103 protein-coding genes, 1 tRNA gene and 4 pseudogenes (2 of these 108 running past the window's edge) are annotated in these 111,564 nt (G+C 71.0%); 47 read left to right on the top strand and 61 right to left on the bottom strand.

What is annotated here, in order from left to right; translation table 11 throughout:
• Nucleotides 1-561: the 3' portion of a tryptophan--tRNA ligase gene (gene trpS / locus ACLLJJ_RS22430; protein WP_434594419.1), read on the top strand. It extends 438 nt beyond the left edge of the window; 561 of the gene's 999 nt are visible here — the last part of the coding sequence; the start codon falls outside the window, past its left edge; it ends in the stop codon at nt 559-561.
• Here the strand turns inward: trpS and ACLLJJ_RS22425 are convergent.
• The gene (locus ACLLJJ_RS22425) at nt 528-1,496 is read right to left on the bottom strand and encodes a GlxA family transcriptional regulator (protein ID WP_434600486.1); all 969 of its coding nucleotides are present in this window, start codon (nt 1,494-1,496) and stop codon (nt 528-530) included. The genes trpS and ACLLJJ_RS22425 overlap by 34 nt on opposite strands.
• Before the next feature lie 257 nt (nt 1,497-1,753).
• On the opposite strand from ACLLJJ_RS22425, the gene ACLLJJ_RS22420 reads away from it, so the two are divergent.
• Entirely contained in the window at nt 1,754-2,506 is a 753-nt protein-coding gene (locus tag ACLLJJ_RS22420; protein ID WP_434594416.1) for an isochorismatase family protein, read from the top strand.
• A 460-nt stretch (nt 2,507-2,966) separates the two neighbouring features.
• On the opposite strand, the gene proC is transcribed toward ACLLJJ_RS22420, so the two are convergent.
• The 3 genes from proC to ACLLJJ_RS22405 all read right to left on the bottom strand — a co-directional run bounded on the left by proC (nt 2,967) and on the right by ACLLJJ_RS22405 (nt 5,968).
• The gene (gene proC / locus ACLLJJ_RS22415) at nt 2,967-3,776 is read right to left on the bottom strand and encodes a pyrroline-5-carboxylate reductase (RefSeq protein ID WP_434594413.1); all 810 of its coding nucleotides are present in this window, start codon (nt 3,774-3,776) and stop codon (nt 2,967-2,969) included.
• Nucleotides 3,777-4,442: 666 nt separating this feature from the next.
• Entirely contained in the window at nt 4,443-5,180 is a 738-nt protein-coding gene (locus ACLLJJ_RS22410) for an ABC transporter permease (RefSeq protein WP_434594410.1), read from the bottom strand.
• Nucleotides 5,177-5,968 (bottom strand): ABC transporter ATP-binding protein, encoded by a 792-nt coding sequence (locus ACLLJJ_RS22405; RefSeq protein ID WP_434594407.1) that lies wholly within the window; start codon nt 5,966-5,968, stop codon nt 5,177-5,179. The genes ACLLJJ_RS22410 and ACLLJJ_RS22405 overlap by 4 nt, the downstream gene beginning before the upstream one ends.
• Before the next feature lie 365 nt (nt 5,969-6,333).
• Here ACLLJJ_RS22405 and ACLLJJ_RS22400 point away from each other — a divergent pair, with 365 nt between their 5' ends.
• Nucleotides 6,334-7,881, top strand: a complete 1,548-nt coding sequence (locus tag ACLLJJ_RS22400) for a SulP family inorganic anion transporter (RefSeq protein WP_434594404.1) — start codon at nt 6,334-6,336, stop codon at nt 7,879-7,881.
• A gap of 75 nt (nt 7,882-7,956) precedes the next feature.
• On the opposite strand, the pseudogene ACLLJJ_RS22395 reads toward ACLLJJ_RS22400, so the two are convergent.
• Nucleotides 7,957-8,379 (bottom strand): annotated as a pseudogene (locus ACLLJJ_RS22395) (hypothetical protein); the annotation flags it as partial.
• 99 nt (nt 8,380-8,478) lie between these two features.
• Between ACLLJJ_RS22395 and ACLLJJ_RS22390 the strand changes: the two are divergent.
• Nucleotides 8,479-9,810: a PQQ-binding-like beta-propeller repeat protein gene (locus ACLLJJ_RS22390; RefSeq protein WP_434600485.1), complete on the top strand. Its 1,332-nt coding sequence runs from the start codon at nt 8,479-8,481 to the stop codon at nt 9,808-9,810.
• 34 nt (nt 9,811-9,844) lie between these two features.
• Here ACLLJJ_RS22390 and ilvD read toward each other — a convergent pair whose 3' ends face one another.
• From ilvD to ACLLJJ_RS22370, 4 genes are all read right to left on the bottom strand, one after another.
• Nucleotides 9,845-11,695, bottom strand: coding sequence for a dihydroxy-acid dehydratase (ilvD, locus tag ACLLJJ_RS22385; RefSeq protein WP_434594401.1), 1,851 nt, complete (start codon nt 11,693-11,695; stop codon nt 9,845-9,847).
• 112 nt (nt 11,696-11,807) lie between these two features.
• The gene (locus ACLLJJ_RS22380) at nt 11,808-12,419 is read right to left on the bottom strand and encodes a TetR family transcriptional regulator (protein ID WP_434594398.1); all 612 of its coding nucleotides are present in this window, start codon (nt 12,417-12,419) and stop codon (nt 11,808-11,810) included.
• Nucleotides 12,416-13,240, bottom strand: coding sequence for a sugar phosphate isomerase/epimerase family protein (locus ACLLJJ_RS22375; RefSeq protein WP_434594395.1), 825 nt, complete (start codon nt 13,238-13,240; stop codon nt 12,416-12,418). The genes ACLLJJ_RS22380 and ACLLJJ_RS22375 overlap by 4 nt, the downstream gene beginning before the upstream one ends.
• A gap of 20 nt (nt 13,241-13,260) precedes the next feature.
• On the bottom strand, nt 13,261-14,196 hold the full coding sequence (locus tag ACLLJJ_RS22370) for a Ppx/GppA phosphatase family protein (protein WP_434594392.1): 936 nt from the start codon (nt 14,194-14,196) through the stop codon (nt 13,261-13,263).
• Nucleotides 14,197-14,236: 40 nt separating this feature from the next.
• Here ACLLJJ_RS22370 and ACLLJJ_RS22365 point away from each other — a divergent pair, with 40 nt between their 5' ends.
• A complete protein-coding gene (locus ACLLJJ_RS22365; protein ID WP_434594390.1) occupies nt 14,237-15,061 on the top strand; it encodes a hypothetical protein in 825 nt (274 codons plus the stop codon).
• A 21-nt stretch (nt 15,062-15,082) separates the two neighbouring features.
• Here ACLLJJ_RS22365 and ACLLJJ_RS22360 read toward each other — a convergent pair whose 3' ends face one another.
• Complete coding sequence (locus ACLLJJ_RS22360) at nt 15,083-16,828, bottom strand: BACON domain-containing protein (protein ID WP_434594387.1); 1,746 nt, start codon at nt 16,826-16,828, stop codon at nt 15,083-15,085.
• A 254-nt stretch (nt 16,829-17,082) separates the two neighbouring features.
• Here ACLLJJ_RS22360 and radA point away from each other — a divergent pair, with 254 nt between their 5' ends.
• Both radA and disA read left to right on the top strand, forming a co-directional pair.
• Nucleotides 17,083-18,492 (top strand): DNA repair protein RadA, encoded by a 1,410-nt coding sequence (radA, locus tag ACLLJJ_RS22355; protein WP_434594384.1) that lies wholly within the window; start codon nt 17,083-17,085, stop codon nt 18,490-18,492.
• A gap of 91 nt (nt 18,493-18,583) precedes the next feature.
• Nucleotides 18,584-19,717 (top strand): DNA integrity scanning diadenylate cyclase DisA, encoded by a 1,134-nt coding sequence (gene disA / locus ACLLJJ_RS22350; RefSeq protein WP_434594381.1) that lies wholly within the window; start codon nt 18,584-18,586, stop codon nt 19,715-19,717.
• A 130-nt stretch (nt 19,718-19,847) separates the two neighbouring features.
• Here the strand turns inward: disA and ACLLJJ_RS22345 are convergent, their stop codons facing one another.
• Nucleotides 19,848-20,585: a hypothetical protein gene (locus ACLLJJ_RS22345; RefSeq protein WP_434594380.1), complete on the bottom strand. Its 738-nt coding sequence runs from the start codon at nt 20,583-20,585 to the stop codon at nt 19,848-19,850.
• 472 nt (nt 20,586-21,057) lie between these two features.
• Between ACLLJJ_RS22345 and ACLLJJ_RS22340 the strand changes: the two genes are divergently transcribed.
• The 5 genes from ACLLJJ_RS22340 (at nt 21,058) to cseC (ending at nt 25,377) form a co-directional block, all read left to right on the top strand.
• Complete coding sequence (locus ACLLJJ_RS22340) at nt 21,058-21,957, top strand: A/G-specific adenine glycosylase (protein WP_434594377.1); 900 nt, start codon at nt 21,058-21,060, stop codon at nt 21,955-21,957.
• Nucleotides 21,958-22,096: 139 nt separating this feature from the next.
• Nucleotides 22,097-22,654, top strand: coding sequence for a SigE family RNA polymerase sigma factor (locus ACLLJJ_RS22335; protein ID WP_434594374.1), 558 nt, complete (start codon nt 22,097-22,099; stop codon nt 22,652-22,654).
• The gene (locus ACLLJJ_RS22330; protein WP_434594371.1) at nt 22,642-23,304 is read left to right on the top strand and encodes a hypothetical protein; all 663 of its coding nucleotides are present in this window, start codon (nt 22,642-22,644) and stop codon (nt 23,302-23,304) included. Before ACLLJJ_RS22335 ends, ACLLJJ_RS22330 begins: the two co-directional genes overlap by 13 nt.
• Nucleotides 23,305-23,315: 11 nt before the next feature.
• Nucleotides 23,316-24,017: a two-component system response regulator CseB gene (gene cseB / locus ACLLJJ_RS22325; RefSeq protein WP_434594368.1), complete on the top strand. Its 702-nt coding sequence runs from the start codon at nt 23,316-23,318 to the stop codon at nt 24,015-24,017.
• A gap of 67 nt (nt 24,018-24,084) precedes the next feature.
• On the top strand, nt 24,085-25,377 hold the full coding sequence (gene cseC, locus ACLLJJ_RS22320) for a two-component system sensor histidine kinase CseC (protein ID WP_434594365.1): 1,293 nt from the start codon (nt 24,085-24,087) through the stop codon (nt 25,375-25,377).
• A gap of 157 nt (nt 25,378-25,534) precedes the next feature.
• On the opposite strand, the gene ACLLJJ_RS22315 is transcribed toward cseC, so the two are convergent.
• A complete protein-coding gene (locus ACLLJJ_RS22315; protein ID WP_434594363.1) occupies nt 25,535-27,181 on the bottom strand; it encodes an MDR family MFS transporter in 1,647 nt (548 codons plus the stop codon).
• A 134-nt stretch (nt 27,182-27,315) separates the two neighbouring features.
• On the opposite strand from ACLLJJ_RS22315, the gene ACLLJJ_RS22310 reads away from it, so the two are divergent.
• Entirely contained in the window at nt 27,316-27,900 is a 585-nt protein-coding gene (locus ACLLJJ_RS22310; RefSeq protein WP_434594361.1) for a TetR/AcrR family transcriptional regulator, read from the top strand.
• A 16-nt stretch (nt 27,901-27,916) separates the two neighbouring features.
• Here ACLLJJ_RS22310 and ACLLJJ_RS22305 read toward each other — a convergent pair whose 3' ends face one another.
• Nucleotides 27,917-28,585 (bottom strand): M23 family metallopeptidase, encoded by a 669-nt coding sequence (locus ACLLJJ_RS22305; protein WP_434594358.1) that lies wholly within the window; start codon nt 28,583-28,585, stop codon nt 27,917-27,919.
• A 423-nt stretch (nt 28,586-29,008) separates the two neighbouring features.
• Between ACLLJJ_RS22305 and ACLLJJ_RS22300 the strand changes: the two genes are divergently transcribed.
• Together ACLLJJ_RS22300 and dacB (ACLLJJ_RS22295) are read left to right on the top strand one after the other, a co-directional pair.
• Complete coding sequence (locus ACLLJJ_RS22300) at nt 29,009-32,299, top strand: NACHT domain-containing protein (RefSeq protein WP_434594356.1); 3,291 nt, start codon at nt 29,009-29,011, stop codon at nt 32,297-32,299.
• Nucleotides 32,300-32,369: 70 nt separating this feature from the next.
• On the top strand, nt 32,370-33,983 hold the full coding sequence (gene dacB, locus ACLLJJ_RS22295; RefSeq protein ID WP_434594354.1) for a D-alanyl-D-alanine carboxypeptidase/D-alanyl-D-alanine endopeptidase: 1,614 nt from the start codon (nt 32,370-32,372) through the stop codon (nt 33,981-33,983).
• A 96-nt stretch (nt 33,984-34,079) separates the two neighbouring features.
• Here the strand turns inward: dacB (ACLLJJ_RS22295) and ACLLJJ_RS22290 are convergent, their stop codons facing one another.
• A complete protein-coding gene (locus tag ACLLJJ_RS22290; RefSeq protein WP_434594351.1) occupies nt 34,080-36,608 on the bottom strand; it encodes an ATP-dependent Clp protease ATP-binding subunit in 2,529 nt (842 codons plus the stop codon).
• Nucleotides 36,609-37,057: 449 nt separating this feature from the next.
• Between ACLLJJ_RS22290 and ACLLJJ_RS22285 the strand changes: the two genes are divergently transcribed.
• Nucleotides 37,058-37,660, top strand: coding sequence for an SCO3374 family protein (locus ACLLJJ_RS22285; RefSeq protein WP_434594349.1), 603 nt, complete (start codon nt 37,058-37,060; stop codon nt 37,658-37,660).
• On the opposite strand, the gene ACLLJJ_RS22280 is transcribed toward ACLLJJ_RS22285, so the two are convergent.
• The 10 genes from ACLLJJ_RS22280 to ACLLJJ_RS22235 form a co-directional block, all read right to left on the bottom strand.
• Entirely contained in the window at nt 37,639-37,974 is a 336-nt protein-coding gene (locus ACLLJJ_RS22280) for a histone-like nucleoid-structuring protein Lsr2 (protein WP_283522167.1), read from the bottom strand. The genes ACLLJJ_RS22285 and ACLLJJ_RS22280 overlap by 22 nt on opposite strands.
• Nucleotides 37,975-38,118: 144 nt before the next feature.
• Nucleotides 38,119-38,661 (bottom strand): amino-acid N-acetyltransferase, encoded by a 543-nt coding sequence (locus ACLLJJ_RS22275; protein ID WP_434594346.1) that lies wholly within the window; start codon nt 38,659-38,661, stop codon nt 38,119-38,121.
• A 9-nt stretch (nt 38,662-38,670) separates the two neighbouring features.
• The gene (locus ACLLJJ_RS22270) at nt 38,671-39,183 is read right to left on the bottom strand and encodes a BlaI/MecI/CopY family transcriptional regulator (RefSeq protein ID WP_434594345.1); all 513 of its coding nucleotides are present in this window, start codon (nt 39,181-39,183) and stop codon (nt 38,671-38,673) included.
• Between the two features lie 120 nt (nt 39,184-39,303).
• A complete protein-coding gene (locus tag ACLLJJ_RS22265; RefSeq protein WP_434594343.1) occupies nt 39,304-39,489 on the bottom strand; it encodes a hypothetical protein in 186 nt (61 codons plus the stop codon).
• A gap of 262 nt (nt 39,490-39,751) precedes the next feature.
• The gene (locus ACLLJJ_RS22260; protein ID WP_434600484.1) at nt 39,752-40,306 is read right to left on the bottom strand and encodes a hypothetical protein; all 555 of its coding nucleotides are present in this window, start codon (nt 40,304-40,306) and stop codon (nt 39,752-39,754) included.
• Nucleotides 40,307-40,468: 162 nt separating this feature from the next.
• Nucleotides 40,469-41,275, bottom strand: coding sequence for a type III pantothenate kinase (locus ACLLJJ_RS22255; protein WP_283522171.1), 807 nt, complete (start codon nt 41,273-41,275; stop codon nt 40,469-40,471).
• Between the two features lie 3 nt (nt 41,276-41,278).
• On the bottom strand, nt 41,279-42,298 hold the full coding sequence (gene nadC, locus ACLLJJ_RS22250) for a carboxylating nicotinate-nucleotide diphosphorylase (RefSeq protein WP_434594341.1): 1,020 nt from the start codon (nt 42,296-42,298) through the stop codon (nt 41,279-41,281).
• A 34-nt stretch (nt 42,299-42,332) separates the two neighbouring features.
• Nucleotides 42,333-44,060 carry an L-aspartate oxidase gene (locus ACLLJJ_RS22245; RefSeq protein WP_434594338.1) on the bottom strand — a complete coding sequence of 576 codons (1,728 nt, stop codon included), beginning with the start codon at nt 44,058-44,060 and terminating at the stop codon, nt 42,333-42,335.
• Nucleotides 44,057-45,055, bottom strand: coding sequence for a pantoate--beta-alanine ligase (gene panC / locus ACLLJJ_RS22240; protein ID WP_434594335.1), 999 nt, complete (start codon nt 45,053-45,055; stop codon nt 44,057-44,059). Before panC ends, ACLLJJ_RS22245 begins: the two co-directional genes overlap by 4 nt.
• Nucleotides 45,052-46,017: a Rossmann-like and DUF2520 domain-containing protein gene (locus ACLLJJ_RS22235; RefSeq protein ID WP_434594334.1), complete on the bottom strand. Its 966-nt coding sequence runs from the start codon at nt 46,015-46,017 to the stop codon at nt 45,052-45,054. Before ACLLJJ_RS22235 ends, panC begins: the two co-directional genes overlap by 4 nt.
• Before the next feature lie 134 nt (nt 46,018-46,151).
• Between ACLLJJ_RS22235 and ACLLJJ_RS22230 the strand changes: the two genes are divergently transcribed.
• Nucleotides 46,152-47,291 carry a threonine aldolase family protein gene (locus ACLLJJ_RS22230; protein ID WP_434594331.1) on the top strand — a complete coding sequence of 380 codons (1,140 nt, stop codon included), beginning with the start codon at nt 46,152-46,154 and terminating at the stop codon, nt 47,289-47,291.
• Nucleotides 47,292-47,605: 314 nt separating this feature from the next.
• On the opposite strand, the gene ACLLJJ_RS22225 is transcribed toward ACLLJJ_RS22230, so the two are convergent.
• Nucleotides 47,606-47,914 (bottom strand): hypothetical protein, encoded by a 309-nt coding sequence (locus ACLLJJ_RS22225; RefSeq protein WP_434594329.1) that lies wholly within the window; start codon nt 47,912-47,914, stop codon nt 47,606-47,608.
• A gap of 105 nt (nt 47,915-48,019) precedes the next feature.
• Here ACLLJJ_RS22225 and ACLLJJ_RS22220 point away from each other — a divergent pair, with 105 nt between their 5' ends.
• The gene (locus ACLLJJ_RS22220) at nt 48,020-49,150 is read left to right on the top strand and encodes a DUF5937 family protein (RefSeq protein ID WP_434600483.1); all 1,131 of its coding nucleotides are present in this window, start codon (nt 48,020-48,022) and stop codon (nt 49,148-49,150) included.
• Between the two features lie 55 nt (nt 49,151-49,205).
• Here ACLLJJ_RS22220 and ACLLJJ_RS22215 read toward each other — a convergent pair whose 3' ends face one another.
• Nucleotides 49,206-50,348, bottom strand: a complete 1,143-nt coding sequence (locus ACLLJJ_RS22215) for an NADH-quinone oxidoreductase subunit D (protein ID WP_434594327.1) — start codon at nt 50,346-50,348, stop codon at nt 49,206-49,208.
• Between ACLLJJ_RS22215 and ACLLJJ_RS22210 the strand changes: the two are divergent.
• A pseudogene (locus ACLLJJ_RS22210) lies at nt 50,262-50,900 on the top strand (hypothetical protein); the annotation flags it as partial. The gene ACLLJJ_RS22215 and the pseudogene ACLLJJ_RS22210 sit on opposite strands and share 87 nt — an antisense overlap.
• 314 nt (nt 50,901-51,214) lie before the next feature.
• On the opposite strand, the gene ACLLJJ_RS22205 reads toward ACLLJJ_RS22210, so the two are convergent.
• Nucleotides 51,215-52,228, bottom strand: coding sequence for an SAM-dependent methyltransferase (locus ACLLJJ_RS22205; RefSeq protein ID WP_434594325.1), 1,014 nt, complete (start codon nt 52,226-52,228; stop codon nt 51,215-51,217).
• Between the two features lie 183 nt (nt 52,229-52,411).
• Here ACLLJJ_RS22205 and ACLLJJ_RS22200 point away from each other — a divergent pair, with 183 nt between their 5' ends.
• Together ACLLJJ_RS22200 and ACLLJJ_RS22195 are read left to right on the top strand one after the other, a co-directional pair.
• Nucleotides 52,412-53,614 (top strand): sensor histidine kinase, encoded by a 1,203-nt coding sequence (locus ACLLJJ_RS22200; protein ID WP_434594323.1) that lies wholly within the window; start codon nt 52,412-52,414, stop codon nt 53,612-53,614.
• A gap of 34 nt (nt 53,615-53,648) precedes the next feature.
• Complete coding sequence (locus ACLLJJ_RS22195; protein ID WP_434594321.1) at nt 53,649-54,329, top strand: response regulator; 681 nt, start codon at nt 53,649-53,651, stop codon at nt 54,327-54,329.
• Between the two features lie 470 nt (nt 54,330-54,799).
• On the opposite strand, the gene ACLLJJ_RS22190 is transcribed toward ACLLJJ_RS22195, so the two are convergent.
• The 4 genes from ACLLJJ_RS22190 to ACLLJJ_RS22175 form a co-directional block, all read right to left on the bottom strand.
• Nucleotides 54,800-56,044 (bottom strand): hypothetical protein, encoded by a 1,245-nt coding sequence (locus tag ACLLJJ_RS22190; RefSeq protein ID WP_434594318.1) that lies wholly within the window; start codon nt 56,042-56,044, stop codon nt 54,800-54,802.
• 76 nt (nt 56,045-56,120) lie between these two features.
• Entirely contained in the window at nt 56,121-57,101 is a 981-nt protein-coding gene (locus ACLLJJ_RS22185; RefSeq protein WP_434594316.1) for an ABC transporter substrate-binding protein, read from the bottom strand.
• A gap of 71 nt (nt 57,102-57,172) precedes the next feature.
• Nucleotides 57,173-57,859: an ABC transporter permease gene (locus ACLLJJ_RS22180; RefSeq protein ID WP_434594313.1), complete on the bottom strand. Its 687-nt coding sequence runs from the start codon at nt 57,857-57,859 to the stop codon at nt 57,173-57,175.
• Between the two features lie 3 nt (nt 57,860-57,862).
• Entirely contained in the window at nt 57,863-58,600 is a 738-nt protein-coding gene (locus ACLLJJ_RS22175; RefSeq protein ID WP_434594311.1) for an ABC transporter permease, read from the bottom strand.
• A 161-nt stretch (nt 58,601-58,761) separates the two neighbouring features.
• Between ACLLJJ_RS22175 and ACLLJJ_RS22170 the strand changes: the two genes are divergently transcribed.
• Nucleotides 58,762-59,928, top strand: a complete 1,167-nt coding sequence (locus ACLLJJ_RS22170; RefSeq protein WP_434594308.1) for an ABC transporter ATP-binding protein — start codon at nt 58,762-58,764, stop codon at nt 59,926-59,928.
• Between the two features lie 33 nt (nt 59,929-59,961).
• Here ACLLJJ_RS22170 and ACLLJJ_RS22165 read toward each other — a convergent pair whose 3' ends face one another.
• On the bottom strand, nt 59,962-61,080 hold the full coding sequence (locus ACLLJJ_RS22165) for an alpha/beta hydrolase (protein ID WP_434594305.1): 1,119 nt from the start codon (nt 61,078-61,080) through the stop codon (nt 59,962-59,964).
• 140 nt (nt 61,081-61,220) lie between these two features.
• Here ACLLJJ_RS22165 and ACLLJJ_RS22160 point away from each other — a divergent pair, with 140 nt between their 5' ends.
• The 6 genes from ACLLJJ_RS22160 to ACLLJJ_RS22135 all read left to right on the top strand — a co-directional run bounded on the left by ACLLJJ_RS22160 (nt 61,221) and on the right by ACLLJJ_RS22135 (nt 66,249).
• Entirely contained in the window at nt 61,221-63,059 is a 1,839-nt protein-coding gene (locus ACLLJJ_RS22160) for a phosphatidylglycerol lysyltransferase domain-containing protein (protein WP_434594303.1), read from the top strand.
• Nucleotides 63,060-63,173: 114 nt separating this feature from the next.
• The gene (gene folP, locus ACLLJJ_RS22155) at nt 63,174-64,037 is read left to right on the top strand and encodes a dihydropteroate synthase (RefSeq protein WP_434594300.1); all 864 of its coding nucleotides are present in this window, start codon (nt 63,174-63,176) and stop codon (nt 64,035-64,037) included.
• Complete coding sequence (locus tag ACLLJJ_RS22150) at nt 64,034-64,501, top strand: nuclear transport factor 2 family protein (protein ID WP_434594298.1); 468 nt, start codon at nt 64,034-64,036, stop codon at nt 64,499-64,501. The genes folP and ACLLJJ_RS22150 overlap by 4 nt, the downstream gene beginning before the upstream one ends.
• 212 nt (nt 64,502-64,713) lie before the next feature.
• Nucleotides 64,714-65,073, top strand: coding sequence for a dihydroneopterin aldolase (gene folB / locus ACLLJJ_RS22145; RefSeq protein WP_434594295.1), 360 nt, complete (start codon nt 64,714-64,716; stop codon nt 65,071-65,073).
• Nucleotides 65,070-65,687, top strand: coding sequence for a 2-amino-4-hydroxy-6-hydroxymethyldihydropteridine diphosphokinase (gene folK, locus ACLLJJ_RS22140; protein ID WP_434594293.1), 618 nt, complete (start codon nt 65,070-65,072; stop codon nt 65,685-65,687). Before folB ends, folK begins: the two co-directional genes overlap by 4 nt.
• 79 nt (nt 65,688-65,766) lie before the next feature.
• The gene (locus ACLLJJ_RS22135; RefSeq protein WP_434594292.1) at nt 65,767-66,249 is read left to right on the top strand and encodes a DUF3180 domain-containing protein; all 483 of its coding nucleotides are present in this window, start codon (nt 65,767-65,769) and stop codon (nt 66,247-66,249) included.
• A 111-nt stretch (nt 66,250-66,360) separates the two neighbouring features.
• Here ACLLJJ_RS22135 and folE read toward each other — a convergent pair whose 3' ends face one another.
• The 6 genes from folE to dacB (ACLLJJ_RS22105) form a co-directional block, all read right to left on the bottom strand.
• A complete protein-coding gene (gene folE / locus ACLLJJ_RS22130; protein WP_434594289.1) occupies nt 66,361-66,966 on the bottom strand; it encodes a GTP cyclohydrolase I FolE in 606 nt (201 codons plus the stop codon).
• A 121-nt stretch (nt 66,967-67,087) separates the two neighbouring features.
• Complete coding sequence (ftsH, locus tag ACLLJJ_RS22125) at nt 67,088-69,127, bottom strand: ATP-dependent zinc metalloprotease FtsH (RefSeq protein ID WP_434594288.1); 2,040 nt, start codon at nt 69,125-69,127, stop codon at nt 67,088-67,090.
• Nucleotides 69,128-69,330: 203 nt separating this feature from the next.
• Nucleotides 69,331-69,891, bottom strand: a complete 561-nt coding sequence (gene hpt, locus ACLLJJ_RS22120) for a hypoxanthine phosphoribosyltransferase (RefSeq protein ID WP_434594286.1) — start codon at nt 69,889-69,891, stop codon at nt 69,331-69,333.
• A gap of 20 nt (nt 69,892-69,911) precedes the next feature.
• A complete protein-coding gene (gene tilS / locus ACLLJJ_RS22115) occupies nt 69,912-70,949 on the bottom strand; it encodes a tRNA lysidine(34) synthetase TilS (protein WP_434594284.1) in 1,038 nt (345 codons plus the stop codon).
• 176 nt (nt 70,950-71,125) lie between these two features.
• The gene (locus ACLLJJ_RS22110) at nt 71,126-72,259 is read right to left on the bottom strand and encodes a zinc-dependent metalloprotease (protein WP_434594281.1); all 1,134 of its coding nucleotides are present in this window, start codon (nt 72,257-72,259) and stop codon (nt 71,126-71,128) included.
• Between the two features lie 76 nt (nt 72,260-72,335).
• The gene (dacB, locus tag ACLLJJ_RS22105; protein WP_434594279.1) at nt 72,336-73,748 is read right to left on the bottom strand and encodes a D-alanyl-D-alanine carboxypeptidase/D-alanyl-D-alanine endopeptidase; all 1,413 of its coding nucleotides are present in this window, start codon (nt 73,746-73,748) and stop codon (nt 72,336-72,338) included.
• 101 nt (nt 73,749-73,849) lie between these two features.
• On the opposite strand from dacB (ACLLJJ_RS22105), the gene ACLLJJ_RS22100 reads away from it, so the two are divergent.
• Both ACLLJJ_RS22100 and ACLLJJ_RS22095 read left to right on the top strand, forming a co-directional pair.
• Nucleotides 73,850-74,344 carry an inorganic diphosphatase gene (locus ACLLJJ_RS22100; RefSeq protein ID WP_283516579.1) on the top strand — a complete coding sequence of 165 codons (495 nt, stop codon included), beginning with the start codon at nt 73,850-73,852 and terminating at the stop codon, nt 74,342-74,344.
• A 247-nt stretch (nt 74,345-74,591) separates the two neighbouring features.
• Nucleotides 74,592-76,274 carry a threonine/serine ThrE exporter family protein gene (locus tag ACLLJJ_RS22095; RefSeq protein WP_434594277.1) on the top strand — a complete coding sequence of 561 codons (1,683 nt, stop codon included), beginning with the start codon at nt 74,592-74,594 and terminating at the stop codon, nt 76,272-76,274.
• 42 nt (nt 76,275-76,316) lie between these two features.
• Here the strand turns inward: ACLLJJ_RS22095 and ACLLJJ_RS22090 are convergent, their stop codons facing one another.
• Both ACLLJJ_RS22090 and ACLLJJ_RS22085 read right to left on the bottom strand, forming a co-directional pair.
• Nucleotides 76,317-77,012, bottom strand: a complete 696-nt coding sequence (locus tag ACLLJJ_RS22090) for a DedA family protein (RefSeq protein ID WP_434594275.1) — start codon at nt 77,010-77,012, stop codon at nt 76,317-76,319.
• 172 nt (nt 77,013-77,184) lie between these two features.
• A complete protein-coding gene (locus ACLLJJ_RS22085) occupies nt 77,185-77,817 on the bottom strand; it encodes a MerR family transcriptional regulator (protein WP_434594273.1) in 633 nt (210 codons plus the stop codon).
• A gap of 287 nt (nt 77,818-78,104) precedes the next feature.
• Here ACLLJJ_RS22085 and ACLLJJ_RS22080 point away from each other — a divergent pair, with 287 nt between their 5' ends.
• From ACLLJJ_RS22080 to ACLLJJ_RS22055, 6 genes are all read left to right on the top strand, one after another.
• Nucleotides 78,105-79,334 (top strand): helix-turn-helix domain-containing protein, encoded by a 1,230-nt coding sequence (locus ACLLJJ_RS22080; protein WP_434594270.1) that lies wholly within the window; start codon nt 78,105-78,107, stop codon nt 79,332-79,334.
• A gap of 56 nt (nt 79,335-79,390) precedes the next feature.
• A complete protein-coding gene (locus ACLLJJ_RS22075) occupies nt 79,391-79,675 on the top strand; it encodes a hypothetical protein (RefSeq protein ID WP_434594268.1) in 285 nt (94 codons plus the stop codon).
• Entirely contained in the window at nt 79,672-79,857 is a 186-nt protein-coding gene (locus tag ACLLJJ_RS22070; RefSeq protein ID WP_434594266.1) for a hypothetical protein, read from the top strand. Before ACLLJJ_RS22075 ends, ACLLJJ_RS22070 begins: the two co-directional genes overlap by 4 nt.
• Complete coding sequence (locus ACLLJJ_RS22065; RefSeq protein WP_434594263.1) at nt 79,854-80,063, top strand: hypothetical protein; 210 nt, start codon at nt 79,854-79,856, stop codon at nt 80,061-80,063. Before ACLLJJ_RS22070 ends, ACLLJJ_RS22065 begins: the two co-directional genes overlap by 4 nt.
• 129 nt (nt 80,064-80,192) lie before the next feature.
• On the top strand, nt 80,193-80,654 hold the full coding sequence (locus ACLLJJ_RS22060; protein ID WP_434594260.1) for a glycine-rich domain-containing protein: 462 nt from the start codon (nt 80,193-80,195) through the stop codon (nt 80,652-80,654).
• A gap of 87 nt (nt 80,655-80,741) precedes the next feature.
• Nucleotides 80,742-81,548 carry an aminoglycoside phosphotransferase gene (locus tag ACLLJJ_RS22055; RefSeq protein WP_434594257.1) on the top strand — a complete coding sequence of 269 codons (807 nt, stop codon included), beginning with the start codon at nt 80,742-80,744 and terminating at the stop codon, nt 81,546-81,548.
• Between the two features lie 425 nt (nt 81,549-81,973).
• On the opposite strand, the gene ACLLJJ_RS22050 is transcribed toward ACLLJJ_RS22055, so the two are convergent.
• A complete protein-coding gene (locus ACLLJJ_RS22050) occupies nt 81,974-82,756 on the bottom strand; it encodes a hypothetical protein (protein WP_434594255.1) in 783 nt (260 codons plus the stop codon).
• Nucleotides 82,757-82,913: 157 nt separating this feature from the next.
• A pseudogene (locus tag ACLLJJ_RS22045) lies at nt 82,914-83,087 on the bottom strand (MerR family transcriptional regulator); the annotation flags it as partial.
• A 140-nt stretch (nt 83,088-83,227) separates the two neighbouring features.
• Here ACLLJJ_RS22045 and ACLLJJ_RS22040 point away from each other — a divergent pair.
• Nucleotides 83,228-84,667: a glutamate decarboxylase gene (locus ACLLJJ_RS22040; protein WP_434594252.1), complete on the top strand. Its 1,440-nt coding sequence runs from the start codon at nt 83,228-83,230 to the stop codon at nt 84,665-84,667.
• Nucleotides 84,668-85,042: 375 nt separating this feature from the next.
• Here the strand turns inward: ACLLJJ_RS22040 and ACLLJJ_RS22035 are convergent, their stop codons facing one another.
• The 9 genes and pseudogenes from ACLLJJ_RS22035 to ACLLJJ_RS21995 form a co-directional block, all read right to left on the bottom strand.
• Nucleotides 85,043-87,319 (bottom strand): FG-GAP repeat domain-containing protein, encoded by a 2,277-nt coding sequence (locus ACLLJJ_RS22035; RefSeq protein WP_434594250.1) that lies wholly within the window; start codon nt 87,317-87,319, stop codon nt 85,043-85,045.
• Between the two features lie 116 nt (nt 87,320-87,435).
• The gene (locus tag ACLLJJ_RS22030; RefSeq protein ID WP_434594248.1) at nt 87,436-87,648 is read right to left on the bottom strand and encodes a hypothetical protein; all 213 of its coding nucleotides are present in this window, start codon (nt 87,646-87,648) and stop codon (nt 87,436-87,438) included.
• A 417-nt stretch (nt 87,649-88,065) separates the two neighbouring features.
• Nucleotides 88,066-88,239, bottom strand: a pseudogene (locus tag ACLLJJ_RS22025) (IS5/IS1182 family transposase); the annotation flags it as partial.
• 1,164 nt (nt 88,240-89,403) lie between these two features.
• Nucleotides 89,404-90,186, bottom strand: coding sequence for an ABC transporter permease (locus ACLLJJ_RS22020; RefSeq protein ID WP_434594246.1), 783 nt, complete (start codon nt 90,184-90,186; stop codon nt 89,404-89,406).
• Nucleotides 90,183-91,178, bottom strand: coding sequence for an ATP-binding cassette domain-containing protein (locus ACLLJJ_RS22015; RefSeq protein WP_434594243.1), 996 nt, complete (start codon nt 91,176-91,178; stop codon nt 90,183-90,185). Before ACLLJJ_RS22015 ends, ACLLJJ_RS22020 begins: the two co-directional genes overlap by 4 nt.
• Nucleotides 91,179-91,251: 73 nt before the next feature.
• Nucleotides 91,252-91,893 (bottom strand): PadR family transcriptional regulator, encoded by a 642-nt coding sequence (locus ACLLJJ_RS22010; protein ID WP_434594241.1) that lies wholly within the window; start codon nt 91,891-91,893, stop codon nt 91,252-91,254.
• A 182-nt stretch (nt 91,894-92,075) separates the two neighbouring features.
• The gene (locus ACLLJJ_RS22005) at nt 92,076-92,630 is read right to left on the bottom strand and encodes a DinB family protein (protein WP_434594239.1); all 555 of its coding nucleotides are present in this window, start codon (nt 92,628-92,630) and stop codon (nt 92,076-92,078) included.
• Nucleotides 92,631-92,734: 104 nt separating this feature from the next.
• Nucleotides 92,735-94,192, bottom strand: a complete 1,458-nt coding sequence (locus ACLLJJ_RS22000) for an aldehyde dehydrogenase family protein (RefSeq protein ID WP_434594237.1) — start codon at nt 94,190-94,192, stop codon at nt 92,735-92,737.
• A 54-nt stretch (nt 94,193-94,246) separates the two neighbouring features.
• Nucleotides 94,247-95,110, bottom strand: a complete 864-nt coding sequence (locus ACLLJJ_RS21995) for a helix-turn-helix domain-containing protein (RefSeq protein WP_434594235.1) — start codon at nt 95,108-95,110, stop codon at nt 94,247-94,249.
• 298 nt (nt 95,111-95,408) lie between these two features.
• On the opposite strand from ACLLJJ_RS21995, the gene ACLLJJ_RS21990 reads away from it, so the two are divergent.
• A complete protein-coding gene (locus ACLLJJ_RS21990) occupies nt 95,409-95,903 on the top strand; it encodes an ATP-binding protein (RefSeq protein WP_434594234.1) in 495 nt (164 codons plus the stop codon).
• Between the two features lie 152 nt (nt 95,904-96,055).
• On the opposite strand, the gene ACLLJJ_RS21985 is transcribed toward ACLLJJ_RS21990, so the two are convergent.
• The 4 genes from ACLLJJ_RS21985 to rpmG form a co-directional block, all read right to left on the bottom strand.
• Nucleotides 96,056-96,298 carry a DUF397 domain-containing protein gene (locus tag ACLLJJ_RS21985; RefSeq protein ID WP_347123927.1) on the bottom strand — a complete coding sequence of 81 codons (243 nt, stop codon included), beginning with the start codon at nt 96,296-96,298 and terminating at the stop codon, nt 96,056-96,058.
• 255 nt (nt 96,299-96,553) lie between these two features.
• A complete protein-coding gene (locus ACLLJJ_RS21980) occupies nt 96,554-97,705 on the bottom strand; it encodes a CobW family GTP-binding protein (protein WP_434594230.1) in 1,152 nt (383 codons plus the stop codon).
• The gene (locus ACLLJJ_RS21975; RefSeq protein ID WP_434594227.1) at nt 97,705-97,953 is read right to left on the bottom strand and encodes a type B 50S ribosomal protein L31; all 249 of its coding nucleotides are present in this window, start codon (nt 97,951-97,953) and stop codon (nt 97,705-97,707) included. Before ACLLJJ_RS21975 ends, ACLLJJ_RS21980 begins: the two co-directional genes overlap by 1 nt.
• Before the next feature lie 100 nt (nt 97,954-98,053).
• Nucleotides 98,054-98,218, bottom strand: coding sequence for a 50S ribosomal protein L33 (gene rpmG / locus ACLLJJ_RS21970; RefSeq protein WP_434594225.1), 165 nt, complete (start codon nt 98,216-98,218; stop codon nt 98,054-98,056).
• Between the two features lie 49 nt (nt 98,219-98,267).
• Between rpmG and rpmB the strand changes: the two genes are divergently transcribed.
• From rpmB to ACLLJJ_RS21945, 5 genes are all read left to right on the top strand, one after another.
• Entirely contained in the window at nt 98,268-98,504 is a 237-nt protein-coding gene (rpmB, locus tag ACLLJJ_RS21965; RefSeq protein ID WP_434594222.1) for a 50S ribosomal protein L28, read from the top strand.
• Nucleotides 98,504-98,809, top strand: coding sequence for a 30S ribosomal protein S14 (rpsN, locus tag ACLLJJ_RS21960; RefSeq protein WP_434594219.1), 306 nt, complete (start codon nt 98,504-98,506; stop codon nt 98,807-98,809). The genes rpmB and rpsN overlap by 1 nt, the downstream gene beginning before the upstream one ends.
• A 39-nt stretch (nt 98,810-98,848) precedes the next feature.
• Entirely contained in the window at nt 98,849-99,349 is a 501-nt protein-coding gene (locus tag ACLLJJ_RS21955) for a hypothetical protein (protein ID WP_434594216.1), read from the top strand.
• Between the two features lie 373 nt (nt 99,350-99,722).
• A tRNA-Met gene (locus tag ACLLJJ_RS21950) sits at nt 99,723-99,796 on the top strand.
• A gap of 146 nt (nt 99,797-99,942) precedes the next feature.
• Entirely contained in the window at nt 99,943-100,845 is a 903-nt protein-coding gene (locus ACLLJJ_RS21945) for an NAD(P)-dependent oxidoreductase (RefSeq protein ID WP_434594213.1), read from the top strand.
• Nucleotides 100,846-101,259: 414 nt separating this feature from the next.
• Here the strand turns inward: ACLLJJ_RS21945 and ACLLJJ_RS21940 are convergent, their stop codons facing one another.
• Nucleotides 101,260-102,423, bottom strand: a complete 1,164-nt coding sequence (locus ACLLJJ_RS21940; RefSeq protein ID WP_434594210.1) for a DUF2786 domain-containing protein — start codon at nt 102,421-102,423, stop codon at nt 101,260-101,262.
• Nucleotides 102,424-102,672: 249 nt separating this feature from the next.
• On the opposite strand from ACLLJJ_RS21940, the gene ACLLJJ_RS21935 reads away from it, so the two are divergent.
• Nucleotides 102,673-103,398, top strand: coding sequence for an ABC transporter ATP-binding protein (locus ACLLJJ_RS21935; protein WP_434594207.1), 726 nt, complete (start codon nt 102,673-102,675; stop codon nt 103,396-103,398).
• On the top strand, nt 103,392-105,530 hold the full coding sequence (locus ACLLJJ_RS21930) for an FtsX-like permease family protein (RefSeq protein ID WP_434594203.1): 2,139 nt from the start codon (nt 103,392-103,394) through the stop codon (nt 105,528-105,530). The genes ACLLJJ_RS21935 and ACLLJJ_RS21930 overlap by 7 nt, the downstream gene beginning before the upstream one ends.
• A 306-nt stretch (nt 105,531-105,836) precedes the next feature.
• Here the strand turns inward: ACLLJJ_RS21930 and ACLLJJ_RS21925 are convergent, their stop codons facing one another.
• A complete protein-coding gene (locus ACLLJJ_RS21925; RefSeq protein ID WP_434594201.1) occupies nt 105,837-106,745 on the bottom strand; it encodes an NADP-dependent oxidoreductase in 909 nt (302 codons plus the stop codon).
• Between the two features lie 225 nt (nt 106,746-106,970).
• On the opposite strand from ACLLJJ_RS21925, the gene ACLLJJ_RS21920 reads away from it, so the two are divergent.
• Nucleotides 106,971-108,665, top strand: a complete 1,695-nt coding sequence (locus tag ACLLJJ_RS21920) for a bifunctional 3'-5' exonuclease/DNA polymerase (RefSeq protein WP_434594198.1) — start codon at nt 106,971-106,973, stop codon at nt 108,663-108,665.
• Between the two features lie 101 nt (nt 108,666-108,766).
• Here the strand turns inward: ACLLJJ_RS21920 and ACLLJJ_RS21915 are convergent, their stop codons facing one another.
• Genes ACLLJJ_RS21915 through ACLLJJ_RS21905 form a run of 3 tightly spaced genes read right to left on the bottom strand, consistent with a single transcriptional unit; the run spans nt 108,767 to nt 110,065 of the window.
• The gene (locus ACLLJJ_RS21915; RefSeq protein WP_434594195.1) at nt 108,767-109,021 is read right to left on the bottom strand and encodes a DUF397 domain-containing protein; all 255 of its coding nucleotides are present in this window, start codon (nt 109,019-109,021) and stop codon (nt 108,767-108,769) included.
• Entirely contained in the window at nt 109,014-109,202 is a 189-nt protein-coding gene (locus ACLLJJ_RS21910) for a DUF397 domain-containing protein (protein WP_434594192.1), read from the bottom strand. The genes ACLLJJ_RS21915 and ACLLJJ_RS21910 overlap by 8 nt, the downstream gene beginning before the upstream one ends.
• 11 nt (nt 109,203-109,213) lie before the next feature.
• Nucleotides 109,214-110,065 carry a helix-turn-helix domain-containing protein gene (locus ACLLJJ_RS21905; RefSeq protein WP_434594190.1) on the bottom strand — a complete coding sequence of 284 codons (852 nt, stop codon included), beginning with the start codon at nt 110,063-110,065 and terminating at the stop codon, nt 109,214-109,216.
• Between the two features lie 233 nt (nt 110,066-110,298).
• On the opposite strand from ACLLJJ_RS21905, the gene ACLLJJ_RS21900 reads away from it, so the two are divergent.
• A complete protein-coding gene (locus ACLLJJ_RS21900) occupies nt 110,299-110,736 on the top strand; it encodes an ATP-binding protein (RefSeq protein ID WP_434594187.1) in 438 nt (145 codons plus the stop codon).
• A gap of 64 nt (nt 110,737-110,800) precedes the next feature.
• Here ACLLJJ_RS21900 and ACLLJJ_RS21895 read toward each other — a convergent pair whose 3' ends face one another.
• Nucleotides 110,801-111,564, bottom strand: partial view of a hypothetical protein gene (locus ACLLJJ_RS21895; RefSeq protein WP_434594184.1) — the 3' portion only. The gene runs 229 nt beyond the window's last position; 764 of the gene's 993 nt are visible here — the last part of the coding sequence; the start codon falls outside the window, past its right edge — the gene reads right to left on this strand; it ends in the stop codon at nt 110,801-110,803.

The raw sequence follows: 111,564 nt of genomic DNA, 5'->3' as shown, positions 1-111,564 counted from the left end.
CCTGTGGGGGACGACCAGACGCAGCACGTCGAGCTGACGCGGGATCTGGCGGTCCGCTTCAACCAGCGCTACGGGCACACCTTCGTGGTGCCCAGGGCCACGCGGCCGGTGGTGGCGGCGCGCGTCATGGACCTTCAGGACCCCGTTTCCAAGATGGGCAAGTCGCACGCGGCCACCGCCGGGATCGTCTATCTGCTCGACGAGCCCGCAGTGGCGCGGAAGAAGATCATGCGGGCGGTCACCGACAGCGGTACTGAAGTGGAGTATGACCGGGCGGCCAGGCCTGGCGTCGCGAATCTGTTGGATGTGCTCGCGGCCTGTGAGGGCGGGGACCCGGCGGAGTTGGCCGGAGCGTACGCGTCGTACGGAGCGTTGAAGAAGGACACCGCTGACGCGGTTGTCGAGCTGCTGCGTCCGGTGCGGGAGCGGCATGCGGCGTTGGCGGCCGATCCCGGATACGTGGACGGCGTACTGAAGGAGGGGGCCGAGCGGGCTCGGGGGATGGCCCGGCCGCGAGTGGACGCGGCCTATCGAGCCATCGGGCTGTTGCCCGCGGGCTGACGGAACGCCGCGCGGTAGTCGCGCGGGCTGGTCGCGAGGTGGGCGGCGAAATGCTGGCGCATGGTCACCTCGCTGCCGAAGCCGGCGCGGCGGGCCACCTCGGGGATGGGGTGGTCGGTGCGTTCGAGGAGCTTCTGGGCGGAGGTGAGTCGCTGGGTGACGAGCCAGCGCTGCGGGGTGGTGCCGGTGGTCGCGGTGAAGTGGCGCGCGAAGGAACGGGGGGACATTCCGGCGCGGGCCGCCAGGTCGGTGATGGTGAGCGGCTCGTCGAGGTGGCGCAGCGCGTATTCGCGTACGGAGGCCAGTGCGTCGGCGTCGCGGTCCGCGCGGGGCGTCGGGTGCTCGATGAACTGGGCCTGGGTGCCGGTGCGGAACGGGGCCGTGACCATCGAGCGCGCGATGGTCGCGGCGACCTCGGCGCCGTGGGCCGCACGGACCAGGTGCAGACAGAGATCGATGCCTGCGGCGGTGCCTGCCGAGGTCCAGATGTTGTCGTCCTCGATATGGAGGGCGTCGGGGACGACGGTGACGCGAGGGTGGTGGGTACGCAGGAGGTGCGTGAGGTTCCAGTGGGTGATGGCGCGGCGGCCGTCGAGCAGCCCGGCCTGGGCGAGCGTGAAGGCGCCTCCGCAGAGGGCCGCGATCGGGGTGCCTCGGGCATGGGCGCGGCGGAGCGCGGCGAGGACTCGCGGCGGGGCCGGGGCGAGATGGTCGTCGAGACCGGGGACGACGACCAGGTCCGCGTCGGCGAGCCAGCTGAGCGCGCGGTCGGGGGTGAGCGTGAGGCCGCCGCGCATGGGGACGGGGGTCCGGTCCTCGGCGACGCGGCGCAGGGTGAAGTCGGGGACGCCACGATCGGTGCGGTCCACACCCCAGACCTCGGTGATGACGGAGACGTCGAAGGCGCGGATGCCGGGGAAGGCGAGGAGTGCGATGTGGGGGGTGTGGGGGGTGTGGGGCGTGGCCTGGAGCGTGGCTTGCTTGGCGGCTCCCTTGGCTTGGGGTGTGGCTTGCGTGGATTGCGGCGTGGCTTGCGCGATGGCTTGCTTGGCTTGGGGTGTGGCTCGCGCGGCGTGGGGCGTGGCTCGCGCGGCGGCTCGCTTGGCTTGGGAGGGCACCTTGGCAGTAAAGCATCGATCGATGGCTTTTCGTTGTCTGGGCTGTGTGGGGCCGGGGCGGCAGCATCGTTCCCATGGAGATCACAGAGAACGCAGCGCTGGTGGTTGTCGACGTACAGAAGGGATTCGAGGAGGAGGAGCACTGGGGTGTGCGGAACAATCCGGCGGCCGATGACAACATCGCCGCGCTGATCGACGTATGGCAGGCGACGGGGCGGCCGGTGGTGTTCGTACGGCACGACTCGTTGAAGCCCGCGTCGCCACTGCGGGTGGGGTACGAGGGGAACGGCTTCAAGGAGTACGTGGAGAAGAGGCGAGGCAAGGGGAGGCGGGGCGCGGCGGCCGGGGGCGAGCTGTTCGTGACGAAGAGTGTGAACTCCGCGTTCTACGGAACGCCGGATCTGGATGCGTGGCTGCGGGGTGGCGCGGGGCGCGGGGCGGGTGGGGATGCCTTGACGCGCGGGGTGGGTGGGGATGACGTGATGCGCGGGGCGGGTGGGGGTTTGGGGCTCGGTGAGGGTGGCGCGTCGCGTGCCGGTGGTGGGGCGCGGGGGCAGCTGGTGGTGGCCGGGATTCAGACCAACATGTGCGCGGAGACCACGGCCCGGATGGGCGGGAATCTCGGGTACGAGGTGTTCTTCGCGCTGGATGCGACGTACACCTTCGACGCGGTGGGGCCGTGGGGGTGGGCGCTGAGCGCGGACGAGCTGGCGCGGGCCACCGCGGTGTCGTTGCACGGCGGTGGGTTCGCGACGGTGGTGCGGACGGAGGAGCTTGTGCGTGCGGCGGGCTCCGCGCGGGCCACCGGCTCCGTGGACGGGGATTAGTTGGGTGGTGCTGGTCGGCTGTGTGCGGGTGGCGGGCTCCGTGACGGGGGTAGCTGCGTGGTGCTGACCCGTCTGTGTGCGGGTAGCGGCTCCGTGACGGGGGATCGCTGGGTGGTGCTGGTCGGCTGTGCGCGGGTGGCGGGTGCGTCACGGGGGAAGCTGGGCGGTGGTGGCCTGCCTGTGTGCGGGTAGCGGCTCGTGACGGGGACTCGCTGGGCGGCGCTGGTCGGCTGTGCGCGGGTGGCGGGTGCGTCACGGGGGAAGCTGGGCGGTGGTGGCCTGCCTGTGTGCGGGTAGCGGCTCGTGACGGGGACTCGCTGGGCGGCGCTGGTCGGCTGTGCGCGGGTGGCGGGTGCGTCACGGGGGAAGCTGGGCGGTGGTGGCCTGCCTGTGTGCGGGTAGCGGCTCGTGACGGGGACTCGTCGGGTGGGGTGCGTGCGGGTGGCTGCACGCAGGCGGGTCAGCCCTTGCCCGAGGCCAGTTCGCGGCTGCGGTCCCGGGCCGCTTCCAGGGCGGCGATGAGGGCCGCTCGTACACCGTGGTTCTCAAGCTCGCGGATCGCGTTGATCGTTGTGCCGGCGGGGGACGTGACCGCCTCGCGGAGTTTCACCGGGTGCTCGCCGCTGTCGCGGAGCATCACCGAGGCGCCGATGGCTGCCTGGACGATGAGGTCGTGCGCCTTGTCGCGAGGCAGGCCCAGGAGGATGCCGGCGTCGGTCATCGCCTCGACGAGGAAGTAGAAGTACGCCGGGCCCGAACCGGAGAGCGCGGTGGCCGCGTCCTGCTGGGACTCCGGGACGCGGAGGGTCTTGCCGACGCCGCCGAAGATCTCCTCGGTGTGGAGGAGGTGTTCGGGGGTCGCGTGGCTGCCGGCCGAGATGACCGACATGGCCTCGTCGACGAGAGCGGGGGTGTTCGTCATGACCCGGACGACTGGGGTGTTCGGAGCGAGGCGCTCCTCGAAGAACGCGGTGGGAATGCCCGCCGCGCCACTGATGACGAGACGGTCGGCGGGGACGTGCGGGGCGAGCTCGTCGAGGAGCTTGCCCATGTCCTGCGGCTTCACCGTGAGGATGAGGGTGTCTGCGCGCTTGGCGGCCTCGGCATTGGTGACGGGCTCCACGCCGTAGCGGGTGCGGAGCTCTTCGGCGCGTTCGGGGCGGCGGGTGGTGACCAGGAGGTCGGCGGGGCTCCAGCCGGCTCGGATCATTCCGCTGAGCAACGCTTCGCCGATTTTTCCGGTACCTAGGAATGCGACTGTCTGGGTCATGCGGTCACCTCGCCGGTGGGGTGCGTGTCCTGGGTGCGGGGTCGTCCTGGGCCCCGGAGCCCCTGGGTGGGTCTCGGTCTCTGGTGCGGGCCCTGGGGTGCGTGTCCTGGACATCTTCGCATCGGGGGTGGTGAGTGGGGGTGGGTGTCCGGTGGGCGGAACGGAGGTGAGCGGAGGCGGGTGGCGGCGAGTGGGGCGCGGAGGTGTGGGTGGGTGCGGGGCGGCTTGCGGGGGTAGGTGGGTGCGGGTGCGGGTAGGTGGGTGCGGGTGCGGGTGCGTACAGGTGCGGGTGGCCTCACGGTGCGGGCCGGAGCGGTGCGGGTTGCCTGCGGGTGCGGGTGCGGGTGCGGGTTGCCTGCGGCGCGGGTGCGGGTTGCCTGCGGCGCGGTCCCCTACCCGCCCCTTCGCGAAACTGGGGCTCCGCCCCAGACCCAGGTCCTCAAACGCCGGACGGGCTGAGGTAGGGGGGTGCGAGTACTCCGGGGCCGCCTCGTACCCCGGTGCCATTCCTCGAACGCCGGACGGGCTGAGGTGGGCGGGGTGGGGAACGTGCGGGCCGCCCTGCGCCCCGGTTCCGGTCCTCAAACGCCCGACGGGCTGAAGTGGGCGGGGTGGGGCTCGCTTACCCGATCCCGTTCTTGGACGTCGGACGGCTGTGCGTCGTTGCTACGCCGTCCGACGGCGGAGCGTTGCTGCTCCCAGTGTCAGGACCAGGAGCGCGCAGGCCGCCACGATGGATGCGTCCCGGACGAATGCGGCCGTTACCTCCGAGTGGCGCAGGACCTCGTTCATGCCGTCCACCGCGTACGACATGGGCAGGACGTTGGAGATCGCTTCCAGGACCGGCTGCATCTGGTCGCGCGGGGTGAACAGGCCGCACAGGAGAAGTTGGGGGAAGACCACCGCCGGCATGAACTGCACCGCCTGGAATTCCGAGGCTGCGAAGGCCGATACGAACAGGCCGAGCGCCGTTCCGAGCAGTGCGTCCAGCAGCGCGATCAGCAGCAGGAGCCATGGGGAGCCCACCGCGTCCAGGTCGAGCAGCCACAGCGACAGGCCCGTGGCCAGCGCGGACTGGACGACGGCGAGTGCGCCGAAGGCCAGCGCGTAACCCGCGATCAGGTCGCCCTTGCCGAGCGGCATGGCCAGCAGGCGCTCCAGGGTGCCCGAGGTGCGTTCGCGCAGGGTCGCGATGGAGGTCACCAGGAACATCGTGATCAGCGGGAAGATACCGAGCAGCGAGGCGCCGATGGAGTCGAAGGTCTGCGGGCTCGCGTCGAAGACGAAGCGCAGCAGCGTGATCATCACGACCGGGATGAGGATCAGCAGCGCGATGGTCCGTGGGTCGTGGCGGAGTTGGGCCAGGACGCGGGTGGCGGTGGCGAAGGTGCGGGATGCGTTCATCGGGCTTGCTCCTGGAGTGCGTCGGCCTGGTCGACCAGGCGGAGGAAGGCCTCTTCCACCGTCTCCGTGTGGGTGCGGGAGCGCAGCGTTTCGGGGGTGTCGTCGGCCAGGATCACGCCCTCGCGCATGAGGAGCAGGCGGTGGCAGCGCTCGGCCTCGTCCATGACGTGCGAGGAGACCAGGAGAGTGGCGCCTCGGTCGGCGGCGATGGAGTGGAAGAGGCTCCACAGGTCGCGGCGCAGCACCGGGTCGAGGCCGACGGTCGGTTCGTCGAGTACGAGGAGTTCGGGCGTACCCAGCAGGGCGACGGCGAGCGAGACACGGCTGAGCTGGCCGCCGGAGAGGTTGCCCGCCAGGGAGTCGGCGTGCGAGGTGAGGTCCACGTCGGAGATGGCGCGGGTGACGGCCTCGTGGCGGGCGTCCCGGTGGTTGCGGCCGGGTCGCAGGACGGCCGCGAAGTAGTCGAGATTCTGGCGGACCGTCAGGTCGGCGTAGACGGACGGCGCTTGCGTGACGTAGCCGATGCGGGGGCGGAGCGCGGCGTCGCCCGCCGGGAGACCGAGGACTTCGAGGGTGCCGGTGACTTTGGCCTGGGTGCCCACGACCGCCCGCATCAGGGTGGATTTTCCGCAGCCGGACGGGCCGAGAAGGCCGGTGATACCACCGCGGCCCACGGCGAAGTCGAGTCCGCGCAGGACGGTGCGGGGGCCGCGTACGACGGTGAGATCGCGGGCCTCGATGGCAGCCCCCGCTGCCGGGGCGGTCGATCCGGGAGCATTATTCATCATGCGATGAATAATGCTCCCGGGAGACTGCCCCGTCAAGAACCCGGGGGGGCAGGCGGTGCGGTGCGGTGCGGGGTGCCGCGGCGCGCGCTGCCGCGCGGTCACGGTCGGCGGAGTCCGTGCGGCAGGCGCGTGCGGGGCGTGTGCGTTCCACGTGCGCGAGGTGCGTGACGCGCCGTGGTGCGGTCGCGCGTGGCCGTGCGACCGGCGCGTGCGGGGCGTCGGGTGACCTCGGGTGGGGGTGATCTGCCGCGTTGCGCCCCGCGTGCTTCCGTATCCACAGGTACGTGGTGGAAAGTCACGCCCCGCCCAACTCCCTTGTCAGACAATGAAATTCGTTGTCCGTAAGGGTGCGTGGAGGTGCCGCGGTGAGCCGTCTGTCCTTGGGTGCTCGGTCATTACGCGTCCGGTCGTGGGCGTCCCGGCGCGCCGACCTCACCGCGTCCCTGGTCGTCTTCCTCATCGCCCTGCCGCTTTGTGTCGGTGTCGCCGTCGCGTCCGGCGTTCCGGCCGAGCTCGGTCTGATCACCGGCATCGTCGGCGGACTCGTCGCCGGGGCGCTGCCCGGCAGCAGCCTGCACGTCAGCGGGCCGGCCGCCGGGCTCACCGTGCTCGTGTACGAAGCCGTGCAGAGGTACGGCGTCGGCGCACTCGGGATGCTCGTCCTGGCCGCCGGACTTCTGCAGCTGGGGATGGGGGTGCTCGGGCTCGGCCGGTGGTTCCGGGCCATCTCGGTCGCCGTCGTCCAGGGCATGCTCGCCGGGATCGGGCTCGTCCTCATGACCGGCCAGGTGTACACGCTGGCCGACACGGAGGCTCCGACGGGCGGGGTGCAGAAAATCGCCGGGCTGCCGGGGCTGGTCGCCGGGCTCACCGCGCCGGGCGGTGGTCCGGGCGCCCCCGCTCCGACTGCGCTGGCCATCGGGGTGGGCACGGTCGCGGTGCTGGTCTGCTGGCCCAAGTGGCGGGCCGCGGCACGGGTGGCGCCTGCGCCGCTGGTGGCCGTCGCGCTGGCCGCCGGCATCACCGCGTTGTTGGATCTGCCGGTGCGGCGCGTGGAGGTGCACGGGCTGCTCGACGCCGTACAACCGCCCGACCTCGCCTCCTTCGCGCGCCTCGCGGAGGTCGGGGTCATCGGGACCGTACTGGCCTTCGCGCTGATCGCCTCCGCTGAGTCGCTGTTCAGCGCGGCTGCCGTCGACCGGCTGCACGACGGGCCCCGGACGGACTACGACAAGGAACTCATCGCGCAGGGCGCGGGCAACGCGGTCTGCGGAGTCCTCGGTGCGCTGCCGATGACCGCCGTCATCGTGCGGAGCGCGGCCAATGTGCGGGCCGGTGCGCGCACCAAGGCCTCGCGGGTGCTGCACGGGGTGTGGCTGCTGGTCTTCGCGGCGGCGGTGCCCGCGGCGCTCGGGGTGATTCCGGTGGCCGCGCTGGCCGGGATCCTCGTCCACGCGGGCTGGAAGCTCGTCCCCGGGGCGAAGTCGCTGGCCACGCTGTGGCGCGGGCATCGCGGGGAGGCGGTCGTGCTGGGCGTGACGGCCGGGGCGATCGTCGTCACGGATCTCTTCGAGGGCGTGCTCGCTGGGCTGCTGCTGGCCGTCGCCAAGACGGCGTGGGACACCAGTCATGTGCACATCGAGACGGAGGACCTGGGCGCGGAGCACGGCCTGTGGGTACGGGTCCGGGGCAACGCCACGTTCCTGCGGTTGCCGAAGCTGCTGGACGCGTTGGAGGCGTTGCCGCACGAGCGGCGCGTACGGCTGGATCTGGGCGGGCTGCGGCACGTCGATCATGCGTGCGCTGCGGCGCTGGAGGGCTGGGCTGAGCGGCGGCGGGCGGCGCGCAGGGCGGCGGGAGTCGCGTCCGAGGACGACGAGGAGGACGGGGTGGCTTCGGCACGGGTTGCGTGAGCGAGGGTGGGGGCGTGGGGCGCCGCTGGCTGCCGGGGCGGGCGCGGATGTGCCGCTGTTTGCCCCCCGGCGGGGTTACTTTCGCGGCCTCTTCTTGCGGGCGGCCGGGTTGCCCGTACGGGTGCCTCGGCGGCGCTCGTACTGGGTGAGAGCCGTCTCGTACTCGACGCGGCGCAGCTTCTCGCCCGGGGCCTCTGCCAGCGCGCGGAAGAAGTACGCGAGCAGGCTGCCGATGAAGCCGATGCCCTTCAGGCTGCGCAGCGAGGCCTCGGTGCTGGGGTCGGGGCGGCGCGAGTATCCCTCCCAGGTGCGGCGGAAAGCGATCGCGCTGCAGATCGCGAACATCACGACGACCATGAGATTGACCCAGCCGCCGATCTGGGCGATCTCCAGCCCCTGGTAGGCGAAGCGCAGCACGAAGCAGGCGGCGACCGTCAGCGCCAGCGAGCCGAGTGCGACTCCGGCGCGGCGCAGGGCGTAGCCGTTCAAGTGGTGCACAACGAGCCGGATTTGGCGGGCGTGCCGGACGTACTGATCCCCCTGATCACACGCTGCCTGGCGAAGGATCCCGCCGACCGGCCCACCCCGGACGAGCTGATGGCCGCGCTGCGGTCCGCCGGGTACCGGACGGCCGACGACACCCAGGGCTTTGTGGCGGTGGAGTCGCCACCGCCCGCCGCTCCCCCGATCGCCCCACCCCCGCGCAGAGCGTCCCGTCGACGGGCCGTGCTCGGGGTGGCTCTGGCGTCGCTGCTCGCCGGTGGGGCGTACGGCGTCCACGCGATGGCGGCGGGCGATCCGCCCGAGTCTCATCTGCCCACCGTGCAGGGGGAGAAGGGGCGAGGTGAGACGGAGGAGCCGCCTCGGGCGTGGCAGGTTTCCATGCCGTCCCGTGGTGAGAACAACACCCCCGCCTGCTCGTACGCCGGTCACGCCCTCTACTGCAACGCCCCCGGGGTCAAGGCCTCCCGGCTCGACCCCGCCGACGGCGCCACCGTCTGGTCGAAGGAGGCCTCCGGTTTGTCCCGGCGCGCCGGGCAGGACCGCACCCCCGTGCTCTCCGGCGGGCTGCTTCAGGTCGTCGCGCCGGGCGGGGAGCGGCTGGAGGCCCTCGATCCGAAGTCCGGCGCGAAGCGCTGGAGCATCGGCATCTCCACGTACCCGACCATCCTGCACACCGCGCGGTCCGTGCTCCTGGTGACCGCCGACGGCACGGTCGAAGCCGTCAGCAACACCACCGGCAGAACGCGCTGGACCGAGCGGCGCGGCGGGCTCGGCACCCAGTGGGTGGCGTCGGACGGCGGCGGTCCCGCGCTTTCCGTCACGCCCTCGGCCGACGGTACGTCCAGCACGGTCGGCGCGGTCGATCCGGACAGTGGCGCCGTGCTGTGGGAGGAGCGACTGGACGGGATGCTCGGTCCGGTCGCCGCGTCGGGCGGCGCCCTGTTCCTGCTGGCGTACGACACCGACTCCCTGACCAACGCGGTCGTACGTCTCGACATCGCGCCCGGCGCCCGCACAGCCCGGCGCGTCCCGCTGGTCACCCCGGTCGACCAGGCGCAGGCCGCGGTGCACGGGGACACGGCGTATGTGTTCGGGGCCGGTGGCTCGCTGCTGGCCGTCGACACGCGGCGCACCGGCGGCGCGCGGGACGCCCAGCGGTGGCGGCTCGAAACCTCGGTCAGCCGGGCTTCGCAGCCGGTCGCGACCCGGGACCGGGTGTACCTGGCCGCGGCCGACGGGCGGCTGCTGGCGGTGGACGCGGCCGACGGCGCGCTGCTCGGTCAGAGCGAGCCGCGGATGGACGGCGGGCGGCAGACGTTCACGCCGACGCTTCCGGCGCCGGTCGCCGTCGGGGAGAAGGTCTTCGCGACCGCCCCCGACGGATCGGTCTTCGCCGTGGACGCGAGGGACCCGGCGGGCTGGTGAGAGCGGGGGGACGACCGTCCCCCCGCCCCCCGGCTCAGCCCAGCAGCGAGACGTCGCGGACGGCGCCCTTGTCCGCGCTGGTCGCCATCGCGGCGTACGCGCGCAGCGCGACCGAGACCTTGCGGTCCCGGTTCTTCGGCTCGTACACGCCACCGAGCGCCTCGCGGCGCGTCGTCAGCTCCTCGTCCGGGACGACCAGCTCGATCGTCCGGTTGGGAATGTCGATGCGGATGCGGTCGCCGTTCTCGACGAGGGCGATCGTGCCGCCCGACGCGGCCTCCGGCGACGCGTGGCCGATCGACAGGCCCGACGTACCGCCGGAGAAACGGCCGTCCGTGACCAGTGCGCAGACCTTGCCCAGGCCCAGGCCCTTGAGGAAGGACGTCGGGTAGAGCATCTCCTGCATGCCGGGGCCGCCCTTGGGGCCCTCGTAACGGATGACGACGACGTCGCCCGGCTCGATCTCCTTGCGGAGGATCTTGTCGACGGCCTCGTCCTGCGACTCGCAGACGACGGCCGGGCCCTCGAAGGTCCAGATGGACTCGTCGACGCCGGCGGTTTTCACGACACAGCCGTCCTCGGCCAGATTGCCCTTGAGGACAGCCAGGCCGCCGTCCTTGGAGTAGGCGTGCTCGATGTCCCGGATGCAGCCGCCGGCCGCGTCCAGGTCCAGGGTCGCCCAGCGCTCGGACTGCGAGAAGGCGGTCGCGGAGCGGACGCAGCCGGGGGCCGCGTGCCACATCTCGACGGCCTCGGCGGACGGTGAGCCGCCACGCACGTCCCAGGTCTTGACCCAGTCGGCGAGGGAGGCGGAGTGCACCGAGTGGACGTCCTCGTTCAGCAGCCCGCCGCGGTAGAGCTCGCCGATGATCGCGGGGATGCCACCGGCCCGGTGCACGTCCTCCATGTAGTACGTGCCGCCGGGCGCCACGTTCGGAGCGACCTTGGCCAGGCACGGGACGCGGCGGGAGACCTCGTTGATGTCGTCGAGGTCGTAGTCCAGCTCGGCCTCCTGCGCGGCGGCGAGCAGGTGCAGGATCGTGTTGGTCGAGCCGCCCATGGCGATGTCCATGGCCATGGCGTTGTCGAACGCGGCGCGGGTGCCGATGGTGCGCGGCAGGACCGTCTCGTCGTTCTGCTCGTAGTAGCGCTTGGTGATGTCGACGACCGTGCGGCCGGCCTGCTCATACAGCCTCTTGCGAGCGGTGTGCGTGGCCAGCACCGAGCCGTTGCCCGGCAGGGACAGGCCGAGGACCTCGGTCAGGCAGTTCATCGAGTTGGCCGTGAACATGCCCGAACAGGAACCGCAGGTCGGGCAGGCGTTCTCCTCGATACGGAGCATGTCCTCGTCGGAGACCGACTCGTCGACCGCGTCCGAGATCGCGTTGACCAGGTCGAGCTTGCGGACCGTGCCGTCGACGAGGGTGGCCTTGCCGGCCTCCATCGGTCCGCCGGAGACGAAGACGGTCGGGATGTTGAGGCGCATCGCGGCCATCAGCATGCCCGGCGTGATCTTGTCGCAGTTGGAGATGCAGATCAGCGCGTCCGCGCAGTGCGCCTCGACCATGTACTCGACGGAGTCGGCGATCAGGTCGCGCGAGGGCAGCGAGTAGAGCATCCCGGCGTGGCCCATCGCGATGCCGTCGTCGACGGCGATCGTGTTGAACTCGCGGGGCACCGCGCCCGCCGCCAGGATCGCCTCGGACACGATCCGGCCGACCGGGGCGAGGTGGGTGTGCCCGGGAACGAACTCGGTGAAGGAGTTGGCGACCGCGATGATCGGCTTGCCGATGTCCGCGCTCGCTACGCCCGACGCCCGCATAAGGGCGCGCGCACCCGCCATGTTGCGGCCGTGGGTGACTGTGCGGGACCTCAGCTCGGGCATCGTCGCTCGCTCCTTCAGCAGATGTGGGCTCTTGGACGTGGAAAGGACTGCTGTCGAGCGTACGCCCGTATCCAGGACCTGGACAGCTTGTCCGAAATGCGGGACGGAGTGCTCAGTCTTCGGTCAGGTACCGCTGGAGCGTCGGCGCCACCAGGGCGACGATCTCCTCCGTGTCGACGCTCGCCATCGGCTCCACCTTGACGACGTACCGCAGGATCGCGATCCCGATCATGTGCGAGGCGGCCAGCTCCGCACGGAAGGTCGGGTTCGGCACATCGAGATCCGCCGCGATCCGCTCCAGGAGGCGGCGCAGTACGAACGTACGCAGCACCTTCGCCGCCGCCTCGTTCGTCAGCGCGGACCGTACGACCGCGAGCAGCGGGGCCCGCGTCACCGGGTTCTCCCAGACGCCGATGAAGTACCGGGCAAGTCGCTCGCCGAGGCCGTCCGTGCTCTGGCCGATGACCGCCGGCAGTACCAGCGCGGGCTCGAAGGACATCTCGATGGCGGCGGCGAAGACGTCGTCCTTCGTACCGAAGTAGTGGTGCACGAGCGCGGCGTCGACGCCCGCCGCCTTGGCGATGCCCCGCATGGACGTCTTGTCGTAGCCGCGCTCGGAGAATTCCGCGCGGGCCGCCTGCAGGATGCGCTCGCGGGCGCCGGGGCCCTCGGCGCTCTCGGAGCGGGGCGGGCGGCCGCGTCGTCGCGGCGCCGCGTCCGTCATGGCCGCGAGGCTCCGAGCGACGAGGCGAGGTGCAGGCGGGTGAAGGCGAGCGCCTCCGCGAGGTCGGCCTCACGTTCTGCGGAGGACATGGCGCGCCGGGTGTTGACCTCGATGACGACGTGGCCGTCGAAGCCGCCGCGCGCGAGACGTTCGAGCAGCTCCGCGCAGGGCTGGTTGCCGCGTCCTGGCACCAGGTGCTCGTCCTTGCCCGAGCCCATGCCGTCGGCCAGGTGGACGTGGCCGAGCCGGTCGCCCATCCGGTCGATCATGGCCATGGCGTCGCTGCGGGAGGTCGCGGTGTGCGACAGGTCGATCGTGAAGTGGCGGTAGTCGTCCTTCGTGACGTCCCAGTCGGGGGCGTACGCGAGCATCTCGCGGTCCTTGTACCGCCACGGGTACATGTTCTCGACACCGAACCTGATGTCGGTCTCGTCCGCCATCCGCCAGATCCCGCTGACGAAATCGCGTGCGTACTGCCGCTGCCAGCGAAACGGCGGGTGCACGACGACGGTGGACGCGCCGAGCTTCTCGGCGGCGGCCCGCGCGCGCTGGAGCTTGGTCCACGGATCGGTGGACCACACCCGCTGCGTGATCAGCAGGCAGGGCGCGTGGACGGCCAGGATCGGCACGCCGTGATAGTCGGAGAGTCTGCGCAGGGCTTCGATGTCCTGGCTGACGGGGTCCGTCCACACCATGACCTCGACGCCGTCGTAGCCGAGGCGCGCGGCGATCTCGAAGGCCGTCGCAGTCGACTCCGGATATACGGACGCCGTGGACAGTGCGACCTTCGCATCCGGGATGCGCACCACTGGTTCTGCCACGAGGGACAGCGTACGGGCCCTCACCCGGTGGTCGGCAGGTGGTCCAGTCGGCGCAGGATGACGCCCTCGCGCAGGGCCCAGGGGCAGATCTCCAGCGTCTCGACCCCGAAGAGGTCCATCACACCCTCCGCGACCAGGGCTCCCGCCAGCAGTTGGGCGGCCCGGCCGTCCGACACCCCGGGCAGTGTCGCCCGCTGCGCGATCGGCATCGCGGCCAGTTTCGGCACCCACTCCTCCAGCGATTTGCGACTCAGCTCACGTTGGACGTAGAGCCCCTCGGTGGAGCGGGCCGCGCCCGCGATGCGCGCCAGCTGCCGGAACGTCTTGGATGTCGCGACGACGTGGTCCGGCTTGCCGAAGCGGCTGAATTCGCCGACGTTACGGGCGATCTGGGCCCGTACATGACGGCGCAGCGCCTTCACGTCCGCCGCCTCCGGCGGGTCGCCGGGCAGCCAGCCCGCGGTCAGCCGGCCCGCCCCCAGCGGCAGCGACACGACGGCGTCGGGGTCCTCGTCGATCCCGTACGCGACCTCCAGGGAGCCGCCGCCGATGTCCAGGACGAGCAGCTTGCCCGCCGACCAGCCGAACCAGCGGCGGGCGGCCAGGAAGGTCAGCCGCGCCTCCTCGGCGCCGCTCAGCACCTGGAGGTCCACGCCGGTCTCGCGCTTGACGCGGGCCAGCACCTCGTCGGCGTTGGTCGCCTCGCGCACGGCGGAGGTCGCGAAGGACAGCACGTCCTCGCAGCCCTTGTCCTCGGCCGCCTGCTGTGCCTCGGCGACCGTTGTCACCAGCCGGTCGACGCCCTCGGCGCCGATCGCCCCGCCCTCGTCGAGGAGCTCCGCGAGCCGCAGTTCGGCCTTGTGCGAGTGCGCGGGAAGCGGGCGCGCGCCGGCGTGCGCGTCGACCACCAGCAGATGAACCGTGTTCGACCCCACGTCGAGGACTCCGAGTCTCATAGGCGGAACGCTACTGCGGCGACGCGCATAGGCTTGTCCCGTGCCAAAGACGAAAAAGGCGAAGCAGGACAAAGCCTCTAAGCAGCCCAAGCAGGCCAAGCAGCCCCAACAGGCGCCCGACGAAAAGGGTCTGGACTTCGCACGCGCCTGGGTCGAGTTCCCCGATCCCGCCGACGACGAGCAGATCTTCCGCTGCGACCTGACCTGGTTGACGTCCCGGTGGAGCTGCATCTTCGGCAGCGGCTGCCAGGGCATCGTGGCGGGCCGGGCCGACGACGGCTGCTGCACGCTGGGGGCGCACTTCTCGGACGAGGACGACGAGAAGCGCGTGGCCGGTCATGTGGCGCGGCTGACGCCGGACGTGTGGCAGTTCCACGACGTCGGTACGGAGACGGGCTGGACCCAGACCGACGACGACGGCGAGCGCCAGACGCGGCGCTGGGACGGCTCCTGCATCTTCCAGAACCGGCCGGGCTTCGAGGGCGGCGCGGGCTGTTCGCTGCACATTCTGGCGCTGCGGGAGGGCAAGGAGCCGCTGGAGACCAAGCCGGACGTGTGCTGGCAGCTGCCGGTGCGGCGGACGTACGACTGGATCGAGCGGCCGGACGACACACGCGTGCTGCAAGTCACCATCGGCGAGTACGACCGCAGGGGCTGGGGCCCCGGCGGCCACGACCTGCACTGGTGGTGCACGTCGGCGACGTCGGCGCACGGGGCGGGCGATCCGGTGTACGTGACGTACCGGCCGGAGCTCACGGAGCTGATGGGCAAGGCGGCGTACGACCGGCTGGTGGAGCTCTGCCTGGAGCGCCTCGCCGCCCTGCTGCCGATGGCTCCGCACCCGGCCGACCCGGGCCGTTCCTGACCACTCCACCGGCGAACCCGCTCAGTCCGACGGCGGCGGTGAGTCCGAAGGGGCCGGCTCCGACGGCGGCGGGTCCGACGTCGGGGGCGGGGTCGTCGGGTCCGGCGGGGTCGGTGTCGGGTCCGGGTCGGGCGGCGGGGTCGTCGGATCCGTGGGGGTCGGGTCCGGGTCCGGGGGCGGCGTCGTCGGGTGTGTGGGGGTCGGGTCCGGGGGCGGGGGGTTCGTCGGGACCGGCGGGGGGTTCGTCACGCCCCGGCCGTGGCCCTCGATCGCGATCATCGCGCCGGACGGGCCGATGCCGATCCGGGCGCGCCACGCGCCCGCCGGCTCCCGCTCATGGTCCACCGAGACGTACAGAGTGATCGATTCGCCTGGTGCCAGCGTGCCCGAAGACTGGCTCAGATAGAGCCAGGACGCGTCCGTATACGCCGACCAGGAAACCGGCGACGCGCCCGACGCGGTCAGCGTGACCACCGTCGTGCTGCCCGCCGACCGCGCCTCCACCGTCAGCCGCCCGGCGGCCTCGCCGGGGCGGCCGGGCACGGCCGTACCAGCGCTGACGACCTGCACCGAGACGTCCGGCGAGTGGGCGCCCGGGGTGAAGTCGGAGTCGGGGGTGGGCCGGGCGTTGCCCGCGTTCTCGTACGCGTCGTAGCTGTCGTCGCCGCCCGCGCGGTCGTGTCGACCGCCATCGCCCTCGGCGGGGCCGTCCGCCTCGCTCGCGGTGACGGAGGCGCCGCTCTGGCTCTCGCCGGTGAGCGGCGCGCCCCGGTACGCCGCCCAGAGGGCGAACACCGGCGCGGCCACCACGGTCGCCACCACTGTCGTCGTGACCGCCCTGGTGCGCAGCCGGTCGCGGCGCGCGGCGCGGTCCTTGGGGTCCAGCGGGAAGCCGTCGCGGTCGAACCGGGGCGCCGCGACGCGCACCTTCGGGACGGCCAGCATCGCCGCGTACGCCGCCGACCTGGGCGCCGCCACGACGGGCAGCGCGGCGGGCGCGACGCCCGTACCCGGCCACGGGCCGCCCGCCCCGGCCCGCTCGGCGGAGCGCCGGCAGCGGGGGCAGTCGTCGACGTGCCGGACGAGCTCGCGGCGCAGCGCGGTGCCGAGCAGCACCTGGTTGTCGCCGGTCAGCCGGGCCACGATCGGGCAGGTCCCGCCCTCCACGACGGCGAGGGCGGCCCGGGTCCGCTCCACCTCGCAGGCCGCGGCGGCCAGCAGCTCACGCGCGGAGGGGTAGTCCATCCCCAGCACGGCGGCGACCTCGCGCGGGCCGAGGCCGTGCCGTACGGCGAGCTCCAGCGCGTCACGCTGTTCGGGGGTGGTGCCGGCCGCCTCGGGCCAGGCCAGCAGGGCCAGTTCGGCGCGGTGGCAGGCGGCGGTCTCCTCGGGGACGGGGCTCACCGGCGCGGGCACGGGCGGGCGGCTCCCGGTGTGCGCTCCCTGGCGGCGCCGCCTCTGCTCGGCGAGCCTGCGCAGACAGGCCCACCGCGCGAGGGCGTACAACCAGGCCCTGCGCTCGGGATCGCCGGACGGACAACGCCCGTGCCGGCGCTCGGAGATGGCCAGTACCTCGCCGAGGACCGCGGTGGCCTCGGCGTGGTCGCAGAGCACGGACAGGCAGTAGGTGAACAGGCCGTCGAGATAGGGCTCGTAACGCGTGGGCGGAGCCTGCACGAGCGTGGGCCGGGGCACCCTGTTGCGCGCCCGGTGCGCGCCGGTGGTGTCCATGGGCTGCTTGGGCTGCTCCCGCCTGGTGGTCGTCACTCGCAGACCGTAGGCAGAGCGGAGCGGGGCCCTTGCGCCCCTTGAGTACTTTTAATCCTTACGGGTGAATGTATCCCTCAAAAGGGGACAGGAATCGTGGATTCCGGGGCCCTGGGACGACGGGCCGTGAGGTCTTCCGGAGTCCCCCGGAGAGCCCGGCCGCGCGCCGCCACCGGGGGGCGGCCGACGCGTCGGCCGCCCCCCGGTGGCGGCCGTGGTCCGCGGTGTCAGTGGTCACGGCTACGGTTCCCGACATGGCTGCCCGTACGAAATCCACGAAGGACCGACCGTCCTACCGCTGCACCGAGTGCGGTTGGACGGCCGTCAAGTGGCTCGGCCGCTGCCCCGAATGCCAGGCCTGGGGCACGATCGAGGAGACCGGCACGTCCGCGGTACGGACCACGGCCGCCGGGCGGGTGAGCACGGCTGCGCTCCCCATCGGCCAGGTCGACGGCCGCAGCGCCACCGCCCGCTCCACCGGCGTCGACGAGCTCGACCGGGTCCTCGGCGGCGGCCTGGTGCCGGGCGCCGTGGTGCTGTTCGCGGGTGAGCCGGGCGTGGGCAAGTCCACCCTCCTGCTCGACGTGGCCGCGAAGGCGGCGAGCGACGACCACCGCACGCTGTATGTGACGGCCGAGGAGTCCGCGAGCCAGGTGCGCATGCGCGCCGACCGGATCAACGCGCTCAGCGACCACCTCTATCTGGCCGCCGAGACCGACCTCTCCGCCGTCCTCGGCCACCTCGACGCGGTCAAGCCGTCCCTGCTCGTCCTCGACTCCGTACAGACCGTGGCATCCCCGGAGATCGACGGGGCGCCCGGCGGCATGTCCCAGATCCGCGAGGTCGCGGGCGCGCTCATCAGGGCGTCCAAGGAGCGCGGCATGTCGACGATCCTGGTCGGCCATGTCACCAAGGAAGGCGCGATCGCCGGACCGCGTCTCCTGGAGCACCTCGTGGACGTCGTGCTGTCCTTCGAGGGCGACCGGCACGCCAGGCTGCGTCTCGTACGAGGCGTCAAGAACCGGTACGGCGCCACCGACGAGGTCGGCTGCTTCGAGTTGCACGACGAGGGCATCACCGGGCTCGCCGACCCCTCCGGGCTCTTCCTCACCCGCCGCGACGAGGCCGTCCCCGGCACCTGCCTGACCGTCACCCTCGAAGGCAAGCGCCCGCTCGTCGCCGAGGTCCAGGCGCTGACCGTCGACTCGCAGATCCCGTCCCCCCGGCGCACCACATCGGGCCTGGAGACGTCACGCGTGTCGATGATGCTCGCCGTCCTGGAGCAGCGCGGCCGGATCACCGCCCTCGGCAAGCGCGACATCTACAGCGCGACGGTGGGCGGAGTGAAGCTCACCGAGCCCGCCGCCGACCTCGCCATCGCGCTCGCCCTGGCCAGCGCGGCGAGCGACACCCCGCTGCCCAAGAACCTGGTCGCGATCGGCGAAGTGGGCCTCGCCGGCGAGGTCAGGAGGGTCACGGGGGTCCAGCGCAGACTCGCCGAGGCACACCGCCTCGGGTTCACGCACGCCCTGGTCCCGAGCGACCCGGGGAAGGTTCCCGCAGGCATGAAGGTCACCGAAGTGGCCGACATGGGAGAGGCTCTCGGAGTGCTTCCCCGCCGGGCTCGTGCACAGGCCCCACGAAGTGAGGATGAGCGCCGGTAGACTTTGCCCTGGTCTCGCCCGTCCGTACGAGTACGCGAGGCGAAGTCCAATGCCCCGAGGGGCATCGCAACCCCGTGACCGGAGGAGTGCAGTGGCAGCCAACGACCGGGCAACAGCACCCGGAAAGTCCGGCGGAGGCTCCGGTAATGCGGGCATCGAAGCGCTGATGCGCGCCACGCTGAGCGCAGTCGCGCCCGGCAAGGGCCTGCGCGACGGCCTGGAGCGCATTCTCCGCGGCAACACCGGCGGTCTGATCGTCCTTGGTATGGACAAGACCGTCGAGTCCATGTGCACCGGCGGCTTCGTACTGGACGTGGAGTTCACCGCGACCAGGCTCCGCGAGCTGTGCAAGCTCGACGGTGCGCTGATCCTTGACAAGGACATCACCAAGATTCTGCGGGCCGGCGTCCAGCTGGTCCCGGACGCGTCCATCCCGACCGAGGAGACCGGCACCCGCCACCGCACGGCGGACCGCGTCTCCAAGCAGTGCAACTTCCCGGTGGTCTCGGTCTCCCAGTCGATGCGCCTGATCGCGCTGTACGTCGACGGGGAGCGCCGGGTCCTGGAGGAGTCGGCCGCGATCCTGTCCCGCGCCAACCAGGCGCTGGCCACCCTGGAGCGGTACAAGCTCCGCCTCGACGAGGTCGCGGGCACCCTGTCCGCGCTGGAGATCGAGGACCTGGTGACGGTCCGCGACGTGACGGCCGTGGCGCAGCGCCTGGAAATGGTGCGCCGTATCGCCACCGAGATCGCCGAGTACGTGGTGGAGCTGGGCACCGACGGTCGCCTTCTTTCCCTCCAGCTCGACGAGTTGATCGCGGGCGTCGAGCCGGAGCGGGACCTGGTCGTACGCGACTACGTTCCGGAGCCCACGGCGAAACGGTCCCGCACGGTCGCCGAGGCGCTGACCGAGCTGGACGCGCTCAGCCATGCCGAGCTGCTCGAACTGCCCACCGTGGCGCGGGCACTGGGGCACAGCGGCTCTCCCGAGACGCTGGACTCCGCGGTGTCGCCGCGCGGGTACCGGCTCCTGGCCAAGGTTCCGCGGCTGCCCGGCGCGATCATCGAGCGGCTCGTCGAGCACTTCGGCGGGCTGCAGAAGCTGCTCGCGGCGAGCGTCGACGATCTGCAGGCGGTCGACGGCGTGGGCGAGGCACGGGCGCGCTCGGTGCGCGAGGGCCTGTCCCGCCTCGCGGAGTCGTCCATCCTGGAGCGATACGTCTGAGACACACCTGAGGGACGCCAAACGCGTGAGTGCCGCACCCCGTCGGGGTGCGGCACTCACGCGTGTATCAGAGCTTCTTCGGCGCCGGTCCTTCTACGGCGCGCCGCTTCGGCTCAGTCCTGCTGCGTCGTCAGTCCTTCTTCAGCGAGAACGTGGTCGGCGCCTTCACGCCCGCCATCTCCGCCAGGTAGGTCCCGTCGCCCGCGGGCGCCGCGGGCGGCGTCGCGCACTTGGGTCCGCTCTTCTTCAGATCCCATTCGACGGTGTGCTTGACGGTCGTCTTCCCGGGGACGCGCAGCAGCAGCGCCTCGGGCGCGCGCGGGCAGTCCTCGGAGGACCACACCTCGTTGTTGTCGTCGTCGGTGATGGTCAGCACGGCTGCCTTCGGCCCGAAGTCCATCTTGCAGGTGCTGGCCGAGGTGTTCTTCGCGATCAGTTCGAACTTGGGCTTCTCGCCCGGCTCGTACTCGTTCTTGATGCTGCGTACGGACAGCTCGATGACGCCCGGGGTGCAGCTCGGCAGGCTGGAACTCGCGGGCACCCGCTGACCGGCACCACTGCCGCCACCGCCGTCACCGACGTCGCCGGTGTCGTCGCTGCCTCCGCCGCCGCCCGAATCCGTGTCTCCCTGGTCGCCGCCGTCACCACCGCCGGTGCCGCCACCGCCGTCGCTGCCACCGGTGCCGCCGGTGCCGCCCGGCTCGTCGCGCCCGCCGGGTCCTTCACTGATGGCCGGGCCCGACGAGGAGGGGCCGGGGGTGATCGTGGACGGCGCGGGGCTCGCACCACCGCGGCCCTCGTCCTTAGCTCCCTTGCCCCCACCGGAGATGACGGCCCATAGGACCAGCACCGCGAGCAGGGCGAGCAAGGACAGGCCTGCTGCCCTCCGGCGCCAATAAATGGAGGAGGGAAGCGGCCCGACTGGATTGCGCAGTGATCCCACGGCACAAACCTTACGAGAGATCGGCGCCAACTCCCGCCCCACCCGCCGCCCGTCTCCGCAACTTTTCCCGATCATCATTCCAGCCCATGGCTGACGCACCGTCAACTTCCGTCGGGTGCGGCACCTGACGATCGCTCCAGGTGACGGCCGGGCGACCTTCCGTACGCCCGGCGGCCGCCGACCAGGTCCAGCGCCGGGCGGAGATGCGGAGATGCGGACGGAAGCGGGGACCGACCCCTCGGCCTTCTCCTCCTCGACGCCACGAGCAGTCGTGGGGTCCGCGCCCCCGACGATCACCAGGTCCCGCCCAGGGGCGTCCGGCGGTCTCCGCCACGGAGAACCGCCGGGCACCCCCTCGTCCACGGTCGGGCCGAAACATGCCAGGATCGCCAGTGCCATGACTGCGACCAGTGACACCACCGCCACCACCGCCCTCCACTCCCCCGTCATCGCGTGGTTCGACGTGCACGCGCGCGACCTGCCCTGGCGACGCCCCGAAGCGGGGCCCTGGGGGGTGATGGTCAGCGAGTTCATGCTGCAGCAGACGCCGGTCGGCCGGGTGCTTCCGGTGTACGAGCAGTGGCTCGCCCGTTGGCCCCTGCCCGCCGACCTGGCCGCCGAGCCGCCCGGCGAGGCGGTACGGGCCTGGGGCAGGCTCGGGTATCCGCGGCGTGCGCTGCGGCTGCACGGAGCGGCCGTCGCGATCACCGAGCGGCACCAGGGCAAGGTCCCGAGCGAGCACGCGCGGCTGCTGGCCCTGCCCGGCATCGGCGAGTACACGGCCGCGGCCGTGGCCTCCTTCGCGTACGGGCAGCGGCACGCCGTACTGGACACGAACGTCCGCCGGGTGTTCGCCCGAGCGGTCACCGGCATCCAGTACCCGCCGAACGCCACGACGGCCGCCGAGCGCAGGCTCGCCCGGTCGCTGCTCCCGGAGGAGGACGAGCGGGCGGCCCGCTGGGCCGCCGCCTCGATGGAGCTCGGTGCGCTGGTGTGCACCGCGAAGAGCCCGGACTGTGCGCGCTGCCCCGTCTCGGAGCAGTGCGCGTGGCGGCTGGCCGGCAAGCCCGCGCACGAGGGGGCGCCGCGGCGCGGTCAGACGTACGCCGGTACGGACCGTCAGGTGCGCGGCAAGCTGCTGGCCGTACTGCGCGAGGCGACCGAGCCCGTTGCGCAGGCCGAGCTCGACGCGGTGTGGGACGAGCCGGTCCAGCGTGCGCGCGCCCTCGACGGGCTGGTCGCCGACGGGCTGGTGGAGCCCATGGCAAGCGGTGTCTACCGGCTGCCCCTCGGCTGAGCGCAGCACCGTTACACAACCGACGGCCAGCCGTGCGTCCGTCGAGGGCTGACCCGCACAACCCCGTGACAACGCCTCCGTAGCGTCCTGGGACGTAAGCAGTTCACAGGGTTTGTCAGTGGGACGGAGGCGGTTCTGAATGGCGCACGGCGAGGTGCTCGAGTTCGAAGAGTACGTACGCACCCGGCAGGAGGCCCTGCTGCGGAGCGCCAGGCGGCTCGTCCCCGACCCGGTCGACGCCCAGGACCTCCTCCAGACCGCGCTGGTGCGCACGTACGGCCGCTGGGACGGCATCGCGGACAAGTCCCTGGCCGACGCGTACCTGCGCCGCGTCATGATCAACACGCGTACCGAGTGGTGGCGTGCCCGCAAGCTCGAAGAGGTTCCGACCGAGCAGCTGCCCGACGCCAGCGTCGAGGACGGCACCGAGCAGCGCGCGAACCGCGCACTGCTGATGGACATACTCGGTGTGCTGGCACCCAAGCAGCGCAGCGTGGTCGTGCTGCGACACTGGGAGCAGATGAGCACCGAGGAGACGGCCACGGCTCTCGGAATGTCAGCAGGTACGGTCAAGAGCACCCTGCACCGGGCACTCGCCCGGCTGCGGCAGGAGCTGGAGAGCCGTGAGCTGGACGCGCGCGTCTTCGAGCACTCGGGGCACGGTGACGGACGGGGGCGGGAGCGGTGCGCGGCCTAGCGAAGCGCGGCAGGTGCACATGGGCGGCGAGTGGCACGGCTCTGGCCGGCCTCGCCGTCGTCGGCCTGTTCGCCGTCTCATGTGATGCGGGCGGTACGGGCACGCGCGACGCGGGTCCGGCCCGCACCGACGCGGTCGCCCGCGCGACACCGTCCGACAGCGCGACCACGCCTCCGGCGGCCAAGCGGGTGAACCCGGTGGCGCTGCTCCAGGAGGACCCGAAGGTCAGCGAGACGGTCAAGCGCGACCTGAAGCCCTGCGTGAAGGACGAGTACCCGGTCGACACGTCGTACGGGAAGCTCACCGGCAGCACCGACAACGACGTCGTGGTGAATGTGATGACGTGCGGGGATGCCGTGGGCATCGGTACCTATGTGTATCGCGCGCGGGGCAATTCCTACGAGAATGTCTTCGCGGCCGAGGCCCCCGCCGTCTACGCGGAGATCGACCGCGGTGATCTGGTCCTGACCAAGCCGGTCTACGGGAAGAACGACCCGATGGCGTATCCGTCGGGCGAAGAAGTGATCACGTACCGCTGGTCGGGGAACAAGTTCACCGTGCACGACCAGGTGCACAACGACTTCAGCCGCGCGGTGGGCGGGGACGGCGACGGATCCGCCGAGCAGCCGACCGTCCCGACGGAGAACTGAGAGAGCAGCGGATGGCCGAGACCCATGTCCTGTTCGTGGAGGACGACGATGTCATCCGCGAAGCCACCCAGCTCGCGCTGGAGCGCGACGGCTTCGTGGTCACCGCGATGCCCGACGGGCTGTCCGGCCTCGAAGCCTTCCGCAGCAACCAGCCCGACATCGCACTGCTCGATGTGATGGTGCCCGGCATCGACGGCGTGAGCCTGTGCCGGCGCATCCGCGACGAGTCGACGGTGCCGGTGATCATGCTGTCGGCGCGGGCCGACTCGATCGATGTCGTGCTCGGCCTGGAGGCCGGCGCCGACGACTACGTGACGAAGCCCTTCGACGGTGCGGTGCTGGTCGCCCGCATCCGCGCGGTGCTGCGCCGCTTCGGGCACGCGGGCGGCCCGGCCGGCGGCCCCGAGGGCGGCCTCGGGCCCGACGGCGGGCTGCTCGTCTTCGGCGACCTGGAGGTCGACACGGAGGGCATGGAGGTCCGCAAGGACGGCGAGCCGGTCGGCCTGACGCCGACGGAGATGCGGCTGCTGCTCGAATTCTCCTCCGCGCCCGGCACGGTCCTGTCGCGGGACCAACTCCTTGAGCGGGTCTGGGACTACGGGTGGGGCGGCGACACCCGGGTGGTGGACGTGCACGTCCAGCGGCTTCGCACCAAGATCGGCCAGGACCGCATCGAGACGGTCCGCGGCTTCGGATACAAGTTGAAGGCATGAGCCACCACGCCCTGCCGGCCCCGGGCGTCGGCGCCTTTCGCGCCTCTTGTACGGAACGGGAATCCGCATGAGGCGCTTCGCCCTGCGCACCGGCGTCCGCTGGAAGATCAGCATCGCCATCGCCGGCGTCGGCGCGCTCATCGCGATCGCCCTGAGCCTGGTCGTGCACAACGCGGCGCGCGTCTCGATGCTCGACAACGCCCGCGACGTCCAGGTCGAGCGCCTGCAATTCGCCCAGCGCTGGTACGAGTCCGCGCGGGAGCCCAGGTTCGGCACAAAGCTCAACGATCCCGCGCTGCCGCCGGAGCTCAAGGCGAGCACCGAGCGGGGCCGCCGCGCCACCCATGTCGCGGAGGGCCCGAACGGCGTGCCCGACGTCTGGGCAGCCGCCCCTCTCGGCAACGGTGACGTGCTGTCCCTGCACACCTCGTTCACCGACCGCTCCACCGCGATCATGGAGGACCTGGACCGCGCCCTGGTCATCGGCTCGGTCTCGGTCGTCTTCGGCGGCTGCGCCCTGGGTGTGCTGATCGGCGGCCAGCTGTCCCGGCGGCTGCGCAAGGCGGCCACCGCGGCCGGCAAGGTCGCCCAGGGCAATGCGGACGTACGGGTGCGGGACGCCATCGGCGGTCTCGTACGGGACGAGACCGATGAGCTCGCGCGCGCCGTCGACGCCATGACCGACGCACTCCAGGAGCGCCTCGAAGCGGAGCGCCGGGTCACCGCGGACATCGCGCACGAGCTGCGCACCCCGGTGACCGGGCTGCTCACCGCCGCCGAGCTGCTGCCGCCCGGCCGCCCCACCGAGCTCGTACGGGACCGGGCGCAGGCCATGCGGACGCTGGTCGAGGACGTGCTGGAGGTGGCGCGGCTCGACAGTGCTTCGGAGCGGGCCGAGCTGCAGGAGATCGCGCTCGGCGAGTTCGTCGGCCGCCGGGTCAGGCTCCTCCACCCGGACGCGGTGGTGCGGGTGGTCCACGAGTCCTGGGTGAGCACCGACCCCCGCCGCCTGGAGCGCATCCTCGGCAATCTCCTGGGCAACGCCGCCAAGCACGGCAAGGCGCCGTTCGAGGTCACCGTCGAGGGCCGGGTGGTGCGGGTGCGCGACCACGGGCCCGGTTTCCCCGAGGCACTGCTCAAGGAGGGGCCGAGCCGGTTCCGCACGGGCAGCAGCGACCGGGCGGGCCGCGGCCACGGCCTCGGCCTGACGATCGCGGCCGGGCAGGCCCGTGTCCTGGGCGCACGGCTGACCTTCCGCAACGCGCATCAGAACGGCGGGGCCATCGCGGTGCTGTGGCTCCCCGAGCACGCACCGACCACGACCGGCAGCTACCCGATCGTGCGGCTGCCCACCAAGTAGCCCGTCACCCGCGGAGCCGGCGCTGCGCGGCGCCCTCGCCACCCGGTCCGCCCGGCGGCTCGACTCCGTACCGGAGCACACCACGGAAAAACGGCCCCCGGTACGTACACCGGAGGCCGTTGATCAAGGTGACGTGTCATCGCGTCACCGCGGTGGGTCAGGCGTTTTCCTTCGCCAGCTGCCGGCCATGAACCGCACCGGCGGCTTCGCCGGAGACGGTGGCCTCGGCCGGGCCGACCGGGTCCGCGCCCGGGCCGTCGGCCTGCTGCGGGCCCGCGCCGCGCAGCGGCACCTCCTGGACGAAGAAGGCCGCCACGAATCCGATCACCGCGATCGACCCGCCCAGCAGGAACGCGGCATGCGTGCCCGACGCCACCGCGAACTGGTACGCCTCACGCGCCACCTCCGGCAGCTTCGCCAGGCTCGCCGCGTCGAGCTGGGCCGACTGCTGGGTGACGCCCGCGCCGCCCCGCTCGGCCATCGTGTCCTGCACCCGGCTGGTGAAGAGCGCGCCCATGATCGAGACGCCGAAGGAGCTGCCGAGCGTACGGAAGAGGGTCGCGGAGGACGAGGCGACGCCCATGTCCTTCATGTCCACGCTGTTCTGCGCGACCAGCATCGTGATCTGCATCAGGAAGCCCATGCCGGCGCCGAGCACCGCCATGTAGATGCCCGAGGTCAGCCGCGAGGTATCGGTGTCCATCTGCGCGAGCAGGAACAGTCCGGCGACCATCAGACCGCCGCCCATGATCGGGAAGATCTTGTACTTGCCGCTGTTGGTGGTGACGCGGCCCGAGATCAGCGAGACGACCATCATCGACAGCAGCATCGGCAGCAGCAGCAGGCCGGAGTTGGTCGCCGACGCCCCCTGCACGGACTGCTGGAACAGCGGCAGGAAGAGGACCGCGCCGAACATCACGAAGCCGGTCAGGAAGCCGATCACCGACATCAGCGTGAAGTTGCGGTTGCGGAAGATGTGCAGCGGCATGATCGGCTCGGCCGCCTTCGTCTCCACGAAGAGGAAGCCGACGATGGAGGCGACGCCGATCGCGATGAGCTCCATGATGATGGCCGACGACCAGGCGTACTCCGTACCGCCCCAGGTCGTGACGAGAACGATCGCCGTGATGCCCACGGTCAGCAGCGCGGCGCCCAGGTAGTCGATCTTCGCAGTGGAACGTTCCTTCTTGGGCAGGTGCAGCACCGCCGTGACCATCACCAGGGCGACCGCGCCCAGCGGCAGGTTGATGTAGAAGCTCCAGCGCCAGCCCAGGTGATCGGTGATGGTGCCGCCGACCAGCGGTCCGCCGATCATGGCGAGTGCCATCACGCCGGCCATCATGCCCTGGTATTTGCCGCGCTCCCGCGGCGGAATCAGGTCACCGATGATCGCCATGACGCCGACCATCAGGCCACCCGCGCCGAGGCCCTGGACGGCACGGAAGCCGATCAGCTGCCCCATGTCCTGGGCCATTCCGCTGAGCACGGAGCCGATCAGGAAGACGACGATCGAGATGAGGAAGATGCTCTTGCGCCCGTAGAGGTCACCGAGCTTTCCCCAGATCGGCGTCGAGGCCGCGGTCGCCAGGGTGTACGAGGTGACGACCCAGGCCAGGTGCTCCAGGCCTCCCAGCTCGCCGACGATGGTCGGCATCGCGGTGCCGATGATCATGTTGTCCAGCATCGCGAGCAGCATCGCGATCATCAGCGCCATCAGCACCACGCGCACACTGCGCGGCTGGCGAACCGCTCCGGCCGCCTTCGCCCCCGCCGCTTTCACGTTCTTGTCCTTCTTGTCCTTCATTGGTTCTTCCTTCGCCCCGCGCCCCATGTACTCCACTCCCCTGTTACTTACTTGCCGCCCGACAAGCTGACTACACTGGGGAAAAGTAGCCCCGTAACTAGCCGGGCGTCAAGTAAGTTTCTGGGAGTACGTCGATGAGCAGCACCCACCAGCCGCGTCGGAGCAATACGCGTCAGCGCATCCAGGACGTCGCCATGGAACTCTTCGCCGAGCAGGGCTACGAGAAGACCTCACTGCGTGAGATCGCGGAGAAGCTCGATGTCACGAAGGCGGCGCTGTACTACCACTTCAAGACCAAGGAAGACATCATCGTCAGCCTCTTCCAGGACCTGACCCGGCCCATGGACGAGCTGATCGAGTGGGCGCAGGGGCAGCCGCACTCCCTGGTCACGAAGAAGGAGATCCTGACCCGCTACAGCCGGTCCCTCGCCGCCGCCGCCCCGCTGTTCCGCTTCATGCAGGAGAACCAGGCGACGATGCGCGACCTGAGCATCGGCCAGACGTTCAAGGAGCGGATGCTGGAGATGCTCGACCTGGTCAAGGAGCCGGACTCGGCGCTCAAGGACCAGGTCCGCTGCATCAGCGCGCTCTTCACGATGCACGCCGGAATGTTCGTCCTCAAGGACGTCGAAGGCGACCCCGAGGAGAAGCGCTTGGCCGTCCTGGAGGTCGCCATCGATCTGGTGAGTCAGGCGCACGGGCACGCACGCACGCACTGAAGAGCTGAGGCGCCGCTCAGACGCTGACGCCCTCCGAGCGGAGGTAGGTCACCGGGTTGATCGCCGTGCCGTAGTTCGGCGTCGTGCGGATCTCGAAGTGCAGGTGCGGCCCGCTGGAGTTTCCGGTGTTGCCGGAGAGCGCGATGCGCTGACCCGTCTTGACCTTCTGCCCGGGGTGCACGTCGACCTTCGACAGGTGGGCGTACTGCGAGTACGTGTTGTTGTCGTGCTTGACCACGATCGCGTTCCCGTAGGCCGGGCCGTCGCCGGCCCCGTTCGGCCCGGACTTCACGACGGTCCCACCGTGCACGACCTCGACCGGGGTGCCGATCTTCACCGCGAAGTCCTGCCCGGAGTGCTTGCTGGCCCACATGCCGCCGCCCTTGCCGTACGTGGCACTGAGCGAGTAGTGGTCGACCGGCTGGCCCCAGGCGGCGGGAGACTTCTTGGCAGCCGCCTTCTTGGCAGCCGCCGCCTTCTTGGCAGCCGCCTTCTTGGCGCCCGCGGCGGCCTTGGCCTGGGCATCGGCCTGCTTGGAGACGGAGGAGGCGGCCGATCCCTCGGCGGCGAACGCCGTCCCCGTCGCCCCGAGCACCATCGTCGCCCCGAGCCCGGCGGCCATCAGGGCTGCACGGGTACGGACGGACGACGAGCCGGCAAGGGAGAAGATGTCGCGCTTCGGCATGCGGAAGAAACCTCCGGAGATAGGGGCGAACCCGGCGACCGCCGAGCTGCCTCACCTTGGTAACCCGCACCCCCGCCCGGCCTCAAACCGCCCATCTACTAACCCGAGCCGTAGTTGTGGCGGCAGCAATCCGACCCTTGACGGCTGCCGATGCGTTCTGCTGGGGCATTCGAAATGAAGGCTCTCGTCATGGTTTAACCCCACACCAGAGTCAAGCGAATCGGGCATAAACCCAGGTTCCGCACCCCTTACGCACCTTGGGCCGAAGGTCCCGTCGGCCGCCACCCGGAAGTCCTTCGCCCGGCTCGCAACACGCCCACTATTCCCCTTCGTAGGCATCGGAAGGCCTGTGCGCCTTGTCACCGCCGCACCCCTCGATACGCTGATCCATCGGACGGCGCAGGCCTCAGGGGGAGACGGCACGTGGAACCGGCAACCATCGGCGCGAGGCTCGTATCGGGCGCCGTAGCACCGCTGATCAAAAAGCTCTTCGTGGCCGAGGGGCCGGGCGCGGGCCTGGTGGACAAGCCGATCCGGCTGGCCGGATACGTCTCCTTCAAGGGCGAGAAGCGCACCCTCACCCGCAGCGACCTGCGCAAGCTCGCCGCGGAGCTGGTCAAGCAGGCCCTGCGTGCGGGCGAGCGGCCAGTACCGGCAGGTGAGGACGCGGCGGTGATCGACGCCCTGACCGCCACGCTGAACGCCGTCGGGGGCCTCGCCCTCAGCGATGTGGAGGCCGTGCAGCTGGGCCACACCGCCCTGGCCCGCGAGCTGCGGCGGGCGAGCGGCGGGCCCGAGCGGCACCTGTCGGCGGACGCGACGTACTTCTACGAGCGCCTGCTCGACACCACCTGCCTGCACATCCTGAACTTCTTCACCCAGCGCTCGACCTTCGTCGCCGCGACGCTCGTCACGCAGAGCCGCCGCCAGGGCGAGCTGATCGCGAAGGTGGACGCACTGATCGCGCGGAACCCGCTGCCGGGGGCGGAGGACGTGGCCTTCGAGCAGCGCTACCTGGCGCACGTCGCGAAGAAGCACAGCAAGCTGACCATCTTCGGCATCGACCTGAGCAACTCCCCGGGGAAGTGGCCACTAGACGCGGCGTATCTGAGTCTGGAGGCGACGGGGGGCGCCGGGCAGCCGGGCACGGAGGCGGAGACCGGATTCCGTATGACCCAGCTCACCGAAGCGGAGCGGGCCCGATTCCTGGTCACGGCCTCCCGCCCGACCACCACCGACGAACGCGCCTGGGCGCGGCTCGAACGGCGCGTCGCCGAAGCCCGGACCGCCTTCGAGAACCGCCCCGCCGACCAGGCCCTGGCCACCCACGAGCGCGTCTTGCTGCTCGGCGAGGCCGGGTCGGGGAAGAGCACGCTCGTCCAGTGGCTCGCGGTCTCCGCCGCCCGCCAGGACCTCGACGACCGCATGGCGTACCTCTACGACCGCGTCCCCTTCGTCCTGCCCCTGCGCACGCTCACCCGCCACGGAGAGCGCCTGCCCGCCCCGAAGGACTTCCTGTCCGCCGTCGACTCCCCGCTCGCCGGGGAGCAGCCCGCCGGCTGGGAGGCCCGGGTGCTCGCGGCCGGCCGCGGCCTGGTCCTGGTCGACGGCATCGACGAGATCCCCGACCCCGAACGCTCCCGCACGCGCGCGTGGCTCGGCGAACTCATCGACACCTACCCCGGCAACCGCTGGCTGGTCACCTCCCGCCCCTCGGCCGTACGGGAGGACTGGCTCGGCGACGAGGACTTCACCGAGCTGACGCTGACCCCGATGCGCCCGGCCGATGTGGCGGCCTTCATCGAGCGCTGGCACACGGCCGCGCGCACCGGCTCCGACGAGGACGACAAGGCTCTGGCGGCGTACGAGCGCCAACTCCTCGCCGCGGTACGGGCGAAGCCCGATCTCGGCCGCCTCGCCACCAGCCCCCTGCTGTGCGGCCTGATCTGCGCCCTGCACCGGGACCGCCGCGGCTTCCTGCCCCTGGGCCGCAAGGACCTCTACACCGCCGCCCTCTCGATGCTGCTCGTACGCCGCGACCGCGAGAGGCACATGGGCGTCCCGGACCTGCGCGAGGAGCCCCAACTCCAGCTGCTGCAAAGGCTCGCGTACTGGCTGATCCGCAACGGCCGCGCCGCCATGGACCGTTCACGGGCCGAGCGCATCATCACGGACGCCCTGCCGGCCGTTCCGGAGCTCGCCGCGCTGGGCGACGCGAAGGCGGTCTTCGACCACTTCCTGCAACGCAGCGGTCTCCTGCGCGAACCGGCCCCCGGCACCGTCGACTTCATCCACCGCACCTTCCAGGACTTCCTCGGCGCCCGGGCCGTGGTCGACGAGGGCGACTTCGGGGTGCTGGTCGCGCACGCGGCGGACGACCAGTGGGCCGACGTGATCCGCATGTCGGTCGCCCACGCCAGGCCGCGCGAGCGTGCGGAGTTCTTCACCGACCTGCTCGCATGCGGCGACGCGCACCCGGACGCCATGGCCAGTGCCCGCGTCCACCTGCTGGCCGCGGCCTGCCTGGAGCATGCCGCCGAACTCGACCCACTCGTGCGTCGGGCGGTCGAACAGCGGGCCGCGGCCCTGATCCCGCCGCGCAGCACCGAAGCGGCCCGCGCCCTCGCGGCGGCCGGGCCGATGATCCTGGACCTGCTGCCGGGCCCGGAAGCCCTGGATTCCGCCGGCGCCCACGATGTCGTCGTCGCCGCGTCCCATGTGGCCTCCGACCTCGCGATCCCGTTCCTCGCGCGATTCTGCGGATACCCGTCGCAGCTGGTCCGGGCCCAACTCATCTGGTCCTGGGCCCGGTTCGACACCAACGCCTACGCCGAAGAGGTCATCGCCCGGATCGACCCCACGGGCCTGTACTTCACCGCTTCGACGGACGAACAGCTCGCGGCCCTGGGCGCACTCGGCACCCGGCCGATGCTCGACGCGATGGGCGATCTGTCCGCGCGAGCCCTGCGCGCGTACACCGCCGTGGCCTCGCTCACCCATGTCCGCGTCCGCGACAACACGCTCCTGACGGATGTGTCGTTCCTCCGCGGTCAGGACCACGTCCACGACCTGTCCATCACCGGCTGCCCCCGGCTCACCGATCTGACCGGGCTTGTCGGGCTGCCCCTGCGCGCGCTCACCGTGGATCTGACCGCCGACACCGACACCGGCGCTCTGGCGGCGCTGGAGGACCTGGAGTCCCTCAGTCTCGACGGCGCCGGAATCGACTGGTCCATGGCCGACCTCCCTCCGGGCGCCCCCTTGCAGATCCTCGACCTGAGCCAACTGGCGGGGCCGTCCCGCGGCCTTCGCGGGCTCGACAGGTACGGCGAGCTGCTAGCCCTCCACCTCGGTCCCGATCGCGGTCCACAGGCACCGGCGGACTGGGCGACGATCGGCCGCCTGCCCCGGCTGTCCGTCCTGGAAGTCACCGGAGACTCGCTTCTCGCCGCTCCCCGTTCGCTGTCGGTCCCCGCCGTCACGCGCCTCATCCTCCCGGGCAGCGTCTCCTCGGCCGCGCTCGAAAGGATTCCCGGCCTCTTTCCCGGCCTCACCAACGTGCGAATCGGCTCGGCCCCGCCGGAGTCCGACCTCTCGCCGATGGCGGCCCTGCCACTGCTCCGGGAAATCCACTTCGTACGCGGACCCCAGTCGGTCCGGGGCCTCGACCGCCTCCCCGAGCGCATCGCGGTGCACGGGTGCGAAACCGGCTGACGCACGAAACCACCTGACCCGCCGCCCGCCTCCTTCCCCCGGCCACCCCCGTCCGGGATGCTCCTGTGCCATGAGCAGACCCGTGAGCAGACCGCGTACGCGTCTCACCCGTTCCCGTCCCCGCTCTCGTTCCCGTGCCTGGATCTGGCCCGTCTCCATCGGGCTCGCCTGCACGCTCACCTGGAGCTCACCCGCCGGCGCCGGGCCCTCCGACATCGGCATCAAGGGCGCCATCGACACGATCCTCACCGACCCCCGCCTGGACGGCGGGGCCGCGAGTGTCGTCGTCGCCGACGCCACCACCGGCGCGACCCTCTACCGGCGCGACGGCGCCGACCGTCTGATGCCCGCGTCCAACACCAAGCTGCTCACCTCCACCGCGGCCATGGCCCTCCTCGGCCCCGACTACCGCTACCGCACGGACGCCCTCTCCACCGGCAGCCGCCACGGCTCCGTCCTGCGCGGCGACCTCTACCTCCGCGGCACCGGCGACCCCACGACCCTCGCCAAGGACTACGACCGGCTCGCCGCCGATGTGGCCCGGTCGGGCATCAAGCGCGTCACCGGCCGTCTCGTCGCCGACGACACCCGTTTCGACACCCAGCGCCTCGGCCGCTCCTGGGCCGCCGATGACGAGTCCGCGTACTACTCGGCGCAGATCTCCGCGCTCACCGTCGCCCCCGACACCGACTACGACGCCGGCACGGTCATCGTCGAGGCCGCGCCCGGCGCCGCGCCCGGCGCCCGCCCGAGGCTGACACTGACTCCGCGCACCAGCTACGTGGACCTCGACAACCGTGCCACCACGGCTCCCGCCGGTGGGCCCAGCACTCTGCTGATCGAGCGCCGGCACGGCTCCAACACCATCACCGTGACCGGAGGGATCCCCGTCGGCGCGGGCACCACCAAGGAGTGGGTCAGCGTCCGGGAGCCCACCGGATACGCCGCCGAGGTCTTCACCGACGCCCTCGCCGCCCACGGCGTACGCATCACCGGGCCCACCCGTCTCGGCCGTCCCACTCCTCCGGCGGCGCGCACCCTCGCCACGCACAGCTCCATGCCGCTCAAGGAGCTGATGCACCCGTTCATGAAGCTGTCCAACAACATGCACGCCGAGGCGCTCACCAAGACCCTCGGCCACGAGACGACGGGCGTCGGCAGCTGGGCGGCCGGGCTGGCCGCCATCACCACCCATCTCGACAAGGAGGGCGTCGACCCGGCCACGCTCCGCCAGGTCGACGGCTCCGGGCTGTCCCGGATGAACAACATCCCCGCCGGGCAGCTCGCCCAGCTGCTGCTGTCGGTGCGTGACGCACCCTGGTACGCCGACTGGCGCGCGTCCCTGCCGGTCGCCTGCGCCCCGGACCGCCTCGTCGGCGGCACCCTCCGCACCCGGCTGTGCGGCACCCCCGCCGCCCTGAACGCGCGGGCCAAGACCGGCTCCCTGACGGGCGCCTCGGCCCTGTCCGGGTACGTCACGGACGCGGACGGGCGCGAGCTGGTCTTCAGCATCGTCCTCAACAACCACCTGGCCGCGTCGGTGAAGAGCATCGAGGACGCGATCGTGGTGACCCTCGCCTCGTCCGGTGAGGACGACACCAGGCTGGTACGCCCCCGGCCCGACCGCGCCGCGACCCCCGCCGCCGACCTCGAATGCAGCTGGCGCAAGCCCGCCGTCTGCTGACGCCGCGGGCCGCGGCACACGCCGAAGGGGCGGCTCCGGGACCATTGCTGGTTCCGGAGCCGTCCCTTCAGGTACTCACCTGTGCTCGGGCGCGGGTCAGACGTCCTTCGTCATGTTCGGGCCGGCGGTGCCGCCCGCCGCGGACTCGATCGGGGGGACGTCGGGCAGAGCCGACTTCTCCTCGCCGCGGAAGGTGAACTTCTTCGCGTCACCCTCACCCTCGGTTCCGACGACCACGATGTGACCGGGACGCAGCTCACCGAAGAGGATCTTCTCGGAGAGGATGTCCTCGATCTCCCGCTGGATCGTCCGGCGCAGCGGCCGGGCGCCCATGACCGGGTCGTAGCCCTTCTTCGCAAGCAGCGACTTGGCTTCCGAGCTGAGCTCGATACCCATGTCGCGGTCCTTGAGCCGCTCATCCACCTTGTCGAGCATGAGGTCGACGATCTGGATGATGTCTTCCTCGGTCAGCTGGTGGAAGACGACCGTGTCATCGACACGGTTGAGGAACTCGGGCCGGAAGTGCTGCTTGAGCTCTTCGTTGACCTTGTTCTTCATTCGCTCGTAGTTCGTCTTCGTGTCGCCCTGGGCCGCGAAGCCCAGGTTGAACCCCTTGGAGATGTCCCGGGTCCCGAGGTTGGTCGTCATGATGATGACCGTGTTCTTGAAGTCCACGACGCGGCCCTGGGAGTCGGTCAGACGACCGTCCTCCAGGATCTGCAGAAGGGAATTGAAGATATCGGGGTGGGCCTTCTCGACCTCGTCGAAGAGGACGACCGAGAACGGCTTCCGGCGCACCTTCTCGGTGAGCTGGCCACCCTCTTCGTAACCCACGTAACCGGGGGGAGAACCGAAGAGACGGGAAACCGTGTGCTTCTCGCTGAACTCCGACATGTCGAGGGAGATCAGTGCGTCCTCGTCGCCGAAGAGGAATTCGGCGAGCGTCTTGGAGAGCTCGGTCTTACCGACACCGGACGGGCCGGCGAAGATGAACGAGCCACCGGGGCGCTTCGGGTCCTTCAGGCCTGCTCGCGTACGGCGGATCGCCTGCGAGAGGGCCTTGATGGCGTCCTTCTGGCCGATGACGCGCTTGTGGAGCTCGTCCTCCATGCGCAACAGGCGCGAGGACTCCTCCTCGGTGAGCTTGAAGACCGGGATGCCCGTGGCCGTGGCCAGCACCTCGGCGATCAGCTCGCCGTCGACCTCGGCGACGACGTCCATGTCGCCGGCCTTCCATTCCTTCTCGCGCTTGGCCTTGGCCGCAAGGAGCTGCTTCTCCTTGTCGCGCAGCGAAGCCGCCTTCTCGAAGTCCTGCGAGTCGATCGCGGACTCCTTGTCCCGGCGGACATTCGCGATCTTCTCGTCGAACTCGCGGAGGTCCGGCGGTGCGGTCATCCGGCGGATGCGCATCCGGGAGCCCGCTTCGTCGATCAGGTCGATCGCCTTGTCGGGAAGGAAGCGGTCGGAGATGTAACGGTCGGCGAGCGTCGCGGCCTGGACCAGCGCTTCGTCCGTGATGGACACGCGGTGGTGGGCCTCGTAACGGTCGCGCAGGCCCTTGAGGATCTCGATCGTGTGGGAGAGGGAAGGCTCTGCCACCTGGATCGGCTGGAAACGGCGCTCCAGCGCCGCGTCCTTCTCAAGGTGCTTGCGGTACTCGTCGAGCGTCGTCGCACCGATGGTCTGAAGCTCACCACGCGCCAGCATGGGCTTCAGGATCGAGGCCGCATCGATCGCGCCCTCGGCGGCGCCCGCACCCACCAGGGTGTGGAGCTCGTCGATGAACAGGACGATGTCGCCGCGGGTGCGAATCTCCTTCAGGACCTTCTTCAGGCGCTCCTCGAAGTCACCGCGGTAGCGGGATCCGGCGACGAGCGCGCCGAGGTCGAGGGTGTAGAGGTGCTTGTCCTTGAGGGTCTCGGGCACCTCACCCTTGACGATGGCCTGCGCCAGTCCCTCGACGACCGCCGTCTTTCCGACGCCGGGCTCGCCGATGAGAACCGGGTTGTTCTTCGTACGGCGCGAAAGCACCTGCATGACCCGCTCGATCTCCTTCTCGCGCCCGATGACCGGGTCGAGCTTGGATTCGCGAGCTGCCTGCGTCAGGTTGCGGCCGAACTGGTCCAGGACGAGAGAGGTCGAGGGCGTGCCCTCGGCCGGACCGCCTGCGGTGGCGGCCTCCTTGCCCTGGTAACCGGAGAGCAGCTGGATGACCTGCTGCCGCACCCGGTTCAGATCGGCGCCCAGCTTCACGAGGACCTGGGCTGCGACGCCCTCGCCCTCGCGGATCAGGCCGAGCAGGATGTGCTCGGTGCCGATGTAGTTGTGGCCGAGCTGAAGGGCCTCGCGGAGCGAAAGCTCCAGGACCTTCTTGGCACGGGGAGTGAAGGGGATGTGGCCGGAAGGGGCCTGCTGCCCCTGCCCGATGATCTCCTCCACCTGCTGGCGGACCGCCTCGAGCGAAATCCCGAGGCTCTCCAGTGCCTTAGCGGCGACACCCTCACCCTCGTGGATAAGGCCCAGGAGGATGTGCTCGGTGCCGATGTAGTTGTGGTTGAGCATCCGGGCTTCTTCCTGAGCCAGGACGACAACCCGCCGCGCGCGGTCGGTGAACCTCTCGAACATCGTTAATCGCTCCTCAGAGCGGTCAGGCAGTGAGAGGGGTCGGTCCCCTCCCTGTCCTTCCGCATGCTAGTCCCGTGGGACGGGACAGCTCATTCCAACTGCCGACATCCGTCCGGATCCGCCGCCTGCGCGAGGAATCCTCTGCCGAACAGCCGACAACTGCTCCAACTTGATGGTGCGAGACGATGTTCCCGCAGGCCAAGCAGATACCCGTGCATCCAGTACGCCGATGGCGAACGTGAGACGCCTCGACCGGCGTGTCGCCCCTTCCCACTAGGAATGTCTTACCCGCAAGGACTGACACTCCATGCGGCGCGCGCCGGTTCCCTCCGCTACGGGCGAACACCCTTGCGCCGCCGAACGCCTCCGCACGCCCCTTGGGCATCAACAGAACGCGTTCACTCGGGGACAGAGCGTAACCCCGGGGCGTTTCGGCAGTTGGCCCGGACATGACGTCCACCGTTCCGCTCCCGCGCACACCGCTGCCGCTCGAAGACGCGGACGGCACTGCTCGATGGTACGAAAACGAGCTCGGCTGGGCGGTCGCCGGAGCCAGGCCGGTGCATCTGCTGACGGGGCTGCGCTTCGACGTACTGGAGCTGCCGGCCGACGCGGGTTTGGCGGTACTGCGGCGCTGCGGGGCACAGCTGGGGCCGGTCGCCCTCATGGGGCAGCGCATGCGCCTGCTGGTCGCGGCAGGCAGTGCGGAGGAGCTGCCGGGGCTGCTCGACTGGCTTGAATGGGGCGGTGTGGCCCTCGAACTGCGCGCCCTCGGCGCGGGCGGGCGGATGACCGCCCCTGCCCCGTCCGGACGGGCGGGCCCACAGGGGGCCGCCGTGTGGCTGCGACCCCCCGAGCCGGGGCACGAGGTGGAACCGACACTGCCGGCCTTCGCGGGTCTCGGGTGCCGCGGGGACGCACCCGATCTCGTACGACTCGTGGGCGCGGCGGCAACGGAATGCCACCGGGCCCGGTTGTTGCGTGCGGCCGTGCATTACCGGGGGTCATCCCCCGGATCCGCAGCGACTTCTCAGCCGTTGGCCTTCTCATAAGCTTCACGAATGTCGGCGGGGACGCGACCGCGGTCATTCACGTTGTAACCGTTGGCCTTGGCCCACTTACGGATCTCGGCGGTGTTCTGGTTGCCACCGGCGGTCGCGCGCGTCTTGCCGCGACCCGAGGAAGCCCTGCCACCAGTGCGACGGCCGCTCTTGGTGTACGGGTCGAGCAGACCGCGCAGCTTGTCCGCGTTGGCCGTAGTGAGGTCGATCTCGTACGTCTTGCCGTCGAGAGCGAACGTCACCGTCTCGTCGGCCTCGACGCCGTCGAGGTCGTCAACAAGAAGGACCTGAACCTTCTGTGCCACCGGATTTCCTTTCATCGAAAATGCAGTACGCGGAAAGGAAACCGCTTTTCCCTGGAAAACACAAACCCCCGGTCGAGGTTCAGTACCTCAAGAACACGGGAAACGTGCGCGTTTCGGACATAGGGTTCCGGCGTCTTCTGGCGATCACAGGTGCAGAAGCATCCGACTGTTGCCCAAGGTGTTCGGCTTCACCCGTTCGAGACCCAGGAACTCCGCCACACCCTCGTCATAGGAACGCAGCAGCTCACTGTAGACATCTCCGTCAACCGGTGCCTCACCGATCTCCACGAAGCCGTGCTTGATGAAGAACTCGACTTCGAAGGTGAGGCAGAAAACCTTCCGAACACCGAGCCATCGGGCGGTCTGCAGCAGCTTGTCCAGCACTTGATGCCCGACTCCCGCGCCCTTGAAGTGCGGATCCACCGCGAGAGTTCGTACTTCGGCGAGGTCTTCCCACATGACATGCAGAGCCCCGCAGCCGACCACAGTGGCATCCTCGTCGCGTTCCGCGACCCAGAACTCCTGGATGTCCTCGTAAAGCGTGACGTTCGCTTTGTCGAGCAGGATCCGCTTCTGTGCGTACGTGTCCACGAGGCTGCGGACGGATGGCACATCACTGGTCCTCGCCCGGCGGACGGTGATGGCTTTTTCGGCGGCATTGGGAAGCGCGGGAAGCTCGGTGGACATACGGCGACGCTATCTCCCCGCGCCGTCCGCGTTCTCGGCGCCCTCCGTGCCCTCAGTTGTGCCCCGCGCGTCCTCCGCGGGCTCATCCACGGGCAGATCAGTGGGCCCGTCCGGGGGCCTCTCGGCGCGCTCAACGGGATCGGCGGGGTCCTCCGTGGGGCCGTCGCCCTGAACGACGCGCATGGCATCCCGCAGGGCGACACGCTGCTCCGTCGACATCATGCCGAAGAAGGCGACCAGGGCCGCGGCGGGGCTGTCACTCTGCGACCAGGCTTCGTTCATCAGTGCGGCCGAGTAGGCGGCCCGAGTGGAGACCGACGTATATCGATAGGCGCGGCCGTCGACTTCCCTGCGCACCCAGCCCTTCTGATGGAGATTGTCCATTACGGTCATCACGGTGGTGTAGGCGATGGACCGTTCCTTCTGAAGGTCCTCAAGGACTTCCCGGACAGTCACCGGGCGGTTCCACTGCCACACGCGCGTCATGACCGCGTCTTCCAGGTCTCCCAATTGGCGGGGCACAGCGCCACCATAGTGGGAGATAAGGGTTGCGGCCGGGTATTTGCGCAGCGAAAAGGGCGTACGGCTCGCAGTGAGCTGTACGCCCTCGGAAAACGCGGGGCCGGGCAGTTGGGCCGCAGGTCAGGCTTCGCCGGCCCTGGGGGCCTTGGCCTGCTGCGCGGACTCGGCGCGGACGATGGCGGCGTCCACGGCCGCGTCCTCCTTGCCCTTGTTGGAGCCACCCTGTGTCTTGATGATCGTCATGACCAGGGCGATGAAGAATGCGGCCATCACTACCGGGGGCAGGAGCGCGGAGACGTAGTCCATGCCGTCCAGAGTAGCTAACGACCTCGGGGGCCATGGAGTGTGGATCAACGAGCGGCGTCATGCGGCTTCGCATCCAAGGCGGAGGAGGGAGGCGACGCGGAGCGTCGTCGACCGACGACAACGCCGGAGGCGGAGTCGCAGGGCGTCGGGAGCCCACGGCCATGGTCCCCGAGGTCGTAAGGGCTGTCCGGTGATCCTTGGCGGGCGCTCGACGACGGCTACCGCGCCTCGCCCATCCACCAGGCGACTACGGGGCCGGGCCTTATCCGGCGGCCCATTCTTCCGGCGGGGGGACGGGCCGGCGGCGGGGTGGGAAGACCTCGGAGGGCTTGGGCATCGGGCGGCCCGGGACTCGGTCCGGCACCGGCTCCTTGGGGCGCGGCTCATCGGCTGCGCGTCCGCCGGGCAGCGCGAGCAGCCGGGTGCGCGGGGCCGGGGCGACGCTGCGGCCGGCCAGCCGGGCCCGCAGCGACAGCTCGGCGACCACCTGGCAGCGACGCAGCAGCGCGAGGCCCACCGGGAGGTGGCGCAGCGTGCGCAGCGCCACCAGGTCGTCGGGGACGGGCTGGTACCCGGCGGCCAGGGCGTCCTGGAGCAGCTCCAGGTAGCCCGGGGCGGCGGCCGGGAGCGCGGCGCGGTAGCGGGCGAGGTCGGCGAGGAGGAACGCGCGCAGCCTGCCGGCCTCGCTGACCGCCTCGTCCACGGAACCGGCGAGGCGCAGGACGTCCTGGACATCCTCGTCGGACAGCGGGGTGGGATGGAGGGCGGTGGCGAGGGCGCGTCGGAGCACTCGCAGCTCGGCTGCGCTGAACGCCATGCCGCCGCGGGATCCGTATGGCGTGGGCATGAGGTGACGATAAGCGCCAAAAGGACAAAATCTGCTTAAGGGATGTATGGCGGCGCGGCGGGCAGGGGGGCGCGCGCCCCTGCCCGCCGCGGGCCCCCGGTGTCACGCCACTTGGCCGGGGGCCGCCGGCCGCTACATGCGGGCCATGTTCCGTTCGTACACCAGGCGCAGGCCGATCAGGGTCAGCCACGGCTCGTGCTCGTCGATGACCGAGGCCTCGCCGAGGATGATCGGGGCGAGGCCGCCCGTCGCGATGACGGTGACGTCGTCCGGGTCGCCCGTCGGGCCGGTCAGCTCGCGTGCCATGCGGGTGACCACGCCGTCGACCTGGCCGGCGAATCCGTACACGATGCCGGACTGCATGGCCTCGACCGTGTTCTTGCCGATCACGCTGCGCGGCCTGGCCAGTTCGATCTTGCGGAGCTGGGCGCCCTTGACGCCGAGCGCCTCGACGGAGATCTCGATGCCGGGCGCGATGACCCCGCCCGCGTACTCGCCGCGCGCCGACACGGCGTCGAACGTCGTCGCCGTGCCGAAGTCGACGACGATGGCCGGGCCGCCGTACAGCTCGACCGCCGCGACCGCGTTGATGATGCGGTCGGCGCCGACCTCCTTGGGGTTGTCCATGAGGATCGGCACGCCCGTCTTGATGCCCGGCTCGACGAGCACGGCCGGTACGTCGCCGTAGTAGCGGCGGGTCACCTCGCGCAGCTCGTGCAGGACGGACGGGACGGTGGAGCAGATCGCGATGCCCTCGATGCCGTCGCCCAGTTCGTCGCCGAGGAGTGGGTGCATACCCATCAAACCCTGGAGGAGTACGGCGAGTTCGTCGGCGGTGCGACGGGCGTCGGTGGAGATCCGCCAGTGCTCGATGATCTCCTCGCCGTCGAACAGGCCCAGGACGGTGTGAGTGTTGCCGACGTCGATGGTGAGCAGCATGGGTTACTTCGCCTCGGCATTCGGCTCGGCGTTCGGCGCGCGGAGGTCGAGGCCGATGTCGAGGATCGGGGCGGAGTGGGTGAGCGCGCCCACGGCGAGGTAGTCGACGCCGGTCTCCGCGTACGCGCGTGCCGTGTCGAGGGTGAGCCGGCCGGAGGACTCCAGGGTGGCGCGGCCGGCCACCAGGGCGACGGCCTCGGCGGTCTCGGCCGGGGTGAAGTTGTCCAGGAGGATCAAGTCGGCGCCCGCCTCCAGGACTTCGGTGACCTGGGCGAGTGTGTCGACCTCGACCTCCACCGGGACGTCGGGGAAGCGGGTGCGTACGAGCTTGAACGCCTCGGCCACACCGCCCGCCGCCACCACATGGTTGTCCTTGACGAGCGCGGCGTCGGAGAGCGACATCCGGTGGTTGGCGCCGCCGCCGCAGCGGACCGCGAACTTCTCCAGGGCGCGCAGCCCCGGGGTCGTCTTGCGGGTATCGCGGACCTTGGCCTTCGTACCGTCGAGAACGTCCGCCCACGCGCGCGTGGCCGTCGCGATGCCCGACAGGCGGCACAGCAGGTTGAGGGCGCTGCGCTCGCCGGTGAGAAGGTCGGCGGTGCGGGTGGTGACGCTGATCAGCTTCTGGCCGGGCTCGACGCGGTCGCCGTCCTCGACGTGCCGCTCGACCTCGAACTCGTCCGTGCAGACGATGGAGAGGACCGCCTCCGCGACCCGCAGCCCGGCGACGACGCCGGCTTCGCGGGCGGTGAAGTCGCCGGTCGCGACGGCGTCGTCGGGGACGGTCGCGACGGTCGTCACGTCCGGCCCGTCCGCGAGGTCCTCGGCGAGGGCGACATTGGCGATGTCCTCGACCTGCAGAGGGTCGAGGCCGGCGTCGACGAGAAGCTGGGCGAGGTCGGGGTCCAGGCCGCACTCGACGGAGTCGAGCTCGTACGTGTCCTCACCGCCGCAGCCGCAGGAGTCGCCGCAGCCGCCTGACGCGGCGGTCGGCAGGAGCTGGGGGTTGTCGGGCGTGCTCACGGTTACTGCTCCTTCTGGTTCGTACGGGCCGGGTTCATGCGGGGTGGGTCACTGCGCGGCCGACGGGCGGGAACGCGGCGGATTCGGTACGCCGTACGACGAGGTGGCGGTCGGAGGTCAGGCGTACGACGAGGTGGCGGCGCCAGTCCGCGTCGTCGCGGTCCGGGTGGTCCTCGCGCCAGTGGCAGCCGCGGGTCTCCTCGCGCTCACGGGCCGCGGCGACGAGGACGCGCGAGACGAGGAGGAGATTGGTGACCTCCCACGCCTCGACGCCGGGCTCGGCGTCCTTGGTGTCCGCGGCGGACTCCGGGCGCGGGGTGTGCTCCGCGTCGTACACCGCGCTCAGGTAGAGAGCCTCCAGCGCGTCCGCCGCGTTGTCGAGGCTCGCGGCCGAGCGGAGCACGCCCGCGCCCGCCGTCATGATCCGCTGGATGTCGATGCGGGTGGCGGGGTCCAGGAGGGGGCCGGAGACCTCGGCGCTCTCCACGGCGGTGGCCGCGGGGGTCCCGGGGCGGGCCGCGATGTCCTCCGCGATGCGCTCGGCGAAGACCAGGCCCTCCAGGAGGGAGTTGGACGCCAGCCGGTTCGCGCCGTGGACGCCTGTGCAGGCGACCTCGCCGCACGCGTACAGGCCCGGGACCGACGTACGGCCGCGGAGGTCCGTGCGGACGCCGCCGGAGGCGTAGTGCGCGGCCGGGGCGACCGGGATGAGCTCGGTCACCGGGTCGATGTGGTGGGCGCGGCAGGCCGCCAGGATGGTGGGGAAGCGCGAAGCCCACATCTCGGCGCCGAAGTGCCGGGCGTCCAGGTACATGTGCTCGGTGCCCTGTTCCCGGATGCGGCGCATGATCGCCTTGGCGACGATGTCGCGGGGCGCGAGCTCGGCCAGCTCGTGCTGCCCGAGCATGAAGCGCACGCCGTCCGCGTCGACCAGGTGGGCACCCTCGCCGCGTACCGCCTCGGAGACCAGCGGCTGCTGGCCCTCCGCGTCCGCGCCGAGGAAGAGCACCGTCGGGTGGAACTGGACGAATTCGAGGTCGGAGACCTCCGCGCCCGCGCGCAGCGCCAGGGCCACGCCGTCGCCCGTCGAGACTGACGGGTTGGTGGTGGCGGAGAAGACCTGGCCCATGCCGCCGGTGGCGAGGACGACGGCCGGGGCCCGGACGGCGCCGACGCCGTCGTGCTGGCCCTCGCCCATGACGTGCAGGGTGACGCCCGCGGTGTTGCCGTCGGGGTCCTTCAACAGGTCCAGGACCAGCGCGTTCTCGATCGTACGCAGCGAGGCGTCCTGGACGGCTTCGACGAGCGCCCGGGAGATCTCGGCACCCGTCGCGTCACCGCCCGCGTGCGCGATGCGGCGCCGGTGGTGGCCGCCCTCGCGGGTGAGCTGGATGACGCCCGACTCGGGGTCGGTGTCGAAGAGGGCGCCGGTTTCGATCAGGCGGCGCACGGCGTCCGGGCCCTCGGTCACCAGGGCCCGGACGGCGTCCTCGTCGCACAGGCCGGCGCCCGCGACGAGGGTGTCGTCGAGGTGCTGCTCGGGGGTGTCGCCGTCGCCCAGGGCCGCGGCTATCCCGCCCTGCGCCCAGCGCGTGGAGCCGTCGTCCAGCCGGGCCTTGGTGACGACGACGGTACGAAGGCCCGCCGTGGCGCAGCGCAGCGCGGCCGTCAGGCCCGCGACGCCGGAGCCGACGACCACGACGTCGGCCTCGATGGACCAGCCGGGGGCGGGGGCGTTCAGCCGTATACCGGTGCGGGTCATGCCGGGGCTCCGAAGGTCAGCGGGATGTTGTCGATCAGCCGGGTGGTACCGGACCTGGCGGCCACGGCGAGGACCGCGTCCCCGAGGTGGCCGTCAGGCACCTCGGTGAAGTCGGACGGGTCGACCAGGGCCACGTAGTCGAGGGCGAGCGGCGGGTCCAGCCGCGCCGCTCGGTCCAGGACGGCGCGGGCCGCCGCGCGTACGGCGGTGGGGACGCTCGGGAAGCTCCCCTCCGCGACGGCGTACACGTCGGCCGCCGCGGGCTCCGCGCCGCCGGCCGTGAGCGCGGTGGCACGCGCGCGTGGCGGTACGGACTGGGCCTGTGCGCGCGCGTGCGGGGTCTGTCGGGCGGCGAGCAGGTCGCGGCCGGCGAACAGCGCGCGGGAGAGCGCGAGCGCGGTACGGCGCTCGGCGGGTGCGAGGAAACGGTTGCGGCTGGACAGGGCCAAGCCGTCCGCCTCGCGCACGGTCGGTACGCCGACGATCTCCACCGGGAAGTTGAGGTCACGGGTCATCCGGCGGATCAGGGCGAGCTGCTGGGCGTCCTTCTGTCCGTACAGCGCGATGTCGGGCCGGGTGAGGTGCAGCAGCTTCGCGACGACCGTGAGCATGCCGTCGAAGTGGCCGGGGCGGGACGCCCCTTCGAGGCGCTCGCCCATGGGTCCCGCGGCGATACGGATCCGCGGTTCGCCGCCGGGATAGACCTCGTCGACGGACGGCGCGAAGACCGCGTCCGCGCCCGCCTCGGCGGCGACGGCGAGATCGGCGTCGAGGGTGCGGGGGTAGCGGTCGAGGTCCTCGCCCGCGCCGAACTGGAGCGGGTTGACGAAGACGGTGACCACCACGGAGCCACCGGGGCCGGCGTGCTCCCTGGCGGCGCGCACCAGCGAGGCGTGCCCTTCGTGCAGGGCGCCCATGGTCATGACGACGGCACGCGGTCCGGTGCGCGCGAGGGCGTGCAGTTCGGCCGCGGTACGGACGAGGCGGGTGGTCATCGGTCGTCCCCCTCGGCGCCGCTCGCGCCCTTCGCTCCGCCGGCCGTGTTCGCCCCGTCCGACAGGACGTCCAGCAGGTCCTCCGCCAGCTCCGGCTTGAGCATGCCGTACGCCAGGGCGCGGTCGGCGGTCGTGCGGGCCATCGCCAGATATCCGGCGACGGTCTGCGGCGCGTGCTTGCGCAGCTCGGAGATATGCACCGCGACGGTGCCGGCGTCGCCGCGCGCGACGGGTCCGGTGAGTGCGCCGTCGCCGGAGCGCAGGGCGTTGTCGAGGGCGGCGCCGAGCAGCGGTCCGAGCATCCGGGCGGGGGCTTCCACGCCCGCGGTGCGCAGCAGCTCCATGGACTGGGCGACCAGGGTGACCAGGTGGTTCGCGCCGAGCGCCAGGGCCGCGTGGTAGAGCGGGCGGGCCTCCTCGGCGATCCACTCGGGCTCGCCGCCCATCTCGATGACCAGGGCTTCCGCGGCGAGCCGCAGCTGCTCGGGCGCGGTGACGCCGAAGGAGCAGCCGGCCAGCCGCTGGACGTCCACGGAGGTGCCGGTGAACGTCATGGCGGGGTGCAGCGCGAGCGGGAGCGCGCCGGCGCGCAGGGCGGGCCCGAGCACACCGGTCCCGTACCGGCCCGACGTGTGCACGAGAAGCTGTCCGGGGCGGATCGCGCCGGTCTCCGCCAGCCCCTCGACCAGGCCGGGCAGGGCGTCGTCGGGGACCGTCAGCAGCACCAGGTCGGCACGGGCGAGGACCTCGGCGGGAGGGACGAGTGGGACGTCGGGCAGCAGCGTCGCGGCTCTGCGGACGGAGGCGTCCGAGACGCCGGACACGGCGACGGGACGGTGCCCGGCGAGCCGCAGCGCGGCGGCGAGGGCGGGGCCCACCCGGCCTGCTCCGACGACGCCGACCGCGAGGCGGGCGGGGCGGTCCCTGGCGTCCAGGGACTCGTGTGGTGCGTTCACGTTCACGCGGGGACGGCCTTCCGTTCCAGTCCGCGGGGGGGGACCGGACGATTTCTCGTCATGCTACGCCAGCGTTTCGTGGCGATCCCTCGCCGTCCACCGCCGGTGGGCGAGGGTGCGCCGTGCGCGATGATCGGCGGATGACGGACACCGGAGAGCAGGACGCCAGGCGGCGCAGGCGCGCGTCATGGAATCAGTCGAAGCGGGCCCTGTGGCGCCAGTCGACGGACCGGACGGTCGGGGCGCAGCTGGCCGTGCTGGCGGCGGACGCGGGCTCTGTGTACGACGTCGAGGAGCTGTCCGACGTGTACGGCGACGGGATCGTCGCGGAGCTGGAGGAGCGGGTCGCGCGGACGCTGGGCATGGCGGCCGCGGCGTTCTTCCCGACCGGCACGATGGCGCAGCAGGTGGCGCTGCGGTGCTGGGCGGGGCGTACGGGCAACCCGACCGTCGCGCTGCATCCGCTGTCCCATCCGGAGCGGCACGAGGGCGGTGCGCTGGCCCTGGTGAGCGGGCTGCGGACGGTCCACCCGACGGACGAGCCCCGGCTGCCCACGGCCGACGAGGTACGGGACTTCGCCGAGCCGTTCGGCACGCTGATGCTGGAACTGCCGTTGCGCGAGGCCGGTTTCGTGCTGCCCTCCTGGGACGAGCTGACGGCCGTCGTCGAGGCCGCGCGGGAGCGGGACGCAGTGGTGCACTTCGACGGCGCGCGGCTGTGGGAGTGCGCCCCTCACTTCGGCCGTGCGCTGCCCGAGATCGCCGCTCTCGCGGACAGTGTGTACGTGTCCTTCTACAAGTCCCTGGACGGAATGTCCGGGGCCGTGCTCGCGGGGTCGGAGTCGCTGGTGGCGGAGGCGCGGATCTGGCGGCACCGGTACGGCGGGCAGCTCTTCCAGCAGTCCCCGGCGGCGCTCTCCGCGCTGCTCGGCCTCGACCGGGAGCTGCCGCGGCTGCCGGAGTACGTGGCCCACGCGAAGGCGGTGGCCGCCGCGTTGACGCAGGGTCTGCGGGCGGCCGGCGTGCCGTGGTTCCGGGTCCACCCGGACCCGCCGCACACGCACCAGTTCCAGGTGTGGCTGCCGTACGCGGCGGACGCGCTCACCGATGCGGGGGTGCGGCAGGCGGAGGAGACGGGGGTGACGCTGTTCCGACGCTGGCTCCCGGACGGCCCGTCGGGGCTCGCCGTCACGGAGGTGACGGTCGCGGAGCACGGGCTGGAGTGGACGGCGGAGGACGTGGTGGCGGCGGTGCGGGAGTTCATGGGGCGGGTGGAGTAGGGGCGGGGCGGCTGCGGGCGCGGGTGCGGTGGATGCGGGTGCGGCGGGTGCGGCGGGTGCGGGGCGCTGCGGGCGCAGCGGATGCTGGTGCGGGTGCGGGTCGGGGCGCCTGCCGGGCCCGGGGCGGGGCCGGGGCGCTGCGGGTGCGGGTGCGGGTGCGGGGCGCTGCGGGGCCGATGCGGGTGCGGCGGGTGCGGGGCGGCGGGTGCGGGGCGGCGGGTGCGGGGCGGCGGGTGCAGCGGATGCAGGGGCGGATCGGGGCGCCTTCGGGGGCCGGGGCGCTGCGGGGGCAGCGGATGCTGGTCCGGAAACTCTCAGTCCGTCCGGCGGTTGAGGGCCGGGGTCCGGCGCGGAGCCCAGGTCCGGGAAGGGGCGGGGCGGGGAGCGGCCCCGCGCGACGGTCCCACCCGTGCCCGGCCCACCCCCTTCAGCGCCGCCCTGATCCGGGCCAGGAACCGGCTCCGCCCCCGTACCGCCCGTCCCTCGACCACCGCCCCGAAGCGCCCGTAGTCGCGGACCTCGCGAATCGCCTGCCAGTCGTGGCGTCCGGGCGCCGGCGGAGCGGTCGTGCCGAGCTGAGCGGCGCGGTAGACATCGAGCATGTGCTGCTGAGTTGCGTTCATGTGCTCCAGCCTGCGGACCGACCCCGCCCGCACGCGCTTCGTTTGACGAGGCCAGTCAATCGGCGGCCGGCTGTCAGTGGTGGCAGGCACGATGGACCCATGAGCGTGTCCATCGACATCACCGGCCTGCCCACCGAGCGCATCACCTTCGAGACCTCCCCGCTGGCGGAGCTCGGCATGGCCCTGCATGCCCTGGCGGAGCCCGGCCACCACCCGGGTCTGCACGGCTGGGCGACCGCGACGTCCGCGTGCCTTAAGCCGGACCTCGCCGACCGGCTGCACGAAGCGGACTTCCTGTGGCGCACCACCTTCTCGGACGTCTTCATGCCGTTCGCCGGGGTGCGCGGCGGGAGCGGCAGGACGGGCGCCACCCTCGCCGAGGACCTGGACGCGCTGGACCACCTCGACGACGAGCGGTTCGTCTCCTCCGCCCTGGAGTTCACCTGCTCCAGTACGTACGGCATCGGCGGCCCGTCCGCGCTCACCGACCCGGCGACCCGCGAGCGTGCGCTGGAGCTGGCCGCGGCGCGCGGGCCGAAGCAACTGGACTTCGCGCGGCGGCTGCTGGACGATCCGTCGGTCGTGCGCAAGTGGCTGCGCCGGCTCTTCGAGGACTGCGAGCAGGCGTTCTTCGCGGACACCTGGCGCCGCGCCCACGTCCAACTGGCCGCCGACGCCCGGCACAAGGGCGAGGTGCTGCGACACAAGGGCCTGGCCGACGCGCTGCACGCGGTGTCCCCCGCGCTGTCGCTGGACGAGCACGGCGGGGTGGGCGGGGCCAGGACCCTGATCCGCGCCGACAAGCTGGCCGAGGGGCACACCATCGCCGTGGACCCGGCGGTCGGCGCAGGGCTCTCCTTCGTCCCGTCCAGCTTCGGCTGGCCGCATCTGATGGTGCTGCACGCCCCCGGCTGGCGGCCGGTGATCCACTACCCGGTCGGCTCCCCGGAGCTGCCGTCGCCCGCCTCGGTCGAGCTGCTGAAGCTGCGGATGGAGGCGCTGGCCCACCCGATGCGCATGCGCCTGTGCCGCAATCTGGCGCGCTCGCCGTACACGACGGGTGAGCTCGCCGACTCGCACGGCATCACCGCGCCCGAGGTCTCACGGCACCTGACGGTCCTGAAGAAGGCCGGACTGCTGACGACGCAGCGCCGCGGCCGGTATGTGATGCACCAGCTGGACCTCCAGGTGGTGGCCCGGCTGGGGAGCGACTTCCTGGAAGGGGTGCTCAGGTAGGCCCCGGCGCGATGCGCCCACCTGACCGGGCCCCCGAACTGCCGTGGCGCAGGCGCTACTTGTCGATGTCGCCGACGACGAAGAAGAGCGAGCCCAGGATCGCCACCATGTCCGCGACCAGCGTCCCCGGCAGCAGCTCCGTCAGCGCCTGGATGTTGTTGAACGACGCCGAGCGCAGCTTCAGCCGGTACGGCGTCTTCTCGCCCTTCGACACCAGGTAGTAGCCGTTGATGCCGAGCGGATTCTCGGTCCAGGCGTAGGTGTGGCCCTCGGGGGCCTTCAGTACCTTCGGCAGCCGCTGGTTGATCGGTCCGGGGTCGAGCGCGGTCAGCCGGTCCAGGCACGCGTCCGCCAGCGCCAGCGCGTTGTGCGTCTGCCCGAGCAGGACCTCGAAGCGGGCCAGGCAGTCGCCCTCGGTCCGGGTGACGACCTCAAGGGTGTCCTGGAGCTCTCCGTAGCCGAGGTACGGCTCGTCGCGCCGCAGGTCGAAGTCGACGCCCGAGGCGCGGGCGATCGGCCCGGACACCCCGTAGGCGTGGACCGCCTCGGCCGACAGCACGCCGACGCCGCGCGTGCGGCCGCGGAAGATCTCATTGCCGAGGACCAGGCCGTCGTACACGTCCATCCGGGACCGGACGTCCGCGATCGCGGCCCGCGCGCGGCCCGTCCACCCCGCGGGGAGGTCCTCCTTGAGGCCGCCGACGCGGTTGAACATGTAGTGCATCCGGCCGCCGGAAACCTCCTCCATCACGGCCTGGAGCTCCTCGCGCTCGCGGAACGCGTAGAAGACCGGGGTGATCCCGCCGAGTTCGAGGGGGTAGGAGCCGAGGAACATCAGGTGGTTGAGCACCCGGTTCAGCTCGGCCAGCAGCGTCCGCGTCCAGACCGCGCGCTCCGGGACCTCCATGCCGAGCATCCGCTCGACGGCCATCACCACGCCCAGCTCGTTGGAGAAGGCGGACAGCCAGTCGTGGCGGTTCGCCAGCATCACGATCTGCCGGTAGTCGCGCGCCTCGAAGAGCTTCTCGGCGCCGCGGTGCATATAGCCGACCACCGGCTCCGCCTGCTGGATCCGCTCGCCGTCGAGAACGATCCGCAGGCGCAGCACGCCGTGTGTGGACGGGTGCTGCGGACCGATGTTGAGCACCATGTCCGTGCTCTCCGCCGCGCCACCGATGCCGACCATGGTCTCCGTCATGGGCACAGTGTCTCAGCCCCGCGCGCGGGGGCGACTGCGGGGAGCGGGGCGCTGCCTCACCTGATCGTGCGGGATCCGGTCGGGTGGCGTTCAGAATTATTTGGCACAGAGTCAAATCAGCTGCTTAACCAGTCCGTTAATGGCCGGTGTTCCGAATCCCTTGTTACCGGTCCGCGGAATGTGCGAAAGTGCGCTCGTTCGCGTACGGACAATGAACAACTTTGCCCACTTGTTCGATATGCAGGTACATACCAATTGCTGTCCTTCTTTCTCTCGGCGAGAGCTTTTGGCCGCCGCAGTGCCCTGGAAGGAAATCCCGTCGTGCCGAGCAGCCCGCCCGCGGGCTCGCCCTCCCCGACCTTCCCCGGCGCGGCGGCTCCCCCGCCCAACTCCGCCGCCCAATCCTCGGGAACGGTCCACACGGCCCTGCGCAACGCCGCCGCCGGCCTGTGCCTCGACATCCCGGACGGCCGGACGAGGAGCGGCACTCCGGTGACGACGGCCGCCTGCACGAACGCGGAGACACAGCTGTGGCTCTATGAGGACGACGGGCTGCTGCGCAAGCGGTGGCTGACCGACATCCGGCCGGACGCGGCGGACTCGGACGGGTCGGCGAAATCCGCGGTGGGAGTCACGACCGGGCCCCCACCGGCGCCGCCCGTCGGCAAAGCCACCGGGGACAACCCCGGGAAGCGGAGCGGGGCGAAGAAGAACGGCGGGACGAAGAACGCCGACGGGAAAGCGGCCAGGGGCGGTGGCGGGAAAAAGAGCACACCCCCCACGTCGGGGCCGCAGAAACCACAGGATCCGCCGAAGACGTACTGGGTACGGGAGGGACAGCACGACGGCGGCGGCTCGGACAGGCATCACCCCTGGTGGTGGGCGGGCACCCGCTGGAGCAGCCAGCCGAAGTCGCCCAAGCCGTTCTTCGCCGTGAGCTCCGCCGACTCGCCCGCCGCCGACAGGGCGCGGACGTACGCCACCGGGTCGCTGGAGGCGAGGGAGAGGGGCGGACGCTCGCCCGAGACACCGAGGTTCCGCAACGCGTCCCGCTGACTGAGCAGCTCCGCACCAGGCAGCGCACAGGCATCCAGCGCCACATGGGCGGTGATGTCGCACGTCCCGTCCGGCACCGGCCGGACCTCGCGGCCCGCGCGGAAGCCGGCCAGCGTGCCGAAGAGGGGCCGGCCCACGCGCGCGTGGGCGTAGTCGACGGCCACCGCGAGACCCGCGTCGAGCGTCGCGACGGCGCGGGCCCACGCCTCGTCCCGGGGGCGGCCGATCTCGCCGCGCAGGCCCGGCTCGGCGCCGAGCGGCCACCAGCGCGCGAGCCACTCGGCGTCCGCTCCGGTCACGGGCCCGCCGAGCCGCTCCTCGCCGTCCGCGCGGACCAGGACGTGACGGGGTACCCCGTCCGGGTCGACCTCTGCCACGTCCACCGGCACGTTGTCGAGCCACTCATTGGCGAAGAGCAGCCCGCTGACACCGGCGGGCGGCTCGGCGGCCCACTCGATCCGGGGATCGAGCCCGGCGGGCCGTGCCGCGCGTTCCACGGCGTACGCCCGGACCTTCAGGCCGGCGGGAAGCGCGGCCAGCACTCCGGTCAGCAGCTCGCCGCGCCCGGCGCCGACGTCCACGAGAGCCAGGTCGTCCGGCCGCCCCAACGCGTCGGCGGTCTCGGTGAGCAGCCTGGCCACCGCGGAAGCGAAGAGCGGTGAGGCGTGCACGGACGTACGGAAATGCCCGGCGGGGCCTTCCGGGCGCAGATAGAAACCGCCGGGCCCGTACAGCGCCCGCTCGGTGGCCTCGCGCCACCCCAGCCACTCGCCGGACGCGTCCGGCCCGTCCGACCCGTGCGACTTGTCCAGGGCGTCTATCACGACCCCAGTCTCCTCCGTCGGCCGCGCGCCGGGCAGGCGAGCCCTGCCTCTCCCCAACTGTCAATAAAGTCCGGTATCGCCCTGTGTGGCAACTGGCCTCCACCTTGGGGAGTACACACCGGCTACCCGGATCGCCCCTCCGGTTGACCCCTGCACCTGTTCCGTTTCCCTACGCTGGGTTACGTGCAACGCCTCTACGACTTCATCCGCAGGCACCCGACGAGTGTCGACAGCTTCTGGGCTGTGATGCTCTTTGGGTTCTCGATGGTGTGGGCGGTCCAGGTGCCGACCGGAACCGGGCCCCGCCTGGCCGCCCTCGCCGTCATCACGCTGCTCTGCGCCGTGGTGGCGCTGCGCCGCCGCGCGCCGGAAAAGATGCTGGTGCTGACCATCGCGCTGGGCATCGTCCAGCTCGTCATCGACGTAGAGGTCAACCCGGCCGACTGGGCCATGCTCGTCATCGTCTACACCATCGCCGCGAGCGACGGGCCACGCTGGGCCTCCCGCCTCGCCCTGTTCAGCGGCCTGAGCGCGGCCACCCTGGCGCAGTTGCGCTGGCCGGCCGAGAAGGACGGCACGATCATCCCGGCGATCTTCTTCGCCGTCGTACTGACCCTGCCGTTCGCACTCGCCTGGGTCCTCGGCGACTCGATGCGCACCCGGCGGGCCTACTTCGCCGAGCTGGAGGAGCGCGCCGCGCGTCTGGAGAAGGAGCGCGAGGCCCAGTCGAAGGTCGCGGTCGCCGCCGAGCGGGCCCGTATCGCCCGCGAACTGCACGACGTCGTCGCGCACAACGTGTCGGTGATGGTGGTGCAGGCGGACGGCGCGGCCTACGTCATGGACGCCTCCCCCGCCCAGGCCAAGCAGGCCCTGGAGACCATCTCGACGACCGGCAGGCAGGCGCTGGCGGAGATGCGCCGACTGCTGGGTGTGCTGCGGACGGGCGAGAAGCCGGAGAGCGGCGAGTACGTGCCGCAGCCCGACGTCGAGCAGATCGAGGATCTCGTCGAGCAGGTGCGCAGCGCGGGCCTCACTGTGGACTTCAAGGTCGAGGGAACCCCCAGGCCACTGCCCAGCGGCGTGGAACTCACCGCGTACCGCATCGTGCAGGAGGCCCTCACCAACGCCCGCAAGCACGGCGGCCCCGATGTGGGCGCGAGCGTACGGCTGGTCTACTTCGACGACGGCCTCGGCCTGCTCGTCGAGGACGACGGGCGGGGCGCCGCGCACGAACTGTACGAGGACGGCGGTGCGGACGGCCGGGGGCACGGGCTCATTGGTATGCGGGAGCGCGTCGGTATGGTCGGCGGCACGCTGGATGCCGGGCCCCGGGCCGGTGGTGGTTTTCGGATCAGCGCGCTGCTGCCGCTCAAGCCCACCCATTGACCGCTTTTTCGACCTTTACGAGAGGCCCCCTCCCATGTCCATCCGCGTGATGCTCGTCGACGATCAGATGCTGCTGCGCACCGGCTTCCGGATGGTCCTGGCCGCCCAGCCCGACATGGAGGTCGTCGCGGAGGCGGGCAACGGCGAAGAGGCCGTCGAAGTACTGCGCACCGCGGAGGTGGACGTGGTGCTGATGGACGTACGCATGCCGAAACTGGACGGGGTCGAGGCGACGCGGCGCATCTGCGCGGACCCCGACGCGCCCAAGGTCCTCATCCTGACCACCTTCGACCTCGACGAGTACGCCTTCTCGGGGCTGAAGGCGGGGGCCAGCGGCTTCATGCTGAAGGATGTGCCGCCGGCCGAACTGCTGGGTGCGATCAGGTCGGTGCACAGCGGCGACGCGGTCGTGGCCCCCTCGACGACGCGGCGCCTGCTCGACCGCTTCTCACCGATGCTGCCGAGCACGGGCAAGGAGCCGCGGCAGAAGGAGCTGGAACGACTGACGGAGCGGGAGCGCGAGGTGATGCTCCTCGTCGCGCAGGGCCTGTCGAACGGCGAGATCGCGGCGCGGCTGGTCCTGTCGGAGGCCACGGTCAAGACCCACGTGGGCCGCATCCTGACCAAGCTGGGCCTGCGCGACCGCGTCCAGGTGGTGGTCCTGGCATACGAAACGGGCCTGGTCCGCGCGGGCGGCGGAGCGGGCCAGCCCTAGGGAGCCGGTGCGGCCTGGGGCGGGCTCGGCCCCTGTCCTGGGGAGCACAGCGGCCTGGTGGGGCGCACGGCGGCCTGAGGGCGAGCTCGGCCCAGCCATGGGGGGCGCGGCGGCCCGGCGCGAGCTCGGACCCTGGGGCGCACGGCGGCCTGAGGGCGAGCTCGGCTCAGCTATGGGGGGCGCGGCGACTTGGGGCAGACGCGGTCGTCCCGGGCCGGGTGGAGACTCGATGTGAGCCCGGCTCCGTCCCTCGGGAGCACGGCGACTCGGTGCGGGCTCGTCCCTTGGTACAGGCCCGGACCCGTCCTGAGGGCCTGCTTCGGCGCTTCGGCGTCACCCGCCACGTCACCCGTCGACCGGGCCGGACCGATGCAGGCTGTCCGTCGCAGCCCGTCCGTTCCGGCCCCTCCGGCGTTCGAGGACACATTTGGGCCGGGGCACGACCCGGGTGAACTGCCCCCGCAGCCCCGCTAGGAGACCGCGCTGCGGAGCTCCGCCACGTCCAGTTGCTCCGTCTCGTCGTGCGCCGTCAGGTCGATGACGTGGCCCACGGCCCTGCTCGTCCCGGCGACCATTCGGGCCGCCTCCAGGGCCTCCTCGCCCACCACGTCCGCGAGGTCGACGTTCTGGACGGCTTCGATGGCCGCCGCGGCGGGCTTCTGCGTACCGAAGAAGTCGAATCCGCCCTCCACCCGCGAGGAGGGTCGACGCAACGCGGCGTACGGGACGACCGCCGAGGCGGCGGCAGGGCGCGGGACGATGGCGGACGACGGGCGCGAGTGCTCCGGGGAGGGCACGGCGCTACCGGCGGCCGCCCTGTGCTTCCCCTCCGGCTCCTCCGCCTTCCGGGCATCCGGCGACTTCGGCGCATCACGCGGCTCTCTCGGGCCCGCCGCGCCCTGCCCACCGCTCGTACTCGGCGACTTCCGCGGGCCCCGCGGCCCCTGCGGCCCCCTCGAACCCTGCGGACCCCGCGCGTCCGGCGACTGCCGCGCGTCCCGCGCCCCGTCCGAACCCTGCGAACCCGACGCGTCCTGCCCGTCCCGCGCGTCCCGAACGTCCTGCGGGCCGTGCCCGTCCCGCCCGGCCCGCGGACCTCGCGCGTCCTGCGGGCCTCGCGGCGCGTCCTGCTCGTCCCGCGCAGCGCGTGATTCCTGCTCCGCCGCGTTCCGCGTGAGGTGCTCCAGCGCCATCGACGCCCGCAGATACGCGGACGGCGTCGGCGTGCTGCTCGCAGCGGGCAGGGCCTTCGCCGGGGCGGCTGCCGCGATCGCGAGCAGCCGACGGCTCTCCAGCACGCCGGCCCGCTCGGTCTCCGCCGTCGCGTACCGCCGCAGCAGCGCGGCGTGCTCGCCCCGCAGCGCCGCCAGTTCGACCCGCTTGGTACGCAGCTTCTCGTCCAGCTTGGTGCGCAGAACGCGCGACTCGTCGAGGTCCGCCTCGATGTCGGCTATGCGCTCCTCGGTCTTCCACTCGTCGCCCGCGCGGGCGCGCGTCAGCTCCGCGACGCGTCTGCCCGCCGCGCGGTCCCAGCTACGCATGAGGACCGCGCCGGTGACCGCGGCCGCGGCAGCGGCCGCGACCAGGACGCGGAGCGCCACCGGTTCCACGAACAGCCAGGCGCCGGCGGCGCAGAGAGCTGACGCGCCGGCGACCGCCAAGGGCGGCAGGATCCTGTGCAGGGGTGGGGAATGACGGTGGCGTCCACGTGGCATGGCCTGAAATTTACCGTGCGTAGGCGGCTGATGGGGCCCACCCCGGCAATCTGTTCTCAGGCAGTTACTTCTCCCGCTACTTCTTGATCAGCCCCTTGGACTCCAGATACTCCTTCGCCGCGTCCGCCGGCTTCGCCCGGTCGGCGTCGATCTTGCGGTTCAGCTCGACCAGATCATCCGTCGTCAGCACTTCGGTGAGCTTGCCGAGGGCGTCCGCTATCTCCGGGGCTCCGGCGTCCTTCGCATTGACCACCGGCAGTACGTTGTCCGCGTTCTGGAGCTTCTTGTCGTCCTCAAGGAGTACGAGCCCGAAGCTCTCCAGCGTCGCGTCGGTCGTGGTGGTCAGCACCAGCTGGTCCGCGCCGTCCTTGACGGCCTGCTTGGCCTGCGGAGTGCCCACGCCCTTGGGGTCCACGCCGGTCACGTCGATGCCGTACGTCTTCTTCAGCCCGGGTGCGCAGAACGGCCGTACCGTGCATTCGTCGCCCGCCGCGATCTTCACCTTGAGCTTGGACGCGCCAAGGTCGGAGAGCGTCTTGAGCTTGTTCTTCTCGGCGTATTCCTTGGTCACCGCGAAGGCGTTCTGGTCGACGGCCCCGCCGGGCTTCAGCGCCTTCAGCCCACGCGGCTCCGCGAGCTTTTCCAGCGCCTTGTGCGTAGCGGTGACATCGCTGGAAGCGACCGGCTTCTCCTCCGGCGCCTTGGGCCCGTTCGCCTTCGCATTGAGGAATTCCGCGAGCGTGGCCGCGTATTCCGGTACGACGTCGATCTCGCCCTTCTCCAGGGCCGGTTCGTACAGCTCACGGTTCTCGACGGTCTTGACGGAAGTGCTGTATCCGGCGTCGCCGAGGAGCTGCACATACAGCTCGGCCAGCACCTTGGACTCGGTGAAACCGGCCGAACCGACCACCAGCGAGGCCTTCTTGCCGCCGTCACCGGCCGCGGTCGAGCCGCCGTCCTGGTCCTTCTCCAGGCTGTCACCGCCGCAGGCCGCCAGCCCACCGGCCAGTGCCATTACGGCCACTACCGCACCTGCGGTGCGCGAGATCCTGCTCATGAGGTTCACCATCCAAGAGAAGAGACACAAGAGAAAGAAGCACGGAGAAAAGAGGAAAGCCCGGGAGGCCGTCACGCGGTTTCTTGCGGGACGACGCGGCGCCGCATGGGGTCGAGCAGCCGGTGCGCCGCCACCAGCGCACCCTCGACGAGCAGCGCGAGGACGGCGACGAGCAGCGCGCCCGCCACCACTTGAGGGGTGTTGTACGTGTTGAACCCGGCCGTGATGATCCGGCCGAGGCCACCCTCGCCCGCCATCGCGGCGAGCGTCGCCGTGGCGACCACCTGGACCGCGGCCGACCTGAGCCCCGTCATGATCAGCGGATACGCGAGGGGCAGCTCGACCCGGAGGAACAGCTGGCGCCCCGACATGCCCATCCCCCGCGCGGCCTCCACGACGGCCCGGTCCACCTCCCGCATGCCGATGTAGGCATTGGTCAGCAGCGGCGGCACGGCGAAGAGGACCAGCGCGATGATCGTCGGCAGGTCGCCCTGCTTGCCCAGCGGAGTGAGCGTGAGCAGGATCAGCACCGCGAGGGTGGGGATCGCCCGCCCCACGTTGGAGAGATTGATGGCGAGCGCGCCGCCTCGGCCCAGGTGCCCGAGCCACAGCGCGATCGGCAGTGCGATCAGGCAGGACAGCAGCAGGCACACGCCACTGAAGTAGAGGTGCTCGCCCAGCCGGTTCCAGATGCCGCTCTCGCCCTGCCAGTTGGCGTTGGTCGTCAGCCAGCTGAAGGCGTCCCCGATGGATCCCATGAGTCAGCCGACCTTCGCCAGATCGGCCGCACGGGCCGCACGGATGCGCAGCGCACGCCCGCTGCCGGGCGTACGTATTCGGGTCCAGGGTGTGAGCGTCCGCTGCAGCCCGAGGAGCAGCAGGTCGGCCACCACGGCGAGCAGCACACAGATCACCGAGGCCGTGAGCACCTGCGCCTTGAAGATGGAGTCGAGCCCGTCGACGATCAGCGTGCCGAGGCCGCCGTATCCGACGATCGCGCCGATCGTCGTCATGGCGACCGTGGACACCGTCGCGATCCGCACCCCGGCCAGCAGGGCGGGCAGCGCGAGCGGCAGCTCGACCTCCCACAGCAGCCGCCCCGGCCCGTACCCCATGCCCTGGGCGGCCTCGCGTGCCTCGGCGGGCACCGCTTCGAGGCCGGCCAGGATGTTCCGTACGAGCACGGTCAGCGAATAGAGCACCAGACCGGTGATCACCACGGCCGGTGAAAGGCCGAACAGCGGCAGCAGCAGCGAGAACATCGCCAGCGACGGGATCGTGTAGAGCAGGGTCGTCAGGCCCAGGACCGGTCCCGCGAACCTGCGGCGGCCCCGCGCGAGCAGCGCCAGCGGAAAGGCGATCAGCAGCCCGATCACCACCGAGACCACCGTGATCCACACATGCTGCACCGTCGCGTCGATCAACTCCTGGCTGCGGGACCGGACATACTCGCCGCAAATCCAGTCGTTCGCCGCAAGACAGTTCTGCGCGCCACTCATGCCGCCCCACCTCCCCCGACATCCCGAACCTATGTCTGACGACCCTATCCTCGGTCACTGACAATCGCCCTGGCCTTCACATTGCAGCAACATAGGGGCGGGGTTCGGGGGTCGCCCCCGGGAAATGTCACAGCACAGGGCACCGGCCACAATGGGGAATCATGATCCGATTCGAGAACGTCACCAAGCGGTACGCCGACGGCACCACTGCCGTCGACGACCTCTCCTTCGAAGTCGCCGAGGGGGAACTGGTCACGCTCGTCGGGCCTTCCGGCTGCGGCAAGACCACCACCATGAAGATGGTGAACCGGCTCATCGAGCCGACGGACGGCCGGATATTCCTCGACGGGGAAGACATAGCCACCGTCGACCCCGTACAGCTGCGCCGACGTATCGGCTATGTCATCCAGCAGGTCGGTCTCTTCCCGCACAAAACGGTCCTGGAGAACACCGCGACCGTCCCCCACCTCCTGGGCGTCAAGCGCGCCAAGGCGCACGCGCGCGCCGCCGAGCTGCTCGATCTGGTCGGCCTCGACCCGAAGGTGCACGGGGGCCGCTATCCCGACCAGCTCTCCGGCGGCCAGCGCCAGCGCGTCGGCGTGGCAAGGGCGTTGGCGGCCGACCCGCCCGTCCTGCTGATGGACGAGCCCTTCGGGGCGGTCGACCCGGTCGTACGCGAACACCTTCAGAACGAATTCCTCAAGCTTCAGTCGCAGATGCGCAAGACTGTGCTCTTCGTCACGCACGACATCGAGGAGGCCGTCCGCCTCGGCGACCGCATCGCGGTCTACGGGCACGGCACGATCGAGCAGTTCGACCCGCCGGCCGCCGTCCTCGGGATGCCCGCCACACCGTACGTCGCGGACTTCGTCGGCGCCGACCGCGGCCTCAAGCGGCTCTCCGTCACTCCGATCGAGCCCGGTGACCTGGAACAGCCGCCCGTCGTGCACCTCGACGACCCGCTGAAGAAGGCGGCGGACATGCTCGCCGCGGAGGGCGCCCGCTGGGCCGTCGTCCTGGACAGCGACGACGATCTGCACGGCTGGATCTCCGCCGACCGTGCGAACGCCGCCAGCGGGACCGTACGCGAGCACGCCCGCCGCATGGAGGCCTGGCTGCCTGTCGGCGCCTCGCTCAAGCAGGCGTTCGCCACGATGCTCCAGCACGACGCGGGCTGGATCGCGGTCATCGACGAGGGGAGCGCCGGACACTTCCTCGGCGTCCTCACCCCGGCCAAGCTGCACGAGGCGCTGCGCAGGTCCATCGACGCGGACGCGCACTCCGTCCCCCGCACAGAGGTGGAAGTGGAATCGATCAGCCTGCCCTGAGCCTCCCGGTCCGGGCGGCGCGGAACCTGCCCGTCAGCCCGTCAGCCTGCCGCTGATCCAGGCCAGGGCCGGCGGGATCTCGCGCCGCCAGGTGTTGAAGTTGTGGCCGCCGCTGTCGAGGGTGATCGACGAGACGCGGGCGGGCGCGGGAACCTTCTTGATGAACTTCCGGGTGCTCCTGAGGTTCCCCTCGCCCGACTTGGAGCTGGTCACCAGGAACGACGAGCGCGCCAGCGCGCCCGGCCTCGCGTGGTCCAGGCTCCACAGCAGGTCGGACCGGTGCCGCAACGCCTTGCTGCCGCCGAAGAGGTCACCGGTCGTCGCGTCGTCGGCGGCCCGGTAGTACGCCGAAAGACCCGCGCTCGCGGCGAAGGTGCCGGGGTGGTGCAGGGCGATCTTGAGCGCGCAGTAACCGCCGGTGGAGTTCCCCATGAAGCCCCAGTTCCGCGGCTGGGTGCCGACCCGGTAGGACCCCGATATCGCCCTGGGCAGGTCCTTGGCGAAGAAGGTCTCGGTCTGCGGGCCGCCGGGTATGTCCGCGCACTCGGTGTCCCGGGGCGGCGCCAACGTCGGCCGCATCATCACCAGGATCATCGGCTGCATCTTGCCGGTCTTGACCTGCGTGTGTGCCGTCTTCGGGTAGCGCAGCCCCTGGAGTAGGTTCTCCGCGGTGCCCGGGTAGCCGGTGAGCACCACGGCCGCCGGGAAGGTCTTCTTCAGGTACTTCGGCTGGAAGTACTCCGGCGGCAGATAGACGTACGCGGGGCCGTCTATCTTCGACTTTCGCCCCGATACGACGATTTTCTGGATCTGGCCGCCCACCCGGGGCGTCGAGCCGCCCGGCACGTCCACCGCCTGGGTTCCGACGACCTTGATGTCCTTGCCGCCGGCCGAGTGGTCCACGACGACCCCCATCTCCGTCTCCTGGCCGAAGAGGTCGCCCCAGGAGCCGTAGAAGAGAAACGATTTGTTCGCGGCGAAACCGACCGAGGCGAAGAGCAGCACCTGAGTCGCCAGCAGCAGTCCGACACGGCCCAGCACCGAGCGCCAGCCGCGGCCGGCCAGCCGCGGCCAGAGCCAGATCGTGGCCACGAACAGCGCCACTGCCAGAAGTACGGCGAGCGCCAGAACCTTGTTGCTGGTGAGACCCATGATGACGAGACAGCTTTCTGCCTAAGAATTTCCCGAGCGCGAGTGAACCCACTCCCCGGCTGCGCCGTCCTAGAGGGCGCAAATTGTCCGGCTGCTTCGGCCCACGGACAGAAAATCTCTCGCGTGAACCATGGGAAGCGATGTCCAGCACAGTAGATGGGGATAAATCACGGATGGTTCCGAATTGGATTCGACGGGCCCTGAGCGGACCGCGCCCCGAATCGGTGCCCTCCCTGGTCGGTACGGCCTGCGCCGTAGTGGGCCTCCTGGACATCGCGGCGGGGGTCTTCCCGCGCTTCAGAAACAGCCGGATGCACTCCTTCGCCGAAGTGCTGCCGGGCGCACTCGGGCCGTTCGCCGCCGCCCTCGCCATCAGCACGGGCGTCCTGCTGCTGCTCCTCGCGCACGGACTCAAGCGCCACAAGCGCCGCGCCTGGCGCGCCGCCGTGGTACTGCTGCCCGCCGGGGCCGTGGCCCAGTTCACGTACCGGCACTCGGTCATCGGCGTACTGATCTCGCTGGCACTGCTCGCCCTGCTGCTGCGCCACCGCCGCGAATTCGCCGCGCTGCCCGACCCGAGCAGCCGCTGGAGGGCAGTGGCGAACTTCGTCCTCCTCGGTGCCGGGTCCCTGGGCCTTGGACTGATCATCGTCAGCTCACACCCGGCGAAGGTGGTCGGCAACCCGAGCGTGGCCGAGCGGCTGGAGCACGTCCTCTACGGGCTCTTCGGCCTTGAGGGCCCGGTCGACTACGCGGGCCGGGTCTCCTGGACCGTCGGCTACTCACTGGGCGCGCTCGGACTGCTCACCGCCATCACCACCATCTACCTGGCCCTGCGCCCCGAGCACCCGGCCGCCCGCCTCAGCGCGGACGACGAGCGGCAGCTGCGCGAGCTGCTCGCCAAGCACGGCGGCCGTGACTCACTGGGCCACTTCGCGCTGCGCCACGACAAGGGCGTCGTCTTCTCGCCCAGCGGCAAGGCGGCCGTCTGCTACCGGGTGATCTCCGGCGTGATGCTCGCCAGCGGCGACCCGATCGGTGACGTCGAGGCCTGGCCGGGCGCCATCGAGCGCTTCATGGACGAGGCCAAGGCGCACTCCTGGACCCCGGCCGTCATGGGGTGCAGCGAGATCGGCGGCGAGGTGTGGACCCGTGAGACGGGGCTCGACGCGCTGGAGCTCGGGGACGAAGCGGTGGTGGACGTGCCGGATTTCTCCCTCAGCGGGCGCGCCATGCGCAACGTGCGCCAGATGGTGAAGCGCATCGAGCGGGGTGGCTACGAGACCCGGGTGCGGCGCGTCCGTGACCTCGGCGAGGCCGAGCTGGAGCGGATCAGGCGGGCCGCGGCGGACTGGCGCGGCACCGACAACGAGCGCGGCTTCTCGATGGCGCTCGGCCGCATCGGCGAACCGGGCGACGGAGACTGCGTGATCGCCACCGCGCACAACGCCGCCGACGCGGACTCCGCGTACGGCGACCTGAAGGCCGTCCTGCACTTCGTCCCGTGGGGCACCAACGGCATGTCTCTGGATCTGATGCGCCGCGACCGCTCCGCGGACCCCGGCATGAACGAGCTCCTGATCGTCGCCTCCCTGCAGGCCGCCCCCCAGCTGGGGGTGGCCCGTGTCTCGCTGAACTTCGCGATGTTCCGCTCGGCGCTCGCCCGCGGCGAGAAGATCGGCGCGGGGCCGGTCCTGCGGCTCTGGCGCGGGCTGCTGGTCTTCCTCTCCCGCTGGTTCCAGATCGAGTCGCTGTACAAGTTCAACGCCAAGTTCCGGCCGCGCTGGGAGCCGCGCTTCGTGGTCTTCCGCAGCACCCGGGACCTGCCGCGCATCGGCTTCGCGGCGATGCAGGCGGAGGGATTCGTCACCCTGGCGCTGCCCCGCCCGTTCGCCCGCCGGGCCGCCCGCAGACCCCGACGCCCCTGCGCGCACCTCGACCAGGCCCGGGGCCTGGAAGCCGAGCGGTCGGCCGCCTGACCCGCCGGCCGGGGTCCCGCGCCCCCGGGGCCCCGGCCGGGTCCCGGGCGGGGCTCGGGACCCGGCGCGGTACGCGAGGTCCGGGTACCCCCTGCTGACGCCTACGCTGGTCGTATGAGTACGTTGCGCGCGCGTGGGCGAATCGAGGGTCTGCCGGAGTGGGACCGCTGTGCGGTGATGGGGGTCGTCAATGTGACGCCCGATTCCTTCTCCGACGGCGGTCGCTGGTTCGACACCACCGCCGCGGTCAAGCGCGGCCTCGGCCTCGTCGCGGAGGGCGCCGACATGGTGGACGTCGGCGGCGAGTCGACGCGCCCCGGTGCGCCCCGCGTCGACGCGGACGAAGAGCTGCGGCGAGTGATCCCCGTAGTGCGCGGCCTCGCGTCCGAGGGCATCGTCGTGTCCGTGGACACCATGCGCGCGGCCGTCGCCGAGCAGGCCGTCGCCGCCGGCGCGGTCCTGGTCAACGACGTCAGCGGCGGTCTCGCCGACCCCGCCATGATCCCGGCGGTCGCCGCGGCCGGAGTCCCGTTCGTCGTCATGCACTGGCGGGGCTTCAGCAAGGACATGAACAATCGCGCGGTGTACGCCGACGTGGTCGCCGAGGTCGTCGCCGAGCTCCACGCACGCGTGGCGGCCGTCGTCGACGGCGGCATCGCCCCCGAGCGGATCGTGATCGACCCGGGCCTGGGCTTCGCCAAGCAGGCCGAGCACGACCTGGCCCTGGTCGCCCACCTCTCCGAACTGCGCACCCTGGGCCGCCCGCTGCTGATCGCCGCCTCCCGCAAGAGGTTCCTCGGCCGGGTACTGGCCGGCGCGGACGCGGCCCCGCCGCCGCCCGCCCGCGAGCGGGACGCGGCCACGGCCGCGGTCTCCGCGATCGCCGCGCACGAGGGCGCCTGGGCGGTGCGCGTCCACGAGGTACGGGCGACCGCCGACGCCGTACGGGTCGCCAGGGCCATCGAGGGAGCCCTGTGAGCTCCGCGCACGATGACTCCACGCACGGTGACGCCGAGCTGGTCGAGCTGGCCAACACCGCTTTCTACGAGGCGGTCGAGCAGGCCGACTTCGAGGAGTTGTCCTCGCTCTGGCTGGAGGACGAGATCTCCTGCGTCCACCCGGGCTGGCCGGTGCTCTCGGGCCGCGGCGAGGTACTGCGCTCGTACGCGTTGATCATGGCGAACACCGAGTACATCCAGTTCTTCCTCACCGATGTGAAGGTCACGGTGCTGGGCGAGACCGCCCTGGTGAACTGCACCGAGAACACCCTGAGCGGCGGTCCCTCCGAGGAGGCGGGCGAGCTGGGTCCCCTGGTGGGCCAGTTGATCGTGGCCACCAATGTGTTCCGCCGCACGCCCGAGGGCTGGAAGCTCTGGTCGCACCACGGCTCACCCGTGCTGACCGAATCCGACGAGGACGAGGACGAGGAGTCACCCACCTGAGTGGGTAGGGGGCCCTTGGGACTCTCACAGCGGTCGGCCGAGGTTGGGCCGCGGGCCCCATGGGTATGGGCGGCTACCAGCCCCGCGGGGTTCTGTCCATGGCACCCGTGGGCGAGCGCGGTCGGCGCTCGCAGGTAGATTCGAGTGAGGGTGACATGCCGACCGCACTCGGCAGGAACCCTTCCTCACTACGAAAAGCAGGAGTGATTCGCGTGGATCGTGTCGCGCTGCGCGGCCTCAAGGCCCGTGGGCACCACGGCGTGTTCCCCCGGGAGCGTGCGGAAGGCCAGACCTTCATCGTGGACCTGGTGCTCGGCCTCGACACCCGCCCCGCGGCGGCCACCGACGACCTGGCGAAGACCGTGCACTACGGCGTCGTGGCGGAAGAGGTCGTGGATGTCGTACAGGGAGAACCGGTCGACCTGATCGAGACGCTCGCGGAGCGGATCGCCCAGCAGTGTCTCAAGCACGACGGGGTCGAAGAGGTCGAGGTCTGCGTCCACAAGCCGGACGCCCCGATCACCGTGCCCTTCGACGACGTGACCATCACCATCACCCGGAGCCGAGTATGACTGTGTTTTCTTCGAACGGGGCGACGCAGAGCGACCCGACCGTGCAGCCGGTACCCACCTCCGTGGTCGAGCAGGTGGACGCGGCCGACAGCACCCTCTCCAACCCGAAACGCGCGGTGATCTCGCTCGGCAGCAACCTGGGCAACCGCCTGGAGACACTCCAGGGCGCGATCGACGCCCTGGAGGACACCCCCGGCCTGCGGGTCAAGGCGGTCTCCCCCGTGTACGAGACCGAGCCGTGGGGCGTCGACCCCGGCTCCCAGCCCTCGTACTTCAACGCGGTGATCGTCGTACGGACCACGCTGCCGCCGTCCTCACTGCTGGAGCGCGGCCAGGCCATCGAGGAGGCCTTCGACCGGGTCCGCGAGGAGCGCTGGGGGCCGCGCACGATCGACGTGGACATCGTGGCGTACGCCGATGTCGTCTCGGACGACCCCGCCCTCACCCTGCCCCACCCGCGGGCCCACGAGCGGGCCTTCGTGCTGGCCCCGTGGCACGACGTCGAGCCGGAGGCCCAGCTGGCCGGCCGCGGCCCCGTGGCGGACCTGCTGACCGGCGCGGGCACCACCGGTGTACTTCCGCGCGCCGACCTGGAACTCCGCCTGCCCGAGTAATCGTTAGGCTGTCGGACCGGTGTCGACCCGACCCGGATCCGACCTGACCCGATGCGACCTGATGTGAGGGGCTCTCCCGGTGAAGCAACTACGGCTCGGTGTACTGGCCGGCCTGTTCGCCGTGGCCGGAGTCCTGTCCTGGGGCGGCGCCCGGCTCTGGGACACCGTCGACACCCTGCCGAGCGTGCCGCTGGCGGCGCCCATCGTGCTGGCCCTGATCGCGGCGGTCCTCACCGCGACCGCGCTCTCGCTGCGCTCCCGGCTGCGCGCCCAGCGGGAGCGCCGTCCCGGCGCCAAGGGCGTCGAGCCGATGATGGCGGCCCGCGCGGTGGTCTTCGGCCAGGCGAGTGCGCTGGTCGCCTCGCTGGTCTCCGGGATGTACGGCGGCACCGGTGTGTACCTGCTGATGAACAGCCTCGACGTCCCCGCCCGCCAGGACCAGGCCATCTACGCGGGCTCGGCCGTCCTGGCGGGCGCGGCGGTGGTCGCTGCCGCGATCTTCCTGGAGCGGGTCTGCCGCCTCCCGGAGGACGAGGAGCCGGGCACGGCCCCGGCCGCTTAGGCCCCGTACGCAGGGCCGACGGCCCTCGGGCCCGCAGGCTTGTCCCACGGCCCCAGCCTCATAGGGCCGGGCCGTATACGGCCCTCAGGACCCCCGGGCCGGTCGGCCGTGCTAGCGCGCCATGATCAGGCTCATGGCCTCGTTGCGGGTCGCCGCGTCCCGCAGCTGCCCGCGGACCGCCGAGGTGATCGTCTTGGCCCCGGGCTTGCGGATGCCGCGCATCGACATGCACATGTGCTCGCACTGAATGACGACGATCACGCCGCGCGGCTCCAGGATCTCCATCAGCGAGTCGGCTATCTGCGTGGTGAGTCGTTCCTGCACCTGCGGGCGGCGGGCATAGACGTCGACGAGCCGGGCCAGCTTGGACAGCCCCGTGATCTTGCCGCTGGTCGCCGGGATGTATCCGACGTGCGCCACCCCGCGGAACGGGACCAGGTGGTGCTCGCAGGTCGAGAAGACCTCGATGTCCTTCACCAGGACCATCTCGTCGTGACCGAGGTCGAACGTGGTCGTCAGCACCTCCTCGGGGGTCTGCCACAGACCGCCGAAGATCTCCCTGTACGCCCTCGCCACGCGCCCCGGCGTCTCCCGCAGGCCCTCCCGGTCCGGGTCCTCACCGACGGCGATGAGCAGCTCGCGTACGGCGCTCTCGGCCCGCTTCTCGTCGAACTCGCCTATGGAGCCCTCGCCGTCCAGCGTCACCGGGTCGGTCATTTGTGCCTCGTTCCTGTGCTTTCGCCTGCCCACACGAGCGGGCACAAAAGAATGCCGCGCCCCCCAAGGCTAAAACCTGGGGGACGCGGCATCCATTCCGGGCCCGGTGGGACCCGAGGGGTCAGCTCTCGGGACGCTCCTCGGGGACCGCCTCGGTCGCCGGAGCGGCCGTGGCGTCCGGGCCTGCCGTCACTGCGGGAACGGCACCGTTGGCCGTGGCTCCGTTGGTGAGGGACAGTTCCTTCGGGGAGAGCACCGGCGGCCGGGTGGACGGCGTACGGCGGGAGGATCCGGTCCACGCGGGGCGGGCCGGGCGCTTCACGATCGGAGTGAAGATCTCGGCGATCTGCTCCTTGTTCAGCGTTTCCTTCTCCAGCAGCGCGAGGACCAGGTTGTCGAGAACATCGCGGTTCTCGACGAGAATCTCCCAGGCCTCGTTGTGCGCGGTCTCGATGAGCTTCTTGACCTCTTCGTCGACCAGCGCCGCAACTTCTTCCGAGTAGTCCCGCTGGTGACCCATGTCGCGGCCGAGGAACGGCTCGGAGCCGTCCTGACCGAACTTGATCGCACCGAGACGCTCGGTCATGCCGTACTGCGTCACCATCGCGCGGGCCGTGGTGGTGGCCTTCTCGATGTCGTTCGAAGCGCCCGTGGTCGGGTCGTGGAACACCAGTTCCTCGGCCGCACGGCCGCCCATCATGTAGGCGAGCTGGTCCAGCATCTCGTTGCGCGTGGTCGAGTACTTGTCCTCGTCCGGGAGCACCATCGTGTAACCGAGGGCACGCCCGCGGGCCAGGATGGTGACCTTGTGCACCGGGTCGCTGTTCGGAGAGGCCGCCGCGACCAGGGCGTGGCCGCCCTCGTGGTACGCGGTGATCTTCTTTTCCTTCTCGCTCATGATCCGGGTCCGCTTCTGCGGTCCGGCCACGACGCGGTCGATCGCCTCGTCCAAGGAGTGGTTGTCCACCAGCTTCTTGTCCATACGGGCGGTCAGCAGCGCGGCTTCGTTCAGCACGTTCGCCAGGTCGGCGCCGGTGAAGCCGGGGGTACGACGGGCGACGGCCCGGAGGTCGACCTCCGGCGTGACCGGCTTGCCCTTCGCGTGCACCTTGAGGATCTCCAGACGGCCCAGCAGGTCCGGACGGTCGACCGCGATCTGCCGGTCGAAACGGCCGGGACGCAGCAGCGCCGGGTCGAGGATGTCCGGCCGGTTCGTGGCGGCGATCAGGATGACGCCGCCCTTCACGTCGAAGCCGTCCATCTCGACGAGCAGCTGGTTGAGCGTCTGCTCGCGCTCGTCGTGACCGCCGCCCATGCCGGCACCGCGGTGCCGGCCCACGGCGTCGATCTCGTCGACGAAGACGATCGCCGGAGCGTTCGCCTTGGCCTGCTCGAAGAGGTCGCGGACACGCGAGGCGCCGACACCGACGAACATCTCGACGAAGTCGGAACCGGAGATGGAGTAGAACGGCACGCCCGCCTCGCCGGCGACGGCGCGCGCGAGCAGCGTCTTTCCCGTACCGGGCGGGCCGTACAGCAGCACACCCTTGGGGATCTTGGCGCCGACGGCCTGGAACTTCGCCGGCTCCTGCAGGAACTCCTTGATCTCGTGGAGCTCCTCCACCGCCTCGTCGGCGCCCGCCACGTCGGCGAACGTCGTCTTGGGGGTGTCCTTGGTGATCAGCTTGGCCTTGGACTTCCCGAACTGCATGACACGGGAGCCACCGCCCTGCATCTGGTTCATCAGGAACAGGAAGACGACCACGATGAGAACGAAGGGGAGCAGGGAAAGCAGGATCCCGACGAACGGGTTCTGCTTGGAGGGGGAGACCGTGTAGCCCTTTTCGATGTCCCCATTGTCGAACTTCGACTGCAGCTTGTTGGCAAGCGCGACGCCCTGGTCGCCGATGTAGCTCGCCTGAATCTTGCTGCTGTCCTTGACCTTCTGGCCAGATTTGAGCTCGACCTTGATGACTGCTTCGTCACCGGTCGTCAGCTTGGCCTGCTTGACCTGGTTCTTGTCGATCGACTGGACGACCTCGGCAGTGTCCACCGTCTTATAGCCGCCGGACGAGCCGACAACCTGCATCAGCACGACCACGGCGAGGACGGCCAGTACGATCCACATGACCGGCCCACGGAAGTATCGCTTCACGTCCATCCATACGGGGCGGTACTCGCCCCGTCCCTCCTGCCTAGGTAAATGCTGCTGTTTAAAAGACTGTTCTTCGGACGGTACCCCAGCATTGTCACCCGCGACCGCAGGGGACGGCTGGCGAACCCGCCTTCCCATGCTTCAACGGCGGGAAACGGATAAGGGTTCCCGTCGGATCTCCGTCAGATCCTTGTCCGGTACGGAACGACTCAGCCGCCGTACACGTGCGGGGCGAGCGTGCCGACAAACGGGAGATTCCGGTACTTCTCGGCGTAATCCAGCCCATAACCGATGACGAACTCATTGGGAATGTCGAAGCCGACCCATTTGACGTCGAGGGTGACCTTGGCCGCCTCGGGCTTCCGCAGCAGCGTGCATACATTCAGGGACGCCGGCTCACGCGAACCGAGGTTCGACAGCAGCCAGGAAAGCGTCAGACCCGAGTCGATGATGTCCTCGACGATCAGGACGTGCTTGCCCTTGATGTCGGTGTCGAGGTCCTTGAGGATCCGGACCACGCCGGAGGACTGGGTGCCCGCACCGTAGGACGACACCGCCATCCAGTCCATCGTGACGGGGGTGGACAGCGCACGCGCCAGGTCCGCCATCACCATCACAGCGCCCTTGAGGACGCCGACGATGAGCAGATCCTTGCCCGCGTACTCCGCATCGATCTTGGCTGCCAGCTCGGCCAGCTTCGCGTCGATTTCTTCCTTGGTGATGAGCACCGACTTGAGGTCGGTGCCCATGTCGTTCGAGTCCACCCGCATCACTTTCGTAGTACTTCGGCTCAGCCCTGCCGAATGACCAGTCTGCCACCCTGGCGTCGCGCCTCCACCCGGCCGGGCAGGTTGATGCCTCCCTGCCCGCGCCAGCCGGTGATCAGCCGGTCGACCTCTTCGAGGTGCCGCGCGAAGAGGGACCCGGCCGGGGAGCCCGCCGCGAGGACCGCGCGGCGCAGTACCCGACGGCGTACGGCCGACGGCAGGACATGGAGCTTGGCGCACTCCAACTGGCCGATCTCGTCCCGTACGGAGGCGTCCGCCTGGGCGGCCCAGGCGTCCAGGGCGTCGGCGTCGTCCCGGGACAGCTGCGCCGTACGGGCCAGCGCCTCCACGACGCCCTTGCCGAGCGCCTTCTCCAGCGCCGGCAGCCCGTCGTGGCGCAGCCGCGAGCGGGTGTACGCGGGATCGGTGTTGTGCGGGTCGTCCCAGACGGGGAGCGACTGGACCAGGCAGGCCTTGCGGGCGGTCTGCCGGTCGATCTGGAGGAAGGGCCGCCGGTAACGGCCGGCCGCCCCCGAGACGGCCGCCATTCCGGAGAGCGAGCGGATGCCGGAGCCGCGGGCGAGGCCGAGCAGCACCGTCTCGGCCTGGTCGTCGCGGGTGTGGCCGAGCAGGACAGCGGCGGCGCCGTGGCGCTCGGCGGCGGCGTCCAGCGCGGTGTAGCGCGCGTCGCGGGCGGCGGCTTCGGGCCCGCCGTCGTGTCCGACGGTCACGGCGACGGCTTCGACGGGGTCGAGCCCCAGCGCGTCGAGCCGGCCGACGACCTCCGAGGCGCGCAGATCGGAGCCGCCCTGCAGGCCGTGGTCGATGGTGACGCCGCCGGCCCGGACGCCGAGCTTGGGCGCCTCGAAGGCGAGGGCGGAGGCGAGCGCCATGGAGTCGGCGCCGCCGGAGCAGGCGACCAGCACGAGCGGCGTCGGCGGCGGCTCGTGCGCGCCACCGCGCGAGGCGGCCAGCGCGTGTGCGGGGATGTCTTTCAGTACGTCGTGAAGTACGCGGCGGACCGCCAGGCGTATCGCTGCGACCGCAGGATGGGGACCCATATCCGGTGCCCTTCGGTGAAGTGGGAGGGTGCCTCGGGAGGAGAAGCCAGTCACTCAGAGTGCGTTGATGGTGACAGAGCCGAGCCAATACCCGAGCATTGCACGCCTACCCAGCCCTCACGGTCCCTCGGATGGGTGATTCAAGGGGCGTTCTCCTGCCGTGGGCCGCGCCGGATCTACGACTCTGCCTTACGGTGCACCCGCGCGACCCAGTCCGTCGGTTTGGCGATCTCCGACTTGGTGGGGAGGGTGTTCGGGGAGGTCCAGATCCGGTTGAAGCCGTCCATTCCGACCTCTTCGACCACGGCTCGAACAAAGCGCTCGCCGTCGCGGTACTGACGCAGCTTGGCGTCCAGGCCGAGCAGCTTGCGCAGCGCCTGGTCGAGGCGGCCCGCGCCCTTGGCCCTGCGCTGCTGGAACTTCTCGCGGATCTCGGCGACGGACGGCACCACGTCGGGGCCGACGCCGTCCATCACGAAGTCGGCGTGTCCTTCGAGCAGCGACATGACGGCGGTCAGCCGGCCCAGGATCTCGCGCTGCGCGGGGGTCTGGACGATCTCGACGAGGCTGCGGCCCTCGTCCTCGCCCTCCTCGCCCTCGGGACGGCCGCCGACCAGCGACTGGGCCGCTTCGCGCAGCCGCTCCAGGACGGTCATCGGGTCGACCTCGGTCTCGCCGAGGAACGTCTGGATCTCGCCCTCCAGGTGGTCGCGCAGCCAGGGCACGGCCGTGAACTGGGTGCGGTGGGTCTCCTCGTGCAGGCAGACCCAGAGCCTGAAGTCGTGCGGGTCCACTTCGAGCTCGCGCTCGACGTGCACGATGTTGGGGGCGACGAGCAGCAGTCGGCCGCCGCCGTTGGCCCCGCCCGGGAAGTCACGGCCGGCGGGGGCGAAGGTCTCGTACTGGCCGAGGACGCGTGAGGCGAGGAACGACAGCAGCATGCCGACCTCGACGCCGGTCACCTTGCCGCCGACCGCGCCGATCACGGCTCCGCCGGGGCCGCCGCTCCTGCGTTCCTGCATCTTGTCGAGGAGGGGCTTCAGCAGCTCCCTGAACCCGGCGACGTTCGCCTTGATCCAGCCGGCCCGGTCGACGACCAGGACCGGGGTGTCCTCCGGCTCGTGTCCCTCGGGGATCATCCGCGTGAAGGCGCGCACATGCTCCTCCGCGGCCTTGGCATGCCGACGCAGCTCCGCGACGACGGCCCGGGCCTCGTCACGACTCACGTCGGGGCCGGGCCTAACCAGCCGGGTCGCGGTCGCCACCGCGAGATTCCAGTCGACCATCTCCGCACCACCGATGCTCGTCATGCGTCAACCGTACGTGGTTCAACGCACCGGCGGTGAGGGGTTGCCCACCACCCGCGACCCTGAACTTCCCCGGGGTTCACTTGCGGCCCGGCCGCCCCTCGGAGGGCGCGCAGCCGCAGTTGGCGATGGTGGAGGCCAGCCGGTCCAGGGCGGACTGGGCCGCAGCGGGGGTCGTGGCGCCCGAGGAGAGGAACGCGAAGGAGAGGAGCCGGCCGTCCGCGTCGACGACGGTGCCGGCCAGGGTGTTGACGCCGGTGAGGGTGCCTGTCTTGGCGCGGACCATGCCCGTACCCGGTGATTCCTCGCGGTAGCGGCTCTTGAGGGTGCCGCTGAACCCGGCCACCGGAAGGCCCGTCAGCACGGGGCGCAGGCCGGGTCGGGCCGGGTCCGTGGCGCGGGCGAGCAGTTGGGCCAGAAGAGCCGCGGAGACGCGGCCGGCCCGGTCGAGGCCGCTGCCGTCCGCGAATCGGGCTCCGGACAGCGGCAGTTCCAGCTTCCTCAGCCGGGATTCGACCGCCCGGCCGGCTCCTTCGAAGCTCGCGGGCTGACCGGACGAGAGGGCCGTATGGCGGGCCAGGGCCTCGGCGATGTCGTTGTCACTGTGGGTCAGGGCGCGCTCCACCAGGGCGGAGAGCGGCTCGGAGAAGGTCTTGGCGACCGGCTCTGCGCCCTTCGGTGTCTTCCCCCTGGCCGGGTCGCCCTTGGCCTTGATGCCGCGCTCGCGCAGCAGCTCGGCGAAGGCACGGGCGGCGTCGCCCGCGGGGTCGCCGGTGCGGGGGGCGGGGCCGCTGTGGGAGCCGTCGAGCCGGCCCTCGTCGAGCATGAGCGCGCTGACGGGGCTGATGTTCTCGTTGGGGCCGATGGGGTGAAGCTCGGGTCCTGAGTAGAGCGTCGTGTCGTACGAGATCTCCGCCTCGCCGACACCGCGGTCCTTCAGCACCCTGGCCGTGTCGTCGGCGAGGGCGCGCAGTCCGGCCCGGCCGAGCGTCGGGTCGCCGCCGCCGACCAGCGTGACCCGTTTGCCGTCGGGGACGGCGGTGACGGTGGTGGCGATGCGGTGGTCGGGGCCGAGCGCGGAGAGCGCGGCGAGGGTCGTGGCGATCTTGATGGTGGAGGCGGGGGTCATCGGGTCGCGGGCCCCTCGCCCGTACACCTGGGTGCCCGTCGCGGTGTCGATCACCGAGGCGGTGCGGACCGTGCCGAGAGTGGGGTCGTCGCGCAGCAGCGGCCCGAGCGCGTCGGCGACGCCGCTCTTGGCGGCCGGCGGCACGGGGGCGCCCAGGGCGGCGAGTACGCCGGCGGCGCTGGGGGCGGGCGCGGGGGCGTCGCGCGCCGGTGTGTCGTGATGTGCGCCACCCGTACGGTCCTGGGAGGCAGCCCACTCCCGCTCGGCCTTACGCTGACCGGAGTCCCAGGGGCCTGCCGCGGCCACCGTCCCGGCAGACAGGGAGAGACCGACCACGGCGGCGCCCGTCGCGAGCTGCCACATTTTCCACTCCGGCACTGCGGACCAGCCCCTTTCGCAACCACACACCTGCGTGAGGGACACTTAACCACCCGAAGTATGTGCTGATCATGGAGGAGCCACCCGTGGAGTTCGACGTCACCATCGAGATCCCGAAGGGTTCGCGGAACAAGTACGAGGTGGACCACGAAACCGGTCGGATCCGCCTTGACCGTCGACTCTTCACCTCGACCAGTTACCCGGCGGACTACGGCTTCGTCGAGAACACCCTCGGCGAGGACGGCGACCCGCTGGACGCCCTGGTCATCCTGGAGGAGCCGACCTTCCCGGGCTGTGTCATCAAGTGCCGCGCGATCGGCATGTTCCGGATGACGGACGAGGCCGGTGGCGACGACAAGCTGCTCTGTGTCCCGGCGTCGGACCCGCGCGTCGAGCACCTGCGCGACATTCACCATGTCTCGGAGTTCGACCGCCTGGAAATCCAGCACTTCTTCGAGGTCTACAAGGACCTGGAGCCCGGCAAGTCGGTGGAAGGCGCCGACTGGGTCGGGCGCACCGAGGCCGAGGCCGAGGTCGAGGCCTCGTACAAGCGCCTGCAGGCGCAGGGTGGGCAGCACTGACAGGGTTCGAACCGACGAGCCCAGGCTCGTCCGGCAGCGCGGCGGGCGGTGCACCCCAACGGGGGTGCGCCGCCCGCCGCGTGTTGGGTCCTGCGTGACCTGAAGGCCCGCGTCCGCATACTGGGCCTGCGGGCGAGCGAGATGATCACGACGTACGACGCGAACGCACGACGTACGAGCACACGACGTGCGAGTACTGAAACAAGCACGACGGCAAGAACGAGCAGGGCAAGGAGCGGGGCAAGTGGTGGCTGAGCCGAAGCGCGGCTGGGGGGCCGACGACAACGGGCCCGAGGACCGCAAGCCGCAGTCGGACGAGGCGCGCAGCGCCTTCACGCCGCCGTCCGGCGGATGGCAGCCCGAGCCGGCCGAGGAGGAGCATCCGACCTCGGAGTTCGCGCTGCCGCAGGGGATGACCGCCGAACTGCCCGCCCTCCCCGAGGCGTCGGCGTTCGACACACCGAGCACGTACAGCGTCCGCAACGCGCCCACCTTCACCCCGGCCCACGGCATCCCCGTGATCCGGCTGACCAAGGAGGCGCCCTGGCAGGACCGGATGCGGACCCTGCTGCGCATGCCGGTCGGCGACCGGCCCGTGACGGAGCCGGTGCAGCGGCACGACGACGCCGGGCCCGCGGTGCCGCGCGTACTCGACCTGACCCTGCGTATCGGCGAGCTGCTGCTCGCCGGCGGTGAGGGTGCCGAGGACGTCGAGGCGGCGATGTTCGGGGTGAGCCGGGCGTACGGGCTCGACCGCTGCGAGCCGAACGTCACCTTCACCCTGCTGTCGATCTCCTACCAGCCGTCGCTGGTGGACGACCCGGTGACGGCCAGCAGGACCGTGCGCAGGCGGGGCACCGACTACACGCGACTGGCGGCCGTCTACCACCTCATCGACGACATCACGTCGCCGGACACCGACGTCACGCTGGAAGAGGCGTACCGCACGCTGGCCGAGATCCGCCGTAACCGCCACCCGTACCCGGGCTGGGCCCTGACGGGCGCGAGCGGGCTGCTGGCCGGTGCGGCCTCCGTGCTCGTCGGCGGTGGCCCGGTGGTCTTCCTGGCGGCGATGGTCGGCGCGATGCTCGGCGACCGGCTCGCGTGGGTGCTCGCGGGGCGCGGGATCCCGGAGTTCTACCAGTTCGTGGTCGCCGCGATGCCGCCCGCCGCGATAGGGGTCGCGCTCACGCTGGCGCCCGCGACCTCGCTGTTCGACACCCAGCCGTCCGCCGTCATCACCGGTGGGCTCTTCGCGCTGCTGCCGGGGCGGGCCCTGGTCGCGGGCGTGCAGGACGGCCTGACCGGCTACTACATCACCGCGTCCGCGCGACTGCTCGAAGTCATGTACTTCTTCATCGCGATCGTCATGGGCGTGCTGATCGTGCTCTATCTCGGCCTGCAGCTGCACGCCGAGCTGCACCCGGCCGCGGCCCTGCAGGGCACCGAGCGTCCGGTGACCCAGATCCTCGCGTCGATGCTGCTGTCGTTCGCCTTCGCCATCCTGCTCCAGCAGGAGCGCAACACCGTACTGATGGTGACCCTGAACGGTGGGGTGGCCTGGCTCATCTACGGTGCGATGAACAACGTCGGCGGGATCTCACCGGTCGCCGCCACCGCCGTCGCCGCCGGTCTGGTGGGCCTCTTCGGCCAGCTGTTCTCGCGCTACCAGTACGCGTCCGCGCTGCCGTACGTGACGGCGGCGATCGGTCCGCTGCTGCCGGGCTCCGCGACGTACTTCGGTCTGCTCGGCATCGCGCAGAACGACCTGAACGCCGGGATGGCCTCACTGTCGAAGGCCGCCGCGCTGGCGCTGGCGATCGCGATCGGGGTGAACCTGGGTGGCGAGATCTCCCGGCTGTTCCTCAAGACTCCGGGGACCGGCCGGGGAGCCAGCCGCCGCGCGGCCAAGCGGACGCGCGGCTTCTAGCGCCTACGGGACTGCGGCTCTGCGGCCGCGCGGTGCGGGGCCTCAGCGCTTGGCGTGGCGGCCGCGCGAGGTCGGGGGCAGCCCGTCCTGACCGTCGGCCGCGGCTGCCGCCGCCTTCTTGTTCTTGCCGCGGGCGCGCAGGAACTCGATCGCGATCGGCAGCACCGAGATCAGCACGATGCCGATCAGGATCGCCTCGATGTTCTCGTGGACGAACTTCACGTTGCCCAGGGCGGCGCCGAGCAGCGTCACGCCGGCGCCCCAGAGCACACCGCCGATGACGTTGAACGTGATGAACGAGCGGTAGTTCATCTTGCTGACGCCGGCGATGATCGGCGTGAACGTCCGCACGACGGGCACGAAGCGGGCCAGGATCAGGGACTTGGGGCCGTACTTCTCGAAGAACTCGTGCGCCTTCTGGACGTTCTCCTGCTTGAAGAGCTTGGAGTCGGGCCGGTTGAAGAGCGATGGGCCGACCTTGCGGCCGAAAAGATAGCCGACCTGGTCACCGATGACGGCCGACAGGACGACGAGCACGCAGACCAGCCACAGCGGGGTGTCGAGCACGCCCGTCGTCACCAGGATGCCGGTGGTGAAGAGCAGCGAGTCGCCCGGCAGGAAGAAGCCGATGAGCAGACCCGACTCCGCGAAGACGATGAGCAGCAGACCTGCCAGCCCGAACTGCTCCAGCAGGTAGTTCGGCTCAAGCCAGCTCGGTCCGAGCGACAGCGTATTCACGGGTACCGGGCTCCAGGGTGGGATCGTCAGCGGCGGGTCTGCTGCCAAAGCTACAACGTGGCCGGGCCCCGCCTGGTTCCAGTGTTCCCCTGGCAATCCCCGGGCTCCGGCCCGGGTGCGGCCCCGCGCGTGTCCGCGTGCGGGCGTCCCCTCGTGTCGCCCGTGTGTGGCCTCACACGGCGCGGACGGCGTTCGCCAGCATCGCCTCCCGCTGGAAGGCCGCCAGACCTGGCTTGATCCGGTCGATGTTCCGCGTGAAACGTTCGTCGGCGACGTACATCTCGGCCAGTCCGACGTGGATCTCGTAGCCGCACGCGTAGTGGTTGGCGCTGATCCAGCCGCGGTGCGCCTCGGCGACATCCATCGCCGCCGGGGACTCGGGCTCGGCGCCGGACTCCATCAGGGCGACGAAGCGGCGGGTGATGGCGTCGGCCTCGGCCTGGATCCGCCGCCAGTCCTCCTTGGTGTACGACGCGGTACGGCGCCGGGACTCGCGGTACGCGTCGGAGCCGCCCCAGCGCTCCTCGGCCTCCCGCGCGTACGCGTCCGGGTCGTGGTCCCCGAAGACCTCGAACTTCTCCTCAGGGGTGAGACCGATGCCCATCTTCCTTGCCTCCATGGCTGTTTCGACGGCGGCGGCCATCTCCCGCAATGTGCCGATCCGGGCGGACAGCAGCGCGTGCTGACGCCGCAGGTGGTCCTGCGGGTCCGTGGCGGGATCGTCCAGGAGGGCCGCCACCTCGTCGAGCGGGAAGCCGAGCTCCCGGTAGAACAGGAACCGTCCGCTTGATCGTCTGACCTGCACTGTTCCCCTAAGAGCCCGGTTGACGTGCGAAAACTACGTTCAGTAGTTGCCGCCGTTTTCCGGGCTCTTCCCCGTCCTTGTGCCCTGAGTGTGCCCTCGGGGCACAAGGGCGCGCCGCTGGTTTTCCGGGCTCCGCGCCCGCCGTGCGCGACGGCTGGCCGTACTCACTCCACAGCGCCCCATCGGCATGGGTACCGTTCTGAGGGATGAGCCCGACCGGATGGAGCCGTGATGCCCTGCCGACCGCTTGAGCACCGTCGGCCCGCCACCATGTGGGGAGTGCGCTGATGTTGGAGGAAGCCGAAGAGATCGGCCGTCGCGTCCGTCGTGCGCGGCTCCTCCTCGGGATGCCGCAGGCCGACCTCGCCGCCGCGCTGGGCAAGACACAGGGCTGGGTGTCGAAGATGGAACGCGGCCTGATCGAGCTGGACCGCGTGGGCCTGTTGAACCTGCTCGCCGCCGAGCTGCACGTACACCCCAACGACCTCATCGGCCGTCCGTACAGCAGCAGTCCCAGCGAGAATCAGTGGCAGGTCTCTGCGGCCTCGATCCTGCGCGAGCTGCGCCGCTACGACCTGACGCCGGTATTCGACGGCGACCCCCGCGCCTCTGGCGAGCTGTGGCGTGAGATGACCCGGCTGCACCGCCTGCGGGACGCTGCGGCCAACGTCGCGATCCTGCGGACACTGCCCGACCTGCTGCGCGAGGCGCGTGCCCTCGCCGAGGTGGCCACGGGGCACGAGCGCGAAGAGGCGTACTCGATTTACGCGATCGCCTGCAAGTTCGCCCACACCGCCGCGCACGCCCTCGGGCACCCCGAACTGATCGCCATGGCGGCCGAGCGCGCCGCGTGGTCGGCCCGCCTGTCCGGCGACCCCGTGATGCCTGCCCTCGCCGACTGGATGCGCGTGTGGGACATGTGGGCAACCGCCGATTGGGCCGACTCGCTCACGCTCTCGGACAAGGCCATCGCTGGAGTGCAGCGCGACTACGAACGCGGTGATCCGCTCGCCGTACGGATGTGGGGAACCCTGCAACTCCGCGCCGCTGTCTCCGCTGCACGCGGGGGACAAGCCGCTGAGACAGAGGAACGCATCGGCCACGCGAAGACGGCAGCGGAGCGGATGAGCGGCTACCAGGGACCGCCTGTCTACGATCGCCATTCCGTGACGTTCTCGCCGGGCAACGTGCACGTTCACGCCATCAGTGTGGCGCTCGAAATGGGCGACCAGACCAAGGCTCTCGCCATAAACCGCCGCACCGAACCCGAGGTGATCGTCGCCCTGCCCAACTCCCGCCAGGGGCACCACCATATGGACCTCGCCCGAGCCTGGCTGTGGGACGGAAGCCGCGACCGCGCCCTCGCCGAACTGGAGGCGGCCGAGCGGATCGCCCCTCAGCTCGTACGCAATCACCCCGTCGCCCGTGCGACCCTGCGCGGCATCGTCTACGCCGAGCGGACCGTGACGCGCGAGAAGCTGCGGCGCATGTCCGACCGCTTCCACCTGGACGGATGAGGGCGGTATTCCTCCGATTCATATTGAGCCCGTGACGCGCTCCTAGCTTCATAGGCATGACCGGACGAGCTTCCCCTCATCTCCCTTCCCAAGGCGCCGAGCTTCCCCTCATCTCCCTCCAAGGCGCCGAGTTGGGCACGGCGGCCCCGTTCTACCCCCGCCTCGGCGACCTTGCCCGCGATACCGCCCATGGTGACGAGATCGGCGTCGTGGTCGCCCTGCCCGGCGAGGGGCGACGGACCTACCTCCTGCGCCCGCCCGGTGGCGGCGCCGAGTGGTCCGCTCCGACCGACGGCACCCTGCGACCTGTCCCGGCACAGGCACACACGTCTCGACCATGAAACGCGACGTGGCGTACGACCATCGCGCGCAGCAAGGCGGCCTGCCCGTGCTCGTGCACTACGAGGACGGCGGTACAAGCGAGTCGCTGCTCGTCCTGACTCCGGACCAACTGGAGTGGTGCAGCTACCAGATTGGCCGCATCCTCGAACTCCGCGACAAGGCCCGCAAGGGCCGTCTGTGAACCCCCGCCACGCAACCCACAGCCCCTCGACGCGTGATCCGCTGGGCATCGTCCTGGGCTGGTTATGGGCCCTCGGCATGGCTGCCGGGTTCATCTCCCTCGCCGCCACAGTCGACAGCGCCCTCGCCGACCGAGGGGCCCATGCTCCCACGCTGACCATGCCCGATCCGGGCGCAACGCTCCTCCAGAACTCCCCGCCCGCCTGATGGTGCCTGACACACAACCCAACAGGCGGGCGGGGTTTCACCTCGGCCCGCGTCGCCCCGCGCGCGGCTCCGGCCCCGGTGCTGCTCCACACACGTCCGACGCACCACCACATCCAGGAGGTAAGGACCGTGACCGTCGTACAGGAACGTCCCGCGACCGACGCCCGAACGCTGATCCGTCCAGAGCTGCGGGCAACTCTCGCGTCCAACATGCGCGCCAAGTTCCCGGAGATGACCGAGGACCGGGCGCAGCGCGGCATCGGGCAGATGCTCGCCTTCCTCGCCGCAGGCGCCCACAGCCCTACCCCGCTCAGCCCTTCACCGCTGGTGGATGACTTCTGGCACGCCTTCCTGCTGCACACCAAGGCGTATCAGGAGTTCTGCGCGGGGACGCTCGGGAAGTTCGTCCACCATCAGCCCGGATTCCTCGACAAGGAGGAGCACGGCGGCGGCAAGGCCCTGCGCGCCCGCACCGTGGACACCATCGTGTCGGCCGGGTACGTGGTCGACATGGAGTTCTGGCCTGAGCTGGACATCGCCGACTGTTCGCAGTGTCATGCGAACTGCCACAACAGCCCCAAGCACGCCTGACACGACCCTGCGGCCGGTCCCTGGCCTGTGCCACCCTGTGTGGCCAGGCCGGGACCGGCTTCCGTTCTGCACGAGGAGAAACACCGGGTGGACCGCACCGCATGGACTGAACTCCCCCTCGCCACACGGCAGGCCGTCGAGGCCCACACCGAACGGGTAGGGCAGGCCGAGACCGCCACCAACGGTGTGATGTCCCCCCTCGCGTGCACGCTGCGCAGCGCGTCGGGCCCCGTGTTCGTCAAGGGCACCCGACTCGACGACCCATCCGCTTGGATGTACCGAGCAGAGGCGCGCGTGAGTGATCACGCGCCGCTCGCCCCCCGCCCGCTCTGGCAGGTTGAGGCAGGCGGATGGCTGCTCGTCGGGTACGAGTTCCTAGTCGGCCATCACCCCGACCTCGCCCCCAACTCCCCCGACCTGCCCCCGCTCGTCGACGCGCTCAACACCATGTCTGCCGCACCCTGGCCCGCATCAGTTCCGCGCAAGAAGCCGCTACGTGTCCGGTGGGCCGCCTTCCTCCCCGAGGACCGCGCCCACGATCTCGACGGCAACTCGCTCGTCCACACGGACACGTCCGCGCTGAACATGCTGGCCACACCTACCGGAATCAGACTGGTCGACTGGGCACTCGCCTGCCCGGGGCCCAACTGGGCCGATACGGCGTTCACCGTCCTACGGCTCATCCACGCGGGCCACACTCCCGAGCGGGCCGAGGAGTTCGCGCAGCAGCTCCTCGCTTACCGCATGGCCCCGCCAGACGCAGTGACCACCTTCGCCCACACGGTCCGCGCCGTCTGGGAGAGCCGGGAGAGGTCAGATCCCGCGCCGCATCGCGCAGCGTTGATCGCTGCCGCGCGCGCTTGGGCTGAGCATCGCGAACTCGCCGTGTCGTGACGGCGCGGGACTGGCGTTCCCGCGCGGGAGGGCTGGCGGCCGGTCGCGGGCGCATTCGGGCCTCAGCATTGTCAGTGGGGCGCTGTATTCGCGCGCGCCCGCGCGCGCAAGGACACGACCGGTCGCAGCGCAACGTTTTGGTGCGTCGCCGGGGGACGGCAGGGACGCGGGGGACGCACTTTCCTGGCTGCTCTCTCCCTTCTTCCCCCTTCTTCTCATCAGGACAGAGAGGAGAGGGGGTTACGGCGTCCCCTGCGTCCCCCTGACGGGGCAGTTCGTCCGCTTCCGCAGGCAGGGGCGGGAAGTTGCGGAGACGCTGCGCCGTGCGGGGCGCGTCCCCTGCCGTCCCCTGCGCGTCCCCCGAGAGACGGCTGCGCCCCGGGCGGCGGGTTGCCGTTCCGGGGCGCGTCGAGGGCGAGTGGCGGTCATGTCGGCGGGGCGTAGGTCACGGACCACACCTTGCCGTTCTTGTTGCTGCCCGAGGTGCGGGCCACGTGGATACCTCGGGAGCGGAGTGCGGGGGCAACCTGGCGGATGCGGGCGCTGAGTACGGCGGGCGTCTTGGGCCAGCCGTCGGCGAGGCCGCGCCCGTCGCTGCCGAGCAGCCGGTGAAGCTCGGCCATGGTGCCCGTCCAGCCGTCGAGCGGGAAGGCGTGGGAAGTGGTCCACTCACGCAGTGCGGCGGCGACCGGGTGCCCGTCGAGGACCGTCTCGTTCAGCGCGTCCTGTGTGGCGTTGAACGCGTCGAGGCTGTGCCAGCCGGTGACCCGGTCGAGGGCGTGCAGCAGCTCGGCGAAGTCGGCCAGGCGCGGGCGTTCGGTCAAGTCGGCGGCGGCGTGCGGAAGTTCGGCCCATACCGTGGCGGCGAGGTCGAGCAGCGCGCCGAGGATGCGCGGGTGCGCCTGCTCGTACGCGGCCCACAGAGTGCGTGCGGTGCGCCGCTTGTGCCGGGGGATGGGGGCGAGTTCGAGCGGCAGCATGCGCTCGGCGAGGTCGTTGCGCAGGGCGCCGAGGTCAATGCCTGCGAGCAGTACGGGGCGTTGGTAGGTGATCACGTTCACGTCGTCGTCGGTGTACAGCGCGCGGGTCACCTGCGCATCGCCCGTGACGATGCGGCACAGGGCGTCGGAGAGCCAGCCGGGCAGGCCCGAGAGGTTGTCGAGGGCGAGTACCCATCCGGCGGCGGTGGTCGGCCCGAGGTCGCGCAAGTTCTCGGGTGCCTGGCGCAGCGGGGCGCGGGCGCCCTCTGTGGCCCAACCAGGAGGACACGACACGGGACGCCGTCGAGGCCGTTCTCGGCGCCGATGTGCCCTCGAAGTGCCCTCAGCCCGTCACGGGTGGTACATCAGCGCAGGTCAGCGCCATAAGCCACCGGTAGAACAGGATCTGCTGCAGCCGGTCGAGGTCGGCGTCCTTATAACGCCGGTGGCCCGCGTGGCTGCGACCGCCCGGGGAGAGCAGGGCGATCTCGTCGTAGTGGTGCAGGGTGCGCACCGTCACTCCGGCGAACCCCGCGACCTGCCCCACGGAGTAGCTCACGGCTCCCGCTCCTTCGCTGTAGGTGTCTCTCGTGTGTGCGTCTTTCGCTGTACGCGTCTCAGCCTGGGCCCTCACGTCACGTGAGGTGCAAGCCCTCACGCCGCACGATTGCGCGTCTTATGTCCCGTTATGGTGGGCGCATGGCACTTCACCAGGGCGGTCAGCGGCACCCGAACGGCAAGACCGGCGGGGCCGAGGGGACCAGCGAGCAGTACCGCAGGCTTTCGCTCAACCCCTTCTACGGCGCGGCCGACCCGATTGGCGCCATGGAGTCGGCCCCGCCCACGCACCGGCTCCCCGACAGCCCCGTGGCGCCCTCGACGGCGTACCAGCTGGTCCACGACGAGCTGATGCTCGACGGCAACTCCCGGCTCAACCTCGCCACCTTCGTCACCACCTGGATGGAACCCCAGGCGGACGTCCTGATGAGCGAGTGCCGCGACAAGAACATGATCGACAAGGACGAGTACCCGCGCACCGCCGCGCTGGAGCAGCGCTGCGTCGCCATGCTCGCCGACCTGTGGAACGCACCGGACCCGGCGACCGCCGTCGGCTGCTCGACGACCGGGTCGAGCGAGGCCTGCATGCTCGCCGGCATGGCGCTCAAGCGCCGCTGGGCCAACCGGAACGCGGACCGCTATCCGGGCAGCGCCAGGCCGAATCTGGTGATGGGCGTCAACGTCCAGGTCTGCTGGGAGAAATTCTGCAACTTCTGGGAGGTCGAGGCGCGGCAGGTCCCCATGGAGGGCGATCGCTTCCACCTGGACCCGCAGGCCGCGGCCGACCTCTGCGACGAGAACACGATCGGCGTGGTGGCCGTGCTCGGCTCCACCTTCGACGGCAGCTACGAACCGGTCGCCGAGATCTGCGCCGCGCTCGACGCGCTCCAGGAGCGCACGGGGATCGATGTGCCGGTGCATGTCGACGGGGCGTCGGGCGCGATGATCGCGCCGTTCGTCGACGAGGACCTGGTGTGGGACTTCCGGCTGCCGAGGGTGGCCTCCATCAACACCTCGGGGCACAAGTACGGCCTGGTCTACCCCGGGGTCGGCTGGGCGCTGTGGCGCTCCCCCGCCGAGCTGCCCGAGGAGCTGGTCTTCCGGGTCAACTACCTCGGCGGCGACATGCCGACCTTCGCCCTCAACTTCTCCCGGCCCGGCGCGCAGGTGGTCGCGCAGTACTACACGTTCCTGCGGCTCGGCCGGGACGGCTTCCAGGCCGTGCAGCGGACGACCCGGGACGTGGCCATGGAGCTCGCGGAGCGGATCGAGGAGCTGGGCGACTTCCGGCTGCTGACCCGGGGCAACGAGCTGCCGGTGTTCGCGTTCACCACGGCGCCGGAGGTACGCAATTACGACGTCTTCGACGTGTCGCGGCGGCTGCGGGAGCGGGGATGGCTGGTGCCGGCGTACACCTTCCCGGAGAACCGGCAGGACCTGTCCGTCCTGCGGATCGTGTGCCGCAACGGCTTCTCGGCCGATCTGGCGGCGCTGCTGCTCGAAGCACTCCGGGACTCGCTGCCGGAGCTGCGGGCGCAACCGGAGCCGGTGGGACGCGCGAAGTCTTCGTTCCACCACTGAAGTGGGGTGGAGCGGCGGGGCCCCGGGTGCGGTGCGGGTGCGGCGGGCGGGTGCGGCGGGCGGGCCGCTGCGCGTGGCTAGTCCCCTACCCGCCCCTTCCCGGCCATTCCCGGCCATTCCCGACTGACACTTCTGGAGTGGTCGGGACATGGCGGCATCCACGCAGGCAAGCGGTCTAGGAATTCCCTGCCCCTTACAGAGGGCATGGAGCCGATGCCCGTCTCTCACGGAACCTGGAGAGGGCGGATGCGGGCTGCTGCTCGTATCCGCCCTCACCGGCGCCTGGGCGTCAAGGACCGCCGCGTCGAAAGGACCGTCTGGGCGACCGTGCCGACGTCCCGTCAGAACAGGGTCACCGGATGGAGGCCGACGTCGTCAGAAAACCGAGTTGACGGGTGCCGAGTCCCAGAGCAGGTTGCCCGGGGCAGCGGGCTTGAACGGGACCGCCTTGTCGCCGGTGCCCGCGTAGAACTTGGCGCCCGAGGTTCCGACCGCGTAGAGATCGGCCCGCCCGTCGCGGTCGGCGTCGCCGATGCCGACGAGGTGGGTGAAGACGCCCCAGCCCCCGCCGATCCTCGTGCGCGGGGCGTAGGTGCCGTCGCCCTTGCCCTCGTACAGCCACAGGACACCGGCCTTGTCGCGGGCGACGAGGTCTCCGGCGGAGGTGCCGGTGATGTTGCCGGTGGCGGTGAGCTGGTTGTAGATCCCCCAGCCCCAGCCGATCTTCTTGCGGGGTGCGAACGGCGCGCTCGTGTTGCCCGTGCCCTTGTAGAACCACACGTCGCCGGCGGCGTCGGTGGCGAGGAGGTCGGACTTCCGGTCGCCGTTGAGGTCGCTGCCGCCGGTTATGTTGTTGTAGATCTGCCAGCCGCCGCCGATCTTTGTACGGCCAGCGAAGTTGCCGTTTCCGTTGCCCTGGTAGAGCCAGAGCACGCCGACCTTGTCACGGGCGACAAGGTCGCCGGCCGGGCTGCCGGCGATGTTCCCGACGGCCTCCAGCTGGTTGTAGATCTGCCAGCCGCCGCCGACCTTCACCCGACCCGTCGAGTACGGCTGCGGCGCGGACGCCACCTTGGCCGAGTCGTCGCGCCACAGCACGCCCGCGGCGTCACGGGAGAGCAGGTCCGGTGTGCTGTTGTTCGTGTAGTCGTGCAGGCCGGTCGTGCGTGTGACCTTGAAGGTGCCGGTCTGCGCGACGTCCGGACCGATGCCGTTGAGCGGGGAGGCGGTGAAGTCCCAGGCGTAGTCGCCGCTGGGCGCGAACTCCTTCATGCCTTCGGCGTTGGGGAGCATCCCGTCCCAGCGGAAGTCGACGGATCCCTTGCCCTCGTAGGTGGCCGCCTGCGCGAAGTCGTACCGCACGCTGCGGCCCGTGCCGACATGACGCACCGTCACGAAGCCCTGGGCGTTGGTCCGGGAGAGCACCCAGCGGAGCAGGGCCTGACCGTTGTTCTTGTCGAGGTCGACGACCGGGGGAACGGCCGCGGTGTGCAGCGTGAGCACGGTCGGCTCGCCGGTGCTCGCGATGAGCGTGGCGGTGGGCTTGCCGTCCGCCCCGAGTACGATCCGGTAGACCCCCTCGCCGTGGGCGACCGTACCGCCGCGCACCAGGAGCGCGCCGTCGGCGGTGGGGACGGTGGACGAGGCGTGGTCGAGGAGCTTGACCGTGGATTCGTCGACGAGGTTGACGGCACTGAGCGCGAAGCGTGGGGACTCTTCGGTCGCGGCGGCGCCGCCCGGAGCCGCGTACGTGACCCAGTCGCCCAGGACGCCGATGTGCGGGCGGACGGAGTTGCCCAGGTCGGCCGCTTCCACGGCCGACGTGCCCCCCGAACCGTCGCGGGTGGCGTACATGAGCTTGGCGTGCGCGGACGTCGGGGCGTCGACCCAGACCCAGCGGTCCCCGGAGAGGGCCGTGTCGGTGTCGTACGCGGACACGCCCACCTCGCGCTTCTCGACGACGGAGGCGGTGGCGACGTCCACGACGGCGAGGTAGGAACGGTCGGTGTCGGCATCCGCCGAGACGTACCGCACGAGCGCCGAGCTGTCCGACAGAGCCTCGACGCTCTGGACCCTCGAGTTCGGCGTGAGGCCGGTCACCTGCCGGTCGCTGCCCGCCTGGTTCCCCTCGCCGATCAGACGGAGCTGGCCCACCTTGCTCTGGCCGTCCCAGGACGAGAAGACGAGAGTCCTGCCAACCACGCCCTTCCAGTAGAGCCGGGTGTCGGTCTGGTTGACGACCGCGGGGTCGCTGCCCGGCGACGACATGTCATGGAGCAGATACCGGGTCGTGCCGTCCTCCTTGGCGACGACGGTGTCGGAACCGCCGCCGCGGTACCCGCTGTACCACTCCGGGAGGACCGTGGTGGTGCCGTCGACGGTGCTGGTCCAGCGGTAGTACGTGTGGTCCCATCCGCGCTCCACCGACAGAAACCCGGTCGGGCCGACACTGAGGATCTGGTCGGTGCGGGGGATGGAGATGACGCCGTCGACGGTCGCCTGCGCGTCGGCGGGTCCGGCGTCCGCGGCGACGGCAGCGGTGGGCGTCGCGGCGATCGCGGGCGCCGTCGCGAGGCTCGCACCGACGGTCACGGCCAGAACGGTGGCGACGGCCGCGACGAGCTGATGTCGGGCGGGACGAACATGGATCAAAGCGGGTTCCTCTCAAGCGACCGGGCGCGCACCAGGGGCTGCGCGCCCGGTCAGACTGTTGATCACGTCAGAAGGTTGTGCTGGGTGGCGATGTCTCAGACAGCCAGAGGTGTCGCTCAGGCGAAGTGGTCGTACCGGCGCTTGGCGCCGTCGAAGTACACACCGACCTGCTCACGCGAGCGGAAGGGTACGCGCCAGTCGCCCGTGCCCTTGGAGAGGTACGCGCCGTGGGGGTTGGCAGCGTTGACGGCGTACGGGTCGGGGCGCCCGTCGCGGTTGGCGTCGCCGACGCCGACGAGGTGGGTGTACGTGTTCCAGCCGCCGCCCACCCGGATACGGGACGCGAAGGTGCCGTCGCCCTTGCCCAGGTGCAGCCACGAACGACGACACGCCTCACGGCCTTGACGGGCTTGGTGAGGTCTCAGTCGACCTCGATGTACAGACGAGGATGAGCGCAACGGTGGCCGACGGCTCCGGAGGGTGCCTCAGGAGCAGCCCCCTGCCAGGGTGCTCCGTATCTTGGGATCATCCTCACCCTGGAGCGTCGGCGCGGTGCCTGCCTGCCCGCCTGCGGCTGCTACTGCCCCGCGTTAGGAGTGTCTGTGTGGCCGAATGGTCCTCCGTCGTCGCTCCACGCGTGCAGGGCGGTGAGGAGGTCCGTTCGGGCCTGCTTCAACCGCTGCACTGCTGCGCGGTGGGCCGTGATGACCTCCGGGGCCTGAATAGCTTGTCGAACGTCAGGATGAAGCCGTGACCAGCAGCACCCGGTCCTCAAGCGGCAAGCTCCACGGCCGGCCTCTGCGGACCGCGTCAGCTCCTTCGTGCCGCAGCTGTGTCACCAACATGCCGAAACAGCGGGGGCTCAACCGGGTGAACGGGGCTATCCAGGACGGCTGCGACGCCGTGATCACATTAGCCACGACGGGAGCCTCACACGGTTCCCGCCGTGGTAGGTGTGCTGATCACTTGCTGGACAAGCGAAGATCTCCGGATCAGGTCTCACACCGGACACGGCCGGAGTCGAAGGTGATCTCCAGTGCGATCCGCCCGCTGTTCGGGGCACCCTCTTCTCTCGGGAAACAGCGGGAGGACGCACGACGGTTCCGGGACATGTCTGCCGCGACAGACGCGAATGTTGAGCTCCGGGAGCACCCGGCCCATGGGGGTACCCGATGATGTGTCCTCCGGTCATTGAGCTGCCCGTGACCATGCGCGGGAGTCGCCCCCTCCGGACCTGTGGCAGCACACAGGGACGCATGACCATGCGGGTGTCACGGGACGGGGGAGGGACGTGGGGTGAGCAGCAAGACGTCATCGCTGAGGACACAGACGAGATCGAAGAGTTCACGCTGACGTTCCCGCCCTGCCAATGCCCCCAGCACAGGGGCGGAGCGTGATGGACCACCTTCCTCTCCCTGGGCTGCCGCCAATGGACCTGCAGGCGTGGCGAGATGCTCGACTGATGGCCGAGAACGCCCGTAATGCCTTGGAGGACGCCTTGTGCGCGGCGGGGGTGGACGCACACGGCTGCAGGAACCTTCGGGGTGCTGTCGACGCGATCGGCCAACCCTGTGTCTGTGTCCACTTCCCGCTCATGCCCGCTGCTGTGGTCGAGCGGATGGCGGAAGCCCTGCGGGCCACGTACTACCAGCCAGAGGGGGAACTACAGTCATGAGAGGAAAGCACGCGTTACAGGTCTTGGGCGTTGTCCTGGTGGTCGTGCTCGCCACGGGCGCTGAGGAGGGTGGCTGCAAGTCGAGTGATGACGGCAAGGGACTGCCCCCGCCAAAGGCTGAAGGTGGCCGGGCGGGTGGAGCCTGCACTCATCTGATGACAGGGCATTTGAGGACCGGCGTCTGGGGCGGAGCCCCCACGCGGCGGCAGCCACACATATCACAGCCGGGATGGGGCGGGTCGGGGAACAGCGCCGCAGGCAACCCGCCCCTTCCCGCCGCGTCATGTCGCGGCTGCCGCCGAGTGGCGGGGGCCGGGGAGCTCGCCCCGGGCTCGGGAAGGGATGGGGCGGGGCGGGGAGCAGGCCCCCGCGCAGGGGCCCGGCCGCCCCGCACTCCAGCCCCCGGCCCCTACCGGCTCAAGCGCCCGAACCTTCGTACCGCCAGCGGGAAGAACACCACCAGCAGCAGCACCGGCCACCCGACCGCCAGCAGCCCCGCGTGCTCGGACGCCCAGGATCCGCCCGCGCTCCCCGGGTAGCCGAACAGATCACGCGTCGCCGTCGCCGTCGCCGACATCGGGTTCCACTCCACGACCGTGCCCAGCCAGCCCGGCATCGATCCGGGCGTCGCGAACGCGTTGGAGAGGAAGCCGATCGGCCAGATCAGGATCTGGACGGCCTGCACCAGCTCCGGCTTGCCCGCCACCATCGCCAGGTAGATCCCGATCCACAGCATCGCGAATCGCAGGAGAAGCAACAGCCCCACCGCACCCAGCGCGGCCGTCGCCCCGTCGTGCCAGCGCCAGCCGATCGCGTATCCGACCCCCACCATGACCAGCAGCCCGAGCGCCGACTGAAGCATGTCAGCGACGCTCCGGCCCACCAGAACCGCCGACGTCGACATCGGCATGGCCCTGAACCGGTCGATGACGCCCTTGCCGAGATCCTGGGTGACGGCGATCATCGTCGCCTCCAGGCCGAAAGCCATGGTCAGGGCGAACATGCCGGGCACCAGGTAGTCGATGTAGTCACCCTCGACGCCCCGGCCGCCGCCCATCAGATAGCCGAACATCAGCAGCAGCATCACCGGGAAGATCAGCCCGACGACGATCTGCACCGGCTGCCGCGCCCAGTGGGCGAGCTCGCGCCGGGTCATGGTCCAGGAATCGGTGACCACCCATACCGCGCTCATACGACGGCCCCCTTGCTATCGACCTTGCCTGCGGTCCGGCTCTCGGCGGACTCGCCCTTCCCGCCCGTCAGTTGGAGGAAGACCTCGTCGAGCGTCGGCCGGCGCAGCGCGATGTCCTCCGCCTCGATGCCGGCCGCCTCCAGCTCCCGTACGACCCGGGCGAGCGCCTTCATCCGGTCCGCCACCGGCGCGCTGACCTGCCGCCGGTACTCGTCCGTCTCGGCCCCTGGCCCCATCAGCACGGCCGCCGCGCCCAGTTGGCGCACATCGTGCAGCACCACGTCGACACGGTCCCCGCCGACTTTCGCCTTGAGCTGGTCCGGCGTGCCGTCCGCGATGTTCCTGCCCTGGTCGACCACCGAGATCCGGTCGGCCAACTGGTCGGCCTCCTCCAGGTACTGGGTCGTGAGCAGGACCGTCGTCCCTCCGCCGACCAGCGAGCGCACCGCGCCCCAGACCTCCGTACGGCCGCGCGGGTCGAGCCCGGTCGTCGGCTCGTCCAGGAACAGCACCTGTGGCTCCGTGATCAGCGAGGCCGCCAGGTCGAGCCGCCGCCGCATGCCGCCGCTGTACTGCTTGACCGCCTTGCGCCCGGTGTCCGCGAGGCCGAACCGCGCCAGCAGCTCGTCGGCCCGCGCACCCGCCCTGCGCGCCCCCAGGTGGTAGAGCCGCCCGAACATCTCCAGGTTCTGCCGGCCGCCGAGCTCCTCGTCGAGCGCCGCGTGCTGCCCCAGCAGCCCGATCCGCCGCCGGATCTCGCCGGCCTGCGAGCGCACGTCGTATCCGGCCACCTCCGCCCGGCCCTCGTCCGGCCGCAGCAGCGTGGCCAGGATGCGCACGACGGTGGTCTTGCCGGCGCCGTTGGGACCGAGCACGCCGTGCACCGTGCCGCGCTCCACCATCAGGTCGAGCCCGTCCAGCGCCCGCTTCTCCCCGTACCGCTTGTGTACTCCCTCGACGGCGATCACCGCGTCGGTCTGACTCAATGCCATCTCCTCCAGAGATCGTAGTCAAACTTGACTACTTCTCCAAGATAATCCCCCGATCGACATTCGTCAAACTTGATTAGCGGGAATCTCCCGCATGGGGCACGCCCGTCGCGTACGGGTTCACGTCACCCTCCTGGAGAACCGCCACCGTCGGCTCGCCCTCCCCCGCGAAGGTGTACGCGCCACCCTCGATCCGCTCGATCAGGCCGCGCGTCCACTCCGCCCCGGCGTCCGCCGAGTGCACCCACATGTGCATGATCTCGCCGATGTGGCCGAGCGACTCGGGGCCGTCCTCGGGCGTGTAGTAGTCCGTCACCGAGGAACGCCACGCCTCAAGTCCGACCACCCGCCGCTTGAGCAGTTCGATCACCTCGGCCCGCTCCAGGTCGACGATGAATCCCACGCCGGCCGACAGCACGTCCATTTTCTGGTCGTGCGCCGTCAGGGCCTCCCGGAGCAGCGCGAGGAACTCCTCGGCGCCCTTGTCGGTCAGCTCGTACTCGGTGCGCGGCGGGCCACCGACCGCGCTCGGGGCGATCTCGTGGGCGTGCAGCATCCCCTGCTTCGCCAGCTGCTTCAGGGCGTGATAGATCGACCCGGGTTTGGCGTTGGACCACTCGTGGGCGCCCCAGAACTCCAGGTCGTTGCGTACCTGATAGCCGTGCGCCCGCCCGTGCTGACGGACGGCGCCGAGGACCAGCAGCCGGATCGCTGACATCGCCGCACCTCTTCGTTCTCTGCCTCATGACCCTCTTCGGGCTACTCAATTTTGACTAGCCTATCGGTAGGGTCCTGCTGCCGTTCACAGCCGGGGCGCGGCGCCGGACGCCCCGCGGGCCCGACCTCGAACGCCGCCGGACGGGCCGAGATCCGACTGTCCGGACAGCCCCGCGCGGCGGTCTAGCCCCAGCCCTCGCCGCCGCCCTGCTCCTCCGCCACCAGGTCGAAAGCCCCCTTGCCGTCCAGCGATTCGCGGACGATGTCGGCATGACCCGCGTGCCGGCCCGTCTCCTCCACCATGTGCAGCAGCAGCCATCGCATCGAGACTTCCGCGTCCTTGGGGAACCAGGGCGCCTCGGGCAGCGGGAAGGTGTCGTTCAGGCTCGGGACCTCTCGGACGAAGCGCTCCGTCTCCGCCGCCACCCCGGCCCAGAACGCCAGCACACCGGCCACCGTCTCGTCGCCGACCAGCCGGAAGCTGTCGCCCCAGGTCGCCTCGGTGCGCCCCACCTCGCTCGGGCGTTGCTGCGCTATCCGCAGCCAGTTGAGTTCCGTCTCGGCGACGTGCTTGAGCAGCCCGGAGAGCGACAGCTCACTCGCGCTGGGGCGGGACGCCGCCTGCTCGTCGGTGAGGCCGAGCACGGAGCGGCGGACCGCCCCGCGCTGCGCCTCGACGAAGGCCAGGAGCGCGCCGCGCTCGTCGCCCGATGCCTCTGCGGGAACGTGAGTGACCATGGTGTCCGCCTTGTTCGCGTGTGAGTGATGCCTCCACACTACGAACCCTTGCGGTCAGGTCCTGTCCGCAATCAGCACGCGGGCCGGGGTGCCGAGCAACGGGCTCAGAACGGGAACCTCGACCGGCCGTGCTGCACCGAGATCCACTTCTGGGTGGTGAACGCCTCGATCATCGACTCGCCGTTCAGCCGGCCGGAGCCCGAGTGCTTCTCGCCGCCGAACGGGACGATCGGCTCGTCGTGGACCGTGCCGTCATTGATGTGGATCATGCCGGTGTTGATGCGCTTGGCCAGCTGCACCCCGCGCTCGACGTTCCCGGTGTGCACCGCGCCGCTCAGCCCGTACGGGGTGTCGTTGGCGATCCGGACGGCCTCCTCCTCGCCGTCGAACGGCACGATGAGCGCGACCGGACCGAAAATCTCCTGCGACAGGATCGGCGAACCGGGTGCGATGTCCGTCAGCACGGACGGCGCCACGAGGTTGCCCACGGTCTGCCCGTGCAGCAGCGCCGTCGCGCCCGCCGCGACCGTCTGGACGACCAGCGCCGAAACCGCCTCGGCCTGCGAGGAGTTGATGAGCGGGCCGATGTGGGTCTGCGGGTCAGCGGGGTCGCCGACCTTCAGCGTGCCGACCTTGGCGACGAACTTCTCGGTGAACTCCTTCTCCAGCCTGCGGTCCACCAGGATGCGGTTGGCGGCCATGCAGACCTGCCCCTGGTGCACGAACCGGCTGAAGACCGCGGCGTCCACCGCGTAGTCGACATCGGCGTCGTCCAGCACGATGAGCGCGCTGTTCCCGCCGAGTTCGAGGATGGCCCGCTTGAAGTTCGCCGCGCACACGGTGGCGACGTGCTTGCCGACCTTGTCCGAGCCGGTGAAGGAGATGACGGAGGGCACCGGGTGCTCGATCAGCGCGTCGCCGATCTCCGCGATGTCGGTGATCACGACATTCAGCAGCCCGGCGGGCAGCCCGGCCTCCTCGAATACCTTGGCGACCAGGGAGCCGCCGCATATCGGCGTGTTCTGGTGCGGCTTGAGCACCACGGCGTTGCCGAGTGCCAGGGCCGGCGCGACGGACTTGATCGACAGGAGGAAGGGGAAGTTGAAGGGGCTTATGACACCCACGACACCGACCGGGAGGCGGTAGACCCGGTTCTCCTTGCCGTCGGTCGGCGAGGGCAGGATCCGGCCCTCGGGGCGCAGCGCCAGCTGGACGGCCTCGCGCAGGAACTCCTTGGCGAGGTGCAGCTCGAAGGCCGCCTTGAGCCGGGTGCCGCCGAGCTCCTCGACGATGGCCTCGGCTATCTCTTCCTCGCGGTCCTCGACGACCCGCAGGGCGCGCTCGAAGACCAGCCGCCTGCTGTATGGGTTGGTGTCGCCCCAGGCCACCTGTGCGCGCTCCGCGGCGCGGTAGGCCTGGTCCACCTCGTCGGCAGTCGCCACGGCTATGGAGGCCAGCTTCTCCCCGTTGTACGGGTTGAAGTCGATGATGTCCCAGGAGCCGCTGCCCGCCCTCCACTCACCGTCGATGTACTGACTGGCCAGCTCGGTGAAGAAGGACATGACACCCCTTGGTCGCAGGACTCGCGCATGACGTGGCGTCATCGTACGGGTGTTTCAGAGGAGTTGGAGTAGACCACGGAGGACGTCACGACTCTCCGCGGGACCCGGACTGTCGGCTTTCAGCCGCCCCATCACGCGTTCGTACTGGGCGACCTCCTCGCGCTTGTCCAGGTACAGCGCACTGGTCAGCTGCTCCAGGTAGATGAGGTCGGAGAGGTCGGACTCCGGGAAGCGCAGCATCGTGAAGGCGCCGCTCTCGCCCGCGTGCCCGCCGAAGCTGAACGGCATGATCTGGAGCGTGACGTTCGGATGCTCCGAGATCTCGATCAGGTGCCTCAACTGCCCCTGCATCACGGAGCGGTCCCCATAGGGTCTGCGCAGCGCGGCCTCGTCCAGAATGGCGTGAAAGCGCGGCTGCCGCTCGGAGACGAGCACCTTCTGGCGCTCCAGTCTCAGTGCGACCCGCCGGTCGATCTCGGCGCGCGGCGCATCGGGGATCCCACGACTGACGACCGCGTGTGCGTACGGCTCGGTCTGCAAGAGGCCGTGCACGAACTGGACTTCGTAGATCTGGATCTTCGAGGCGGCGGCCTCAAGGCCGACGTACGTCTGGAACCAGCCGGGCAGCACATCACCGTAACTGTGCCACCAGCCCGCCACGTTGGCCTCGCGGGCGAGGCCGAGCAGTGACTCGCGCTCCGTGCCGTCGCTCACGCCGTAGAGGGTGAGCAGATCCTCGACATCCCTGGCCTTGAAGCTCACCCGTCCCAACTCCATGCGGCTGATCTTGGATTCGGACGCACGGATCGAGTAGCCGGCCGCCTCGCGCGTGATGCCGCGCGTCTCGCGCAACCGCCTCAGCTGAGACCCCAGCAGGATGCGCCGCACCACGGAGCCGCTCGACTCGCCTGCGGTCACTTCTCCAACCCTCCACAGTCCGACAGTGCGAAAACGGAGCACCACCCCCCGGTGCTGCCCGAGTGCCGCAGTCTGCCATCAAAACCCTTCAGCCTGTACTCATTCGGTTACGGAAATGGCAAACGGTCCGCAAGGCAACGAAAGAGATCGTAGGGAGAAATGAGCAAGAACCGGCACGGGGGTGGACAGGTCCGGCACCTGCACGTGCATCTGCCCTTGCATCTGCCCTACGCATTCGGAACCATGGTCCGCGCGCACCTGCACGCTCTTTCGTACGCGAATCCTGGGAGTGCCTCGCATGGGGACGAATGGATCGGCCATGCTCGAGCCGTTAAGGCAGGGGCTTCCCCCCATCGACCCCGCAGCAGTGTCCAGCTCCGCGTCGTGCGCACTGCCCGCGAGATACGAAGCGGTCCGGGGGGCGAGACAGTTCACCAAGTCGACGCTCGGCCAGTGGAACCTCGGCGAGCGCTTCGACGACGTCTCCCTGGTGGTCTCCGAGCTCGTCACCAACGCCCTGCGGCACGCGCTGCCCGCCGACACCCCGCGCGAACAGGATCCGACCGTACGGCTGCACCTGATGCACTGGACCTCCCGTCTGGTGTGCGCCGTGCGCGACCCCAGCCAGGAGAGCCCGGTCGCGCGCGAGAGCGACGACTTCTCGGCCGAGTCGGGCCGCGGTCTGTTCCTGGTGGATTCCTTCAGCGACAGCTGGGGCTGGCACCCGCTCGCCGGGACACTGCACGGCAAGGTCGTCTGGGCACTGTTCCGACTGCCGGGCGGACAGCCGTAGAAAACCGGCCGCCGGACGGGCAGCGCCAGCAGAAAACCGCCGGGCGGACAGCGACAGGAAACCGGCCGCCGGCGGCGGGGCGCGGCCAGAAAGCGCCTACTGCCAGGGCGGCCGGAGAAACCGCTGACGACTTTTCGGCCGAATACAGACGGTCAGCCGCCGGCGGTCAGATGGTCGAACTCGCCCGCCTTGGCGCCGATCAGCATCGCCTCAATTTCGGCAGGCGTGTAGACCAGGGCGGGTCCGTCCGGATGGCGCGAATTGCGCATCGCGACATTCCCGCCCGGCAGTTTCGCGAACTCCACGCACGAGCCCTGCGAGTTGCTGTGCCTGCTCTTCTGCCAGACGGCCCCGTGAAGCTCTGTGGCCGCCATGCCGTTGTACGCGTGGTGCACAGGTCGCTCCCGGAAGCGCAGATGTCAACTGCTCCGGATCATAGCTTCGTTCACTTGCCAATGCATGGGCAGATGCACGTGCACGCGCGGTGGCCCCCCGATTACAGAAAACCGGTCGCCCGGGGCAAGTACGGCGACAGGGCCGTCTTTCGCTCATTCACGATCGCACGGGGGCGCCGAAAGTGCGGTGGCACGGAGACCCTTGTCACACGGCCGGTGCGGATCTTTCCGCGATACGAAATGCAATACGGGCCGTCACACCTCCAGCAGTGAATCGAAAGCGGGCGGCAAGCGCTTCCACGCCTCGCGCCCGCCGGCGTACTCCGCATCCGTCAGCAGGCAGGACTCCAACAGCCCTTCGAGCCCATCCCGGTCCAGGCCGGGCGAGGTGAAGACCAGGTGCTGACAGCAGTCCCCGTGCTCGGGGTGCCAGTCCATCGCGGCAGCCGCCCTGCGCACCGGCGGCACCATCTCCCACGCGGCGTCCGGCAGGGCGGCCAGCCAGGGCCCCGCGCTCTCCACGCACAGCGCCCCGCCCGCCGCGTCCCACGCCAGCAGCGTGTCGGGCCGGTCGGCGAGCCAGAACCGGCCGCGGCTGCGGGCCGCCGCACAGGTCAGGCCCTCCCGGGCCGCGTACAGCCGCCCGGGGTGGAAGGGCCTGAGCCGGTGCCACACCAGGGTCCCGACACCGGACTCGTCCGCCTCCTGCGGCAGCAGCGCGCAGGCGGGGTGCTGCCGCTCGGCGGCGGCCCGCACGTCGAAGCCCGCGAAGGCCGCCGCCGCCAGCTCGCCCGAGGCGACCCGCACCCGGCGGGCCGTCGGGTGCAGTTGGGCGAGCAGCGCCTCGTCCGTGTCGTCGGCCTCCTCGCTCTCCACCACGGCCAGCACCGGCGCGTACTCCAACTGGCGCGCCCAGGTGTCCGCGACCGTCCGCCGGTCCGAGGCCGCGGCGGCGAGCCCGGCGTCGGCCAGGTCGTCGCCGCAGCCGAGGTAGGGCAGCAGCAGCGCGGGATCGACGGCCGTCATCACACCGGTCAGGTCCAGGACGTCCCCGCCGTGCTCGACGACGACCTCGGCCATCCCCCTGGGCTCCACGGAGTCCCACAGCTCGACGATCGCCAGCCGGGTGCGCCCGTCGCCGGCCAGCAGCTCCAGCTCGGGCACCAGGTCCTCGCGCAGCGCGCAGCAGGCGCAGTCGTTGACCAGCGGCGCCTCGCCGGAGGCGCGCTCGCCCAGGCTGTCGCGGACGCTGCGGCGCACCGTCCCCCCGGCGGCGGTGGAGAGGTCGTGGTGCAGCGCGACGCTGCCGGGCACCGTGCGCAGCAGCCGCTCCACGACCTCCTTGCGTGCGTCGGAGTGCAGCCCGCCGACGATCACGACGGGCAGCTTCGTTCCCTCCCCCTTCATCACCTGCTCACCCCGAAGCGGCGCTCGAAGCGCTCGACGCGTCCCGCGGTGTCCAGCACGCGCGCGGTCCCCGTGTAGAAGGGGTGGCTCCGCGAGGAGATCTCGACGTCCACGACGGGGTACGTACGGCCGTCCTCCCACTCCACCGTCCTGTCGCTGACGGCGGTGGAACGGGTGAGGAAGGCGAAGCCGCCGGCCTTGTCGCGGAAGACGACGGGGCCGTAGGGCGGGTGGATGCCGTTCTGCATGGTGTGTGCCTCTTTCTTGTACGTCGGCTCTCTTGCGCGGGGGCTCTCTTGCGCGGGGGCCCTTTCGTGCGGGGCTCTTGCGCGCTTCGGCCGAGCCGGTTCAGCGCTCTTCGCGGTAGTCGACGTGCCTGCGGACGACGGCGTCGAACTTGCGGAGCGTCATGCGGTCGGGGTCGTTCCGACGGTTCTTGCGGGTGACGTAGGTGTGGCCGGTCCCCGCGGTGGACCTGAGTTTGATGATCGGGCGGACTTCGTCGCGTGCCATGTGGTTAGTATATGGAAATGGTTTCCATTATCAAGAGGAGCGATTCGCCTTGTCCGCGCACTGCCAGCTGACCGGCGCCAAGCCGGGCTTCGGCCACCACATCTCGCACTCCCACCGGCGCACCCCGCGCCGCTTCGACCCGAACATCCAGCGCAAGCGCTACTGGCTGGCGAGCGAGGGCCGCCATGTCCGCCTCACCCTCAGCGCCAGGGCGATCAAGGCCATCGACTCGATCGGCATCGAGGCCGCCGTCGCCCGGATCCGCGCGCGAGGGGCGAAGGTCTGATGGCGAAGAAGAGCAAGATCGCGCAAAACGAGAAGCGCAAGGCGATCGTCGAGCGCCACGCGGTACGCCGGGCCCAGCTCAAGGAGGTCCTCCGCAGCCCGGCCACGGGCGAGGCCGAACGGGTGGCGGCGCTGCGCGCCTTGCGACGTCAGCCGCGCGACGCGAGTGCCACGCGGGTGCGCAACCGCGACAGCGTGGACGGCCGACCCCGGGGGCACCTGCGGAAGTTCGGGCTCTCCCGGGTGCGGATGCGCGCGCAGGCACACGCCGGGTTCCTCCCCGGAGTGCGCAAATCCTCCTGGTAGCTTGGCGCGTTCGGATCTGACGAAACTGGGGAGACCGGAGTGCGCAAGCACGTACGTACCACCACCGCCGCCGTGGCCCTCGTGGCCGCCCTCGCACTGACCGGTTGCAGCAGCGACAGCAAGGGCGGTTCGGACGCCGACGCGAAGGACAAGGGCCAGGGCGGCAGCACCGGGCAGAGCAGCCCGCCGCCCGCCGGTGACGCCGGCGCGGGCGCCAAGGACGTGGCCGGGAGCTGGACGGCGATGTCCGGCGGCAAGGTCCTCGGTCTGGTCGTCCAGGGCAAGGACGCGGCCGTCGCGGGCGCCGAACGGGTCTGCTCGGGCACCGTGAGCGAGGACGGCGGCGTATCGCTGTCGCTCAAATGCGCCGACGGCAACACCGACCGCGCCAAGGGTGCGGTCACGCCGTCCGCCGACGGCGAGACGCTCACGGTGAAGTGGGAAGGCAGCGGGATCACCGACTCCTTCAAGAAGTCCGGTGCGGCCGACAAGCTGCCCGAAGGTGTCCCCTCCGACATGCCGAAGCTGCCGGGTTCCTGACCGGAGCGCCTCCTGCGGAGCACTTCCTACGTACGGGCCGCGGCCCCCTCACGTGCGGCGGGCGCGGTGCGGGCGGGGCGGGTACGGCGGCGCGGATACGAGCGGGCACGGGTCCGGCGGGCGCAGGTACGGCGGGTGGTCGCCGCGCGGGGCTTGTCCCCTGCCCGCCCGTTCCCGGACCGAGGCTCCACCCGCAGCTCGGGCGCCCTTCGGACCTGTCCTCGAACGCCGGCGCGGCCGGCATGGGCGGGGTCGCCAGGACGGCCTGGGGCCCCCGTGGCGGGCCCCAGCGGGGCGGAGACTTCGGGAACAGTGCTCGAAATGGGGGCGATTTCCCGTTGAGGTCCAAGTGGCGTAGAGTTGCATTCAACGACGCGGGGTGGAGCAGTTCGGTAGCTCGCTGGGCTCATAATCCAGAGGTCGCAGGTTCAAATCCTGTCCCCGCTACTGTGAAAACAGGCCCGATGCTTAGGCATCGGGCCTGTTTTTGTTTGCCGTGACGGCCGCCCATGAGCCCCGCCCATGAGCCCTTGGGCCCGCGAGCCCCCCGAGCCCTTGACCTCAAGCCTGGTTGAGCTTCTAGCGTGCCACTCATGACTGCTGAAGCCGCACCTGCCGGAAACCTCGACACTCTCTCGTCCGTGACCGTGCTCGGCCTCGGAGAGATGGGTACCGCGCTCGCCGGTGCCTTCCTCGACGGCGGGCATCCGACCACCGTATGGAACCGCACGCCGGAGAAGGCCGACGCCCTGGTCGCCAAGGGGGCGCGACGGGCCGCGAGTGTCCGGGACGCCGTCGCCGCGGGCTCCCTCGTGGTCGTCAGCGTCAAGGGCAACGAGCACGCCCGCGCGCTGCTGGAATCGGCGGGCGACGCACTGGACGGTCGCGCCGTGGTCAATCTGACGGACGGAACGTCCGCCGAGGCAAAGGCGGTTGCCGAGTGGGCCGGGGGCCGGGGTGTGGCGTATCTGCACGGGCAGATCATGACGATCGCGCCGGGCATCGGAAGCCCTGAGACGGTGGTCTTCTACGGCGGCGACAGCACGGTGTACGACCGGAACCGCTCGGCGCTCGGTCTCCTCGGCGGCCGTGGCAGCCTGATCGGAGCCGGCGCGGGCGCACCGGCCCTGTACGGGATGGCCGTGCACGGGACCATGTGGGGCGCGCTCAACGGCTTCCTGCACGCCGCGGCCCTGCTGTCGGACGAGGGCATCGAGGTCAAGCAGTTCCTGGAGCAGGCCGGCCCGTCCGTCGCCGCGCTCCTCGGCTACCTCCCGGTGATCGCCGACGAGGTCGACCGCGCTGAGTACGCGACGCCGTACGGGGCACTCCAGCATCACCTGCCGTCGGCCGAGGACCTGGTCCGGGAGAGCCGGGCGCGCGGCATCAACGCGGAATTCCCCGGTTACACCGTGGGCCTGGTGAGCCGGGCGCTGGAGGCGGGGCACGGCGAGGACAGCTACGCGCGGCTGATCGAGCACTTCAGGAGGCCGTGAGCCCCCGGCCGGCCCCGAGGGCCAATCGGCCGGTGTGTCCCGCTCAACCCCACGCACCCCGGGGGCGGATGGTCCGGTGGCGCCCCGATCAGTCCCCGGGCCGGGTGGCCGGGTGGCCGGGGTGCCGCCCCCGCCAGTCCCTGGGCCGGGTGGCCAGGGTGCCGCCCCGGTGCGTGCGGCCCCGGTGCGTGCGGCCCCGCTCAACCCCGAGAGGGGCCGAGCGACCAGTGTGTCCCGCTCAACCCCACGCAACCCCCGGGGGCGGATGGTCCGGTGGCGCCCCACAGAGCCCTCGGGCCGGATGGTCGGGGCCACCCCGGTCAGCCCCCGGGACGGATGGTCCGGTGCGACCCCACGCAACCCCCGGCGCCGATCGGCCGGTGGCACGTCGGTCCGGTCCCCGGTCGGTCCCCGTCAGTCCCCGGGTCGGATCGGCCGGTGCTCCGGCCGGTGCGACTTCGGGAGGTGGGCGCGGTCGGCCGCGGCCGTGCCGTGCTCCCAGCCCTCGTAGTCGGTGACGCCGCGCACCCGGGTCGGCGTCGTCTCCGGGAACATCCGGTCCGTGCGGTCCTCGACCGCCACGTCCCGCGCCGCGAGGACCGGCAGCAGCGAGCCGCCGGCCTCCTCCGTGACGTGCTCGGTCGCCTCGTGCAGCCTGTCCCCCATCCGGCTCGCGTACGCCGTGAGGAACGACTGCCTGAACGCCTTGGTGCGCTTGCGGCCACCCGCCCGCTGGGCCGCCTCCGCGCGGGTCATCGCCGCGGTGCCCTGCACCAGGAGGGACGTATGCAGCAACTCGACCGATTCCAGGTCGGTTTCGAAGCCGACAACCGTGGAGAAGCCGAGGTCGCCGTTCCACACGGCGCGGCAGCGGTTCGCGTCGGCGACGGCATTGAGCAGGATCGCCTTGGCCGTCTCGTAGGGTGCGTCGACGCCGATCCGGCACGCGGCGGGGGTGTCGCCGGTGTGCCCCTGGGCCGCCAGCAGGGCCTCGTCGATGCTGTGCCGCGCCATCAGCTCCTGCGCCTTGCCGGTGAGCGCCTCCGCCTCCTGGGGGAAGTCGGTGGCCTCGGCCTTGGCGAGCAGGGCGCGGATGCGGGTGAGCATGCGGGGCTCACCGTCGTGCCGCGACGGTACGTGGACGGCCGCGCCCGGCGCCGCCCCCACCGGCTCGACCGCGGGCAGGCGCAACAGCACGCGCAGCAGTTCCAGCACGGCGGTCGCGTACGAGAAGCGGTCCGCCCGCCACTGCCGCACATCCAGCTCGGCGAGCTGCGCGTCCCAGCGCGGCGGCAGCCGACCGTACACGCGGACCTCTCCCGCGATCAGCTCGCCCACCAGCCGCACATGGTGCTCCGCCAGATCCCGCCGGACGATCCGCTCGACATCGGCCGGCTGCCAGCCGCGCTGCCAGGCCCGCGTGACGAACTCCTCGCCGCGCCGCCGCAGTTCGGCGTCCGCGTCGGGGTCGGCGGCCAGCAGCGAAGCCCCGATGTCGAGACCCGCGTCGCCGTCCGTGTACAGCGCGGCGGCGAACGCCTTGTCGACGGCTTCGATCGATCCCTCAGGCACGGACATCCCGCTGCTGCACTTCCTTGAGCACTTCGCCCGCCGGGGCGAAGTCATTGTCGGCATGGAGGCTGTCGGCACGCACGGTGCGCCGCGCCGCGAGCCGGTCGCGGCGGGACGGGCCGGTGGCCGACTACAGGAAACAGAATACGTCGCCACCCACCCGCACCCCTCGCCGAGCGGGGTAGGGCCAGGCCTACCCCCAAGACTCCGTCCAGCGGTCGTGATCCGCGGGGCCGCGGACGGAAGGCTGGCGACATGACCACAACCGCCGTACGACTCACCGCACTCCGCAAGACATACCGCGAGGTCAGCGCCCTCGACGGGGTCGATCTCGACTTCCACTCCGGCACCTTCACGGCCGTCATGGGCCCCTCCGGGTCCGGCAAGTCCACGCTGCTCCAGTGCGCCGCCGGGCTCGACCGGCCGACGTCCGGGTCGGTCGCCGTCGGTGGTACCGAGCTCGGCGGGCTGAGCGAGCGGCGGCTGACGCTGCTGCGGCGGGACCGGATCGGCTTCGTCTTCCAGGCGTTCAATCTGCTGCCCTCGCTGACAGCCGCGCAGAACGTGTCGCTGCCGCTGCGGCTGGCGGGGCGTCGGCCCTCCCGCGCCGAGGTGGCGGCGGCGCTCGGGCGGGTGGGGCTCGGCGGGCGGGCCGGGCACCGGCCCGGCGAGATGTCGGGCGGACAGCAGCAGCGGGTGGCGATCGCGCGGGCGTTGATCACACGTCCCGCGGTGCTCTTCGCGGACGAGCCGACCGGGGCGCTGGACACCACGACCAGCCGCGATGTACTGCTGATGCTGCGGGAGTTGGTGGACCTGGAAGGACAGACCATCGTGATGGTCACCCACGATCCGGTGGCCGCCGCGCACGCGGACCGAGTGGCCTTCCTGGTTGACGGGCGCGTCGCGGACGACCTGGCCTCCCCCACCGCCGAGCGGATCGCCGCCCGCATGACCGGCCTGGAGCGTGTGGCGTGCTGACCGTCGCGCTGAGCGCCCTGCGGACCCGCTGGGCCACCTTCGTCGGCAGCTTCGTGGCGCTGGCGATCGGGGTCGGGCTGATGACGACGATGACCCTCGGTATCGCCGCGAGCCTCGACCCGCCGACCCGCACACCTCAGCGGTTCGCCTCGTCGCCGGTCGTGGTGAGAGGTACGGACACGCTGACCGTCGAGGTCCGGCGGGGGCCGAACACCGCCCGGGTGTCGAAGAGGCTCGCTCACCCACACCCTGTGGACGCGGATCTGCTGCGCGAGCTGCGCACGCTGGGCCGGGTCGCGCGCGACGGCGGCAGCAGCGACGCCGTCGGGGTGGACGCTCCCGTCGACGCCGTACGGAAAGTCGTCGGCGACCGGGCCCAGGTGCTCACCGGCGACGACCGGGCACGCGTCGACCCAGGGGCGGAGAGCGACGCCGAAGCCCTGGTGACCGTGAACGCCGTGCTCGGCACCGCCGGTGGCGTCACCACCTTCGTCTCGGTCTTCGTCGTCGCCTCGACCTTCGCCTTCACGGTGGCGGTGCGCAGACGCGAGTTCGGGCTGCTGCGGACGGCCGGGGCGACGCCGGGACAGATACGTCGACTGCTGCTCACGGAGGCCGCCGCGGTGGGTGTCCTCGCCTCGGCGGTGGGCTGTCTGGCCGGGCAGTGGGGTGCACGGCGGTTGGCCCGGGTGCTGGTGGACGGCGGGCTCGCGCCGTCCCGGTTCGCGGTGGGCGACGACTCCTGGCCGCTGCACGCCGCGTTCTGGACGGGGCTGCTCGTGGCGCTGGCCGGGGCGTGGGCCGCGGCGCGGCGGGCCGGGCGCACCGGGCCCGTGGAGGCGCTGCGCGAGTCGTCCGTCGACAGCGGTGCGATGCCGCTGGGGCGGCGGCTGCTGGGCGTCGGTCTCCTGGCCGGCGGGCTGGGGCTGCTCGCCTGGAGCCTGGCCACCGACCCGTCGGGGCTGCTGAAACGCAAGACGTACACGACGCAGCCGATGGTCCTGATCACGGGCGTCGCGCTGCTCGCCCCCCTGCTCGTACGTCCGGTGGCGCGCGCCCTGCGGCTGCCGGGGGCGATCGGGATGCTGGTCCGGGAGAACACGGGCGCCGCGTTGCGCCGTACCGCCGCCGTCGCCGCGCCGGTCCTGGTGACCGTCGCGCTGGCCGGTTCGCTGCTCGGGTCCGCTGAGACGGTCACCGCGTCGAAGGCCGCGGAGGCGCGGGCGCGCACCGCCGCGGATCTCGTGGTCACGGGGGCCGATCTCGCACCCGCCGCGGTGCCCGGCGCGACGCTCTCGCCGTCCGCCTCCACGGCGGTGTTCGTACGGGAGGAGGGGAGCGCGCTGATCCGCTCCGACGCCCGTGCGGTGAGCGACCCGGGCGCGCTGGCGCAGGTCGGCAGGCTGCCGGTGGTGGCGGGCGATGTGCGCGACCTCGACGACCTTTCGATCGTCGTCAATGAGGAGTGGGAGCGGCACGAGGTGGGGCAGCGGGTCGATGTGTGGCTCGGCGACGGGCGGCCGGCGACCCTGCGGATCGTCGCGGTGCTGGCGCTCGGCACCGGCGACAACGGTGCGTACGTCACCGCCGCGAACGCCCCATCGGCGCCGGTGGACCGTATCGACGTACAACTCGCGGACGGGGCGGACGCCGAGGCCGTCGCGTCCGCGCTGCGGGCCGGCACCGGCGGGCAGGGCGCGCGTGACGCCCAGGTCACCGGGGTCACCGACTGGCTGGCGGCGACGCACCCGCAGACCAGTTCCAAGACCCGGCTCGGGCTGTGGCTGGTGCTGGGCATCGCCCTCGTCTACACGGCGATCGCACTGGCCAACACGCTCCTGATGGCGAACTCCTCGCGGTCCGCGGAGCTGCGCGCCCTGCGATTGAGCGGGGCCACGCGGACGCAGGTCCTGCGGGTGGTCGCCGGTGAGTCCCTGTTCGCCGTGGCGATCGGCGCGATCCTGGGCGCGGCGGTTTCAGCGGTGAACCTGGCGGGCCTGGGCGCGGCCCTCGCCACCCTGTCGGTGCCGGTATCGGTCACCGTGCCGTGGACGACGGTGGGACTCGCGACGGGGGTCTGCGCGGCGGTGGCGCTGGTCGCGGCGCTGGCCAGCTGCCCACGGGGACGGTGAGGCGGCCGGCCGTTCGTGCGGGCGAGCGGGTGCGCTGGTCGGGCCGGTAGGGCCGGTCGGGCCGTCTTGGGCGCGCGACCAGGTGGGCGGGGCGGTCTGCGGGCCGGGTGCGGTCCAGGTGGGCGGGGCGGCCGGCACGGGGCCGTCAGCGGGCGGGGCGGTCGGTGGGCGGACCCGCCCACGCCAAGCCGACCGCACGCACCACCCCCACCCTCGTCCCCGTCGCCACCCGCGTCCTCGTCCCCACGCCCATCCCCATCCCCATCCCCATCCCCATCCCCACCCTCGTCCCCACACCCATCCCCGTCAGGGAATCAGCACCAGCTTGCCGCGGGTGTGGCCGGACTCGCTCAGTTCCTGGGCCTTGGCCGCCTGCGCCAGCGGGAAGGTCTCGGCCACCGTGAGCCGCAGCCCGCCCTCCGCGGCCAGCTGCGCGTGCTCGGCCAGCCGATCCTGGGGGCGGTCGGTGCCGCCCGACGAGAAGGTGACGCCGAGGTCCGCCGCTGCGGCGTCGGCGATCGTGACGATGCGGTCCGTCGTGCCGCCGCGCAGCTCGATCGAGTCCGGCAGCGCACCCCGGCCCGCCGCGTCGAACACCGCGTCCACGCCCTGCGGCGCCACGGCCCGTACCCGCTCGGCGAGTCCGTCACCGTACGCCACCGGGATCGCGCCCAGGACCCGGAGATGGTCGTGGTTGGCCGGGCTCGCGGTGCCGATGACCGTCACGCCGCGCGCTACGGCCAGCTGTACGCCGACCGAGCCGACCACGCCCGCCGCGCCGTGCAGCAGCAGGGTCTCCCCCTCGGTGACGCCGAGCAGGTCCAGGACGCGCTGGGCGGTCTCGCTCGCGACGGGCAACGCGACCGCGTCCTGCCAGGACAGCTCGGCGGGCTTGGGAACGACGGTGGAGGCCAGGGCGTACTCCGCGTAGGCGCCGGTGTCGGACCAGCCGAACACCTCGTCCCCGACGGCGTATTGGGTGACGCCCTCGCCGACCTCGTCCACCACACCGGCGAGCTCACTGCCGGGGATCGCGGGCAGCGAGGTCGGGAAGGCCGACTCCATCCAGCCGCGGCGGATCTTGTAGTCGATCGGGTTCACGCCGGCCGCGCGCACCTTCACCCGCACCTGGCCGGGGCCCGCGTGCGGCTCGTCGGTCTCCGTGGACCGCAGTACCTCGGGTCCACCGAACTCGTTGAAAACGATCGCTTGCATCTGTGTCTCCTCTTCGGTGGACACCGGCCGCCCTTCCTGATGGCCACCGGCTCTCCTGCCTCCCAGCGTCGATCCTGCCGTACCCCGGGCCGGCCCTCCTTTCGGCCGGTTCCACTTGGCCCAAAGACCCGGCGGCCCGGTCGCCCCGGCGCGCGGCCCGCCGGGCGTCACCCCCGCCCACGCGTCCCCCGGCGACTGTCAGTGCCGGGTGCCAGACTCGTACCCATGAACGATCGGTGGGCCGTCGCCGCGACGGACGCGGGTGGGGCGCTGCTCGTGCCGCTGGGGCGGGACGGGCGGCCCGCCGGTGAGGTGCGCGAGGAGCAGGACCTCGCGCAGGCGATCCGGTCGCGGCCCGAGGTCGGGCGGTGGGTGTGGCGCTCGACCGTCGAGATCTACCCACGGCTGCTCGCCGCCGGGGTGCGGGTCGAGCGGTGCTACGACATCGAGGACGCGGAGGCGCTGCTCCTCGGGCACGAGGGGCGGCACGGCGAGCCGCATTCGGCGGCGGCGGCCTGGGCCCGGCTGCACGACCGGGCCGTGCCGCCCGATCCGCCGCAGCGCGCCGCCGAGCCCGGCTCGCAGTCCTCGCTCTTCGAGCCGCAGCCGGTGCGGGTGCCGTTCGACGCCCTCCTTGAGGTGTACGCCGACCAGTGCCGCAGACACGCGGCGGCCGAGCACCCCGACCGGATGCGGCTGCTGACCGCCGCCGAGTCGGCGGGGATGCTGGTGGCCGCCGAGATGAACGGGGCCGGGCTGCCGTGGCGGGCCGATGTGCACCGGGACTTGCTCGACGAGCTGCTGGGCGAGCGGTACGCGGGCGGCGGGGAGCCGCGTCGGCTCGCGGAGCTGACGGACAAGGTGTCGGCGGCGTTCGGTCGGCGCGTGCGGCCGGAGCTGCCCGCGGACGTGATCAAGGCGTTCGCGCAGGCCGGGATCAAGATCAAGTCGACGCGGCGGTGGGAGATCGAGAGCCTCGGCCACCCGGCGGTGGAGCCGCTCATCACGCACAAGAAGCTGTACCGGATCTATACGGCGCACGGCTGGGGCTGGCTCCAGGACTGGGTGCGCGACGGCCGCTTCAGACCGCAGTACCTGCCGGGCGGCACAATCACGGGCCGGTGGGTGACCAACGGCGGCGGCGCCCTGCAGATCCCCAAGGTGATCCGCCGGGCGGTGATCGCGGACCCCGGTTGGCGCCTGGTGGTCGCCGACGCCGACCAGATGGAGCCGCGCGTGCTGGCCGCGATCTCCCGCGACCCGGGGCTGATGGAGGTGGCGGGCCAGCCCGGCGACCTCTACAAGGCGGTGTCGGACCGGGCGTTCGCCGGTGACCGCGACATGGCGAAGCTCGCCGTGCTGGGCGCGGTGTACGGGCAGACGTCGGGCGACGGCCTGAAGAATCTGGCGGCGCTGCGAAGACGCTTCCCGCGCGCCGTCGCGTATGTGGACGACGCGGCGCGCGCGGGCGAGGAGCAGCGGCTCGTACGGACCTGGCTGGGCCGGACCTGCCCGCCCGCGGCGGGGTCCGGGGACGGCGAGGAGGCGGGCATCCCGCAGGAGGAGACGGCCCAGGAGCCGGGCCGGGACGGGGAGTTCACCCCGGGATACGCGTCGACCAACTCCCGCGCGCGGGGCCGCTTCACCCGGAACTTCGTGGTGCAGGGCAGCGCCGCGGACTGGGCGCTGCTGATGATGGCGGCGCTGCGGCAGTCGCTGACGACCGCGGGGCTCCGCGCCGAGCTGGTCTTCTTCCAGCACGACGAGGTGATCGTGCACTGCCCGGCCGACGAGGCGGACACGGTCGCGGAAGCGATCCGCGCGGCCGGGGACCTGGCCGGCCGGGTCGCCTTCGGCGAGACACCGGTACGGTTTCCTTTCACGACGGCGATCGTGGAGTGCTACGCCGACGCGAAGTGACGGGCGGTACGGCGCGCCGGGACGAGCCCCGCGCGTCCGGCGCGTCCCGCGGGTTCGGCACGTCCAGCGGGTTCGGCGCCTCAGCCGAGGGGGCCGGGGTTCTACGGACCGTGGACCGGAGCTTCCACGGCAGCGATGTCCCGGTCCGCGAAGTGGTCGAACTCGCCTGCCTGGACGCCGAGTACGAAGGCGTCCCACTTCTGCTGGGTCGTGGTGACGACGTCGCCGGGGGTGCTGGTCTCGCGGAGATAGACCAGGTCCTCGGGGCCGAAGGCGACCTCGATCCAGGAGCTGTGGCCCTCCTCGCCCTCGGGGGCGGTGCGGATCCAGTTGAGGTCGGCGGGGCGGTCAGGCACGAGGTGCGCCCTGCTTGACCGTGCGGAGGAATGCGGCCCAGGTGGCGGGGGTGGCCTGGAGTATCGCCCCGGTGGCGTCGCTGCTTTCGGTGAGGGCGACCGTGTCACCTGATGCAGCCACATGTACGCAGGAGTCGCCCTGGGCGCAGTACGAGGACTTCTGCCAGTCGTGCGTGCGCATGTGAGTTCCCTTCACAGGTTCCGGCTGATGCTGTGGATGACGTCCCGGCTCTGCGCCGGTGAGTGCGCCACGACTTCGATTCTGCCGAACAGAGTCCGGTACTTGGCCAGTTGAGCCTCGGCGTCGAGGAACGTAAGGCCGTGGGACTGATCCAAGTGCACGGTGTCCATCTGCGGGACCGAGCCGTGTGCGTAGTAGATGGACTGGCCCGATCCGGGGATGGCGCCTGCCTTGAAGGGCACGACCTGGATGGTGATGTGGCCCAGCTCGCTCATGTCGAGCAGGTGCTGAAGTTGGTTGCGCAGCGCGGTGGGCCCGCCGACTTCGATGCGTAGCGCGGCCTCGTGGATGAATGCCTGGTACGGGCGCGGCGCATCTCCGTAGAGGATCGCCTGACGCTTGATGCGGAACGAGACACGGTGCTCGATTTCCGGCGGAGGCATCGGTGGGACGTCCTGTTGAAAGATCTCCCGTGCGTGGGCAATGGTTTGGAGCAGGCCGGGAATGTGCGCCGTGATGGCGCCGCGCAACTTCGTGGAATTGTGCTCAAGTTCGGCCAGGTCCAGCAGCGAACGGGGCAGGATGCCGCCGGACTCCTCCCACCAGCCGCGCCTGCGATCGCCCGTCATGGCCATGAGCGCATTGACGAGGTCGCGGTCGGCGCAGTCGTAGTGGCACGCGAGGGTGCGGATTCGTTCCGAGCTCACGCCGAGACGGCCGGTCTCCATATTGCTGACCTGCGCCTGCTTGATCCCGAGCAGCCTGCCGGCCTCGGTGGCGGTAAGCCCGGTGCGCTCGCGCATCTTCCGCAGTTCGCCGCCCAGCCGCTGCTGACGCCCCGTCGGGTTGCTCCTCACGGGCATGGCTCTCGCTCCTCGGTACGGGCTGGTCACCCACACGAGTGGATGGCATATAGATGCTTCCGAATCGGGTGAATGTTATATCCCGATGCGGTAATTTGGTGTTCAGGCCGCCGCCTGGAAGCACCCCGCCGACGGAGCGACCTGGTCACCGGGCACCGCAAGGATCGACTGGCACCGCGCGGATCGACTCACCCCATGCTCCCTCCACCGCTCCCTCGTGATCGGAGACTTCCATGGCCACCGTAGCGCCGCCCTGGACGTACGCCCTTCAACTCCCGCACGATCCCCGCGCCCCCGGCATCGCCCGATCCACCGTGCGCGCCGTACTCCGCACCCATGGCGCGGGCGCCGGGCTCACCGATACCGTCGAGCTGCTGGCCGGCGAGCTGGTCACCAACGCGCACCTGTACTCGGCCGGTCCGTACACACTGCGCATCCGTGCGGCCGGCCCGAGGCGGCTTCGGCTCAGCGTGTGGGACACCAATCCCGACATCCCCGCGCCGTTCAACGGCAGCCTTCCCCCGCTGCCCGTGCCCGGCAGCCTCGCCGAGTCCGGGCGCGGGTTGCAGATCGTGCGGCTCTGCGCCGACAGCTGGGGTGCGTGTTTGCTGGGTGATGGTCTGCCGGGCAGCGGAGGGAAGCTGCTCTGGGTCGAGTGCGAGCAGCCATGAGGCAGGCGTAGCGCGGACATCGGAACCTCGGGCGCAGGAACCTCGGGCATCGAGGCCTCGGGGGTTACTTGAGCGTTGCCCACTGCGCGTTCGTCGCGATCGCCTTGAGCCGCTTCATGGTGAGCGCGGGCTCCACGCGGCTGGGGGCGCTGTGCGGGCCCGGCGCGTTGAGCGCGGAGACGACAACGCGCAGGCCGCCCTTGCGGATCGTGTCGGCCGTCCACACGACGGCGCCGCCCACGCCCTTGTCGCCGTCCGACTCGCTGAGGATGACGGTCGTCCCGTCCGGCAGGGTCGACACGTCTCCGCCCCCGGACGTGAGGTCGCCCACGGCGTCCGCCATGTTCGGCTGCACGTTGATCTCGACCTGGCTCCGGCCCCGGCCGTCGTCCACGGTGACGGAGGAGTAGCCGCTCTGGCCCTGCCCGGGGCGTACTTTCAGCCCCTTGGGGAGGAGGCCGGTCAGGGTGGTCCTGATCGTGGCTTCGTCCACCTCGTCCTGCGGCCCGCCGGGCAAGCCCGGTTCGTCCGGGGCCGGCAGCTCTTTGAGTACCCTGTCCCACTTCTCGGACGTGACCAGGGTCTTCAACTGGTCGGCGGAGAGCGGGGGGTTGGGGCGGGTGATCCCGGCGCTCTTCTGAGCCGGGGCGTTCCACTCGCTCACATCGACCTGGAAGCCCTCGCGCGAGAGCAGTACGGCGCGCCAGGACTTGGTGTCCACCCGGCGGTCCGGGTATTCGTACCCCTGGAAGGTCATGAGCACCGAGCCGTCGGGCAGCTCATCGGTGGTGCACGCGTGGTGCGGTACGAGGGACTTGTCCGGGCACT

Origin of the sequence: Streptomyces sp. A5-4, from assembly GCF_051131715.1 — a bacterium.
GTDB lineage: Bacteria > Actinomycetota > Actinomycetes > Streptomycetales > Streptomycetaceae > Streptomyces.
The sequence above is the reverse complement of the archived record's forward strand: the minus strand, read 5'-3'. Positions and strand labels throughout refer to the sequence as shown.

Coding starts and splice junctions, on each gene's coding strand:
- dacB (WP_434594279.1), bottom strand. CDS start 73,748: ATGTGGCAGCTCGCGACGGGCGCCGCCGTGGTCGGTCTCTCCCTGTCT.
- folK (WP_434594293.1), top strand. CDS start 65,070: ATGACTGTGTTTTCTTCGAACGGGGCGACGCAGAGCGACCCGACCGTG.
- ACLLJJ_RS21910 (WP_434594192.1), bottom strand. CDS start 109,202: ATGCGCACGCACGACTGGCAGAAGTCCTCGTACTGCGCCCAGGGCGAC.
- ACLLJJ_RS22185 (WP_434594316.1), bottom strand. CDS start 57,101: ATGAGCAGGATCTCGCGCACCGCAGGTGCGGTAGTGGCCGTAATGGCA.
- tilS (WP_434594284.1), bottom strand. CDS start 70,949: ATGGGTCCCCATCCTGCGGTCGCAGCGATACGCCTGGCGGTCCGCCGC.
- ACLLJJ_RS22215 (WP_434594327.1), bottom strand. CDS start 50,348: ATGACGGAGACCATGGTCGGCATCGGTGGCGCGGCGGAGAGCACGGAC.
- rpsN (WP_434594219.1), top strand. CDS start 98,504: ATGGCGAAGAAGAGCAAGATCGCGCAAAACGAGAAGCGCAAGGCGATC.
- ACLLJJ_RS21905 (WP_434594190.1), bottom strand. CDS start 110,065: ATGCCCGTGAGGAGCAACCCGACGGGGCGTCAGCAGCGGCTGGGCGGC.
- rpmG (WP_434594225.1), bottom strand. CDS start 98,218: ATGGCACGCGACGAAGTCCGCCCGATCATCAAACTCAGGTCCACCGCG.
- ACLLJJ_RS22195 (WP_434594321.1), top strand. CDS start 53,649: ATGTCCATCCGCGTGATGCTCGTCGACGATCAGATGCTGCTGCGCACC.
- cseC (WP_434594365.1), top strand. CDS start 24,085: ATGAGGCGCTTCGCCCTGCGCACCGGCGTCCGCTGGAAGATCAGCATC.
- ACLLJJ_RS21975 (WP_434594227.1), bottom strand. CDS start 97,953: ATGCAGAACGGCATCCACCCGCCCTACGGCCCCGTCGTCTTCCGCGAC.
- ACLLJJ_RS21990 (WP_434594234.1), top strand. CDS start 95,409: ATGGGGACGAATGGATCGGCCATGCTCGAGCCGTTAAGGCAGGGGCTT.
- ACLLJJ_RS22000 (WP_434594237.1), bottom strand. CDS start 94,192: ATGTCCTTCTTCACCGAGCTGGCCAGTCAGTACATCGACGGTGAGTGG.
- ACLLJJ_RS21940 (WP_434594210.1), bottom strand. CDS start 102,423: ATGTCCGTGCCTGAGGGATCGATCGAAGCCGTCGACAAGGCGTTCGCC.
- ACLLJJ_RS22260 (WP_434600484.1), bottom strand. CDS start 40,306: ATGGCGTTCAGCGCAGCCGAGCTGCGAGTGCTCCGACGCGCCCTCGCC.
- ACLLJJ_RS22275 (WP_434594346.1), bottom strand. CDS start 38,661: ATGTCCACCGAGCTTCCCGCGCTTCCCAATGCCGCCGAAAAAGCCATC.
- ACLLJJ_RS22225 (WP_434594329.1), bottom strand. CDS start 47,914: ATGAACGCAACTCAGCAGCACATGCTCGATGTCTACCGCGCCGCTCAG.
- ACLLJJ_RS22230 (WP_434594331.1), top strand. CDS start 46,152: ATGACGGACACCGGAGAGCAGGACGCCAGGCGGCGCAGGCGCGCGTCA.
- ACLLJJ_RS22255 (WP_283522171.1), bottom strand. CDS start 41,275: ATGCTGCTCACCATCGACGTCGGCAACACTCACACCGTCCTGGGCCTG.
- folP (WP_434594300.1), top strand. CDS start 63,174: ATGAGTACGTTGCGCGCGCGTGGGCGAATCGAGGGTCTGCCGGAGTGG.
- ACLLJJ_RS22180 (WP_434594313.1), bottom strand. CDS start 57,859: ATGGGATCCATCGGGGACGCCTTCAGCTGGCTGACGACCAACGCCAAC.
- ACLLJJ_RS22110 (WP_434594281.1), bottom strand. CDS start 72,259: ATGACGAGCATCGGTGGTGCGGAGATGGTCGACTGGAATCTCGCGGTG.
- ACLLJJ_RS22175 (WP_434594311.1), bottom strand. CDS start 58,600: ATGAGTGGCGCGCAGAACTGTCTTGCGGCGAACGACTGGATTTGCGGC.
- ACLLJJ_RS22015 (WP_434594243.1), bottom strand. CDS start 91,178: ATGGCATTGAGTCAGACCGACGCGGTGATCGCCGTCGAGGGAGTACAC.
- ACLLJJ_RS22285 (WP_434594349.1), top strand. CDS start 37,058: ATGACGTCCACCGTTCCGCTCCCGCGCACACCGCTGCCGCTCGAAGAC.
- ACLLJJ_RS22190 (WP_434594318.1), bottom strand. CDS start 56,044: ATGCCACGTGGACGCCACCGTCATTCCCCACCCCTGCACAGGATCCTG.
- ftsH (WP_434594288.1), bottom strand. CDS start 69,127: ATGGACGTGAAGCGATACTTCCGTGGGCCGGTCATGTGGATCGTACTG.
- dacB (WP_434594354.1), top strand. CDS start 32,370: ATGAGCAGACCCGTGAGCAGACCGCGTACGCGTCTCACCCGTTCCCGT.
- ACLLJJ_RS22170 (WP_434594308.1), top strand. CDS start 58,762: ATGATCCGATTCGAGAACGTCACCAAGCGGTACGCCGACGGCACCACT.
- ACLLJJ_RS22245 (WP_434594338.1), bottom strand. CDS start 44,060: ATGACCCGCACCGGTATACGGCTGAACGCCCCCGCCCCCGGCTGGTCC.
- panC (WP_434594335.1), bottom strand. CDS start 45,055: ATGACCACCCGCCTCGTCCGTACCGCGGCCGAACTGCACGCCCTCGCG.
- ACLLJJ_RS22410 (WP_434594410.1), bottom strand. CDS start 5,180: ATGAACGCATCCCGCACCTTCGCCACCGCCACCCGCGTCCTGGCCCAA.
- ACLLJJ_RS21945 (WP_434594213.1), top strand. CDS start 99,943: ATGACTGCTGAAGCCGCACCTGCCGGAAACCTCGACACTCTCTCGTCC.
- ACLLJJ_RS22080 (WP_434594270.1), top strand. CDS start 78,105: ATGTTGGAGGAAGCCGAAGAGATCGGCCGTCGCGTCCGTCGTGCGCGG.
- ACLLJJ_RS22040 (WP_434594252.1), top strand. CDS start 83,228: ATGGCACTTCACCAGGGCGGTCAGCGGCACCCGAACGGCAAGACCGGC.
- ACLLJJ_RS21920 (WP_434594198.1), top strand. CDS start 106,971: ATGAACGATCGGTGGGCCGTCGCCGCGACGGACGCGGGTGGGGCGCTG.
- ACLLJJ_RS22340 (WP_434594377.1), top strand. CDS start 21,058: ATGACTGCGACCAGTGACACCACCGCCACCACCGCCCTCCACTCCCCC.
- ACLLJJ_RS22335 (WP_434594374.1), top strand. CDS start 22,097: ATGGCGCACGGCGAGGTGCTCGAGTTCGAAGAGTACGTACGCACCCGG.
- ACLLJJ_RS22265 (WP_434594343.1), bottom strand. CDS start 39,489: ATGGACTACGTCTCCGCGCTCCTGCCCCCGGTAGTGATGGCCGCATTC.
- hpt (WP_434594286.1), bottom strand. CDS start 69,891: ATGCGGGTGGACTCGAACGACATGGGCACCGACCTCAAGTCGGTGCTC.
- ACLLJJ_RS22020 (WP_434594246.1), bottom strand. CDS start 90,186: ATGAGCGCGGTATGGGTGGTCACCGATTCCTGGACCATGACCCGGCGC.
- ACLLJJ_RS22310 (WP_434594361.1), top strand. CDS start 27,316: ATGAGCAGCACCCACCAGCCGCGTCGGAGCAATACGCGTCAGCGCATC.
- ACLLJJ_RS22420 (WP_434594416.1), top strand. CDS start 1,754: ATGGAGATCACAGAGAACGCAGCGCTGGTGGTTGTCGACGTACAGAAG.
- cseB (WP_434594368.1), top strand. CDS start 23,316: ATGGCCGAGACCCATGTCCTGTTCGTGGAGGACGACGATGTCATCCGC.
- ACLLJJ_RS21935 (WP_434594207.1), top strand. CDS start 102,673: ATGACCACAACCGCCGTACGACTCACCGCACTCCGCAAGACATACCGC.
- ACLLJJ_RS22305 (WP_434594358.1), bottom strand. CDS start 28,585: ATGCCGAAGCGCGACATCTTCTCCCTTGCCGGCTCGTCGTCCGTCCGT.
- proC (WP_434594413.1), bottom strand. CDS start 3,776: ATGACCCAGACAGTCGCATTCCTAGGTACCGGAAAAATCGGCGAAGCG.
- ACLLJJ_RS22005 (WP_434594239.1), bottom strand. CDS start 92,630: ATGGTCACTCACGTTCCCGCAGAGGCATCGGGCGACGAGCGCGGCGCG.
- ilvD (WP_434594401.1), bottom strand. CDS start 11,695: ATGCCCGAGCTGAGGTCCCGCACAGTCACCCACGGCCGCAACATGGCG.
- ACLLJJ_RS22370 (WP_434594392.1), bottom strand. CDS start 14,196: ATGAGACTCGGAGTCCTCGACGTGGGGTCGAACACGGTTCATCTGCTG.
- ACLLJJ_RS22405 (WP_434594407.1), bottom strand. CDS start 5,968: ATGATGAATAATGCTCCCGGATCGACCGCCCCGGCAGCGGGGGCTGCC.
- ACLLJJ_RS22075 (WP_434594268.1), top strand. CDS start 79,391: ATGACCGGACGAGCTTCCCCTCATCTCCCTTCCCAAGGCGCCGAGCTT.
- ACLLJJ_RS22070 (WP_434594266.1), top strand. CDS start 79,672: ATGAAACGCGACGTGGCGTACGACCATCGCGCGCAGCAAGGCGGCCTG.
- ACLLJJ_RS22390 (WP_434600485.1), top strand. CDS start 8,479: ATGGCCGCGCTGCGGTCCGCCGGGTACCGGACGGCCGACGACACCCAG.
- radA (WP_434594384.1), top strand. CDS start 17,083: ATGGCTGCCCGTACGAAATCCACGAAGGACCGACCGTCCTACCGCTGC.
- folE (WP_434594289.1), bottom strand. CDS start 66,966: ATGACCGACCCGGTGACGCTGGACGGCGAGGGCTCCATAGGCGAGTTC.
- ACLLJJ_RS22290 (WP_434594351.1), bottom strand. CDS start 36,608: ATGTTCGAGAGGTTCACCGACCGCGCGCGGCGGGTTGTCGTCCTGGCT.
- ACLLJJ_RS22165 (WP_434594305.1), bottom strand. CDS start 61,080: ATGGGTCTCACCAGCAACAAGGTTCTGGCGCTCGCCGTACTTCTGGCA.
- ACLLJJ_RS21900 (WP_434594187.1), top strand. CDS start 110,299: ATGGCCACCGTAGCGCCGCCCTGGACGTACGCCCTTCAACTCCCGCAC.
- ACLLJJ_RS22380 (WP_434594398.1), bottom strand. CDS start 12,419: ATGACGGACGCGGCGCCGCGACGACGCGGCCGCCCGCCCCGCTCCGAG.
- ACLLJJ_RS21925 (WP_434594201.1), bottom strand. CDS start 106,745: ATGCAAGCGATCGTTTTCAACGAGTTCGGTGGACCCGAGGTACTGCGG.
- ACLLJJ_RS22160 (WP_434594303.1), top strand. CDS start 61,221: ATGTCCAGCACAGTAGATGGGGATAAATCACGGATGGTTCCGAATTGG.
- ACLLJJ_RS21980 (WP_434594230.1), bottom strand. CDS start 97,705: ATGAAGGGGGAGGGAACGAAGCTGCCCGTCGTGATCGTCGGCGGGCTG.
- ACLLJJ_RS22315 (WP_434594363.1), bottom strand. CDS start 27,181: ATGAAGGACAAGAAGGACAAGAACGTGAAAGCGGCGGGGGCGAAGGCG.
- ACLLJJ_RS22010 (WP_434594241.1), bottom strand. CDS start 91,893: ATGTCAGCGATCCGGCTGCTGGTCCTCGGCGCCGTCCGTCAGCACGGG.